General features: G+C 72.5%; 104 protein-coding genes and 2 pseudogenes. 35 read left to right on the plus strand and 71 right to left on the minus strand.

What is annotated here, in order from left to right; all coding sequences use genetic code 11:
- Nucleotides 1-102: 102 nt before the first annotated feature.
- Nucleotides 103-372: a 30S ribosomal protein S15 gene (gene rpsO / locus ACFUJ1_RS05850; RefSeq protein ID WP_233019610.1), complete on the minus strand. Its 270-nt coding sequence runs from the start codon at nucleotides 370-372 to the stop codon at nucleotides 103-105.
- A gap of 108 nt (nucleotides 373-480) precedes the next feature.
- The gene (locus tag ACFUJ1_RS05855; RefSeq protein ID WP_378642998.1) at nucleotides 481-1443 is read right to left on the minus strand and encodes a bifunctional riboflavin kinase/FAD synthetase; all 963 of its coding nucleotides are present in this window, start codon (nucleotides 1441-1443) and stop codon (nucleotides 481-483) included.
- Between the two features lie 228 nt (nucleotides 1444-1671).
- Here ACFUJ1_RS05855 and ACFUJ1_RS05860 point away from each other — a divergent pair, with 228 nt between their 5' ends.
- Complete coding sequence (locus ACFUJ1_RS05860; RefSeq protein ID WP_378643747.1) at nucleotides 1672-2340, plus strand: metal-dependent transcriptional regulator; 669 nt, start codon at nucleotides 1672-1674, stop codon at nucleotides 2338-2340.
- Nucleotides 2341-2557: 217 nt separating this feature from the next.
- Here ACFUJ1_RS05860 and ACFUJ1_RS05865 read toward each other — a convergent pair whose 3' ends face one another.
- Together ACFUJ1_RS05865 and ACFUJ1_RS05870 are read right to left on the minus strand one after the other, a co-directional pair.
- Nucleotides 2558-3631, minus strand: a complete 1074-nt coding sequence (locus tag ACFUJ1_RS05865) for a tartrate dehydrogenase (RefSeq protein WP_378643001.1) — start codon at nucleotides 3629-3631, stop codon at nucleotides 2558-2560.
- Nucleotides 3628-5088 (minus strand): NAD-dependent succinate-semialdehyde dehydrogenase, encoded by a 1461-nt coding sequence (locus ACFUJ1_RS05870; RefSeq protein ID WP_378643004.1) that lies wholly within the window; start codon nucleotides 5086-5088, stop codon nucleotides 3628-3630. Before ACFUJ1_RS05870 ends, ACFUJ1_RS05865 begins: the two co-directional genes overlap by 4 nt.
- A 119-nt stretch (nucleotides 5089-5207) precedes the next feature.
- Between ACFUJ1_RS05870 and ACFUJ1_RS05875 the strand changes: the two genes are divergently transcribed.
- The 3 genes from ACFUJ1_RS05875 (at nucleotide 5208) to ACFUJ1_RS05885 (ending at nucleotide 8258) form a co-directional block, all read left to right on the plus strand.
- Nucleotides 5208-6449: an aspartate aminotransferase family protein gene (locus ACFUJ1_RS05875; protein ID WP_378643006.1), complete on the plus strand. Its 1242-nt coding sequence runs from the start codon at nucleotides 5208-5210 to the stop codon at nucleotides 6447-6449.
- Between the two features lie 121 nt (nucleotides 6450-6570).
- The gene (locus ACFUJ1_RS05880) at nucleotides 6571-6990 is read left to right on the plus strand and encodes a YciI family protein (protein WP_378643008.1); all 420 of its coding nucleotides are present in this window, start codon (nucleotides 6571-6573) and stop codon (nucleotides 6988-6990) included.
- Nucleotides 6963-8258, plus strand: a complete 1296-nt coding sequence (locus tag ACFUJ1_RS05885) for an RNA polymerase sigma factor (protein WP_378643749.1) — start codon at nucleotides 6963-6965, stop codon at nucleotides 8256-8258. The genes ACFUJ1_RS05880 and ACFUJ1_RS05885 overlap by 28 nt, the downstream gene beginning before the upstream one ends.
- 13 nt (nucleotides 8259-8271) lie before the next feature.
- Here ACFUJ1_RS05885 and ACFUJ1_RS05890 read toward each other — a convergent pair whose 3' ends face one another.
- Nucleotides 8272-9669, minus strand: a complete 1398-nt coding sequence (locus ACFUJ1_RS05890; RefSeq protein WP_378643010.1) for an amidase — start codon at nucleotides 9667-9669, stop codon at nucleotides 8272-8274.
- A 14-nt stretch (nucleotides 9670-9683) separates the two neighbouring features.
- Nucleotides 9684-10649, minus strand: coding sequence for a D-2-hydroxyacid dehydrogenase (locus tag ACFUJ1_RS05895; protein ID WP_378643012.1), 966 nt, complete (start codon nucleotides 10647-10649; stop codon nucleotides 9684-9686).
- A gap of 180 nt (nucleotides 10650-10829) precedes the next feature.
- On the opposite strand from ACFUJ1_RS05895, the gene ACFUJ1_RS05900 reads away from it, so the two are divergent.
- Nucleotides 10830-11447 carry a GntR family transcriptional regulator gene (locus ACFUJ1_RS05900; RefSeq protein WP_378643750.1) on the plus strand — a complete coding sequence of 206 codons (618 nt, stop codon included), beginning with the start codon at nucleotides 10830-10832 and terminating at the stop codon, nucleotides 11445-11447.
- Here the strand turns inward: ACFUJ1_RS05900 and ACFUJ1_RS05905 are convergent.
- On the minus strand, nucleotides 11437-11829 hold the full coding sequence (locus ACFUJ1_RS05905; protein ID WP_378643014.1) for a DUF4345 domain-containing protein: 393 nt from the start codon (nucleotides 11827-11829) through the stop codon (nucleotides 11437-11439). The genes ACFUJ1_RS05900 and ACFUJ1_RS05905 overlap by 11 nt on opposite strands.
- 74 nt (nucleotides 11830-11903) lie before the next feature.
- On the opposite strand from ACFUJ1_RS05905, the gene ACFUJ1_RS05910 reads away from it, so the two are divergent.
- The gene (locus ACFUJ1_RS05910; RefSeq protein ID WP_378643016.1) at nucleotides 11904-12557 is read left to right on the plus strand and encodes a TetR/AcrR family transcriptional regulator; all 654 of its coding nucleotides are present in this window, start codon (nucleotides 11904-11906) and stop codon (nucleotides 12555-12557) included.
- Here ACFUJ1_RS05910 and truB read toward each other — a convergent pair.
- From truB to ACFUJ1_RS05975, 13 genes and pseudogenes are all read right to left on the minus strand, one after another.
- Entirely contained in the window at nucleotides 12487-13371 is an 885-nt protein-coding gene (truB, locus tag ACFUJ1_RS05915; protein WP_378643018.1) for a tRNA pseudouridine(55) synthase TruB, read from the minus strand. The two genes, ACFUJ1_RS05910 and truB, sit on opposite strands and share 71 nt — an antisense overlap.
- Entirely contained in the window at nucleotides 13371-14039 is a 669-nt protein-coding gene (npt, locus tag ACFUJ1_RS05920; protein ID WP_378643020.1) for a 4'-phosphopantetheinyl transferase Npt, read from the minus strand. Before npt ends, truB begins: the two co-directional genes overlap by 1 nt.
- A gap of 26 nt (nucleotides 14040-14065) precedes the next feature.
- Entirely contained in the window at nucleotides 14066-15022 is a 957-nt protein-coding gene (locus ACFUJ1_RS05925) for a metallophosphoesterase family protein (protein ID WP_378643022.1), read from the minus strand.
- A 60-nt stretch (nucleotides 15023-15082) separates the two neighbouring features.
- Nucleotides 15083-16003, minus strand: a complete 921-nt coding sequence (locus ACFUJ1_RS05930) for a cupin-like domain-containing protein (RefSeq protein ID WP_378643024.1) — start codon at nucleotides 16001-16003, stop codon at nucleotides 15083-15085.
- Between the two features lie 94 nt (nucleotides 16004-16097).
- Entirely contained in the window at nucleotides 16098-17534 is a 1437-nt protein-coding gene (locus ACFUJ1_RS05935) for an MATE family efflux transporter (protein WP_378643026.1), read from the minus strand.
- A gap of 89 nt (nucleotides 17535-17623) precedes the next feature.
- Nucleotides 17624-18625, minus strand: a complete 1002-nt coding sequence (locus ACFUJ1_RS05940) for a bifunctional oligoribonuclease/PAP phosphatase NrnA (RefSeq protein ID WP_378643028.1) — start codon at nucleotides 18623-18625, stop codon at nucleotides 17624-17626.
- Between the two features lie 12 nt (nucleotides 18626-18637).
- Nucleotides 18638-19081, minus strand: a complete 444-nt coding sequence (gene rbfA / locus ACFUJ1_RS05945) for a 30S ribosome-binding factor RbfA (protein WP_378643030.1) — start codon at nucleotides 19079-19081, stop codon at nucleotides 18638-18640.
- A 49-nt stretch (nucleotides 19082-19130) separates the two neighbouring features.
- Nucleotides 19131-19421, minus strand: coding sequence for a DUF503 domain-containing protein (locus ACFUJ1_RS05950; protein ID WP_233020938.1), 291 nt, complete (start codon nucleotides 19419-19421; stop codon nucleotides 19131-19133).
- 71 nt (nucleotides 19422-19492) lie between these two features.
- Nucleotides 19493-22525: pseudogene (infB, locus tag ACFUJ1_RS05955) on the minus strand (translation initiation factor IF-2).
- Between the two features lie 109 nt (nucleotides 22526-22634).
- Nucleotides 22635-22979 (minus strand): YlxR family protein, encoded by a 345-nt coding sequence (locus tag ACFUJ1_RS05960; protein ID WP_378643752.1) that lies wholly within the window; start codon nucleotides 22977-22979, stop codon nucleotides 22635-22637.
- An 8-nt stretch (nucleotides 22980-22987) separates the two neighbouring features.
- The gene (gene nusA / locus ACFUJ1_RS05965; protein WP_378643032.1) at nucleotides 22988-24016 is read right to left on the minus strand and encodes a transcription termination factor NusA; all 1029 of its coding nucleotides are present in this window, start codon (nucleotides 24014-24016) and stop codon (nucleotides 22988-22990) included.
- Nucleotides 24013-24675, minus strand: coding sequence for a ribosome maturation factor RimP (gene rimP / locus ACFUJ1_RS05970; protein WP_378643034.1), 663 nt, complete (start codon nucleotides 24673-24675; stop codon nucleotides 24013-24015). Before rimP ends, nusA begins: the two co-directional genes overlap by 4 nt.
- A gap of 199 nt (nucleotides 24676-24874) precedes the next feature.
- Nucleotides 24875-25360, minus strand: coding sequence for a glutathione peroxidase (locus tag ACFUJ1_RS05975; RefSeq protein ID WP_378643036.1), 486 nt, complete (start codon nucleotides 25358-25360; stop codon nucleotides 24875-24877).
- Between the two features lie 171 nt (nucleotides 25361-25531).
- Here ACFUJ1_RS05975 and ACFUJ1_RS05980 point away from each other — a divergent pair, with 171 nt between their 5' ends.
- Both ACFUJ1_RS05980 and ACFUJ1_RS05985 read left to right on the plus strand, forming a co-directional pair.
- The gene (locus ACFUJ1_RS05980) at nucleotides 25532-26050 is read left to right on the plus strand and encodes a hypothetical protein (protein ID WP_378643038.1); all 519 of its coding nucleotides are present in this window, start codon (nucleotides 25532-25534) and stop codon (nucleotides 26048-26050) included.
- Nucleotides 26047-26478 (plus strand): DUF4439 domain-containing protein, encoded by a 432-nt coding sequence (locus ACFUJ1_RS05985; RefSeq protein WP_378643040.1) that lies wholly within the window; start codon nucleotides 26047-26049, stop codon nucleotides 26476-26478. The genes ACFUJ1_RS05980 and ACFUJ1_RS05985 overlap by 4 nt, the downstream gene beginning before the upstream one ends.
- Nucleotides 26479-26642: 164 nt before the next feature.
- Here the strand turns inward: ACFUJ1_RS05985 and ACFUJ1_RS05990 are convergent, their stop codons facing one another.
- Complete coding sequence (locus tag ACFUJ1_RS05990; RefSeq protein WP_378643042.1) at nucleotides 26643-28382, minus strand: proline--tRNA ligase; 1740 nt, start codon at nucleotides 28380-28382, stop codon at nucleotides 26643-26645.
- A gap of 45 nt (nucleotides 28383-28427) precedes the next feature.
- On the minus strand, nucleotides 28428-29162 hold the full coding sequence (locus ACFUJ1_RS05995) for an SDR family oxidoreductase (RefSeq protein ID WP_378643044.1): 735 nt from the start codon (nucleotides 29160-29162) through the stop codon (nucleotides 28428-28430).
- 85 nt (nucleotides 29163-29247) lie between these two features.
- Between ACFUJ1_RS05995 and ACFUJ1_RS06000 the strand changes: the two genes are divergently transcribed.
- The 3 genes from ACFUJ1_RS06000 to ACFUJ1_RS06010 all read left to right on the plus strand — a co-directional run bounded on the left by ACFUJ1_RS06000 (nucleotide 29248) and on the right by ACFUJ1_RS06010 (nucleotide 31680).
- Nucleotides 29248-30093, plus strand: a complete 846-nt coding sequence (locus ACFUJ1_RS06000; RefSeq protein ID WP_378643046.1) for a helix-turn-helix transcriptional regulator — start codon at nucleotides 29248-29250, stop codon at nucleotides 30091-30093.
- Nucleotides 30094-30109: 16 nt separating this feature from the next.
- Complete coding sequence (gene yaaA / locus ACFUJ1_RS06005; protein WP_378643049.1) at nucleotides 30110-30853, plus strand: peroxide stress protein YaaA; 744 nt, start codon at nucleotides 30110-30112, stop codon at nucleotides 30851-30853.
- 95 nt (nucleotides 30854-30948) lie between these two features.
- Nucleotides 30949-31680 (plus strand): hypothetical protein, encoded by a 732-nt coding sequence (locus ACFUJ1_RS06010; RefSeq protein WP_378611705.1) that lies wholly within the window; start codon nucleotides 30949-30951, stop codon nucleotides 31678-31680.
- Nucleotides 31681-32315: 635 nt separating this feature from the next.
- Here ACFUJ1_RS06010 and ACFUJ1_RS06015 read toward each other — a convergent pair.
- Both ACFUJ1_RS06015 and cobA read right to left on the minus strand, forming a co-directional pair.
- Nucleotides 32316-33803, minus strand: coding sequence for an MFS transporter (locus ACFUJ1_RS06015; protein ID WP_378643052.1), 1488 nt, complete (start codon nucleotides 33801-33803; stop codon nucleotides 32316-32318).
- Between the two features lie 93 nt (nucleotides 33804-33896).
- Nucleotides 33897-35129 (minus strand): uroporphyrinogen-III C-methyltransferase, encoded by a 1233-nt coding sequence (gene cobA / locus ACFUJ1_RS06020; protein ID WP_378643054.1) that lies wholly within the window; start codon nucleotides 35127-35129, stop codon nucleotides 33897-33899.
- A gap of 217 nt (nucleotides 35130-35346) precedes the next feature.
- Between cobA and ACFUJ1_RS06025 the strand changes: the two genes are divergently transcribed.
- The gene (locus ACFUJ1_RS06025; RefSeq protein ID WP_378643056.1) at nucleotides 35347-36582 is read left to right on the plus strand and encodes a TetR/AcrR family transcriptional regulator; all 1236 of its coding nucleotides are present in this window, start codon (nucleotides 35347-35349) and stop codon (nucleotides 36580-36582) included.
- Here ACFUJ1_RS06025 and ACFUJ1_RS06030 read toward each other — a convergent pair.
- The 11 genes from ACFUJ1_RS06030 to ACFUJ1_RS06080 all read right to left on the minus strand — a co-directional run bounded on the left by ACFUJ1_RS06030 (nucleotide 36579) and on the right by ACFUJ1_RS06080 (nucleotide 46628).
- Nucleotides 36579-37382: a hypothetical protein gene (locus ACFUJ1_RS06030; protein ID WP_378643058.1), complete on the minus strand. Its 804-nt coding sequence runs from the start codon at nucleotides 37380-37382 to the stop codon at nucleotides 36579-36581. The two genes, ACFUJ1_RS06025 and ACFUJ1_RS06030, sit on opposite strands and share 4 nt — an antisense overlap.
- Nucleotides 37383-37395: 13 nt before the next feature.
- On the minus strand, nucleotides 37396-38577 hold the full coding sequence (locus tag ACFUJ1_RS06035) for an MCE family protein (RefSeq protein WP_378643060.1): 1182 nt from the start codon (nucleotides 38575-38577) through the stop codon (nucleotides 37396-37398).
- The gene (locus tag ACFUJ1_RS06040; RefSeq protein ID WP_378643062.1) at nucleotides 38574-39677 is read right to left on the minus strand and encodes an MCE family protein; all 1104 of its coding nucleotides are present in this window, start codon (nucleotides 39675-39677) and stop codon (nucleotides 38574-38576) included. Before ACFUJ1_RS06040 ends, ACFUJ1_RS06035 begins: the two co-directional genes overlap by 4 nt.
- On the minus strand, nucleotides 39674-40783 hold the full coding sequence (locus ACFUJ1_RS06045) for an MCE family protein (protein ID WP_378643065.1): 1110 nt from the start codon (nucleotides 40781-40783) through the stop codon (nucleotides 39674-39676). The genes ACFUJ1_RS06040 and ACFUJ1_RS06045 overlap by 4 nt, the downstream gene beginning before the upstream one ends.
- A complete protein-coding gene (locus ACFUJ1_RS06050; protein WP_378643067.1) occupies nucleotides 40783-41784 on the minus strand; it encodes an MCE family protein in 1002 nt (333 codons plus the stop codon). Before ACFUJ1_RS06050 ends, ACFUJ1_RS06045 begins: the two co-directional genes overlap by 1 nt.
- Entirely contained in the window at nucleotides 41781-42803 is a 1023-nt protein-coding gene (locus ACFUJ1_RS06055) for an MCE family protein (RefSeq protein WP_378643070.1), read from the minus strand. Before ACFUJ1_RS06055 ends, ACFUJ1_RS06050 begins: the two co-directional genes overlap by 4 nt.
- Nucleotides 42800-44353, minus strand: a complete 1554-nt coding sequence (locus ACFUJ1_RS06060; protein ID WP_378643072.1) for an MCE family protein — start codon at nucleotides 44351-44353, stop codon at nucleotides 42800-42802. Before ACFUJ1_RS06060 ends, ACFUJ1_RS06055 begins: the two co-directional genes overlap by 4 nt.
- Before the next feature lie 8 nt (nucleotides 44354-44361).
- Nucleotides 44362-45225 carry an ABC transporter permease gene (locus ACFUJ1_RS06065; protein WP_378643075.1) on the minus strand — a complete coding sequence of 288 codons (864 nt, stop codon included), beginning with the start codon at nucleotides 45223-45225 and terminating at the stop codon, nucleotides 44362-44364.
- A gap of 1 nt (nucleotide 45226) precedes the next feature.
- Nucleotides 45227-46081 (minus strand): MlaE family ABC transporter permease, encoded by an 855-nt coding sequence (locus ACFUJ1_RS06070; protein ID WP_378643077.1) that lies wholly within the window; start codon nucleotides 46079-46081, stop codon nucleotides 45227-45229.
- Nucleotides 46082-46197: 116 nt separating this feature from the next.
- Nucleotides 46198-46404, minus strand: a complete 207-nt coding sequence (locus ACFUJ1_RS06075; protein WP_378643080.1) for a hypothetical protein — start codon at nucleotides 46402-46404, stop codon at nucleotides 46198-46200.
- Nucleotides 46404-46628, minus strand: a complete 225-nt coding sequence (locus ACFUJ1_RS06080) for a hypothetical protein (protein WP_378643082.1) — start codon at nucleotides 46626-46628, stop codon at nucleotides 46404-46406. The genes ACFUJ1_RS06075 and ACFUJ1_RS06080 overlap by 1 nt, the downstream gene beginning before the upstream one ends.
- Nucleotides 46629-46821: 193 nt before the next feature.
- Here ACFUJ1_RS06080 and ACFUJ1_RS06085 point away from each other — a divergent pair, with 193 nt between their 5' ends.
- The 7 genes from ACFUJ1_RS06085 (at nucleotide 46822) to ACFUJ1_RS06115 (ending at nucleotide 53011) form a co-directional block, all read left to right on the plus strand.
- A complete protein-coding gene (locus ACFUJ1_RS06085) occupies nucleotides 46822-47718 on the plus strand; it encodes an oxygenase MpaB family protein (protein ID WP_378643085.1) in 897 nt (298 codons plus the stop codon).
- Between the two features lie 80 nt (nucleotides 47719-47798).
- Nucleotides 47799-48068: a helix-turn-helix transcriptional regulator gene (locus tag ACFUJ1_RS06090; RefSeq protein WP_233019657.1), complete on the plus strand. Its 270-nt coding sequence runs from the start codon at nucleotides 47799-47801 to the stop codon at nucleotides 48066-48068.
- Nucleotide 48069: 1 nt separating this feature from the next.
- On the plus strand, nucleotides 48070-48600 hold the full coding sequence (locus ACFUJ1_RS06095; RefSeq protein ID WP_378643087.1) for a hypothetical protein: 531 nt from the start codon (nucleotides 48070-48072) through the stop codon (nucleotides 48598-48600).
- Nucleotides 48597-49493, plus strand: coding sequence for an ABC transporter ATP-binding protein (locus ACFUJ1_RS06100; protein ID WP_378643090.1), 897 nt, complete (start codon nucleotides 48597-48599; stop codon nucleotides 49491-49493). Before ACFUJ1_RS06095 ends, ACFUJ1_RS06100 begins: the two co-directional genes overlap by 4 nt.
- A complete protein-coding gene (locus ACFUJ1_RS06105) occupies nucleotides 49490-50677 on the plus strand; it encodes an ABC transporter permease (protein ID WP_378643093.1) in 1188 nt (395 codons plus the stop codon). The genes ACFUJ1_RS06100 and ACFUJ1_RS06105 overlap by 4 nt, the downstream gene beginning before the upstream one ends.
- 88 nt (nucleotides 50678-50765) lie before the next feature.
- Complete coding sequence (locus ACFUJ1_RS06110; protein ID WP_378643095.1) at nucleotides 50766-51896, plus strand: phosphotransferase family protein; 1131 nt, start codon at nucleotides 50766-50768, stop codon at nucleotides 51894-51896.
- A gap of 2 nt (nucleotides 51897-51898) precedes the next feature.
- Nucleotides 51899-53011, plus strand: coding sequence for a hypothetical protein (locus ACFUJ1_RS06115; RefSeq protein WP_378643098.1), 1113 nt, complete (start codon nucleotides 51899-51901; stop codon nucleotides 53009-53011).
- A 20-nt stretch (nucleotides 53012-53031) separates the two neighbouring features.
- On the opposite strand, the gene ACFUJ1_RS06120 is transcribed toward ACFUJ1_RS06115, so the two are convergent.
- From ACFUJ1_RS06120 to mqo, 6 genes are all read right to left on the minus strand, one after another.
- Nucleotides 53032-53454, minus strand: coding sequence for a cobalamin biosynthesis protein (locus tag ACFUJ1_RS06120; protein ID WP_378643101.1), 423 nt, complete (start codon nucleotides 53452-53454; stop codon nucleotides 53032-53034).
- Nucleotides 53447-54964 carry a cobyrinate a,c-diamide synthase gene (locus ACFUJ1_RS06125; protein WP_378643104.1) on the minus strand — a complete coding sequence of 506 codons (1518 nt, stop codon included), beginning with the start codon at nucleotides 54962-54964 and terminating at the stop codon, nucleotides 53447-53449. Before ACFUJ1_RS06125 ends, ACFUJ1_RS06120 begins: the two co-directional genes overlap by 8 nt.
- Complete coding sequence (gene cobO, locus ACFUJ1_RS06130; protein ID WP_378643106.1) at nucleotides 54958-55572, minus strand: cob(I)yrinic acid a,c-diamide adenosyltransferase; 615 nt, start codon at nucleotides 55570-55572, stop codon at nucleotides 54958-54960. Before cobO ends, ACFUJ1_RS06125 begins: the two co-directional genes overlap by 7 nt.
- Nucleotides 55573-55593: 21 nt before the next feature.
- A complete protein-coding gene (locus ACFUJ1_RS06135) occupies nucleotides 55594-57735 on the minus strand; it encodes a VWA domain-containing protein (RefSeq protein WP_378643754.1) in 2142 nt (713 codons plus the stop codon).
- An 81-nt stretch (nucleotides 57736-57816) separates the two neighbouring features.
- Complete coding sequence (locus ACFUJ1_RS06140; RefSeq protein WP_378643109.1) at nucleotides 57817-58266, minus strand: GNAT family N-acetyltransferase; 450 nt, start codon at nucleotides 58264-58266, stop codon at nucleotides 57817-57819.
- Nucleotides 58267-58278: 12 nt separating this feature from the next.
- On the minus strand, nucleotides 58279-59733 hold the full coding sequence (mqo, locus tag ACFUJ1_RS06145; protein ID WP_378643111.1) for a malate dehydrogenase (quinone): 1455 nt from the start codon (nucleotides 59731-59733) through the stop codon (nucleotides 58279-58281).
- Between the two features lie 247 nt (nucleotides 59734-59980).
- Here mqo and ACFUJ1_RS06150 point away from each other — a divergent pair, with 247 nt between their 5' ends.
- On the plus strand, nucleotides 59981-61033 hold the full coding sequence (locus ACFUJ1_RS06150; RefSeq protein ID WP_378643113.1) for an alpha/beta hydrolase: 1053 nt from the start codon (nucleotides 59981-59983) through the stop codon (nucleotides 61031-61033).
- Nucleotide 61034: 1 nt separating this feature from the next.
- On the opposite strand, the gene ACFUJ1_RS06155 is transcribed toward ACFUJ1_RS06150, so the two are convergent.
- From ACFUJ1_RS06155 to ACFUJ1_RS06180, 6 genes are all read right to left on the minus strand, one after another.
- The gene (locus ACFUJ1_RS06155; RefSeq protein WP_378643116.1) at nucleotides 61035-61598 is read right to left on the minus strand and encodes an alpha/beta hydrolase; all 564 of its coding nucleotides are present in this window, start codon (nucleotides 61596-61598) and stop codon (nucleotides 61035-61037) included.
- A 61-nt stretch (nucleotides 61599-61659) separates the two neighbouring features.
- A complete protein-coding gene (locus tag ACFUJ1_RS06160; protein WP_378643118.1) occupies nucleotides 61660-62052 on the minus strand; it encodes a PIN domain-containing protein in 393 nt (130 codons plus the stop codon).
- The gene (locus ACFUJ1_RS06165; protein WP_378643121.1) at nucleotides 62049-62324 is read right to left on the minus strand and encodes an AbrB/MazE/SpoVT family DNA-binding domain-containing protein; all 276 of its coding nucleotides are present in this window, start codon (nucleotides 62322-62324) and stop codon (nucleotides 62049-62051) included. Before ACFUJ1_RS06165 ends, ACFUJ1_RS06160 begins: the two co-directional genes overlap by 4 nt.
- Before the next feature lie 62 nt (nucleotides 62325-62386).
- Entirely contained in the window at nucleotides 62387-63925 is a 1539-nt protein-coding gene (locus ACFUJ1_RS06170) for a cobyric acid synthase (RefSeq protein ID WP_378643123.1), read from the minus strand.
- Nucleotides 63922-64785, minus strand: coding sequence for a type I methionyl aminopeptidase (gene map / locus ACFUJ1_RS06175; protein WP_378643125.1), 864 nt, complete (start codon nucleotides 64783-64785; stop codon nucleotides 63922-63924). Before map ends, ACFUJ1_RS06170 begins: the two co-directional genes overlap by 4 nt.
- Before the next feature lie 19 nt (nucleotides 64786-64804).
- On the minus strand, nucleotides 64805-66070 hold the full coding sequence (locus ACFUJ1_RS06180; protein WP_378643128.1) for a PucR family transcriptional regulator: 1266 nt from the start codon (nucleotides 66068-66070) through the stop codon (nucleotides 64805-64807).
- Between the two features lie 168 nt (nucleotides 66071-66238).
- Here ACFUJ1_RS06180 and ACFUJ1_RS06185 point away from each other — a divergent pair, with 168 nt between their 5' ends.
- The 3 genes from ACFUJ1_RS06185 (at nucleotide 66239) to ACFUJ1_RS06195 (ending at nucleotide 69910) form a co-directional block, all read left to right on the plus strand.
- Complete coding sequence (locus tag ACFUJ1_RS06185; protein WP_378643130.1) at nucleotides 66239-66976, plus strand: MerR family transcriptional regulator; 738 nt, start codon at nucleotides 66239-66241, stop codon at nucleotides 66974-66976.
- Nucleotides 66977-67046: 70 nt separating this feature from the next.
- Complete coding sequence (locus ACFUJ1_RS06190) at nucleotides 67047-68057, plus strand: LLM class flavin-dependent oxidoreductase (RefSeq protein ID WP_378643133.1); 1011 nt, start codon at nucleotides 67047-67049, stop codon at nucleotides 68055-68057.
- Nucleotides 68058-68128: 71 nt separating this feature from the next.
- A complete protein-coding gene (locus ACFUJ1_RS06195) occupies nucleotides 68129-69910 on the plus strand; it encodes a hypothetical protein (protein WP_378643136.1) in 1782 nt (593 codons plus the stop codon).
- A 13-nt stretch (nucleotides 69911-69923) separates the two neighbouring features.
- On the opposite strand, the gene ACFUJ1_RS06200 is transcribed toward ACFUJ1_RS06195, so the two are convergent.
- Nucleotides 69924-70301: a DoxX family protein gene (locus ACFUJ1_RS06200; RefSeq protein ID WP_378643138.1), complete on the minus strand. Its 378-nt coding sequence runs from the start codon at nucleotides 70299-70301 to the stop codon at nucleotides 69924-69926.
- A gap of 122 nt (nucleotides 70302-70423) precedes the next feature.
- Here ACFUJ1_RS06200 and ACFUJ1_RS06205 point away from each other — a divergent pair, with 122 nt between their 5' ends.
- Entirely contained in the window at nucleotides 70424-71302 is an 879-nt protein-coding gene (locus ACFUJ1_RS06205) for an RNA polymerase sigma-70 factor (protein ID WP_378643140.1), read from the plus strand.
- On the opposite strand, the gene ACFUJ1_RS06210 is transcribed toward ACFUJ1_RS06205, so the two are convergent.
- Together ACFUJ1_RS06210 and ACFUJ1_RS06215 are read right to left on the minus strand one after the other, a co-directional pair.
- Nucleotides 71292-71705 (minus strand): MmcQ/YjbR family DNA-binding protein, encoded by a 414-nt coding sequence (locus tag ACFUJ1_RS06210; protein ID WP_378643142.1) that lies wholly within the window; start codon nucleotides 71703-71705, stop codon nucleotides 71292-71294. The two genes, ACFUJ1_RS06205 and ACFUJ1_RS06210, sit on opposite strands and share 11 nt — an antisense overlap.
- 9 nt (nucleotides 71706-71714) lie before the next feature.
- Entirely contained in the window at nucleotides 71715-72860 is a 1146-nt protein-coding gene (locus tag ACFUJ1_RS06215; protein WP_378643145.1) for an epoxide hydrolase family protein, read from the minus strand.
- Nucleotides 72861-72923: 63 nt separating this feature from the next.
- On the opposite strand from ACFUJ1_RS06215, the gene ACFUJ1_RS06220 reads away from it, so the two are divergent.
- Nucleotides 72924-73889 carry a helix-turn-helix transcriptional regulator gene (locus tag ACFUJ1_RS06220; protein ID WP_378643148.1) on the plus strand — a complete coding sequence of 322 codons (966 nt, stop codon included), beginning with the start codon at nucleotides 72924-72926 and terminating at the stop codon, nucleotides 73887-73889.
- Here ACFUJ1_RS06220 and ACFUJ1_RS06225 read toward each other — a convergent pair.
- Nucleotides 73857-76058, minus strand: a complete 2202-nt coding sequence (locus tag ACFUJ1_RS06225; RefSeq protein ID WP_378643151.1) for an MMPL family transporter — start codon at nucleotides 76056-76058, stop codon at nucleotides 73857-73859. The genes ACFUJ1_RS06220 and ACFUJ1_RS06225 overlap by 33 nt on opposite strands.
- A 168-nt stretch (nucleotides 76059-76226) precedes the next feature.
- Here ACFUJ1_RS06225 and ACFUJ1_RS06230 point away from each other — a divergent pair, with 168 nt between their 5' ends.
- The 5 genes from ACFUJ1_RS06230 (at nucleotide 76227) to ACFUJ1_RS06250 (ending at nucleotide 79901) form a co-directional block, all read left to right on the plus strand.
- The gene (locus ACFUJ1_RS06230; protein WP_378643153.1) at nucleotides 76227-76673 is read left to right on the plus strand and encodes a hypothetical protein; all 447 of its coding nucleotides are present in this window, start codon (nucleotides 76227-76229) and stop codon (nucleotides 76671-76673) included.
- Between the two features lie 56 nt (nucleotides 76674-76729).
- Complete coding sequence (locus ACFUJ1_RS06235; RefSeq protein ID WP_378643156.1) at nucleotides 76730-77305, plus strand: DUF1707 domain-containing protein; 576 nt, start codon at nucleotides 76730-76732, stop codon at nucleotides 77303-77305.
- Nucleotides 77306-77389: 84 nt separating this feature from the next.
- A complete protein-coding gene (locus tag ACFUJ1_RS06240; protein WP_378643158.1) occupies nucleotides 77390-78337 on the plus strand; it encodes an ATP-binding cassette domain-containing protein in 948 nt (315 codons plus the stop codon).
- The gene (locus ACFUJ1_RS06245) at nucleotides 78334-79110 is read left to right on the plus strand and encodes an ABC transporter permease (protein WP_378643160.1); all 777 of its coding nucleotides are present in this window, start codon (nucleotides 78334-78336) and stop codon (nucleotides 79108-79110) included. Before ACFUJ1_RS06240 ends, ACFUJ1_RS06245 begins: the two co-directional genes overlap by 4 nt.
- Nucleotides 79107-79901, plus strand: a complete 795-nt coding sequence (locus ACFUJ1_RS06250; protein ID WP_378643162.1) for an ABC transporter permease — start codon at nucleotides 79107-79109, stop codon at nucleotides 79899-79901. The genes ACFUJ1_RS06245 and ACFUJ1_RS06250 overlap by 4 nt, the downstream gene beginning before the upstream one ends.
- Nucleotides 79902-79925: 24 nt before the next feature.
- Here ACFUJ1_RS06250 and ACFUJ1_RS06255 read toward each other — a convergent pair whose 3' ends face one another.
- From ACFUJ1_RS06255 to ACFUJ1_RS06345, 19 genes and pseudogenes are all read right to left on the minus strand, one after another.
- Nucleotides 79926-80609, minus strand: a complete 684-nt coding sequence (locus tag ACFUJ1_RS06255; protein WP_378643165.1) for a hypothetical protein — start codon at nucleotides 80607-80609, stop codon at nucleotides 79926-79928.
- Nucleotides 80610-80871: 262 nt separating this feature from the next.
- Nucleotides 80872-82509 (minus strand): long-chain-fatty-acid--CoA ligase, encoded by a 1638-nt coding sequence (locus ACFUJ1_RS06260; RefSeq protein ID WP_378643167.1) that lies wholly within the window; start codon nucleotides 82507-82509, stop codon nucleotides 80872-80874.
- On the minus strand, nucleotides 82506-83777 hold the full coding sequence (locus ACFUJ1_RS06265; protein WP_378643170.1) for a wax ester/triacylglycerol synthase domain-containing protein: 1272 nt from the start codon (nucleotides 83775-83777) through the stop codon (nucleotides 82506-82508). Before ACFUJ1_RS06265 ends, ACFUJ1_RS06260 begins: the two co-directional genes overlap by 4 nt.
- Complete coding sequence (locus tag ACFUJ1_RS06270) at nucleotides 83774-84910, minus strand: acyl-CoA dehydrogenase family protein (protein ID WP_378643172.1); 1137 nt, start codon at nucleotides 84908-84910, stop codon at nucleotides 83774-83776. The genes ACFUJ1_RS06265 and ACFUJ1_RS06270 overlap by 4 nt, the downstream gene beginning before the upstream one ends.
- The gene (locus tag ACFUJ1_RS06275; RefSeq protein WP_378643174.1) at nucleotides 84907-85155 is read right to left on the minus strand and encodes an acyl carrier protein; all 249 of its coding nucleotides are present in this window, start codon (nucleotides 85153-85155) and stop codon (nucleotides 84907-84909) included. The genes ACFUJ1_RS06270 and ACFUJ1_RS06275 overlap by 4 nt, the downstream gene beginning before the upstream one ends.
- On the minus strand, nucleotides 85155-86471 hold the full coding sequence (locus ACFUJ1_RS06280; protein WP_378643176.1) for a lysine N(6)-hydroxylase/L-ornithine N(5)-oxygenase family protein: 1317 nt from the start codon (nucleotides 86469-86471) through the stop codon (nucleotides 85155-85157). Before ACFUJ1_RS06280 ends, ACFUJ1_RS06275 begins: the two co-directional genes overlap by 1 nt.
- Entirely contained in the window at nucleotides 86464-88002 is a 1539-nt protein-coding gene (locus ACFUJ1_RS06285; protein WP_378643178.1) for a pyridoxal phosphate-dependent decarboxylase family protein, read from the minus strand. The genes ACFUJ1_RS06280 and ACFUJ1_RS06285 overlap by 8 nt, the downstream gene beginning before the upstream one ends.
- Nucleotides 87992-89410 carry a peptide synthetase gene (locus tag ACFUJ1_RS06290; RefSeq protein WP_378643180.1) on the minus strand — a complete coding sequence of 473 codons (1419 nt, stop codon included), beginning with the start codon at nucleotides 89408-89410 and terminating at the stop codon, nucleotides 87992-87994. The genes ACFUJ1_RS06285 and ACFUJ1_RS06290 overlap by 11 nt, the downstream gene beginning before the upstream one ends.
- Nucleotides 89407-91653, minus strand: coding sequence for a penicillin acylase family protein (locus tag ACFUJ1_RS06295; protein WP_378643182.1), 2247 nt, complete (start codon nucleotides 91651-91653; stop codon nucleotides 89407-89409). Before ACFUJ1_RS06295 ends, ACFUJ1_RS06290 begins: the two co-directional genes overlap by 4 nt.
- Nucleotides 91650-93392: an IucA/IucC family protein gene (locus ACFUJ1_RS06300; protein WP_378643755.1), complete on the minus strand. Its 1743-nt coding sequence runs from the start codon at nucleotides 93390-93392 to the stop codon at nucleotides 91650-91652. Before ACFUJ1_RS06300 ends, ACFUJ1_RS06295 begins: the two co-directional genes overlap by 4 nt.
- A gap of 48 nt (nucleotides 93393-93440) precedes the next feature.
- Nucleotides 93441-94001 carry a GNAT family N-acetyltransferase gene (locus ACFUJ1_RS06305; RefSeq protein ID WP_378643757.1) on the minus strand — a complete coding sequence of 187 codons (561 nt, stop codon included), beginning with the start codon at nucleotides 93999-94001 and terminating at the stop codon, nucleotides 93441-93443.
- 30 nt (nucleotides 94002-94031) lie between these two features.
- Nucleotides 94032-97424 (minus strand): annotated as a pseudogene (locus tag ACFUJ1_RS06310) (amino acid adenylation domain-containing protein); the annotation flags it as partial.
- A gap of 154 nt (nucleotides 97425-97578) precedes the next feature.
- Nucleotides 97579-99318: an ABC transporter ATP-binding protein gene (locus ACFUJ1_RS06315; RefSeq protein WP_378643184.1), complete on the minus strand. Its 1740-nt coding sequence runs from the start codon at nucleotides 99316-99318 to the stop codon at nucleotides 97579-97581.
- Nucleotides 99315-102050: an ABC transporter ATP-binding protein/permease gene (locus ACFUJ1_RS06320; protein ID WP_378643187.1), complete on the minus strand. Its 2736-nt coding sequence runs from the start codon at nucleotides 102048-102050 to the stop codon at nucleotides 99315-99317. Before ACFUJ1_RS06320 ends, ACFUJ1_RS06315 begins: the two co-directional genes overlap by 4 nt.
- Nucleotides 102051-102060: 10 nt before the next feature.
- Nucleotides 102061-102846: an ABC transporter permease gene (locus ACFUJ1_RS06325; protein ID WP_378643189.1), complete on the minus strand. Its 786-nt coding sequence runs from the start codon at nucleotides 102844-102846 to the stop codon at nucleotides 102061-102063.
- Nucleotides 102843-103580 carry an ABC transporter ATP-binding protein gene (locus tag ACFUJ1_RS06330; protein WP_378643192.1) on the minus strand — a complete coding sequence of 246 codons (738 nt, stop codon included), beginning with the start codon at nucleotides 103578-103580 and terminating at the stop codon, nucleotides 102843-102845. The genes ACFUJ1_RS06325 and ACFUJ1_RS06330 overlap by 4 nt, the downstream gene beginning before the upstream one ends.
- Before the next feature lie 26 nt (nucleotides 103581-103606).
- Nucleotides 103607-104044 carry a hypothetical protein gene (locus tag ACFUJ1_RS06335; protein WP_378643195.1) on the minus strand — a complete coding sequence of 146 codons (438 nt, stop codon included), beginning with the start codon at nucleotides 104042-104044 and terminating at the stop codon, nucleotides 103607-103609.
- A 282-nt stretch (nucleotides 104045-104326) separates the two neighbouring features.
- Nucleotides 104327-105373, minus strand: a complete 1047-nt coding sequence (locus tag ACFUJ1_RS06340) for a hypothetical protein (protein WP_378643197.1) — start codon at nucleotides 105371-105373, stop codon at nucleotides 104327-104329.
- Nucleotides 105360-106469, minus strand: coding sequence for an alkane 1-monooxygenase (locus ACFUJ1_RS06345; RefSeq protein ID WP_378643758.1), 1110 nt, complete (start codon nucleotides 106467-106469; stop codon nucleotides 105360-105362). The genes ACFUJ1_RS06340 and ACFUJ1_RS06345 overlap by 14 nt, the downstream gene beginning before the upstream one ends.
- A 626-nt stretch (nucleotides 106470-107095) precedes the next feature.
- On the opposite strand from ACFUJ1_RS06345, the gene ACFUJ1_RS06350 reads away from it, so the two are divergent.
- The 5 genes from ACFUJ1_RS06350 (at nucleotide 107096) to ACFUJ1_RS06370 (ending at nucleotide 110684) form a co-directional block, all read left to right on the plus strand.
- Nucleotides 107096-107335, plus strand: a complete 240-nt coding sequence (locus ACFUJ1_RS06350) for a hypothetical protein (RefSeq protein WP_378643199.1) — start codon at nucleotides 107096-107098, stop codon at nucleotides 107333-107335.
- Between the two features lie 155 nt (nucleotides 107336-107490).
- On the plus strand, nucleotides 107491-108072 hold the full coding sequence (locus ACFUJ1_RS06355) for a hypothetical protein (RefSeq protein WP_378643201.1): 582 nt from the start codon (nucleotides 107491-107493) through the stop codon (nucleotides 108070-108072).
- A gap of 110 nt (nucleotides 108073-108182) precedes the next feature.
- Nucleotides 108183-108677 (plus strand): DUF4254 domain-containing protein, encoded by a 495-nt coding sequence (locus ACFUJ1_RS06360; protein WP_378643204.1) that lies wholly within the window; start codon nucleotides 108183-108185, stop codon nucleotides 108675-108677.
- Between the two features lie 67 nt (nucleotides 108678-108744).
- Nucleotides 108745-109515 carry an SDR family NAD(P)-dependent oxidoreductase gene (locus ACFUJ1_RS06365; RefSeq protein ID WP_378643205.1) on the plus strand — a complete coding sequence of 257 codons (771 nt, stop codon included), beginning with the start codon at nucleotides 108745-108747 and terminating at the stop codon, nucleotides 109513-109515.
- Nucleotides 109516-109601: 86 nt separating this feature from the next.
- Nucleotides 109602-110684, plus strand: a complete 1083-nt coding sequence (locus ACFUJ1_RS06370) for an FAD-dependent oxidoreductase (RefSeq protein ID WP_378643208.1) — start codon at nucleotides 109602-109604, stop codon at nucleotides 110682-110684.
- Between the two features lie 27 nt (nucleotides 110685-110711).
- On the opposite strand, the gene ACFUJ1_RS06375 is transcribed toward ACFUJ1_RS06370, so the two are convergent.
- Nucleotides 110712-111155: a DUF4254 domain-containing protein gene (locus tag ACFUJ1_RS06375; RefSeq protein ID WP_378643211.1), complete on the minus strand. Its 444-nt coding sequence runs from the start codon at nucleotides 111153-111155 to the stop codon at nucleotides 110712-110714.
- Between the last annotated feature and the right edge of the window lie 298 nt (nucleotides 111156-111453).

The following is a 111453-nucleotide window of genomic DNA, read 5'->3' on the forward strand; positions in this document are numbered from 1 at the left end:
CTCGAAGCGCATGCGCCGAAGGCGCGAGTCTCGAGTGCTCGAACGCGAGCCTTGGGGGCCGCGAACCGCGCGCCGAAGGCGCGCCAAAAGACACAGCCGAGATTACCGACGCAGCCCGAGCCGCTCGATAAGCGACCGGTAGCGCGCAATGTCGTTGTCCGCCAGGTACTTCGACAGCCGCTTACGACGCCCGATCAGCGCCATCAGCCCGTGCCGGGTGTGGTGGTCGTGCTTGTGCTTCTTGAGGTGTTCGGTGATGTCGGCGATCCGCTTCGACAGCATCGCGATCTGGGCCTCCGGCGAGCCGGTGTCCTTCTCGTGCAGGCCGTACTCGGCGAGGATGGCGGACTTCTGTTCGGTGGTCAATGCCATGCGGCGACGCACTCCTGTTTCTCAGTTCCGCGCGGATGGTGTCCGGGAACTCCCGGCCGGGCGCCGCCGCGGACCGCAGCAAACCCGAGGAGCCACTTTACCGGAGCATTATCCGCGGGCGAGCACCGCCCTGGCGGCGTCGACGTCGCCCGCCATGGCGTCGACCAGTTCGTCGACGGAGTCGAACTTGCGCATGCCGCGCAGGTGCTGGACGAAGTCGACGGCGACGTGCTGCCCGTAGAGGTCGGCTTCGCGGTCGAGGACATATGCCTCGACGGTGCGTGCGCGTCCGGAGAAGGTGGGGTTGGTGCCGACCGAGATGGCGGCCATGGCGCGCTGCCCGGGGGCGACGGTGTCGATGGTGGGGCCGGGGCCGAGCACGGTGAACCAGCCGGCGTAGACGCCGTCGGCGGGGATGGCGGCGTGCATGGGCGGGGCGACGTTGGCGGTGGGGTAGCCGAGGGTGCGGCCGCGGCCGTCGCCGTGCACGACGACTCCTTCGACCCGGTGTGGCCTGCCGAGCGCTTCGGTGGCGTTGGCCATGTCGCCCGCGTCGACGCAGGCGCGGATGTAGGTGGAGGAGTAGGTGACGGTCTGTTCGCCGAGCAGGGTGACGGCGTCGACTTCGAAGCCCCAGCGCAGCCCGAGGTCGCGCATGGTTTCGACGGTGCCTGCGGCTTTCTTGCCGAAGGTGAAGTTGTCGCCGACCACGACCTCGGCGACGTGCAGCCGTTCGACCAGCAGGTCGTGCACGTAGCGGGAGGGGGTGAGTTTCATGAAGTCGTGCGTGAAGGGCATGACGCAGAACACGTCGACGCCGAGCTCTTCGGCGAGTTCGGCGCGCCGGGTGAGCGTGGTGAGCTGGGCCGGGTGCGAGCCGGGGCGCACGACCTCCATGGGGTGCGGGTCGAAGGTCATGAGCACCGCGGGGACGCCGCGCGCGGCGGCCGATTTCACCGCCCTGCTGATGAGTTGCGCGTGGCCCCGGTGCACACCGTCGAACACACCGATGGTGACTACGCAGCGTCCCCAGTCCGCGGGCACGTCGTCGAGACTTCGCCATCTCAGCACAGTGCGCAGCCTACGCACTGTGCGCGCCGATGCGTATTCGGGCCGGGCCCGGGATGCTCGAGGTCACGACCGGTGGTCGGGGCGGTGAATCGGAGGTTGCCGGTGGCGGTGTGTCGTGTGGATCGGGCGCGGCGCGCATAAGCTCGAAATGTGCCCGGGAAACGAGACATCACGACCCGCCGCGAGCTGACCGACGCGCCGGAGCCTGCGGCGGGCGGGGCCGCGACGGTGGCGCCGGTGCTGAGTTCGGTCGCGCAGGACTATCTGAAGGTGATCTGGACGGCGCAGGAGTGGTCGCCGGAGAAGGTGTCGACGAAGCTGCTGGCGGAGCGGATCGGGGTGTCCGCGTCGACGGTCTCCGAGGCGGTGCGGAAGCTGGCCGATCAGGGGCTGGTGCTGCACGCGCGGTACGGCGCGATCACGCTGACCGAGGACGGGCGGCTCGCGGCGATCGCCATGGTGCGCAGGCATCGGTTGCTGGAGACGTTCCTGGTGAGCGAGCTCGGTTACGGGTGGGACGAGGTGCACGACGAGGCGGAGATTCTCGAGCACGCCGTCTCGGAGCTGCTGATGGCGCGGATCGACGCGAAACTCGGGTATCCGGATCGGGATCCGCACGGTGATCCGATTCCGTCGGTGGACGGTGCCGTGCCGACGCCGCCCGCTCGGCCGCTGAGCGAGTTCGCGGCGGGTGAGTCGGGGCGGGTGGCGCGGATCTCGGATTCCGATCCGGATATGTTGCGGTACTTCGATTCGGTGGGGATCGCGTTGGACACGGTGATCGCGGTCGTCGAGCGGCGGGATTTCGCCGGCACGATCGCGATCCGGATCGGCACCGCCGAAACCCCGATCGATCTCGGTCAGCCCGCCGCCGAAGCGATTTGGGTGACCACCTGACCGCAGGTGCGCGGACCTGAATCGCGTCCGCCGCAGGCGACCCGACTCGATTGCGCCGACACGTCAGTGACCTCGCTACTTCCGTGACGTTGCCACTTCCGTGACGTCGCCGCAGAAACTTCAGTGACGTCGCCGCAAAAATCAGTCGAGCCGCCGCAGGCGGACGCGATATGGGCCGAGCCGGAGGTGCCATTCCCCGGCGCGGCCGACACAGCAACTACGCCGGAAGCGACTTCACGCCCACCAGCTCGCGAGCACGGTCGGCGATCGCAGCGCCGAGTTCAGCAGTCGTGGCGCTACCCCCGAGGTCGGGGGTGAGCACGTCCCCGGCACCGAGAACCTCGTCCACCGCCTGTTCGACGGCAACAGCCGCCCCTTCTTCACCGAGGTGGCGCAGCAGCATGGCACCGGCGAGAATCTGCGCGACCGGGTCGGCGATCCCCTGACCGGCGATGTCCGGCGCACTCCCGTGCACCGCTTCGAACATGGACGGCGCGGAGCGGGTCGGGTCGATATTGCCGGAGGGCGCGAGCCCCAGCCCGCCGGTAACCGCGGCGGCCAGGTCGGAGAGAATGTCGCCGAACAGGTTCGAGCCGACGATCACGTCGAGCCGATCCGGGTGCAGCACGATCTCGGCGGCGAGCGCGTCCACGTGCATCTGCCTGGTCTCCACTCCGGGGTAGTCGAGCGCCACCTCGTCGAAGATCCGGTCCCAGTACGGCATGGAGTGGATCAGACCGTTCGATTTCGTGGCCGAGCAGAGCTTCCCGGACCGCTCGGCGGCGCGGTCGAAGGCGTACCGGATGATCCGTTCACAGCCGACCCGGGTGAACACCGACTCCTGCAGCACGAATTCGTCCGGCCGCCCCGGATTGTGCGTGCCCCCGATCTCGGAGTACTCCCCCTCGGAGTTCTCCCGCACGATGAGAATGTCCAGATCCTCGGCGGTCCGCCCGCGCAGCGCGGATTCGGTGCCGGGCAGCAGCTTCACGGGCCGCAGGTTCACGTACTGCCCGAAGGCCCGGCGCAGCGGGATCAGCAGCCCCCACAGCGAGATGTGGTCCGGCACACCGGGAAACCCGACGGCGCCGAGCAGGATCGCGTCGAACCCGGCGAGCCGGGCGGGACCGTCCGGCGGCATCATGGCGCCGGTGCGGAGATAGTTCTCGCAGGACCAGTCGAACTCGGTCCACTCCAGCCCGGGCAGCACGGCGTCCAGCACCGCCACCGCCTCGACCGTCACGTCGACCCCGATCCCGTCGCCGGGGATGGTGGCAATCCGATAGCTCACAGTCGCACTCCGATGTACTTGGTCTCGAGGAACTCGTCGATCCCGGAGAAGCCGCCCTCGCGCCCGAGGCCGGACTCCTTGACGCCGCCGAACGGCGCCGCCGGGTTGGACACCACGCCCTGGTTCAGCCCGACCATGCCGGTCTCCAGCGCCTCGCACACCCGCAGCCCGCGCCGCAGGTTCTCCGTGAAGACGTAGGCGACCAGGCCGTACGGGGTGTCGTTGGCCCGGCCGACCGCCTCCTCCTCGGTGTCGAAGACGCCGATGGCGGCGACCGGGCCGAAGATCTCGGTGTGGCACAGCTCGGCGGCATCCGGCACGCCGGTCAGGACGGTGGCCGGGTAGAAGTTCCCCGGCCCGGCCGGCCGCGAGCCGCCGGTGAGCACCTCGGCGCCGCGCGCGGTGGCGTCGGCCACCAGGTGCTCCACCTTGGCGAGGGCGTCGGTGTCGATCAGTGGTCCGACGACCACGTCCGGCTCGGTGCCGCGGCCGATCGGCAGCGCCGCCATCCGTTCGGCGAGCCGCCTGCCGAACTCGTCGGCGACCCCGCGCTGCACCAGGATCCGGTTGGCGGCGGTGCACGCCTGCCCGATGTTGCGCATCTTGGCGGCGAGCGCGCCCTCCACCGCCTCGTCCAGGTCGGCGTCGTCGAAGACCAGCAGCGGGGCATTGCCGCCGAGCTCCATCGAGGTGCGCATGACGGTGCCCGCGCACTGCTCGAGCAGGGTCTTGCCGACCGCGGTGGAGCCGGTGAAGGAGAGTTTGCGGGAGCGCGGGTCGCGGATCATCGGCTCGATCACCGCGGCCGGGTCGGTGGTGGTGACGACGTTGACCACCCCGGCGGGCAGCCCGGCCTGCTCCAGCACCGCGGCGAGCGCCAGCATGGAGAGCGGCGTCTGCTCGGCGGGTTTGATCACGCTGGTGCAGCCGGCCGCGAGCGCGGGGGCGATCTTGCGCGCCCCCATGGCGATCGGGAAGTTCCACGGCGTGATCAGCAGGCTCGGCCCCACCGGCTGCTTGGTCACGAGGAAGCGGGAGCCGCCGGTCGGCGCCTGCATGTAGCCGCCGTCCAGCCGGACCGCCTCCTCGGCGAACCAGCGGAAGAACTCGGCGGCGTAGGCGATCTCGCCGCGCGCCTCGGCCAGCGGCTTGCCCATCTCCAGGGTGAGCACCAACCCGAGCCGGTCGACGTCGGCGAGCAGCGCGCGGTGCGCCCGCATGAGCAGGTCGCTGCGCTCGCGCGGCGGGGTCGCGGCCCAGTCGGCCTGCGCATCGGCGGCGGCGGCCAGCGCGGCGAGGCCGTCATCGGCGCTCGCGTCGGCCACCTCGGCGATGGTCGCGCCGGTGGCCGGGTCGACCACCGGGAAGGTGCGCGCGCCCTCCCGCCACTTGCCGCCGATGAACAGCCCCGTCGGCACGGTGTCCAGCGCGGCCCGCTCGTCTGACTGGGTTGGCATCCGGTCTCCTCTCACCTGGCGATGGCATTCCCTTGTCGGGACCGCCGAAGTCATGGTAGGCATATTGTCAACAATCCGACAACAGACAATCTTCGGATTCCTACGGAGGGCGGATCCCCATGAGCCAGCTGTCACCGGTGCTGAAGCAGGCCACTCCCGTCGTGGTCGAGCGGGGCGAGGGGTGCTATCTCTACGCCACCGACGGCCGCCGCTACCTGGACTTCACCGCGGGCATCGGGGTCACCAGCACCGGGCACTGCCACCCGCGCGTGGTCGCGGCGGCGCAGGAGCAGGTCGGGAAGCTGATCCACGGCCAGTACACGACGGTCATGCACCAGCCGCTGCTGCGGCTCACCGAGCGGCTCGGCGACGTGCTGCCCAGCGGGCTGGACACGCTCTTCTACAGCAACTCCGGCAGCGAGGCGGTGGAGGCGGCGCTGCGGCTGGCGCGGCAGGCCACCGGGCGGCCGAACGTCGTCGTCTTCCACGGCGGGTTCCACGGCCGCACCGTCGCCGCGGCCACCATGACCACCTCCGGCACCCGGTTCTCGGCCGGGTTCAGCCCGCTCATGTCCGGCGTGCACGTCGCCCCCTTCCCCACCGCCTTCCGCTACGGCTGGAGCGAGGAGGAGGCCACCGCCTTCGCGCTGCGCGAGCTGGACTACATCCTCGCCACGCTCACCTCGCCCGCCGAGACCGCCGCCTTCATCGTGGAGCCGATGCTCGGCGAGGGCGGCTACATCCCCGGCAACACCGCGTTCTTCCACGGCCTGCGCGAGCGCGCCGACCGGCACGGCATCCTGCTGGTGATCGACGAGATCCAGACCGGGTTCGGCCGCACCGGGAAGTTCTTCGGGCACCAGCACTTCGACGTCCGGCCGGATGTGATCACCATCGCCAAGGGGCTGGCCAGCGGCTTCCCGATCTCCGGGATCGCGGCCTCGGCCGAGCTCATGGCGAAGGCGTGGCCCGGCTCGCAGGGCGGCACCTACGGCGGCAACGCGGTGGCCTGCGCCGCCGCGCTCGCCACGCTGGACGTCATCGAGTCGGAGGGGCTCGTCCAGAACGCCGCCGAGCGCGGCGCCGAGCTGCTGGCCGGGCTGCGCGAGCAGCAGACCAAGCAGATCGGCGACGTCCGCGCGCTCGGGCTGCTGGCCGGGTGCGAGTTCACCACGGCCACCGGCGATCCCGACCCGGAGACGGCCGCCATCGCGCAGAAGGCCGCGGTCGCCAAGGGGCTGCTGCTGCTCACCTGCGGGGCGCACATGAACGTGGTGCGGATGATCCCGCCGCTCGTCGTCACCGACGCGCAGATCCGGGACGCGCTCGGCATCTGGTCCGAGGTGCTCGCCGAGCTCTGACGCCGGCCCGCTGGAAAAATCTTCGAAGAATGTTTCGCGCCGTGTCGATCCGGCGGGCGGCCCGTTCGACCAAGGGGTGAGAGGGTCCGAGCGGGACCCGCACACCGAGGGAGACGGACGAATGAAGTACATGCTGATCATGCGCGCCACCGACGAGGCGTACGCGGCCATGGGCGCGGTCGACATGAACGAGATGCTGGAGACGGTCGGGCGCTTCAACGACGAGCTGATCCGGGCCGGGGTGCTGCTCGCCGCGGAGGGGCTGGACGACCCGGCCGAGGGCGTCGTCATCGACTACTCCACCGACCCGCCGGTGGTCACCGACGGCCCCTACGGCGAGACGAAGGAGCTGTTCGGCGGCTACTACATCCTGAGCGTGGCCTCCAAGGAGGAGGCCGTGGAGTGGGCGAAGCGGCTGCCCGCCGGCGGCCCCGGGTTCAAGACCGAGATCCGCCGGGTGCCGGAGATCGGCGAGTTCCCGCAGGACAACGTGTGGATCCAGAAGGAGCGCGCCTGGCGCGAGGCGACCGGCCAGCTGTGAGCGGTGCGGCCGGGCGGGCGGCGGTCGCCGCGGTGTGGCGGATCGAGTCCGCGCGGATCGTCGGCGCGCTCGCCCGCTACACCGGGGAGTTCGCGCTGGCCGAGGACGTGGCGCAGGAGGCGCTGGCCGAGGCGCTCGTGGCCTGGCCGCGCGACGGGGTGCCGCGCGATCCGGCCGGGTGGCTGCTGACCGCGGGCAAGCGGCGCGCCATCGACGCCTTCCGGCGCAACTCCGCGCTCGGTGACCGGTACGCCGCCTTCGCCCGCGAGCTGGGCGAGGGTGGCGCCGCCACCGGTGCCGAGCCCGCCGCGCCGGAGCCGGAGCCCTGGGATCCGGACCGGATCGACGACGACGTGCTCGCGCTCATGTTCGTCGCCTGCCACCCGATGCTCGCGGCGGAGGCGCGGATCGCGCTCACGCTGCGGGTGGTCGGCGGGCTCACCAGCGACGAGATCGCCGCCGCCTTCCTGGTGCCGACCGCGACCGTGCAGGCACGGATCACCAGGGCCAAGAAGACGCTGGCCGCGGCGCGGGTGCCGTTCGAGGTGCCCGCGCCGGAGCAGCGCAGGGAGCGGCTGGGGTCGGTGCTCGGCGTGCTGTACGTGACCTTCACCGAGGGGTCGTCGGCGACTTCGGGGGCGGAGCAGATCCGGCTCGATCTCGCGGCGGAGGCGCTGCGGCTGGCCCGGGTGCTGGCCCGGTTGGTGCCGGATCAGGCCGAGACGCACGGGTTGCTCGCGCTGCTGGAGTTGACGGCGGCGCGGTTCCCGGCGCGGGTCGGGGCGGACGGGCAGCCGGTGCTGCTGGAACGGCAGGATCGGCGGCGGTGGGATCGGGACGGTATTCGCCGTGGGCGGGCAGCGCTGGCGCGGGGGGCCGCGATCGGGTTGGGGGCGTACGGGGTGCAGGCGGCTATTGCCGAATGTCACGCGGTGGCGGGGACTTTCGGGGAGACCGACTGGGAGCGGATCGTGGTGCTGTACGAGGCGCTGGGGCGGATTGCTCCTTCGCCGGTGGTGCGGTTGAACCGGGCGGTGGCGGTGTCCATGGCGCGGGGGCCCGCGGTCGCGCTTCCCCTGGTGGACGAGCTGATCGCCGAGGGGTCGCTGCGGGGCTCGCAGCTGGTGCCGAATGTGCGGGGCGAACTACTCGCCCGGCTCGGACGGAATGCCGAGGCCCGGGTCGAGTTCGCGAATGCCATCGCGTTGTGCCGCAACGAGAAGGAGCGCGGCGTGCTCGAGCGTCGGGTGGCGGAGTTGCCGCGGTGAACATCGCCCGCGCTCAGCCCAGGATCTGCTCCGCGTAGCGGGCAACGGCCAGGACGAGGTTGTCGGAGTGGCGGGGGCCGACGATCTGGAGGCCGACGGGCAGCCCGGCGGCGGTGCGGCCGGCGGGGATGCTGATGGCGGGCTGCTGGGTGAGGTTGAAGGGGTAGGTGAAGGGGGTCCACTCGGGCCAGCCGCGCAGCCCGCTACCGGGCGGCACGTCGTGCCCGGCCGCGAAGGCGGGGATGGGAACGGTCGGCGTGATCAGGACGTCGTGGTCCCGGTGGAACGTCCCCATGGTGATGCCGAGCTGCGCGGCGACATTGCGCGCCTCCAGGTACTCGACGGCGCTCACGGCGTCACCCCGCGCCCAGGCCGCGCCCAGCCCGGGATCGACCCGTTCCCGGCTGCCCGCCGGGAACCCGGCCAGCATGGTCGCCGCCCCTGCCGCCCACAGGATCTCGAAGGCGTCCAGCGGGTCGCCGAAGCCGGGGTCGGCGGCGGTCACCGCGAGCCCCGCCGCGGCGAGGCGCCGCACCGCCGCCTCGGTGATCGCGGCGACCTCGGGATCGACGGTGGCGAAGCCGAGATCCGGCGACCACGCGACCCGCAGCCCGCGCACGTCCCGGTGCACCTCGTCGCGGAAGGCGGCGAGCGCGGGGGCGAGCGCGGTGGGGTCGCGCGGGTCGGGCAGCGCGAGGATGTCGAGCAGCAGGGCGGCGTCCTCCACCGTGCGCGTCATGGGTCCGGCGTGCGCGAGCGGCCCGAACGGGCTGGCCGGGAAGAGCGGCACCCGCCCGTGCGTCGGCTTGAACCCGACGATCCCGCAGAACGCCGCCGGAATCCGGATGCTGCCCCCGCCGTCGGTGCCGACCGAGACCGGCCCCATCCCGGCCGCGACCGCCGCCGCGCTCCCCCCGGACGACCCGCCCGCGGTGGTGCTCGGCGCCACGGGATTCCGCGTGATGCCGGTCAGCGCGCTGTCGGTCACCGCCTTCCAGGCGATCTCCGGCGTGGTGGTCTTGCCGAGGAACACCATGCCGTCCGCGCGCATCCGCGCGGTGACCGGGCTGTCCACCGTCCACGGCCCGGCCGGGTCTACCGAGGTGGAGCCGCGCCGGGTGGGCCAGTCCTCGGTGAGGAAGATGTCCTTGATCGAGACCGGGACGCCGTCGAGCAGCCCGCGCGCGCGGCCGGCGTGCCAGCGCTCCTGCGAGTCCTTGGCCTGCACCAGCGCCCGGTCCGGATCGACCAGGCAGAAGGCGTTCACCGCCGGGTCGCGGTCGGCGATCGCCGCCAGCACGGCCTCGGTCGCCTCCACCGGCGAGAGCGTGCCCGCCGCGTACGCCGCGACCAGCTGCGCGGCGGTCATGGCGGCGGGGTCGGCCGGGGTGGTGTTCGCGGGGTTGCTCATCGAGGGGGACTCCTTCAGCCGGGCACGTACCCGAGTTGTTTGTCGACCACATTGCGCAGGGGCCGCCCGGCGACCCAGTTGTCGAAGTTGTCGGCGAACGCGGACAGGATCGCCCCGCTCCAGCCGACCCAGTCCCCGGAGTTGTGCGGGGTGATCCGGACGCCGGGCAGCGTCCAGAGCGGGTGCTCCGCGGGCAGCGGCTCCGGGTCGACCACGTCCAGCGCCGCGCCCGCGATCGCGCCGGTGCGCAGCGCGTCGACCAGCGCCCCGGTCACCACCAGCTCGCCGCGGCCGACATTGACGAAGCGCGCGTGCGGCTTCATCGCGGCGAAGGCGGCGGCGTCGAACAGGTGCCTGGTCCGCTCGGTGAGCGGCGCGACCGCCACCACGTAGTCGGCGTGCGGCAGCTCGGCGTGCAGGTCGGTGCCGACCGTGCCGAAGTCCGGGTCGCCGGTGCGCTCCCGCCTGCCGATCGCCGAGACCCGCATGCCGACGGCGCGCAGCAGCCGCGCGATGGCCCGGCCGATCCCGCCGGTGCCGACGATCAGCACCGAGGCGCCCGCGACCCGCTCGGTCTCCCGGTGCTCCCACTCGCGCCGGTGCTGCCGGAGCAGCGCGCCGCCGAAATCCTTGGCGAAGCCGATGATCTGGCCGAGCACGTACTCGGCGATGGCCGCGTCGAAGACCCCGCGGGTATTGGTCACCACCGCGTCGCTCGAGATCAGCGCCGGGAACATCGCCGCGTCCACGCCGGTCGAGCCCATGTGCACCCAGCGCGGCGCATTCGCGCGCGGCCAGGCGGCGGGCAGCGCGTCGGTGCCGAAGTCGAGCACGAAGAGCACGTCCGTCCCCGGCAGCGCCGCGGGGAGCCCGGCGGCATCGGTCCAGCGCAGCTCGGCGCGCTCGGCGACCTGCGCGAGCGCCCCCGGCTCGGGCGGGCGGCCGCCGTGCAGGACGGTGATCACAGGGGCCTCTTCCACGTTGACACCGTAGGATCGCATCGTATGATTGTCAACAATCCGATCGCGTGCCGGAGCACCGATCGTCGGAAGCGCGCTGGCAGAGGGGCCGCAGTGGATTTCAGTTTCCCGGGTATCGAGCATCCCGTCGCCCAGCGCGACATCTTCTTCCAGCCGGTGAACCGGAAATCGACCGCGGAGATGATCGCGGACCGGCTCCGGGACGCCATCATGCGCGGCAGCCTCGCGCCGGGCGCGCAGCTGGGCGAGGCCGACCTGGCGGCGCAGTTCGCGGTGAGCAGGGGGCCGGTGCGCGAGGCCATGCAGCGGCTGGTCTCCGAGGGGTTGCTGCACAGCATCCGGCACCGCGGCATCTTCGTCATCGAGCTCGCCTTCGACGACGTGGTCGACATCTACCGGGCCCGCACCGCGCTGGAGGGCGGCGCGCTGGAGCTGATCCTGGACGGCCGCAGGGAACTCGCCGCCGCGGCGCTGGCCCCGAGCGTCGCCGAGATGACGGCCGGGGCCGAGGCCGGGGACGCGGCCGGCGTCTCCGACGCCGACCAGGCGTTCCACGAGGCGCTGGTGCACAGCTCGGGCAGCCCGCGGCTGGTGCGCGCGGCCCGCACCCTGCTGATCGAGACCCGCATGTGCCTCGGCGCGCTGCAGACCACCTACCCGGACCTGCGCGAGCAGGCGCGCGAGCACGTCGGGCTGCGCGAGGCGATCGCCGCGGGCGCGCCGGAGCGGGCGCGAAAGCTGCTGGTCGAGCACATGACCGACGCGGTCGAGCGGCTGCGCCCGCAGGTCAGCTCGTGACCGGCTTCTTCTCGTCGGCGTCGGCGAGCGCCAGGAAGACCAGCGGCAGCAGCACCTCGAGCGCGGTGAGCGCGAGCGCGAACGGGTGCGGCAGGCCGTGCACGGCGATGGAGAGGAACCGGCCAACCGCGCCGAGCAGCATGACGCCGGCCAGGAGCCGGATCGCGGTCGCCGGGATCGGGGTACGCCGGGCGGCCAGGATCCAGGCCAGGCCGTAGCCGGCGAAGACCGCGCCGAAGAAGCGGGCCTGGCTGTCCGCGGTGGCGCCGGGCGCGCCCATGTCCGGGAACACCGCCTCGCCGAACGCCACGTGCGAGAGCCCGATGAGCGTGCACACCACCCCCATGACCAGTGCCAGCCAGCGCAGTACCGACGATCCCATGATTCCCTCCCGAGGTTAGTAGACGTCTGTCTACTATGACGGCCGGGTAGACGTGCGTCAACTAAGCTGCCGCTATGGTTCGCCGTCGTCTGACCCCGGAGCAGCGCCGCGCCCAGATCGTCGAAGCGGGAGCGGGCCTCTTCGCCGACCGGCCGTACGAGGCGGTGCTGATGGAGGAGGTCGCCGCTGCGGCGGGGATCTCGCGCGCGCTGCTCTACCGGCACTTCCCCGCCAAGCGGGACCTCTTCGTCGCCGTCTACGAGCAGGCCGCGGCGCGGCTGCTCGTCGATTCCTCGTTCGACTCCGAACTTCCCGTGCCGGAGCAGATCTCGGCCGCGCTGGACACGCACCTGGACTACTTCGAGGCGAATCCGCACGCCGTGCTCGCGGCCAACAAGGTGCTCGCCGCGGACCCGACCATTCAGGGCATCATCGCGGGCGAACTCGGTGAGCTGCGCCGGCGCCTGCTCGACGAGCTCGGGCTGCCCGAAGCACGCCGGGCCGCCGCCGAGTCGGTGATCGGCGCCTGGCTCACCTTCGTCCGGGTGCTCACCGTGGACTGGCTCGAGAACGGCACCCTCACCCGCGCCGACATGCACACGGTGAGCACCGGCACCCTGCTCGGCGCCCTCACCCCGCTGCTCGGCGATTCGGCGGTCAGAACCCCGCCGGACGCACCACCATCACCGACGCCGCGCGCTTCCCGCTCTCCCGGAGCAGCGCGATAGCCTTCCCCTCGGGGTCGACGGCGGCGTACACGTCGTCCCGTCCGACGGGCTCCAGCCACCGCCCGTTGCGCAGATCCTCCGCCTGCGCCGGATCGATATCGCGCAGCGGGAAGGCCGCGCGAACGGCCTCGTCCATGGGCAGCGAGAGCGTCGGCGATTCGGCGAGCGTCCCGAGGGTGCGCGCGTGCTCGAGGGTGAACGGCCCGACCCGCGTGCGCCGCAGCGCGGTCAGGTGCCCCCCGACCCCGAGCGCGGCGCCGAGATCACGGGCCAGCGCCCGGATGTAGGTCCCGGACGAGCACTCGACCTCGACCTCGAGGTCGACGAACTCCCCCCGATCGTGCCGCGCGAGCACCGCGAACCGCGAGACGGTGACCGGCCGCGCCGCGAGCCGCACCTCCTCCCCGGCCCGGTGCCTGGCATACGCCCGCTCCCCGTCGATCTTGATCGCACTCACCGTCGCGGGCACCTGCTGGATATCCCCGGTCAGCGCGGCCACCCCCGCCGCGACAGCCGCGTCGGTGACGTGCCCGGCGGGCACCGTGGCGAGCACCTCCCCCTCGGCATCGTCGGTCGTCGTGCTCGCCCCGAGCCGGATGACCGCCGAGTACGCCTTGGTGGTGAGCGTCAGCAACCCGAGCAGCTTGGTGGCCCGCTCCACCCCGAGCACCAGCACCCCGGTCGCCATCGGGTCCAGCGTGCCCGCGTGCCCGATCTTCCGCGTCCCCAGGATCCGCCTGCACCTGCCGACCACGTCGTGGCTGGTCATGCCGGGATCCTTGTCCACGATCAGCAGTCCGCCGAGCGCGTCCATCAGGCGGTCGCGATCGCGGTCAGGATCAGCCCGCCTGCGATCTGCCAGCGGCCGTCGAAGTCCAGCAGCGGCCTGCCGCCGTCAGTGGTGCCGCCGGGGACCAGCAGCTTCGTGTGGAAGGTGCCGGAACCGGAGTCGGCGTCCGCCGCGTCGACGGTGAAGGTGATGTGCGCGTCCTCGAAGCCGAGCCAGCGCAGCGTCAGCGGGAACCACGCCTTGTAGGTGGCCTCCTTGGCGCAGAAGAGCAACCGGTCCAGGTGCAGCGGGCTGCCGGTCTCCCGCAGCCACTGCCGCTCCTCGGGCAGGCTGACCGAGTCGAGTACCCCGTCGGGCAGCTCCGCGTGCGGCTCGGCGTCGATGCCGACCGAGCGGAAGCGCAGCGCGTGCCCGAGCGCGGCGGCGCGGTAGCCGTCGCAGTGCGTCAGGCTGCCGACGATTCCGCGCGGGAAGAGCGGCATGCCGCGCTCCCCCTTGCCGATCGGCACCTCGGGCTCGCCCAGCTGGGCCAGCGCCTGCCTGGCGCAGTGCCGCGCCCCGATGAAATCGCGCCTGCGCTTCTCCACCGACTTGGCGATGAGGTGCTCCTCGGCGGGGTGCGCGCGCAGCCCCTCCGGGTACTCCAGCAGCTCCGCGGCGGCGATCCCGGACGGCAGAATGTTCTCGATCATCGGCGTCGAGCCTAGTCCAGCCGCTGTCAGATGCCGCGCCGCCGCTGCGCCTTCGCCCGCATCTCCGCGGCCGCGGCCGCCATCTCCGGGGTGATCCGGAAGTGGCCGCCGAACTCGTTCAGCGAACCCGGCGGGTACTCGGGGGCGGGCAGGATCTGGCGCAGCAGGTTGTCCGGCAGGCCGCGGCGCTGCCACTCGCGCGGGTAGCCGAGCGAGACCTCCTCGAAGCGCACGCCGTCGTACCAGGAGGTGCGCGGGATGTGCAGGTGCCCGTAGACCGAGCAGACGGTGTTGTAGCGGGTGTGCCAGTCCGCGGTCAGCGTCGTACCGCACCAGAGCGAGAACTCCGGGTAGAAGAGCACGTCGGTGGGCTCCCTGACCAGCGGGAAGTGGTTGATCAGCACCACCGGCGTATTCGGCTCGAGCGCGTTCAGCCTGCGCTCGGTGGCCTGCACCCTGGCGTGGCACCAGGCGTCGCGGGTGACGTACGGGTCCGGCGCGAGCAGGAACTCGTCGGTGGCGACCACATTGCGCTCGCGCGCCACCGCCAGCCCCTCGGCCTTGGTGGTGGTGCCCGCGGGCAGGAACGAGTAGTCGTAGAGCAGGAACATCGGCACCAGCGTGACGGCGCCGCCGTGCTCCTCGGCGCCCGCGCCGCGCCACACGGCGTACGGGTCCTCCGGGGTGAGCACGTCCAGGTCGCGGCAGAGCGAGACCAGGTAGTCGTAGCGCGGCGCCCCGTGCATCTGCACCGGGTCCTTCGCGGTGGTCCACAGCTCGTGGTTGCCAGGCACCCAGATGACCTTGGCGAACCGGCTGCGCAGCAGCTCCAGCGCCCAACGGATGTCCTCGGTCTTCTCCGCGACGTCGCCCGCGACGATCAGCCAGTCCTCCGGCGAGTCCGCGCGGATCTGCTCGACCACGGGCTTGTTGCCCTGGTGGCCGACGTGGATGTCGCTCACCGCCATCAACTTGGGTATCACTCGATCAACGGTGCCACACCCGGCGGCGGGCCGGTCGGGCAGCACGCCGCCGGCCGGCCGTCACTTCTTCGAGCGGCGCAGCCCCGCGGTCAGCTGGGCGACGATCCGCAGCACGCCGCGCGCCCCCATCGGGAAGAACGCCGCCCGCATGAACTCCAGGTAGCGGGGGTTGTACCGGGCCACGTAGGAGATCGAGGAGTCCACCGACTCGACCTGGTGCCACCAGAACATCGGGATGTAGAGCACGTCGCCGGTGTCGAGCAGCACATCGTAGCTCTCCGCCTCGCGCAGCCGCGGGACGGCGGCGAGCTCCGGATCGAAGGCGTCCGGCAGCCCGGTGTAGGGGTCGTTGACCCGCTTCGGCACCCGGCCGTAGACATTGCGGTACTCGTGCGGCGGGAAGAGCCGGACCCGCTTGCGGCCGTGCAGCTGGATGAGCAGGCCGTGCCAGGGGTCGTTGTGCAGCGGCGTCAGGTTGCCGGACTGCCCCATCCACACGCTGCTCGCCGCGGTGCTCTGGGTGCGGCCGCCGATGCGCTCGGGGAGCTGTTCGGCCAGCGGCGCGGGATCGGCGGCGGCGCGGGAGTAGTACTTCTTCGCCGGATTCGGGGAATCGAACATCGCCGTCATCACGTCGCCGTACTCCAGCAATTCCACCGGCGAGGTCTCCTGGGTGAAGACATTGGTGGTGCTCGTCAGCGCGTACACCTTTTCGGTGCGGTACTTCTCGCGCAGCCGCTCCGGCTGGTAATTCTCGAATACCGACCATCGGCTCGCGGCGCTTCGAATCACCACCGGGGTCTGCCGATCGAAAACCTCGGTCAATTCGAGATTCTCGTGTTCGGGTACCACCTGCCTCGCGGTGCCGCCCCGGCGCGGGCGCAGCCGATCGCGCACGCTGCGGCCGAGCCACAGCGCGCAGCTCGCGCCGAGAATCGGGGCCAGCGTCAGCGGCCTCTCGTCGTACCCCTTGTTCGACATTCCCCGCAGTCCTTTCGATGCTCCTCGATCAAACGCCAACAGGAATAGAGCACCGACTATAACGACGGGTTCCGGGCCGGGGAACACCCAGAAATCAGGGCCTCTGAATGTCCGCGCCGACCCGGGCCCAGCGCCCGGAAATAGCTCGGGAACCGACCGCGAGCAGCCGGGCGAGCATGAAAGCCACCAGTCCGGACCAAATTCCGGCGACGCCCCAGCCGAAAGCCAGCGCGAGCCAGATCGCGGGCAGGAAAGCGACCAGCGCGGCCGCCACGGTCGTGGTGCGCAGATACGCGGCGTCGCCCGCGCCGAGCAGCACGCCGTCGAGCGCGAACACCACGCCCGCCACCGGAATGATGGCGACGAAGAACCACCAGATGACGCCGATCCGGTCCAAGACCGCCGGGTCGGTGGTGAACAGCGGCGGCAGCGCGGCGGCGGCGAGCGCGAAGCAGCCGGCCAGCGCCACCGCGAAGAGCAGCGACCAGCGGGTCACCCGGGCGGCCAGCCCGCGGGCGCCGCGCGCGTCACCGCCGCCGAGTGCCGCGCCGACCAGTGCCTGGGCGGCGATGGCGAGCGAGTCGAGGGTGAGCGCCAGGAAGTTCCAGAGCTGCAGCACCACCTGGTGCGCGGCCACCGAGGCCGCGCCGAACCGGGAGGCCACCGCGGCGGCGGAGACGAAGCAGGCCTGGAAGGCGAGGCTGCGCACGATGAGGTCGCGGCCGAGCACCAGCTGGACGCGCATGATCGCGCCGCGCGGGCGCAGCGCCGCGCGCTCCCTGACCAGCGCGAACAGAAAGAGCGCCGCGGTCACCGCCTGGCCTGCGACATTCGCCACCGCGGAGCCGGGCAGCCCCCAGTGCGGGGCGAACCACAGCCCGTGCACGAGCAGCGGGCAGAGCACCGCCGAGAGCGCGAGGCCGCACACCACGAAGATCAGCGGCCGCCTGGTCTCCTGCACGCCGCGCAGCCAGCCGTTGCCCGCCATGGCGACGAGAATGAGCGGCACCCCGAACAGCGCGATCCGCACCCAGGGCAGGGCCTGGCCCGCGATCTCCGCGTCGCCCGCGATCACCCGGATGAGCGGGCCGGCCGCCGCCTGCACCGCGAGCAGCAGCGCCAGCCCGATGCCGAGCGCCAGCCAGGTGGCCTGCACGCCCTCGGCCACCGCACCGGCCCGGTCCCCCGCGCCGTGCCTGCGGGCGGAGCGCGCCGTCGTGCCGTAGGAGAGGAAGGTGAGCTGGGTGCTCGCCAGCGTCAGGATCAGCCCGCCGACCGCGAGCCCGGCCAGCGCCTGCGCGCCCAGCCTGCCGACCACGGCGAGGTCGAAGAGCAGGTAGATCGGTTCGGCGACGAGCACGCCGAGCGTCGGAACGGCCAGTGCCAGCAGCCGCCGCGGTCCGGCCTCGGCCGCCGGCGGTGCGGGAGCGGTGGCCGGCTCCGCAACGGGGGCGGCAGCACGTCCCCGACCGGTGTCGGCACCCTTCGCGGCCGGCTCGGAGGCAGCGTGTTCCGGAGCGGCGCCGACCATGGCCGGTCCGGGGTCGGGGCGTCCCGTACCGGAAGCGCGCGCGACGAGATCTCGCTCGGTCCCCGATGGGCCGGGTAGGTCCCCCTCGCTCATTCGAGCGCGGCGAGCAGGGCGGCGAGGATGTCGTCGGCGGTGCCGTGCGCGGTGTACCCGGCGGCGAAGCGGTGGCCGCCGCCACCGAGCGCGGTGGCGACGGCGGACACGTCCACCCCGTCGGCCGCACCCGGCCCGCTGTTCCGGGAGCGCAGCGAGACGGTCCAGCGGCCGTCGACCGTGCGGTGCTCCTTGAAGACGGCGGCGATCCCGGCCTCGGCGCTGGTGCGCACGATATCGATCACGCTCTCCACCTCCTCGGCGCCCAACCCGTCGGCGTCGGCCCGGCGCACGAAGGCATACGCCAGCCCGATCCCGCCGCGGACGCCGGGCGCGAGCCGCGCGCTGCCGAGCACCGAGGCCAGCATGGGCAGCCAGCCGAACGGGTGCGTGTCGAGCAGCCCGCGCGAGATCTCGGCGCCGTCGATCCCGGTGCCGAGCAGCCGCTCGGCCAGCCCGTGCGTGCCGGGCCGCACCCAGCGGAACGACCCGGTGTCGGTGACCAGCCCCGCGTACAGGCAGTGCGCGACCGGCGCATCGATCTCCTCGCCCCAGGCGTCCAGCACCCGGGCGACCAACCCGGCGGTCGATTCGGCATCGGGGTCGATCAGGTTGATCGCCCCGAACCTGGTGTTCGAGCGGTGGTGGTCGATCACCAGCGTGTTGCCCGCGCCGGCCAGCCGGTCGCCGAGCGAGCCGAGCCGCCCGGCGCTGCCGCAGTCGACGGTGACCAGCAGGTCGACCTCGGCGGGCACCTCCGCGGGCGGGACGAGCAGCTCGGCGCCGGGCAGCGTGCGCAGGGAGACCGCGAGCGCCGCCGGTTCGGCGAACGAGACCCGCACCGGAACCCCGCGCCTGCGTAGCACCAGCGCCAGCGCGAGCCCGCTGCCGACGGTGTCGGCGTCCGGCTGCACGTGACAGAGGATGGTGACCGATCGAGCCGCGTCCAGCGCTCGTACCGCCGGGCCCAGCTCGACCGGCTCATCCGTGGAGATCATGCTCGACGCCGGTTACTCGTCGTCGCCGCGTTCGCTCTTGTACGGATCCGGCTCACCGGCCGGGGTGGCGTTCGCCGCCACCCTGGCCACCTCGTCGTCCAGCTTCTTGGCGCGGGCGAGCAGCTCTTCCATCTCGCGCGCGGCGTCCGGCACGGTGTCGAGCACGAACGCCAGCGTCGGCGTGAACTTGATGCCGGTGCCCGCGCCCACCTTCGAGCGGAGCACCCCCTTGGCCTTCTCCAGCCCGGCCGCGGCGGCGGTGTAATCCGGCTCCGCGTCGAGGGTTTCGCCGAGCACCGTGTAGTAGACGGTGGCGTCGCGCAGGTCGCCGGTGACCTTCGCGTCGGTGATGGTGATGAAACGCAGCCGCGGGTCCTTGATCTCGTACTCGATCGCGGTCGCCACGATCGAGGAGATCCGCTTCGCGAGGCGGCGTGCCCTGGCCTGATCCACCATGGCCGGTTCCTCCTGTCCTGATAAGGGAACGGCGCCGGCGAGGACGTTCTCAGTCCTCCGGTCCGAAGATGCGGCGGCGCACCGCCAGCAACTCTAGCTCCGGACGCGCGGCCACGTGCCGCTCACAACGGTCGAGGACCGTTGTCAATTGATCCATTCCCGCGCTCACCAGCGCCACACCCAGCTGGGAGCGGCGATGGAGATCGTGGTCCCCGCCCTCGGCGGCACTCACCCCGAAGCGCTGCAATTCGGCCAGCACCGGCCGGATCACCTTGCGCTTCTCCTTGAGCGAGTGCACGTCCCCGAGCAGGATGTCGAATTCGAGTGCACCGAGGTACACGTTCACCTCCGGGTAGGGCCGCACGAGGGCGCCCCGACCCGGAGGCCGGGGCGCCCCGACGGTGCGAACCGTCAGTCGCGCGGCTTCTCGCGCAGCTCGTACGCCTCGATGATGTCGCCGTCCTTGATATCGGAGTAGGTGACGGTCATACCGCATTCGAAGCCCTCGCGGACCTCGGTCGCGTCGTCCTTCTCCCGGCGCAGCGAGGAGATGGTGATCGTCTCGGCCACCACCACGTTGTCCCGCAGCAGGCGGGCCTTGGCGTTGCGCTTGACCGAGCCGGAGAGCACCATGCAGCCAGCGATATTGCCGAACTTCGAGGAGCGGAAGATCTGCCTGATCTCGGCGCGACCCAGCTCGACCTCCTCGTAGATCGGCTTGAGCAGGCCCTTGAGCGCCTTCTCGATCTCGTCGATCGCCTGGTAGATCACCGAGTAGTACCGGATGTCGACGCCCTCGCGGTTGGCCAGCTCGGTGGCCTTGCCCTCCGCACGGACGTTGAAGCCGATGATGATCGCGTTCGAGGCGGACGCCAGGTTGACGTTCGTCTCGGTGACGCCACCGACACCGCGGTCGATGATCCGCAGCCGGACCTCGTCGCCGAGGTCGATCTGCAGCAGCGCCTCCTCCAGCGCCTCGACGGTGCCGGAGTTGTCGCCCTTCAGGATCAGGTTCAGCTCGCTGGTCTCCTTCAGCGCGGCATCCAGATCCTCGAGGCTGATCCGCTTGCGGCTGCGGGCCTGCAGCGCGTTGCGCTTGCGGGCGTTGCGCCGGTCGGCGATCTGCCTGGCGATCCGGTCCTCGTCGACCACGAGCAGGTTGTCACCCGCGCCCGGCACCGAGGTGAAGCCGATGACCTGCACCGGCCGCGAGGGCAGTGCGGCGTCGACGTCGTCGCCGTGCTCGTCCACCATGCGGCGGACGCGGCCGTAGGCGTCGCCCGCCACGATCGAGTCGCCGACCCGCAGCGTGCCGCGCTGGATCAGCACGGTGGCCACCGGGCCGCGGCCGCGGTCGAGGTGCGCCTCGATGGCGACACCCTGCGCGTCCTGCTCCGGGTTGGCCCGCAGGTCGAGCGCCGCGTCCGCGGTGAGCAGCACGGCCTCGAGCAGCGCGTCGATATTGGTGCCCTGCTTGGCGGAGATGTCGACGAACATGGTGTCGCCGCCGTACTCCTCGGCGACCAGGTTGTACTCGGTGAGCTGCTGCCGGATCTTCTCCGGGTTCGCGCCCTCCTTGTCGATCTTGTTCACCGCCACCACGATCGGCACGTCGGCCGCCTGGGCGTGGTTGATCGCCTCCACCGTCTGCGGCATGACGCCGTCGTCGGCCGCGACAACGAGGATCGCGATGTCGGTGGCCTTCGCGCCGCGGGCACGCATGGCGGTGAACGCCTCGTGGCCGGGGGTGTCGATGAAGGTGATCAGCCGGTCGGTGTCGTTCAGGTGCGTGAGCACCTGGTAGGCGCCGATGTGCTGGGTGATGCCGCCTGCCTCGCCCTCACGGACGTTGGCCTTGCGGACGGTGTCGAGCAGGCGGGTCTTGCCGTGGTCGACGTGGCCCATGACGGTGACCACCGGCGGCCGCTGCTCGAGGTCGCCCTCGTCGCCCTCGTCCTCGCCGTAGGTGAGGTCGAAGCTCTCCAGCAGCTCGCGGTCCTCGTCCTCCGGGCTGACCACCTGGACGACGTAGTTCATCTCGCCGCCGAGCAGCTCCAGCGTCTCGTCGTTCACCGACTGGGTCGCGGTGACCATCTCGCCGAGGTTGAACAGCGCCTGGACCAGGGCTGCCGGGTTCGCGTCGATCTTCTCCGCGAAGTCCGAGAGCGAGGCGCCGCGGGCGAGCCGGATGGTCTCGCCGTTGCCGCGCGGCAGCCGGACGCCGCCGACGGCGGGCGCCTGCATCGAATCGTATTCCTGGCGCTTCTGCCGCTTCGACTTGCGACCGCGCCGGGGCGCGCCGCCGGGACGGCCGAAGGCGCCTGCGGCGCCGCCGCGGCCACCGGGACCGCCCGGACGGCCACCGCCGCCACCGGGACGGCCGCGGAAACCGCCGCCACCCGCGGGAGCACCGGTACCGGCGGGAGCGCCGGTACCACCGCCGCCGCCGCGGTAGCCACCGCCACCGCCACCGCCACCGGGACGACCGCCGCCGCCGGGCGCACCGCCGGGACGACCGCCGCCGGGACGACCGGCACCGCCCGCACCGCCGGGACGCGCCGCACGCTGCGGCATCGCACCCGGGTTCGGGCGCGGCGGCATCGAGCCGGGGCTCGGCCGCGGGCCACCCGGACGGGGGCCACCGGGACCGGCCGCTGCGGCCGGACGCGGCGCGCCACCCGGAGCCGGACCCGGACGCGGCCCCGGACGGGGGCCACCGGGACCAGCGGCCGGACGCGGCGCGGGCCGCTCCCGATCGGGCGCGGAGGAGAAGGGGTTGTTACCGACGCGCGGCGGCTTCGGACCGGGCTTGGGGCCACCGGGACGGGGGCCACCGGCCTGCGGGCCGCCGGGGCGCTGCTGCGGCTGACCGGGGCGCTGCTGCTGTTGCGGCTGCTGCTGGCCGGGCCGCGCGCCACCGGGGGCGGGGCGCTGACCGGCAGGTGCGTTCTGCGCGGCCGGGGCGGCCGGGGCAGGCGGCGGGGTGGCCGGGCGAGCCGGGCCGGGCTTGACGGCCGGGCCGGGACGCGGGGCATCGGCCGCCGGACGCTGCGCGGGGGCGGCGCCGGTCTGCGGGGCGGGAGCGGCGGTGCCGTTGCTCTCCCGCTGGGCGGGCGCAGGGGCGCCGTTGCGCTCGGGGCCGCGATCGGACGGGGTACGGGGGCCGGGGCGGGGACCGCCACCGGGCTGTGGACGCGCGGCCGGCCTGGCCGCGGCATCGCCACCGGAGCGGACTCCGGAATCGCCACCGGGGCGCGCCCCGGACCTGGTGCCGTTCGACGACTTGCTCGAGAACGACTCACGCAGCCTGCGGGCGACGGGGGCTTCCACCGTCGACGACGCCGACTTCACGAACTCGCCCTGCTCCTTGAGCGTTGCGAGTAGTTGCTTACTGGTGACACCGAGTTCTTTGGCCAACTCGTGCACGCGGGCCTTGCCTGCCACTGCTCTCCTCTACTGAGAGGTCGAGCAGCTCCGCCGTTCCTGGGACGGCAGCCCGCACGACCTCGGATTATCTCCGATGGACGATCATCGTTGGTACTTCACGGTGTGCTCATGAGTGCTCGTGCCTGTTCTCGAGGTGATGCTCCAGGGCTGAGATATCCAGAAGTCCGGACACTCGTAGTGCTCTGCCGAACGCCCGGCGCTTGTGCGCCGCGCTCAGACAAGACGAAACGGGGTGCAGCCAGGCACCCCTTCCGGGAAGTCTGTGCCGCGGATCCGGGACGACCGTCGGGGCGCCGTCTCCGGCTTCCTCCGCTCGCACCACGATCCGCAACAGATCGGCGGCCGGCTCGCGTTTCCGGCATCCGATACAAGTCCGGACCGGCCCCGCGTGCTGAACCTTCTTCCATGATACCGCTGCCGGGGCCGGAAGATCGAACCGCTCCCCCCCGATCGATTCGGTCAACTCCGATTGGCCTCGCTGCGCACCCCGTCGCCGACCTCGGGAGCGGCATCGCTGCGGATGTCGATCCGCCAGCCGGTGAGCCGCGCGGCGAGCCTTGCGTTCTGCCCTTCCTTGCCGATGGCCAGCGACAACTGGTAGTCCGGCACCACCACGCGGGCCGCGCGGGCATCCGGATCGACCACTGTGACCGAAACCACCTTGGAGGGCGAGAGCGCGTTGCCGACGAAGGACGCCGGGTCGTCGGCGTAGTCGATGATGTCGATCTTCTCGCCGGCCAGCTCGCTCATGACGTTGCGCACCCGCTGCCCCATCGGCCCGATGCAGGCACCCTTGGCGTTCACCCCGGAGACCATGCTGCGCACCGCGATCTTGGAGCGGTGCCCGGCCTCGCGGGCCACCGCGACGATCTCCACCGAGCCGTCCGCGATCTCCGGAACCTCCAGCGCGAAGAGCCTGCGCACCAGGTTCGGGTGCGTGCGGGAGAGCGTGATCTGCGGGCCGCGCTGGCCGCGGGAGACCCCGACCACGTAGCACTTGACCCGGTCACCGTGCTCGTAGTGCTCGCCGGGCACCTGCTCGGCCGGCGGGATGAGCCCCTCGGTGCCGTTCACCTCGCTGCCGATCCGGACCACGATGGTGCCCCTGGCATTGGCCCTGGCGTCGCGCTGCACCACGCCGCCGACGATGTCGCCCTCGTGCATGGCGAACTCGCCGAAGGACTTCTCGTTCTCCGCGTCCCGCAGCCGCTGCAGCACCACCTGGCGGGCGGTGGTGGCCGCGATCCGGCCGAACCCCTCCGGGGTGTCGTCCCACTCGGAGAGGACGTTGCCGTCGGCGTCCACCTCGCGCGCCATCACCCGGACCACGCCGGTCTTCTGGTTGATGTCGATGTAGGCGTCGGGCTGGTGCCCTTCGGTGTGCCGGTAGGCGGTGAGCAGCGCCGACTCGATCGCGGCGATCACCGTCTCGATGGAGACGCCCTTGTCGGTGACGATGGCGCGCAGAGCTTCGATCTCGATGTTCATTCCACGATCCCTTCGGTCTGCGGCTCGGTGGTACTGCCGCTCTGCGGCTCGATGGCACTGCCGGACGATGTTTCGTCGCCGGGTAGCGGGGTCGCGCTCTCGGTGCGCGGGTCGGGGCGGCCGGGGACGACGCCGCCCGCCAGTTCCAGTTCGGCGGCGCCGGGGGCGTTGAACTCCACCTGCACCACCGCCTCGGCGATATCGGCGAGCGGCACGGTCACCCGGTGCGGGCTGCGCCTGCCGCCGAGCACGAGCGCGATCGAATCACCGGAGAGCGCGCCGATGCGCGCCTCGAAGCTGCCGCCGACCCCCGGCTCCGGATTCGGCGCGCCGGGACGCAGCGTGATCCGCGCCTTCCGGCCCCGCGCCCGGCGCCAGTGCCGCTCCGCGTCCAGCGGGCGCTCCACGCCGGGGGTGGTGACCTCGAGCAGGTAGGCGGCCTCGCCGAAGTCGCCCGCCTCGTCCAGCACCTCGGAGAGGTCGGTGCTCAGCTCCGCGACGGTGTCGAGGTCGGTGGCGGCGTCCCGGTCGACCACGATGGTGACCTTCGCCTGCCCGCTGCGGCCGCCCGCGATCGAGACCCCCTCCAGATCGAAACCTCGGCCCTCGACGAGGCCAGCGACGAGCTGGCTCACCCTCTCCTCGGTCGGCAACGACATGTGGGCGGCTCCTGGTTCAGTTGTACGGGGGTCGGAAGTTCCTGTGCCGAGGGTCTAGCGTAACGCGCTCGGAGAGTGTAGAACGCAATCCGCTGGTCGGCGACGTCCTCCCGGCGGCGAGCCGGAGCGAACTCCGGGCATCCGAGACGCGACGGAGCCGCCGCTCCCGGCGGGGCGGCGGCTCCGGTCGGGGCTGCGGTTAGAGCGCCGCTTCGATGGCGGCGGTGACCTCGGGGGCGTCCGGGGTGGTGCGCGGCCGGAAGCGGCCGACGACCTTGCCATCCCGGTCGACCAGGAACTTCTCGAAGTTCCACTGGATATCGCCCGCGGTGCCGTCGGCGTCGGCGGTCTCGGTGAGCGTCCGGTACAGCTCGTGCCGCTCGTCGCCGTTCACATCGGTCTTCTCCAGCAGCGGGAAGTCGACGCCGTAGGTGGTGGAGCAGAACTCCTGGATCTCCTCCGCGCTGCCCGGCTCCTGCCCCATGAACTGGTTGCTGGGGACGCCGATCACGGTGAAGCCGCGCGGGCCGTACTGCTTCTGCAGCTCGACCAGGGCGCTGTACTGCGGCGTCAGGCCGCACTTGCTGGCGACGTTCACCACGAGGGCGGCGCGGTCACCGACCACGTCAGCCAGGGTGGTCTGCTCGCCGGCCAGGGTGCGCACCGGTACGTCTCGGATGCTCATTCGTCTCGGACCTGCCGTTCTTCGTAGTGTCCCGCCCCGCAGCCACGCTACCGGACCCGCTGGAATCGGTTCCGCGCGGACAACTTCGGGGCCCGGGTTCCGATGCCTGCCCGGCCACCGCGGTCTGGCACGATGGGGCGCGTGCCGAACCGCCCTCCCGCGTCCCGACCCGTGGTCGATCGCCGTACCGCCCTGCGCGCAGGGGCCGGTGCCTGCGCGGGGCTGCTGCTGCTCGGCGCGGCCGCCGGCTGCGCGAGCGACCCGGTGCACGATCCGGACCAGCTGGCCGGGCAGGAGGAACGGGCCCGCGTCGACGCGGCCGCGGCCACCGCCATGGCGGCCACCGAACCCGCCCGCGCCCGCGCCCTCGCGACGGTGGCGGCCGAGCGCACCGCGCACGCGGACGCGCTGCGCGCCGAGATCGCCAGGGTGGTCGGCCACTACGGCGACGGCACCACCCCCGTGCACCGCACCCGCGCCGCGCTGCCCGCCGAGCCGACCATCGACCCGATCACCGGCGCGACCGGCGGCAGCGCCGCCCCGCCCACCGTGCAGCAGCTGCGCGACCGGCTCACCCGTTCCCGCCGTTCGGCGGCCGACCTGGCGCGCACCCAGACCGGGTACCGCGCCGGGCTGCTCGCCTCGATCAGCGCGGCCTGCGCCGCGCACGCGGAGGTACTGCTCGCATGACCCCGGACCAGGAGGCGCTGAGCACCGCGCTGGACGCCGAGTACGCCGCCGTCTACGCGTACGGGATCATCGCCGCGTACGCCGCGGACGAGCGCTACACCGTCTTCGCCGAGCACGCCGCCGCGCACCGCGCCCGCCGGGACGCCACCGTCGACGCGCTCGCCGCGAGCGGGCTCACCCCGCCCGCGCCGAGCGCCGCCTACACCGCCCCGTTCCCGGTCACCGACCCGGTGGCGGCGGCCCGGCTCGCGGTCGCCGTCGAGACCGACAGCGCGGTTGCCTGGCGTTCGGTGGTCGAGAAGGGGACCACGCCCGAGGTGCGAACCACCGGCGTGGAGGCGCTCACCGAGGCCACGCTCCGCTTGGCCGCCTGGCAGTCCATCCTCGGCGCCGAGCCGCCGACCGTGGCGTTTCCCGGGACGGTCTGAAGGGCCGTCGGCCCGCGAACTGGATGCCCCGGCCGCGAGCAGTGCCATCTTTTTCAGCGCGACGACCACCCCCGCGCGAACGGCGATCGTTGCGACCGCGCGCGACTTCCCGCGCCGAACGAGCGGCCCCGGGCACTCCCAGCGGCCGCTCGCGGCGCGACCGATCAGCCGCGGACCCGCGCGACGACCGCCGCCACGGCCTCGGCGGCCGGAATCTCTTCCGCTTCTCCGCTGAACCGGTCGCGCAGCTCCACGACGCCCTGCGCCCAGCCGCGGCCGATCACCAGTACCAGCGGCATGCCGAGCAGCTCGGCGTCCTTGAACTTGACGCCCGGCGAGGCGGTGCGATCGTCGAAGAGCACCGCGAGCCCGGCGGCATCCAGCCCGGCCACGACCTCCTCGGCCCCGTCCCGCGCGGCACCGTCCTTGTTGGCGATCACCACGTGCACGTCGTACGGCGCGACTTCCGCGGGCCAGCGCAGCCCCTTGTCGTCGTGCTGCTGCTCGGCGATCACCGCGACCATGCGCGAGACGCCGACCCCGTAGGAGCCCATGACCAGCCGCGTCGGCTTGCCGTTCTCGCCGAGCACGTCCACCTCGAACGCGTCGGTGTACTTGTAGCCGAGCTGGAAGATGTGCCCGATCTCGATGCCGCGCGCCGTGACCAGCGTGCCGTTCCCGTCCGGCGCGGGATCGCCATCGCGCACCTCGGCGGCTTCGATGGTGCCGTCCGGCGTGAAGTCGCGACCGGCCACCAGCCCGACCACGTGCTTGCCCGGCGCGTCCGCACCCGTGATCCACGCGGTGCCGGTGCCGACCCGCGGGTCGACCAGGTACCGAATCCCGTTGCGCTGCAACCCACGCGGCCCGATGTAGCCCTTGACCAGGAAGGGATTGGCGGCGAAGCCGGCCTCGTCGAGCAGCTCGAACTCCGCAGGCTCCAGCGCCGCACCGAGCCGCTTGCCGTCCACCTCGCGGTCACCGGGGATGCCGATGCCGACGATCTCGGTCTTGCCGTCCGGGTGCCGCAGCTTCACCATGACGTTCTTGAGCGTGTCGGCGGCGGTGACCGCGCCGATCCCGGCGCCGTTCGCCCACTCCACCAGTGCGGCGATGGTCGGGGTATCCGGGGTGTCGTGCTCGACGGCTTCCGGCAGCCCCTCGATCGGCAGCGGCGCCGGCGCGGGCGTCACCACGGCCTCGACATTCGCCGCGTACCCGGACTCCGAGCGCACGTAGGTGTCCTCACCGACCTCGCTCTCGGCCAGGAACTCCTCCGACGCGCTACCGCCCATGGCTCCCGAGGTGGCCGCCACGATGGCGTACCGCACCCCGAGCCGCTCGAAGATCCGCTGGTACGCCTCGCGGTGCGCGGCGTAGCTGGCCTTCAACCCGGCCTCGTCCAGATCGAAGGAGTACGAGTCCTTCATGATGAACTCGCGCCCGCGCAGGATGCCCGCCCGCGGCCGCTCCTCGTCCCGGTACTTGGTCTGAATCTGGTACAGCGTGACCGGCAGGTCCTTGTACGAGTTGTACTCACCCTTCACCGTGAGCGCGAAGAGCTCCTCGTGGGTGGGGCCGAGCAGGTAGTCGGCGCCCTTGCGGTCGCGCAGCCGGAACAGCGCGTCGCCGTACTCGGTCCAGCGCTTGGTCGCCTCGTAGGGCTCGCGCGGCAGCAGCGCGGGCAGCGAGATCTCCTGCGCGCCGATGGCGTTCATCTCTTCCCGCACCACGTCCTCGACCCGGCGCAGCACCCGCAGCCCGAGCGGTAGCCACGAGTACACGCCCGGTGCGATCCGGCGGACGTAGCCCGCGCGCACGAGCAGTTTGTGGCTGGGCACCTCGGCATCGGCCGGGTCGTCGCGCAGGGTACGCAGGAAGAGGCGGGAGAGGCGGGTGATCACGGTTGCACAGGGTAGTCCGTGCTGGTCCGGCGCTGACCGGGGGTGTCAGACCAGTCCGCCGTTGGCCCTGATCGTCTGACCGTTCACCCAGTGCCCCGCCGGGCTCGCCAGGAAGGCGACGACGTTCGCGATGTCCGCCGGGGTGCCGAGCCGCTCCAGCGGCGGAGTCTTCGCCAGGGTCGCGATCTGCTCGTCGGACTTGCCGTCCAGGAAGAGGTCGGTCGCGGTGGGGCCGGGGGCGACGGTGTTCGCGGTGATGTCGCGGCCGCGCAGCTCCCTCGCCAGGATCAGCGTCATCGCCTCGACCGCGCCCTTGGATGCCGCGTACCCGCCGTAGGTCGGGAACTGGGCGCCGACCACGGAGGTGGAGAAGCCGATGAAGGCACCTTCGTTCCGGAGTCTGCGTGCGGCCTGCTTGGCGACCACGAAGGTGCCGCGGATATTGGTGCGGTGCATGGCGTCGAGTTCGTTCAGGTCGAGATCGGCGATGGTGGAGAGCATCATCCGCCCCGCCGCGTTGACCACCACGTCGATCCCGCCGAACTCCCGCTCCGCGCGGTCGAACAGCGCGGCGACGGCGATCTCGTCGGCGACATCGGCGCGCACCGCGATCGCCTTTCCTCCATTGCCGGTGATGGCCGCGACCGTCTCGTCCGCGGCGGCGGTATTGCCCGCGTAGTTCACGACGACCGCGAACCCGTCGGCGGCGAGCCGCTCGGCGACCGCCCGCCCGATCCCCCGCGATCCCCCGGTGACGATGGCTACCCGTGTCTCGTTCATGACTCCACCCTGCGCCGCGCCGCGCGCCGGTACCAGGGGATGCCACCCCCTGGGTCGCCGGGCGCCCGCCCCGCAAACTGGAGCCATGCGATCCGCGAAGTACACCGAACTCGGCGCGTTCCTCCGCTCCCGGCGCGAGCGCATCCGCCCGGAGCAGGTCGGGTTGGTCGCGGGTCCGCGGCGCCGGGTTTCCGGCCTGCGCCGGGACGAGGTGGCCCAGCTTGCCGGCGCCTCGGTCGACTACTACGTCGAACTGGAGCGCGGCGCCGGTTCACAGCCCTCCGAACAGATGCTCGCCGCGCTGGCCCGCGCACTCCGGCTGACCAGGGACGAGCGCGACCACCTCTACCACCTGGCCGAACGGCCGATACCGCGCACCGCCGACCCGCACCTGCACCCCGGCATGCTCGACCTGCTCACCCGGCTCACCGGAACCCCCGCCCAGGTGATCACCGACCTGCACGTCCCGCTGGTGCAGAACCCGCTCGCGGTCGCGCTGCTCGGCGACCAGTCCGGGCTGCGCGGCCCAGAGGCGAGCTTCGTCTACCGCTGGTTCACCGACCCGGACGCGCGCCGGATCTACCCCGAGCAAGACCACCCGGTGCACGCCAGGGCGTTCGTCGCCGACTTCCGCGCCGCCGCCGCCCGCAGGGACGCGGGCGACAGCGAGGCGCGCACCCTGATCGACGACCTGCTGGCCCGCTCGCCGGAGTTCGCCGCGCTCTGGGCCGAGCACGACGTCGCGGTCCGGCGCGACGACCGGAAGCGAATCCTGCACCCGTCGCTGGGGCTGCTGGAGGTGAACTGCCTGAACCTGTTCAGCGAGGACGGCAGGCAGCGGCTGCTCTGGTTCACCCCCGCGCTCGGCACCGAAAGCGCGGACCGGCTGGCGCTGCTCGCGGTGGTCGGCAGCGAGGACTTTCCCGGCTGAACTACCGTTGTCGCTCGTGCTGGTGCTGCTGCCCCCCTCCGAAACCAAGTCCGACGGCGGGCGCGGCGGCCCGCTCGACCTCGGCTCGCTCTCGCTGCCCGCGCTGACCCCGGTCCGGGCGCAGCTGCTCGATGCGGTGGAGAAGCTGGCCGCCGACCCAGCGACGGCCGCCGCCGTACTCGGGCTCGGCAAATCGGCGGAGGCGGAGATCGCCCGCAACGCCGCCGTCCGCACCTCCCCCACCCGCCCCGCGCTGGAGCGCTACACCGGCGTCCTCTACGACGCACTCGACGCGCGCTCCTTCACCCGCGCGCAGAAGGCGAAGGCGCTGCACCGGCTCGCCGTCGGCTCCGCGCTCTTCGGCGTGGTCCGCGCGGGCGACCCGATCCCCGCCTACCGCCTCTCCGGCGGCACCCGCCTCCCCGGGCTGCCCACCCTGCCCGCGCTCTGGAAGAACGCGCTCACCCCCGCGCTGCTCGCCGAGGCGGCGGGTGGGTTGGTGATCGACCTGCGCTCCGGCAGCTACCAGGCGCTCGGGCCGGTGCCAGGCGCCGTCACCGCCACCGTGCTCACCGGGCAGCCGGACGGGAGCCGAACCGTGGTGAGCCACTTCAACAAACACCACAAGGGGCTGCTCGCCCGCGCCCTCGTACTCACCCGCGCGGACCCGTCGGACGTGCGCGGGGTGGGCCGGATCGCCGCCGGTGCCGGGCTCCGGGTCGAGATCGCCTCCCCCACCGAACTCCTCGTCCTCACCTGAAAAACAATTCGCGCGAACACCGGGCACTCCCGTAGCGTCGTTCCCGCACCGGGGGGCGAAAGACGGTGTGAGGCAACGATTCGGGGAGGTGGACCATGACGAAGCTCAATCAGATCATCGCCGTCGAGAAGGGCGTGAAGAGCGGTTCGGCGCGCGAGCTGGCCGAGGCGAGGGCGCTGCTGCAGAAGCAGGCGCTGCTCGCGGGCATCGCCCGCACGTACCAGCCCAAGGACGAGGAGGGCGAGCAGCTTCCGGCCGAGTCCACCCGCGTGCAGGTCACCTCCGAGGAGGTGCTGCGGCGCACCGCGGCCACGCTCACCCGGCTCTTCGACGTCACCGCGACCAAAGACTGGGCGAACACCACGGCCACCGCCGACGTCACCGTCGACGGCGAGGTGCTGCTCCCGCAGGTGCCGGTCTCGTACCTGCTCTTCCTGGAGAAGCAGCTGGCCGAGCTGCACCAGTTCGTGAAGTCGCTGCCGGTGCTGGACGCCGCCGAGTCCTGGTCCTTCGACGACTCCACCGACACCTGGCGCACCGACGCCGTGCGCACCATCCGCACGCGGAAGGTGCCGCGCAACCACGTCAAGGCGGAGGCGACGGAGAAGCACCCGGCGCAGGTCGAGGTGTACTACGAGGACATCGCGGTCGGCTACTGGACCACGGTGAAGTTCTCCGGCGCGCTGCCCGCGCGGCGGGTGAACGAGCTGGTGCAGCGGGTCGAGACGCTGCGCGAGGCGGTGCAGTTCGCCCGCGAGGAGGCCAACGGCGCCGAGGTGGCCGACCGCCGCACCGGCGACGCCGTCTTCCGCTACCTGTTCCGCTGACCCCACGAACTCCCCCGCCGCGAGCCGGGGGATGCGCTCCCTGAGCGCAAAAACTCACGCTGATCGATCAGCCTGACTCTCAAGTTCAGACTCTCGCTCCAGCACGAGTATTCGTCGCCCTTGTTCCGGCCTCGCGGCCCGGACGCACGGCGGCGGGGTGCCGGTTCGAATCCGGTCCTCGGTGTCTTCCTACCGAGGTGGTCCAACGGAAGGGCACGTCGCAGTCACCATGATCCGGCCGCGGAGGTCGGCGCAGGCACGGGGCGACTCATTTCCGGGGCCCGGGAGCAGGCCAAGCTCCCGGGTCCCTCTCGTCTATTACGCCGAGACCTCGTCCATGAGCATGCGGAGTGTCAGCGAGTGCTTCTCGGGAGGTAGCGCGTCGAGTGCGGCGCGGGCATAGGCGATGCCGCCCTCCCGGTCTCCCGTCCGGCGCGGGAATGTCTTCGCGTACAGCGTCGTCAGTCGCGAGGCATGAGCCCACATCCGGGGTGTGGCACCCGAGTCCTGGTGGACATCGAACTGCCGCTCGGCGGAGAGTCGCGACGCCGAACGACCGGTCGAGGAGCGGGCCACCGATGGGTCAGGGTGCGACGCCGAGATCGGCGGCGATCTGCCGCCTTCCGGAGTACCGCTCACCCAAGCTGGGCTTCCTTCTCCGCATGCTGCGCCTCGGCCAACTGCGCGGGCGTGTACCGAAGCGTCAACGCGACCGCGCCGATGAGCAGCGCCAACAGCGCGCAGCAGAAGAGGACGAGGGTGTAGCCGTTGCCGAGCGCCTCGACCTCGAGCTCGGTCATGTCGGTGGCGGGGACACCGACCACCCCACCGACGGCGAGGGTGCGGGAGGCGGCGATGGGGGTGAAGAGGCCGATGGCGATGGGGGTGGCGAGGTTCATGAACATCTGGCCGACGGCGGCGAGCGGGCCGATGTCGGCGGCGGGGACGCCGACCAGGACGCAGATCGGGGCCAGCACCATGGCGACGCCGACGCCGAAGCCGATCACCACGAGCAGGGGCAGCAGGATGGTGAAGTAGTCGACGTCGCCCTTCAGGGTGGAGGCGAAGGCCAGGCCGCAGGCGAGGACGGCGCTGGCGACCAGGAGCAGCCAGCGCGGGGCGACCAGGAGCGCGAGCTTGGAGGCCAGCGCGCCGCCGATGCCGATGCCGACGGTGAACGGGATGGCGGCGAGCCCGGCGGTGAGCGGGCTGTAACCGAGCACGTTCTGCAGGAACTGGGCGACGAAGAACGTCATCGCGCCGAGCATGCCGCCGGCCAGGAAGATGAGCAGGAAGGTGGCGATCCGGTCGCGCCGGTCGAAGAGCGACCAGGGCAGCAGGGGGGAATCGACGCGGCGTTCCAGCAGGACGAAGACGATCAGCAGCAGCAGGCCGCCGACGAGCGCACCGATGATGTACGGGCTGTCCCAGCCGAGCTGCGGCCCCTCGGTGGCGCCGAAGACGATGGCGGCGCAGGCGGTGGTGCCGAGCAGCGCGCCGCGCACGTCGAGGGTGGTGCGCTGGTGCGCGGTGTCGGAGAGGGTGGCGACCGCGCCCGCGATGATGAGCGCGCCGATCGGCACGTTGATCAGGAAGATCCAGCGCCAGGAGACCTCGGTGAGCGCGCCGCCGACCACCAGGCCGCCGACCGAGCCGACCCCGACCATCGAGCCGAGGATCGCGACCGCCTGATTGCGCGCCTTACCGGGGGCGAAAGTGGTGGCGACCAGGGCGAACGCGGTCGGCGCCGCGATCGCGGCGCCGGCGCCCTGGAGAGCGCGCGCGGCGAGCAGCATCCACTCGGCCTGGGCGAGGCCGCAGAGCAGCGAGGCGAAGGTGAAGACCGCCACGCCGCTGATCAGCATGCGCTTGCGGCCGAAAGAGTCACCAAGGCGGCCGCCGAGCAGCATCAACCCGGCGAAGGTGAGGCCGTAGGAGGTGACGGTCCAGGCGCTGCCCGCGCTGGAGAGCCCCATCTCCTCCTGCAGCCGGGGTAGCGCGAAGATCACGACGGTGCCGTCGAGCACCACCATGAGCTGCAGCCCGCTCAGTACCAGGATGGCGAGCCCGAAGGCGCGCCCGGTCACCGGGTAGTGCGGGGTCACCGCGGGGTCTCTGAGCACCCGGCCACTGTAAATCATGCGTCACAGACACCTATCCGGGCGGATGGCCGGGGACGCCGGGCGGCGACCTGCGGATTCCGGGCCGCGCACCAGTTACGCAGGGGCCGAGCCGAACCCGGCCGTCGGGCCGATGACGACAATCGCCGGGGGCCGGATGCCCTCGGCCTTGACCCGCTCGGCCACGGTGCCGAGGTCGGCGCGGAGCACCCGCTGGGTGCGCAGCGTGCCCTCCTGGATCACCGCGGCGGGGGTGTCGGCGGCGCGCCCGCCGTCGAGCAGCGCGGCGGCGAAGCGGTCGAGCCGCTCGACCGCCATCATGAGCACGAGCGTGCCGCGCAGCGTGGCCAGGGCGGGCCAGTCGACGAGGGAGTCCGGGTGGTCCGGTGCCAGGTGGCCGCTGACCACGACGAACTCGTGGGTGACGCCACGGTGCGTCACCGGGATGCCTGCCGCTGCGGGCACCGAGATGGGGCTGGTGATGCCGGGGACGACGGTCACCGCGACCCCGGCCTCGACGCACGCCTCCAGCTCCTCGTAGCCGCGGCCGAAGACGTACGGGTCGCCGCCCTTGAGCCGGACCACGAACTTGCCCGCCCTCGCGCCCTCGACGAGGGTCCGGTTGATCTCCTCCTGCGCCATGGCCCGGCCGTACGGGATCTTGGCGGCGTCGATCACCTCGACCTCGGGGCCGAGCTCGGCGAGCAGCTCCGGCGGGGCCAGCCGGTCGGCGACCACCAGGTCGGCCCTGGCGAGCAGCCTGCGGCCGCGCACGGTGATCAGATCGGGGTCGCCGGGCCCGCCGCCGACCAGCGCGACGCCGGGAACCACCGGGTCGGAGTCGTCGGTGACGACCCCGGACTGCAGCGCCTCGAGCAGCGCGCTGCGCACCGCGGCCGAGCGCCGGTGCGCGCCGCCTGCCAGCACGCCGAGGCTGAGCCCGTCGTAGCGCGCGGTGGCGGGGGTGACTGCGGTGCCGAGCCGCGCGACATCCGCGCGCACGCAGAAGATCCGGCGCGCGGTGGCCTCGGCCACGATGGCGGCGTTGGTCTCCGGCTCGTCGGTGCAGGCGATGGCGTACCAGGCGCCGTCCAGGTCGCCGTCGGCGTAGTCGCGCAGTTCCAGGGTGAGCTGCCCGGCGCCCGCCATCCCCTCGACGGCCGGGGTGACCGCGCGGCTGACGACGTGCACCTCGGCGCCGGAGGCGATGAGCAGCCCCAGCCTGCGCTGGGCAACCGAACCGCCGCCGACCACGACGACGCGCCTGCCGTTCAGATCGAGACCGACGAGATAGTTGGGATCGCCGGCATCGGGAGGAGTATCGGACACGGGGAATCAGCCTACGGAGCGCCGCGGAACCGACCGGTGGGCACCCCGGCGCCGACCGTCCCTATCGTTCCGCGCACCGGATAAGTTACGCGAAATTCGGATATCACTGTCGGACTTATGTCCTGATCAGTCCGGCTTCGTGTGATCTCCGGTTCATTCCGGTCACGAGCGCGACAGAGTGCCGTGCAGTGCCCGGTTCTCCGATAGTCTCGCCGGTATGGCTGCTGGTAACCGGCGCTCGACGCGAGCGGACGACCCACCGGAGAACCGGCCGGTGCGGCGCAGGCCCGCGGATCGCCGGGCGCAGATCGCGAACGTCTCCGCGGAGGCGTTCGGCGCGCACGGCTACCACGGTGTGAGCATGGAGGAGATCGCGACCCGGCTCGACATCACCTCCACCGCGCTGTACCGGCACTACCCGAGCAAGTACGCGCTGTTCCGGCAGGAGGCGCTGCGGCTCAGCGGGATCAGCGCGGAGGCGGTGCGGCTGCCGCCGGAGTCGGTCGAGTGGGACGCGGAGCAGCGCTGCGCGCACGTCGTCGAGGCGCTGCTCGCGGTCTGCATCACCAACCGGCGGCGCGGCGCGCTGCTCCGCTGGCAGCACCGCTACCTCGAAGAAGAGGACCGGCGCACGCTGGTCGCCCAGATGGCGGCGACCGATGCCGCGATCCGCGAGCGGATCGCGGAGCTGCGGCCGGGGCTGCCGAGCGCGGAGCGCGCGGTGCTCACCGCCGCGGTGATGAGCGTGATCGGCAGCATCTCCGACCACCGGGTCGCGGTGCCGACCCGGCCGCTCACCGCGCTGCTGGCCGGGGCCTGCCGGGATATCGCCGGTTGCACGCTGCCCGCCGGGACCCGCGCCGAGGAGCGCACGCCGCCACCGGCCGCGGCGACCTTCACCCACGAGGTGGTGCTGCAGAAGGCGGTGGAGCTCTTCCACGTGCGCGGCTACCCGGGGGTGAGCGTCGAGGACATCGCGGCGGCCGCCGGGCTGCCTGCCTCCTCGGCGGTGTACCGCTTCTACCGGAGCAAGGGCGACCTGCTCGCCGCCGCCTTCCGGCGCGCGGCGGACCGGGTGTCGGCGGTGATCGGGCCGGCCATCGCGGGCACCGACGGGCCGGGGGCCGCGCTCACCCGGCTGATCGAGCTGTACGTGGACGGGTCGTTCGCCGAGCGCGAGCTGACCTTCGTCTACTACGCCGAGATCGGCAACGTGCCCGCGGCCGACCGGACCACGCTGCGCAATATCCAGCGGCTCAATGTCGAGGAGTGGGCCAAGCTGGTGACGGCGGTGCGCTCCGGGTTGAGCGCGGCGCAGGCGCGGGTGCTGGTGCACGCGGCGTTGGCGCTGGTGGTCGATCTCGGGCAGTGGATGGGGCCGGAGCACCCGGAGTGCACCAGGGCACGGGTGGTGCACCTGATGCGGGTGATCCTGCTCGGCAGCGAGGACTAGGGCTGGTTCGGCGCCAGCGGTGAGTTGACGTTGTTCACCAGCCAGCGGCCGTCGATCTTCTGCAAGCGCATGACCATGGAGAGCTGGCCGGGGGCCGGTTTGCCCTGGGTGCCGAGGGAGGTGATGGTCTGGCCGATCACCACGATGGCCTCGGCCGAGGTCTCGTCGGCGCTCTTGATGGCGCACTGTACGTCGTCGGCCTTGGAGATCACCTCGCCCTTGGCGAGGACGTCGCGGAGTTCCTTGCTGGTGTCGGCGAACTGCTGCTTCCAGTCGCCGGTGGCGCCGTCCAGGACGCCCTGGAAGTAGGCGTCCAGGTTCTTGGCGTCGTACTCGGCCAGTACCGGGGCGTAGGTGCAGGCGGCTTCCTGGGCCTCGGCTCTGGCGTCCTCCAGGGCGTCGAGGTTGTTGTTCTGCACGAACAGGGTGATCGATGTCGCGATGGCGGCGATCAGGAGTGCCGCGGTCGCCGCGAGGGCGATCACCGGGCGGGTGAGTTTGCGCCCGGACTCCGGTTTCACGGTCGCGGACGACTCGCCTTCGGCCTCGGCAGTGGAGGATTTGGCGCGCGTCGCGTCACCCCCGGCGGCTGCGCCTGCCGTCGGCGACGCGACGGCGCGCGAGGTCTCCGCGGCGGCCGATTCGGAAGCGGCCGACTGCTGTGCGGCAGCGGACTTCTCGGGAGCCGACTCGGCGGCGGTCACCGGCTTCACGTCGGCGGCGGCAGCCGATTTCGGCTCGGCGGCAGCCGAGTCCGCGCCTTCGGCGGGAACTTCGTCCTTGTCGGTCGGATCGCTCATGAGCGGGAGAGTCCTATCTGCCGGGAATGGGTCGGGAGAGTTCGTCGCCGGTGACGCCGGGCGGCGGCCCGGAGCCGTTGTCCGGGACGTTGGGGCGCGGTGCGTTGGCCGACCCGCGCACCTGCAGCGCGGGGTTGCTGGTGACACAGTAGTTGTAGAGCCGCACCCTGGTGTCGGTGGCGGTCAGCGTCGGCACCACGGGGATGGTGTCGTAGTCGCAGGTGGGGCGCGGCCACAGGTCGACGAGGGTGTGGAAGGCGCCGTCGTGCGCCGGGATGCCAAGCGCCTCACTGCCTTCGCGGAGCGCGGGGAAGAGCGCGGCGATGGCGGGGGCGCGCAGTTTGGCCGCCCTGGTGATGGCGACGAAGTTGGTCACCAGGTTGGTGATCGGGTCCTGCGTCTCCTCGATGAACCCGCCGAGCGTGGCGAGCTGCCCCGGCGCCAGGTCGAGGAAGTCCCGCACCTCGGCGTCGGCGGCGGTGAGCTGGCGGAAGAGCGCGCCCGCGCCGGTGGTGAGGGTGGTGAGGTCGGGCTGGGCGAGCGAGGTGGTGTCGGCGATCACCGCGAGGTTGCGGATGAGCTGCTGGGTCTGCGGCAGCATGCCGTCCAGCCCGGCCAGCGCCTGGCTGATCCCGGAGACCATGTTGCGCAGCCGGTCCGGGCCGCCGCGCAGCGCCCGGTCCAGCTCGTCCACGATCACGGTGAGCCGCTCCGGGTTCAGGCTGCCGATCAGCCCGCTCAGGTTCAGCAGCAGCGACTGCACCGGCACCGGGGTGTCGGTGCGGGAGACATCGATCAGCGAGCCGTCGCCCAGGTACGGGCCGCCCTCGGTGTCCGGGCGGAAGTCCAGATACTGCTCGCCCGCGGCGGAGAGCCGCCCGACCGCGACCGTGCCACCCACCGGAATCCGCACATCGGACTTGATCTCGGCCACCGCGGCGACCCCGGGCCCGGAGACCCGCACCTCGGTGACCTTGCCGATCCGGCTGCCCCGGAAGGTGACGTCGTTGTTCGCCGCCAGCCCGCCGGAGTCGCGCAGCTGCACGGTGACCGCGTAGGTGCGGGCGGGCAGCAGGTCTAGCCGCATGACGGCCACCGCCAGGTAGCCGCTGCCGAAGATCAATACGAGGACCAGCCCGAGGTTGGCGATCGCGATCCGGTTGCGTACCAGCCAGTTCCACAGCGGGATGTTCATCGCGGGCCCTCCTGCGGCGCGGGCAGGCCGTTCAGCCTGCCCATGACCTTCTCCAGCACCTGGGTGAGGCTGCCGATGAAGGCGGGGATGTCGGTGCCGTCCGGCAGGCGGCTGCCGGTGGGGTCGGTGAGCGCGCCGACGCTGAGGTAGGAGACGGTGGCGGCGACCGCGAGCGTCGGCCCCTCGATCGAGGTCATCAGCGACGGGTAGATGGTGTGCAGCCCCTCCAGCATCTGGTTCAGCTCGTCGCCGGTCTGGGTGAAGCCGGTCATGAGCCGCTGGATGCTGTCGAAGAGGCTGACGAAGTCCTGCCCGCTGGTCTGCGAGAAGTCGCCGAGCGCGGCCATGGTGACCGCGACCTTGTCGATCAGCCCGGTGATCTCCCTGTTGTTCTCGGCGACCAGGCCGAGCAGGTCGGGGAAGGTGTCCGCGGCCGCGCCGAGCTCGGCCTTGCGCGCGGCCAGCTCACCGGTGAGCGCGTTGACGCCGTTGAGCAGCCCGTCGATGTCGGCGGTGCGGGCGTTGAGCGCCGCGATCACCGCGGTCATCTCGGTGATCAGGTGCGCCAGCTGCGGCGCGCGCCCGCCGAACATGGAGTTCATCTGCGCCGTGATCTCCGCGGCCTGGTTCAGCCCGCCGCCGTTGAGCAGCATGGCGACCGAGAGCATCAGCTCCTCCACCGAGGCGCCTGCCGCGGTGCGCTCCACCGGGATGACGTCGCCCGGCTCGAGCAGGCCGGAGCCCGCGCTCGCCGCGGGCAGCGTCATGGCGACGTAGACGTCGCCGAGCGGGGTGCCCTGGCGCAGCTCCGCGGTGGTGCCCGCGGGGAGCTTGATGTCCTCGCGGATCTCCATCGTCACCTCGGCGACGAAGTTCGTGGTCTGGATGGCGCTGACCACGCCGATGTCGGTGCCGCCGATGCGCACGTGCGCGCGGTTCGGCAGGTTCAGCGCGTCCCGGAAGGCGGCGCGGATGGTGTAGCCGGGGCCGCCGATGCCTGGCTCCGGCATGGGGACGTCGTCCACCGTGACGGCGCAGCCGGTGAGCGCGAAGCTCAGCGCGGTGGCGCAGGCCGCGGCGCGGAGCAGGGCCCGCCTCATTTCGTGAGTCCGAGCAGCGCGGCGGTGAGCCCGAAGTCGGGCCCCATGTCCTGGAGTTTGCCGGTGCGGCAGCCGTCGAGCCGCGCCTGGATGCGCTCGCAGAAGAGGCTGAGCTGCTCGCTGTCCAGCGCCGCCTTGTCCAGCAGGCCGTGCAGTCGCAGCGCCCGGTGCTCCCGGCTCACCGAGTTGGAGATGTTCTGGAAGACCAGCGGCCCCACGTCGACGATCTCGGTCAGGCCGCGGGCGTTGGCCCGCATCTGGGCGGCGATCTCGACGAAGCGGGTGATCGCCCCGGCCAGCTGGTCCCGGTTGTCGCCGACCACCGTCGCGGTGTTGGTGACGAAGTCGTTCAGCTGGGTGAGCACCGCCTGCAACCCGGGCGCCTGATCGCCGAGCAGTGCGACCAGCTCGGTGAGCCTGCCACTGAAATCCCTTACGGTGGAATCGTTCTCGGCGATCACCTGGGTGATCTCCTGCAGCTTGGCGATGGTGGTGGCGATCTGGTCCTTGTTCGCCAGCGTCACCTCGAAAGCCGAGCTGAGCGCGTCCAGGGTCTCGGCGAGCCGGTCGCCGTTGCCCTCGAGCAGCGGGAAGAGCACCCGGCTCGCGAGCGGCCCCTCCTCGCTGTCGCCCTTGAGCGCCGCGCCGAGCTGGTCGAAGTTCTCCAGGATGCGGTCCAGCTCCACCGGGACCCTGGTGCGGGCGATCGGGATGTGGTCGCCGTCGGCGAGGGTCGGGCCGTCCCCGCCGTACGCGGGGGCCAGCTCGACGTGCCGGTTGGTGATCAGCTGCGGCGAGATGAGCGCGGCCATGGCGTCGGCGGGCACCCGCACCCCGGCGTCGAGCGACATGGTGACCTCGACGTAGGAGCCGCGCGGGGTGACGGTGTCGACCTGCCCGACCGGGACGCCGAGCACGGCGACCTCGTTGCCCGCGTACAGCCCGGCGACGCTCTCGAAGTCGGCGCTGACCTTGATCCGTTCGCCGAGGTACTGCCCGGGCAGCCGGCTCACGGTGTCCGGCAGCAGCGAGCAGCCCGCCGCGGTGAGGGCGGCGACCGCGAGCGCGGCGATCCTGGCGAAGCGCGTGTGCGCGGTGTTCTTCATCAGTTGCACCCCGGTGCGAGCTGGGCGGAGCAGAGCCAGTTGTCCGGCAGCAGCCACGGCGCCCAGACGTCGCCGTAGGGGCCGTTGCCGAGCACATTGTTGAACTGGCGCAACCCCACCGGCATGATCTCGTAGAGCCGGTCCAGGTTGTCCCGGTTCTTCTCCAGCCCCTCGGTCATCGTGTTCAGGTTCTCGATCAGCGGACCGAACTGGCCGTTGTTCTGCACACCCATCTCCTGCAGCAGCGCGGAGAGCGCCGCCACGTTGTCGAGTAGTTTCCGCAGCAGGTCCTGCCGCAGTGCCACCGCGTTGCCGATGGCCTCACCGCGGGTGAGCAGCACCAGCACGCTGTTGCGGTTGTCCGCCACCAGCTGCGAGACCTGGTCCATGCTCTTGAGCAGGGTGTCGACCTCGTCGCGGCGGTTGTTCACGACCCTCGCCAGCGAGCCGATGCTGTCCAGCGCGGCCACGGTGAGCTGCGGCGACTCCCCCATCTGCCGCGTGAGCAGGTCGAGCGCCTCGCGCAGCTTGCCCGGGTCGATCCGCTCGATCCGCTCGAAGGAGGCGGTGTAGCGGGAGTCCTGGATCACCTTGGCCAGGTTGTACGGGACGGCGGTGTTGCTCAGCGGGATCCGGTCGCCGGGCAGCCCCTTCCCGTCGCCGGGGATCAGGTCGATGTGCAGCCTGCCGAGGATGGTGGACATCTCGATCGCCGCCTTCGCGTCCGCGCCGAGCTCGATGTCGCGGCGGATGCGGAGCACCGCCACCACCTTCTGCCCCTCCAGCTCGACCTTCTGCACCTCGCCGACCTCGATGCCGGAGATGTCCACGGTCGCGCCCGGCCGCAACCCGGCGGCCTGGGCGAACTCCGCCTCGACGGTCTTGCTGCCCAGCTGGGCCCGGGAGATCACGCTGGAGCCGACCAGCAGCAGCACCACCGCCGCGGCCGCGGCGAAGCCGAGCCAGAGGAAGCGGTTGTCCCGATAACGCGGCAGCCTCATCGGCAGACCTCCGATTGTGATTCGCCGCCGACCTGCGAGACCAGCCCCGGCGGGAGCAGGACGCCCCAGAGCGAGACGTCGAGCCGGCAGATGTAGGCGTTGCCGTAGGCGCCGTAGCCGGAGAAGCGCGCGAGGCCGTTCAGGAAGTCGGGCAGCTCGACCGCGGCCCGGTCCAGCGAGGCGCCGTTGAGCAGCAGCAGCGCGACGCCGGTGGTGGCGGTGTCCTGGGCGCGGGCCAGATCCGGCTGCACCAGGCCGACCAGGTTCACCAGCGAGTCGGTGGAGCGGGCGACCGTCTCGACCGAGCTCTTCAGGTTCTCGCCCTGGGCGTAGAGCGCGTCCATCAGCGCCCTGGCCTGGGTGATCAGCGTCTCCAGCTCGTCGGTGCGGTTGGCGAGGCCCGCCATCACGCTGCTCAGGTTGGAGATCACCGCGGCCAGCAGCTCGTCGCGCTCGCCGAAGGTGCTCGCCAGCTCGGCGGCCTGGGTGACCAGCGCGCTCAGCGAGACGCCGTCGCCCTGCAGCGCCTGGATCAGCGTCTCCGAGAGCGAGTTCACCTGGTCCGGTTGCAGCACCCCGAAGAGCGGCTCGAAGCCGGAGAGCAGCGCCGAGACGTCGAACGACGGCTCGGTGTGCTCGACCGGGATGACGCCGCCCGGCTTCAGCTGGTTGCCCGCCTGCTCGCCCGGCATCAGCGCGATGTAGCGCTGGCCGATCAGGTTCTGGTAGCGGACCAGCGCCTTCGTGGTGGTGGTGAGGTGCTGGCGGTCCTGGATGCTGAAGTCGATCTCGGCGTGGTAGCCGTCGACGAAGTCGATGTCGTCGACCCGGCCGACCCGCACACCCGCCACCCGCACGTCGTCGCCGACCCGGACGCCGAGCACGTCGGTGAAGACCGCCGAGTAGCCGTCGGTGTCGCCGGAGACCGAGCGCTGCAGGGTCGACCAGATGGTGTAGGTGAGCACGGTGGCGAGCACCGCGAACAGGCTGAACGTGACAAGTGCCCTGGCGGATTTCACGCCGCACCTCCGTCGTGGATCTCCAGGGAGCCGCCCGCGAGCAGCGGGGTCAGCAGGAGCAGTTGCGCGGCGGTGGGTGTGCCGCCGGTGAGGGCGGCGACCGCCGCCGCGCCGCGCAGGCGAAGGGGTCCGGTCACGGCGATCGGCTTCGCGGGCCCCGGCCCACCGGGCGCCGCACCGGGGCGGCTCGGATCGAGGTTCGCCGCAGCGGGGCCGAAGCCCTGCCCGTCGGCGGGCGTCGAGCCGTCACCGGGGGGCGGAGCCGTCCCGGCCGCCTGCGGTCCGCCCGGGATCCCGAAAAGACCGGGAATCGTGGGCAATCCGGGGATGGACGGGAGGCCGGGGATCGCGGGGAGGCCCGGGATCAGCGGCTGGGACGCGGGCGCGCCGGGGACGACCGCGGGCGCGGCGATCGGGGGCGGCCCGGCGGCATCGAGCCAGCGCGGCAGCATCGCGGCGGGGTACTCCTGCTCCGGGGCGACCTCGGGGACCGTCGGCCCCCCGCAGCGCGGCCCGGCGAGCTCGCCGTAGTGCGGGCAGTCCGCGGCGGTGTACTGCTGGAACGGCGTGAAGCTGACGTCCATCTTCCAGACCATCTGCTTACTCGGCCCGAAGCTGAACACCCCCTCCAGCTGCTGCAGCGCGTAGTTCAGGTTGTGCACCGCGAGCGGGATGGTCTCGGCGTCGCCCGCCAGGCTGCCGAACAGCCCGGCGAGCCCGGGCACCAGCTCCTTGGCGGAGTCCGGGTTGCGGGCGAACAGCTCGTTCACCGAGTCCACCGCGCCGCCCGCCGTGGCGAGCAGGTTCACCAGCCCCTCCCTGCGCTCGGTGAGCGTGCGCGCGGTCGTCACCGACTCGGCGAGCACGCCGACCAGCTCCGGCGCCGACTTGCTCAGCTCGGTGGTGGCCCGGCCCAGGTCGCCGAGCAGCGAGCCGACCTCGGGGATGGCGTGCACCTCGGTCATCCAGCGGTCCAGCCGCTCGATGGTGGAGCCGGGGGCGCGGGCGCCGGGGTCGAGCGCGGCGGAGAGCGTGGCGAGCACCCGGCCCAGCTTCTCCGGCTGGATGTTCTCCAGCACGTCGCGCAGCACGGTGAGCGTGGTCTGCAGCTGCACCGTCGCCTCGCCGGTGTCCTCCGGGATGACGGCGCCGGAGCGCAGCCCGTCGGGGCTGCCGCCCTGGTCGACGAGTTCGATCGCGGTCACGCCGAACAGGTTGTTCGGGATCACCCGCGCGGTGACGTCGGCCGGGATGGTGCCCGCGATCCCCGGCTTCAGGTGGATCTCGGCGCGCTGGCTCTGCCCGCGCGCCACCACCTCGACGGCGTCGACGGTGCCGACCACCATGCCGCGGAACTTCACGTCGGCGCGGGCGGGCAGCCCGTCACCGGTACTGGTGAGCAGCGCGGTGACCGGGACCTTCTTCTCGAAGTACCCCTCGTAGCGCAGCGCGAGCAGGCCGAGCACGAGCAGCGTGATCAGCACCAGGACCAGCCCGGCGATCGAGAGCTTGGCGGCGGTGGGGCCGCGGCCGCTGGGATCGAGCAGCATCGTCCCCCCTACCCGGAGATCCGGAAACCGGGGTCGATGCCCCAGATTGCGAGTGTCAGCACAAGATTCGCGAAGACCATCAGGACGATCACCATCTTGATCGCCTGCCCGGCCGCCACCCCGACGCCCTCCGGCCCGCCGCTGGCGGTGTAGCCGTAGTAGCACTGCACGAAGGTCGCGATCAGCACGAAGATCACCACCTTCAGCACCGAGAAGAAGACGTCGGTGCCGATCAGGAACTGGAAGAAGTAGTGGTCGTAGGTGCCCGCCGAGGTGCCGCCGAGGAACAGCACGGAGAGCTTGGTCGCCAGGTACGCGGTGGCCAGCCCGACCGTGTAGAGCGGGACGATGGTCACCGTTGCGGCGATCATCCTGGTGGTCACCAGGTACGGAAGCGGCCGGATGGCAATGGATTCCAGCGCGTCGATCTCCTCGGAGATGCGCATCGAGCCGAGCTGCGCGGTGAACCGGCAGCCCGCCTGGATGGCGAAGGCCAGCGTCGCCAGGATCGGTGCCAGCTCGCGCGTGGTGGCGAAGCCGGAGATGGCGCCGGTGAGCGGGCCCATGGTGAGCAGGTTCAGCGCGTTGTACGACTCCATGCCGACGGTCAGCCCGCCGAACGCGCAGAGGATGATCACCACCCCGACGGTGCCGCCGCCGACCACCAGCGAGCCGTTGCCCCAGCCGACGTCGGCGGTGAGCCGCAGCACCTCCTTGCGGTAGTGCCGCAGCACGAACGGGATCGCCGCCAGCGCCTCGACGAAGGTCAGCGCGTGGTGCCCGAGCCGCATGTTGGCCCGGTAGGGCACCGCAAGCACCTGCCCGGTGCGGCGCAGCGGCCGCAGCGCGGGCGGGGTGTACGAGCTGCCCATCTCAGATCACCTTCGTCGGGAAGAGTGTGTTGTAGAGCTGCGTGAGGATCACGTTGGTGGCGAACAACATCAGCGCCGAGGTGACCACCGCGGAGTTCACCGAGTTGGCGACGCCACCCGGCCCGCCCTTGGTGTGCAGCCCGATGTCACAGGCGATGATCGCGGTGAGCAGCCCGAAGATCGCCGCCTTGACCAGCGCGACGATCAGGTCGTTGGCGACCGCGAAGGAGGCGAACGAGCCGATGAAGGAGCCGGGCGTGCCGTCCTGGGCGTAGACGTTGAACATGTAGGCGGTCGCGAAGCCGACGAAGACCACGAAGCCGCAGAGCAGGATGCTCACCAGGATCGCGGCGACCAGCCGCGGCGCGACCAGCCTGCGCACCGGGTCGACGCCCATCACCTTCATGGCGTCGATCTCCTCGCGGATGGTGCGCGAGCCGAGGTCGGCGCAGATCGACGACCCCACCGCGCCCGCGATCATCAGCGAGGTCACCAGCGGGGCGCCCTGCCGGATGATGCCGAGCCCGGCCACCGCGCCGATGAAGGTGGTCGCGCCGACCTGGTTGACCAGCGCGCCGACCTGGATCGAGACCACCACCGCGATCGGGATGGCGACCAGCACGGTCGGCGCCGCCGAGACGCCGACCATGAAGGCGCACTGCTTGATGAACTCCTGGTACGGGAAGCGGCGCTGGATGATCGCCTCGAAGAGCCCGATCAGCGCGTCCCGGCCGAGCAGCACCTGCCTGCCCAGGGTCTCCAGGGCCCGCTGCGGATGCCTGCGCCACAGCCCGCGCAGGTCGTCGAAGGCCCGATCCAGGTCGGTACGACCGGCCGGTCGCTGGGTGATGGTCACGCTGGCCTTTCTTGCCGGAGCCCTGCGTATGTTAATACGGATTCCGCTGATGCGGACCCGAAACAACCAGTTGACATGAGAGACTCGGGCTCGGATGTTTCGCGATGTTCGCTATGTCAGAGCGGAAGGAGGGGAAGCAGGTCCTGCCCGGTGAGGCCGCGCTGCAGCAGCACGAGCAGGATGCCGAGGAGCAGCACCCCGGCCGCGGCGCCCGCCAGCACGGCGAGCCAGAGGCCGAACCGGAGCACGGGGTTCACCCGGATCCGGCCGCCGAGGATCTTCACCAGGATCACGACGATGTCGATGATCCAGACCAGCGCCATCACGCCATCGTCACGTTCGCGAAGAGCAGCACCGGCCAGCACACGATCGACCCGAGGAACGAGACGATCACGTCGATGCCGTGCAGGTTCCGCAGGTGCGCGGTGTGGGTGATGCTCCAGATGACCCCGACGACGCCGTAGGGGATACCGAGGATGATCAGCGTCCCGATGAACTCGGACACCTTCATCTCGTAACTCAACAACCGGTCGAGCTTCGCGAGCACGTACCGCTCCTTCCGTTCTCCGCCACGGCGGAACGCTGCGATAGTACGCACGATCTCGCCGATCTGGAAAGAACATCCCGACACTTATTTCGCCTCTGAGTTCTGAAACGCCACTAAAACGCCGGGTATCCGGCTTCTCAGGAGTGCGAATCACCGATAACATACACGGGAGCACCCGATCCGGAGGAGACCGATGACCGCCGCCGAACCGCTGCCCGCCCGCGTGCTCACGCTGGAGCGGACGCGTATCCCCATCCACGGCGCGCACCGGCCGTTCACCAAGCGGCCGCTCGCGCTCGGCGACGCGCTCGACTTCTGGCAGTTCGCCGGCGCCGCGGCCAATGTGGTGATGCAGATGGCACATCCGGGCGTCGGGTACGGCGTCGCGGAGAGCCGGGTGGAGTCGGGGGCGCTGATGAAGCACCCGTGGAAGCGGGCCCGCACCACCACCCAGTACCTCGCGGTCGCCATCCTCGGCACCGAGGAGGAGCGGAACACGCTGCGCGAGGCGATCAACGTCGCGCACCGGCAGGTGCGCTCGGAGCCGGGCGCGCCGGTCAAGTACAACGCCTTCGACCGCACGCTGCAGCTGTGGGTCGCGGCCTGCCTCTTCATCGGTTTCGAGGACACCTACCAGCTGCTCAACGGCCGGATGAACGACGAGCAGCGGGAGGCGTTCTACGCCACCACCTCGACGCTCGGCACCACGCTGCAGGTGACCGAGGACCAGTGGCCGCCGACCCGCGCCGCCTTCGACGAGTACTGGGTGCGCGCCTGCCAGGACGCGGTGCTCGACGAGTACGTCCGCACCTACCTGGACGCGCTGCTGAACCTGCGGATGATCCACTGGTACATCCGGATTCCGTTCCGCGGGCTGCTGCGGTTCCTCACCACCGGCTTCCTGGCGCCGCACTTCCGCGAGCAGATGGGGCTGCGCTGGACCGCGGCCGACCAGCGCCGCTTCGAGCACCTCTTCGTCTTCGTCGGCTTCGTCAACCGCTTCATCCCGCGGCCGCTGCGGCACAGCGGCAGCCTCGGGCTGATGGCCGACGCGCGCAGGCGGATGCGGCGGGGCAAGCCGCTGATCTGAGCGCACCGCCGAACGCCGCTACCTTCGGGTGGCGGCGTTTTTTCTTGACAGATCGTTGGGTTTTCACAACACTTCAATGTATGAGCCCAGTGCGACGGGGGGAAACCCGTCCGATCTTCAACCGCATCGCGGTGCTGCGCGCCGAGCGCTCGCTGAGCCGGGCCCGGCTGGCCGAGCTCGTCGAGGTGAACCCGCAGACCGTCGGCGCGCTGGAGCGCGGCGACCACTACCCGAGCCTGGACCTGGCGCTGCGGCTCTGCGAGGTGTTCGGGCTGCCGGTGGAGGCGGTCTTCGCGCGCACCGAGTTCACGCCGTTGTCGGCCGAGATCTATCGACGTACAGGAGAGTGAGATGTCCGCGACCGATCTGCTCGCGAACTATCAGGAATTCCGGACCAGGCGATTCCTGCGCAACGAGGCACGCACCGGCACCTGGCTGCCCGGCTGGCGCACCCGCTCCCGCCGCCGCGCGCTCGTGCTCGCGCTGGCCGCGCTCTTCGCGGCGATGGTCGCCGTCGGCGCGGTGTGCGTGGGGAACATGCGGATCGGGCCACTGCTCTGGATGATTCCGGTGCTGCTCTTCCTGCCGACCTGGACGGTGCTGCAGGTGGTGTCGAGCAGGCAGAGCGACGCGCCGCGGAACGCGCTGGACGAGTACGAGGTCGCCGAGCGCGACGCCGCCAGGTCGATCGGGCTCACCGTCACCCAGAGCGTCGCCATCGTCCCGGCCTTCGCACTGGTCATCGGCGCCTCGCTGGAGTCGCTGAGCGTCGGGTTCGGCTACGCCTGCGGGCTGTGGACGATCACGGCGCTGCTGATCGGCGGCTGTTCCCCGGCCATGATCCTGGCCTGGAACCGGCCCGACCCGGAGGCGATCCCGTGAGCGGGACACTGGAGCTGGACGGGCTGCGCAAGCGGTTCGGCGAGGTGACCGCGCTGGACGGGGTCGGGTTCGCGGTGGCGCCGGGCGAGATCTTCGGCTTCGTCGGCAGCAACGGCGCTGGCAAGACCACCACCATGCGGATCGTGCTCGGCGTGCTCGCCGCCGACGCGGGCAGCGTCCGGCTCGGCGGCCGCCCGGTGGACGCGGCGCTGCGCCGGACCATCGGCTACATGCCGGAGGAGCGCGGGCTCTACCCGAAGATGAAGGTGGGCGAGCAGCTCGAGTACCTCGCCGAGCTGCACGGGTCGAGCAGGGCGGAGGCGCGGAAGGCGGTGCGGCGCTGGACCGAGCGGCTCGGCGTGGCCGATCGGAGCGGCGACACCGTCGACTCGCTGAGCCTCGGCAACCAGCAGCGGGTGCAGCTGGCTGCCGCGCTGGTGCACGACCCGGCCCTGCTGGTGCTGGACGAGCCGTTCTCCGGCCTCGACCCGGTCGCCGTCGACGTGATGAGCGCGGTGCTGCGGGAGAAGGCCGACGCCGGGGTGCCGGTCGTCTTCTCCAGCCACCAGCTGGAGCTGGTGCAGCGGCTCTGCGACCGGGTCGGGATCATCGCGGCCGGGCGGATGCGGGTTACCGGCTCGGTGGCCGAGCTGCGCGCTGGCGGGCAGCCCCGGCTGCTGGTCCGGGCGCCGGACGCCGCGCCGGACTGGGCGGCCACGCTGCCCGGCGTGCTCGGCTGGGAGCGCGACGGCGACCGCACCGTGCTCACCCTCGCCCCCGACGCCGACGACCAGGCGCTGCTCGCGGCGGCGCTGCGCACCGGCCCGGTGCGCGAATTCGCCCCGCAGCAGCCGACCCTGACCGAACTGTACCGAGAGGTGGTGGCGGGATGACCGCGCCGAACCGGCTGCGCACCGTCGCCCTGATCGCCCGGCGCGAGTTCCTGGTGCAGGTGCGCGCCAAGAGCTTCCTGATCAGCACGGGGGTCGTGCTGCTCGCGCTGGTGGCCGGGATCGCCGGGATCGCGGCCTTCGGCGGTGACGCCGAGGAGCGCACCGCGACCGTCGCGGTGGTCGGGGACGATTCGCTCACCCCGTGGCTGGAGAGCTCCGGCGCCGCCATCGGGACCGCGGTCACCGTGGCGGTCGTCCCGGACGAGCCTGCCGCGCGCGACGAGGTCACCTCCGGTGGCGCCGATGCCGCGCTGGTTCCCGGCACCGGCGGCGCGGTCGTGGTCACCGAGACCGGGCTGGACGACGAGCTGCGCGCGGTCCTGGCGAGCGCGCTGGCCGGGCACGCACAGGAACAGGCGCTGCGCGCGCTCGAGGTGGACCCGGCGGCGGTGCGCGCCGCCGCCGAGGTGCGGCTGGACGAGCGGGCCATCGATCCGCCGGACCCGGCCGCCGGGGAGCGCGCCGTGCTCTCCATGTCGGTGGCGTTCGTGCTCTACCTGCAGATCCTGCTCTTCGGGGTGTACGTGGCGATGGGCGTGGTCGAGGAGAAGTCGAGCCGGGTCGTCGAGGTGCTGCTGGCGACGGTGCGGCCGCTGCAGCTGCTCTGGGGCAAGATCATCGGGCTCGGCGTGGCCGGGCTGCTGCAGCTCACGCTGTACGGGGTGGCCGGGGTCGGCACCGCGCTCGGCACCGGGGTGCTCACGCTCACCGGCACCGCGCTCGGCACGCTGGCGGGCGCGCTCGGCTGGTTCGTGCTCGGCTTCCTGTTCTTCGCGGTGCTCTACGCGGCGGCAGGCTCGCTGGTCTCCAGGCAGGAGGACGTCAACTCCACGACGACGCCGCTCACCGTGCTCATCGTCGCCATGTTCGGCATCGCCTCGGTGGCGGTGCGCGACCCGGACGGCACCCTGAGTGCCACGCTGAGCTGGGTGCCGCCCTTCTCCGCCATCCTCATGCCGCTGCGGATCGCGGCCGGGGTGGCGACGCCCGCGCAGATCGCGGGCACCGTCCTGCTCATGGTCGCGGTCACCGCCGGGCTCTCGCTGCTCGCCGCCCGGGTGTACGAGCGATCGGTGCTGCGCACCGGCGGGACGGTCTCCTGGCGGCAGGCGCTGCGCGGGTAGCGCCACGGTTTTCTCCCCGTTTCCCCCTCCGCCCCAACTAGAACACGTTACATTCACCGCCGGGGGCGCGGGAGCAGGAGGTACCGGGATGGGCGACGAGGCCGACCCGACGCAGCGACACCGATTGACCGTCAGCGCGGGCGATCTGGACGATTTCGGCGCGCGCCTGACGGCGTGGCTGGACGAGCGGGTGAGCGCGGACCACCCGCCCGCGGTGACCGTGACCGGCCGCCCGGAGTCCGGCGGCATGTCCAGCACCACCATCCTCTTCGACGCGCACTGGACCGTCGACGGCCGCGCCGAGGGCGGCTCGTTCGTGGCCAGGATGGCGCCGGAGGCGGCCGCCTTCCCGGTCTTCCCCGAGTACGACCTGGCCGCCCAGTTCCGGGTGATCTCCGAGGTCGGCGCGGCGAGCCCGGTCCCGGTGCCGCCGCTGGTGTGGCTGGAGGAGAGCGCCGCGCCGCTCGGCACGCCGTTCTTCGTCATGCGCCGGGTGGACGGCGTCGTCCCGGCGGACAACCCGCCGTACGTCTTCGTCGGCTGGCTCTTCGACGCCACCCCGGAGCAGCGCGCCGAGGTCGGAAAGGCCACCGTCGACGTCATCGCGGACGTGCACGCCATCCCGCACGCCGAGGCCCGCTTCGGGCTGCCATCCGGGCCGGGGCAGCCGCTGCGCAGGCACGTGCGGGCCCAGCGCGCCTGGTACGACTGGGCGCTCGCCGACGACGGCTACCACATCCCGATCATCGAGCGCGCCTTCGACTGGCTGGACGCGAACTGGCCCGCCGACCCCGGCCCCGCGGTGCTGTGCTGGGGCGATGCCAGGCCGGGGAACATCATCTGGGAGGAGTGGCGCCCGCTCGCCGTGCTGGACTGGGAGATGGCCGCGATCGTGCCGCGCGAGGTCGACCTGGGCTGGATCATCTTCATCCACCGCTTCTTCCAGGACATCGCGGAGCGCTTCGAGCAGCCGGGGCTGCCCGACTTCCTGCGCCGCGCGGACGTGGTGGCGCGGTACGAGTCCCGCACCGGCCACACCGTGCGCGACCTCGACTTCTACCTGGTCTACGCGGCGCTGCGGCACGCCATCGTGATGGCGCGGATCAAGCGCAGGATGATCCACTTCGGCGAGGACACCGACACCGCCGACCGCGACGACTACGTCATGCACCGGGCGAGCCTGGAGGCGCTGCTCGACGGAACCTATCGCTGGGAGTGACCGTGACCGACTACGCCGCCACGCCGGGCCCGCTGGACGAGTACCCCATCCACCAGGCCCCGCTCCCGCTCGCCCGGGTGACCACCGGCGACCGCAACTTCTACGACCGCTCCTACCTGAACGCGCACGACCGGGACGGCACCTTCCTGATCGCCGGGCTCGGCACCTACCCGAATCTCGGTGTGGTGGACGCGTTCCTGACCGTCCGGCGCGGGCAGAGCCAGCGCGCGGTGCGCTTCTCCGACGCCATGGGCCCGCGCTCGCTGGAGCAGCGGGCGGGCGGGATCCGGCTGGAGGTGCTGGAGCCGCTGCACCGGCTGCGGCTGATCTGCGAGCACGACGACCTCGCCGCCGACATCACCTGGACCGGGGCCTTCCCCGCGGTGCAGGAGCAGCCGCACCTCATGCTGGCCGGGGCGCGGCCGGTGCTCGATGCCAGCCGCTTCGCCCAGGTCGGCAGCTGGGCGGGGACGCTGACGGTGGAGGGCACCGATATCGCCGTCGACCCGGCGGTGTGGACCGGGACGCGGGACCGCTCCTGGGGGATCCGGCCGGTCGGCGAGACCGAGCCGGCGGGGCGGGCCGCCACCGAATCGGCGGGCGGGTTCTGGTGGCTCTACGTGCCGCTGCGGTTTCCCGAGTTCGCGGTGGTGGTGATCGTGCAGGAGTTGCCGGACGGGCGGCGCACGCTGAACGACGCGCAGCGGGTGTTCCCGGACGGGCGGGTCGAGCAGCTCGGCTGGCCGCGGATCACGGTCGAGTACCGCAGCGGGACGCGGTCTCCGGTGCGGGCACTGCTGGAGCTGACGACGCCGGATGGGAAGCCGCTGCCGATCGAGGTCGAGGTCGGCACCGGGATCGCGCTGCACGTCGGCTGCGGGTACGGCGGTGATCCGGACTGGCAGCACGGGCAGTGGAAGGGGCGGGGGTGGTCGTCCAGCAGTCGGTACGACCTCACCGACCCGGAGATCGTGGCCAGGGCGCCGTGGGGGGTCAGCGATTTCGTGGCGCGGGCGCGGTGCGGGGAGGTCGAGGGATGGGGGTTGTTCGAGCACGCGAGCATCGGGCGGCACGATCCGAGCGGGTTCGCCGATCTCGGGTCGGTGGCGCCGTAGTCGGTGCGCGGCGGCGGCAATCAGTGCGCGGCGGCGACGGTGACGGTGCCCGCGTACGGCGTCTTCGGGACCACGAGCGGGCCGCTGCCCGCGAGCAGGGCGGCGGCCTCGGCGACGCTCGGGTAGCGGCCGGGGTTCGGCACCGGGACCGTCGCGAGCTCGGCCGCGGTGTAAGCCAGCAACGGGACGCCGAGCCGCTCGGCCGCCGCGCGCGGGCCGGGCTCCGCCGCGCGGGTGTCGAGGGTGGCGAGGAAGGCGACCTCGTGATCGCCGAGCACGGCGTGGATGGCGGCGAGGATCGTCGTGCCCGGTGTCCCCGGCCGGAGCCCGATACCGACCGCGAACTTCGGCATGGCTGGGCCGCGAGGCTCGCTGTCCGGCGTCGGCGGCGCGGCGAACCGCGCGCCGCCGGGCTCCTGGCGGACCGCGGCGGGCTCAAGCATCGATTCGGGTGGCGGCGAAAGCGGTTGCGGCGGCGGTGAAGCGGGCGATGGCTGCGGGGTCGCCCGCGGGGTGCGTGTGCAGGTAGGAGGCGTGCACCGCGTGGGTGATCGCACCCTCGGTGACCGGGCCGCCATCGCTGCCGCGCCAGCCCCAGGCCCGCACCGGGGCGCCGGTGCGGAGCAGCCGGGTGCGGTGGAACTCGTGACCGCGCACCCGCTGCCCGGCCCGCCAGAGCGGGGAGTCGGCGAGCGCGACGGCGTCTCGGTAGCCGAGGGTGAGCCGGGGGCCGAACTCGGCGTCGGCGTCGATCACCCCGGCCATGCGGTGCCCGTCGAGGGAGCGGGCCAGGTAGAGCAGCCCGGCGCACTCCGCGTGCACCGGGAGCCCGGCCGCGGCGAGCGCGGCGACCTCGTCCAGCAGCGGGGTGTTCGCCGCCAGCCGCTCGGCGTGCTCCTCCGGGAAGCCGCCGGGGACGACGAGCGCCGCGGTGCCCGGCGGCAGCGGGTCGTGCAGCGGGTCGAACACCTCGACCCGCCCGCCCGCCGCATCCAGCAGCTCCCGGTGCTCGGCGTAGCCGAAGGTGAACGCCGCTCCCCCGGCCACCGCCACCACCGGACGCGCGTGCTCCGCGGCGGCGGGCGACCACGCGGCGAGCCCGGCGCCGCCGGTCGGCGTCCGGGCCGACCCGCCCGGCTCGGCGGTGCGCGGCGGACCGCCGCCGGGACGGCCCGCCGATGTCGGCGGGCCGAGCGCGTCGACGGCCTCCCGCAGCGCCGCGGCCGGGTCCCAGGCTTCGCCCGCGACGGCGGCACCGGCGAGGGCGGCGACGGCGGCGAGGTCGACGTGCGCGGCCACGAGATCGGTCATGGCGGCGACCGCCGCACGCGCGGGGGCGCCGTGCTCGACGGCGGGGATGAGCCCGAGGTGCCGGGATGGCAGCTCGAGCTCGGCGAGCCGGGGCAGCGCCCCGAGTACCGGCAGCCCGACCCGCTCGCAGGCCGAGCGCAGCACCTGCTCGTGCCGCTCACTGCCGACCCGGTTCAGGATCACCCCGCCGAGCCGGACCCCGCTGTCGTAGGTGGCGAATCCGTGCAGCAGCGCGGCCAGCGACTGGCTGTGCCCGCGCGCGTCGACCACCAGCACGACCGGCGCGCCGAGTACGCCGGCGACCTGCGCCGTCGAGCCCTCCGCGATCGGCCCCGCGCTCTCGTCGATACGCCCGTCGAAGAGCCCCATGACGCCCTCGACCACGGCGAGGTCGCACCCGCGCGACCCGTGCCGGTACAGCGCGGGCACCCGCTCGGCGCCGACGAGCACCGGATCCAGGTTGCGGCCCGGCCGCCCGGCGGCCAGCCCGTGGTACCCGGGGTCGATGTAGTCCGGCCCCACCTTGAACGGCGCCACCCGGTGCCCGGCCCGCCGCAGCGCCCCGATCAGCCCGGTTGCCAGCGTCGTCTTGCCGCTCCCCGATGCGGGCGCGGCAATGACGACGGCGGGAACACTCACCATTCGATCCCGCGCTGTCCCTTGCGCCCGGCATCCATGGGGTGCCTGACCTTGGTCATCTCGGTGACCAGATCGGCTGCTTCGAGGAGCGCGGGCGGGGCGTCCCGGCCGGTGATCACCACGTGCTGCTGCCCGGGCCGCTCGACCAGGGTGCGCACCACCTCGTCCACGTCGACCCAGCCCCACTTGAGCGGGTAGGTGAACTCGTCGAGCACGTAGAAGCGGTGCTGCTCGGCCGCGATCCGCCTGGCGATCTCCTGCCAACCGGCCAGCGCGGCTGCCGCGTGGTCGTCCTCACTGCCCTGCTTGCGGGTCCAGGACCAGCCCTCGCCCATCTTGTGCCACTCCACCGGCGCGCCCGCCCCGGTCTGCTCGTGCAGCGTGCCGAGCGTGCGGAACGCCGCCTCCTCGCCCACCTTCCACTTGGCGCTCTTCACGAACTGGAAGACGGCGATGTCGAAGCCCTGGTTCCAGGCGCGCAGCGCCATCCCGAAGGCGGCGGTCGACTTGCCCTTGCCCGGCCCGGTGTGCACGGCGAGCACCGGCTGGTTGCGGCGCTGCCTGGTGGTGAGGCCGTCGTCCGGGACGGTGGCCGGAATGCCCTGCGGCACGGAGATCTCCTTCGGAACGGGTCAGGCGGCGGCGCGGACCACGCCGGCGACGGCGTCGCCGGTGAGCTCGGCGAGCCGCACGCAGCCGCCGCCGAGTTCGCGGGCAAGTTCGGCGGCGAGCCCGAGCCGGACCAGGCCGCGCTCGCAGTCGACCACCATGGCGGTGACGGCGTCCGCGGCCAGCCCGCGGGCGGCGGCGCGGGCGCGCGGCAGCGGCTCGACGCCGCCGGTGGCCCTGCCGTCGGTGAGCAGCACCAGCATCGGGCGGCGGCGCGGATCGCGCACCTTCTCCCTGCCGACCAGGGTCCGCGCGGCGAGCAGCCCGGCCGCGAGCGGGGTCTTGCCGCCGGTGCGCAGCCCGGCGAGCCTGCGCACCGCGATATCCACCGACGAGGTGGGCGGGAGCACCAGCTCGGCCTCGCTGCCGCGCAGCGTGATCACCGCGACCTTGTCGCGGCGCTGGTAGGCGTCGCGCAGCAGGGTGACGACGGCGCCGGTGACGGCGCCGATCCGGTCGCGCGCGGCCATCGAGCCGGAGGTGTCGACCAGGAAGATCACCAGGTTGCCCTCGCGGCCCTCGCGGTGCGCGCCGCGCAGGTCGTCGGCGGCCAGCCGCAGCGGGCCGGTGACCCGGCCGCGGGCCAGCTGCTGCGGGGCGGCGGCGAAGACGGTGCCGAGCAGGTGCAGGCCGGTTCCGGTGGTCGCGGTCGGGCGGACGACGCGGCCGAGGCGGCTCTCCGCGCGCGAGCGGCGGCCGGGGGCGCCCTCGCCGATGCCGGGGACCTCCCAGCGCGGGGCCGCGACCCTGGCGGAGACCGGAGTTCCGGCGCGCTTCTCGCGGCCGCCGGAGCCGGGGCCGTCCGGCGGGGAGTCGGGGTCGTCGTCGGTGCCGTCGGGGCCGGAGCGCTTCCGGCCGGGGCCGGACTCGGGGCGATCCGCGGGGTCGGCGCCGGGACCACCGGCTGGATCGGAGCCGGGACCGTCGGCAGAGTCGGCGTCCGGGTCGCCTGCGGCCGAATCGCCGGACTCGCGGCGCGAGTCGTCGGTGGCCTCCGATCCGTGCCCGCCACCCGCGGAATCCGGCCCACCGCCGTTCGCCGAGTCCCGCCCGGCACCGGGCGCACGGTCCGCCGCGCCGTCGGCGGTATCGGGGCCGTCCGCACCGGACGCCGACCCCGCCTTCTCCACCTCCGCGGCGGCATCCCGCATGGCCTCGTCCAGCTGCTCCCCGGTGATCCCCGGCTCGTCGAACGGATCCCGGCGACGCCGGTGCGGCAGCGCCAGCTCCGCCGCGACCCGCACGTCCTCCTCGGTCACCACATCGGCCCCGCGCCAGGCCGCGTGCGCGGTGGCGGTCCGCGCGACCACCAGGTCCGCGCGCATCCCGTCGACGTCGAAGGCGGCGCAGAGCGCGGCGATCCGGCGCAGCTCCGCATCGTCCAGCCGGACGTGTGCGAGCCGGTCGACGGCGTCGCGGATGCGCAGCGCCTCGGCGCGGTCGGCGCCTGCGTAGCGGGCGGCGAACCCGGCCGGGTCGGCCTCGTAGTCGAGCCGCCGCCGCACCACGGCCATCCGGACGTCGACCACGCGCGAGGCGGCCACGTCGACGGTGAGCCCGAATCGGTCGAGCAGCTGCGGCCGCAGCTCCCCCTCCTCCGGGTTCATGGTGCCGACCAGCACGAACTTCGCCGGGTGGGTGTGCGAGACGCCGTCCCGCTCGACGTGCACGCGGCCCATGGCTGCGGCGTCGAGCAGCACGTCGACCAGGTGGTCGTGCAGCAGGTTGACCTCGTCCACGTACAGCACGCCGCGGTGCGCGGCGTGCAGCAGCCCGGGCCGGAACGCCTGCTCGCCGTCGCGCAGCACCCGCTCCAGGTCGATCGAGCCGACCACCCGGTCCTCGGTGGCGCCGACCGGCAGTTCGACCAGCCGGGCCGGGCGCGAGCCGGTCTCGTCCACCACCGGCGGCAGCAGCTGGGCGAGCGCGCGCACCACGGTCGACTTGGCGGTGCCCTTCTCGCCGCGGACCAGCACGCCGCCGATCCCGGGGTGCACCGCGCACAGGATCAGCGCGAGCTGCAGCCGCTCCTGCCCGACGACCGCGGAGAACGGGAACCCCGCCTCGGCGGGCGGGGCGGGATTCCCGGTCTCGATCTCTTCCATCTGGTACACCGACACGGCTCCGACTCTAGGCGCGGCGGGGGCGCCGCCGGACACCGCCTCGGCCTGCCGAGGGCTCCGGGCTCACCCGCGCCGCATGGGGGTGTGCGGGATGCCGTCCTCCACGAACTCCGGGCCATCGGCGGTGAAGCCGTGCTTGGCGTAGAGCTCGACGAGGTGGCTCTGCGCGTTCAGCCGCACGGGGTGCGAGCCGACCTCGGCCAGCGCGGCCTGCAGCAGCCGGGTGGTGTAGCCCTGGCCGCGGACCGGCCGCGCGGTGCAGAGCCGCCCGATCCGGAACGACTTCACGCCGTCCTCGTGCTCCTCCAGCAGCCGGAGCGTGGCGATGACCGTGCCCTCGTCATCGAGCCAGAGGTGCCTGGTCTCCGGGAGCAGGTCGCGGCCGTCCAGCTCCGGGTACGCGCACTTCTGCTCGACCACGAAGATCTCCACGCGCAGTTTCAGCAGCTCGTAGAGGGTGGCGGTGTCCAGATCCTGGGCCCAGGACCGCTTGAGCGCAACCGTTGAGATCATCGACTCTTGCTATCACACCTGGGCGGGGGCCGCGACTCCCGCGGTGTCCAGATTGAGCGTCTTGCTGGTCCAGCTCCACACCTCGCGGAACAGCTCCGTGTTCTCGGAGAGCTTGACGCCGAGCGAGGGCACCATCTCGCGCAGCTTCGGGGTCCAGCCCTCGTACTCGTTCGGGAAGCAGCGCTGCAGTACGTCGATCATGGCGCTGACGCCGGTCGACGCACCCGGCGACGCACCGAGCAGCCCGGCGATCGTGCCGTCGCCCGCGGCGATCACGGCGGTGCCGAACTCCAGCACCCCGCCCAAGCCCTTGCGCCGGATCACCTGGACGCGCTGGCCCGCGGTGATCAGCTCCCAGTCCTTGCCCTTGGCCCGCGGCACGAACTCGCCGAGCGTCTCCACCCGGCCCGCCTCGGACTTGAGCAGCTCGGAGATCAGGTACTTGGTCAGGCTCAGCTCGGTGACGCCGACGCCGAGCAGCGAGAACAGGTTGTCCGGGCGGATCGACTTGAACAGGTCGGTGTTCTTGCCGTCCTTGAGGAACTTCGGTGTCCAGCCCGCGTAGGGGCCGAAGAGCAGGCCGTTGCGGCCCTTGATGACCCTGGTGTCGAGATGCGGCACCGACATGGGCGGGGCGCCGACGGCGGCCTTGCCGTAGACCTTCGCGTGGTGCTGCCCGATGAGCTCCGGGTTGGTGCTGCGGAAGAACTGGCCGCTCACCGGGAAGCCGCCGAAGCCCTTCGCCTCCTTGATGCCCGCCTTCTGCAGCAGCGGCAGCGCGCCGCCGCCCGCGCCGACGAAGACGAAGCGGCTGATCAGCGTGCGGGTCTGCCTGGTGCGGACATTGCGCACCCGGACCAGCCACTGGCCGTCGGATTGCTTGGACAGGTCGAGCACCTCGTGCCCGAAGGCCAGGTCCACCCCGGTGCGGCCGAGGTAGGCGAGGAGCTCGCTGGTGAGCGAGCCGAAGTCGATATCGGTGCCCGCGTCGGTCCAGTTCAGCGCGACCGGGTCGCTGTAGTCGCGGCCGCGCGCCATGAGCGGCAGCCTGCGGGCGAACTCGTCCGGGCTGTCGATGTACTCCATGCCCTCGAAGAGCGGGTGCGGCGCCAGCGCGTCGTAGCGGGCGCGCAGGTAGCGCACGTTGTCTTCGCCGTGCACGAAGCTGACGTGCGGGATCGGGTTGATGAAGCGGGATGGCTCGCCGAGCAGGCCGTTCTGCACGCCGTAGGACCAGAACTGGCGGGAGACCTGGAAGCGCTCGTTGATGTCGACGGCCTTGCTGATGTCGACGGTGCCGTCGGGGTTCTGCGGGCTGTAGTTCAGCTCGCAGAGCGCGGAGTGTCCGGTGCCCGCGTTGTTCCACGGGTCGCTGCTCTCGGCCGCGGCGGCGTCCAGCCGCTCGAAGAGCGAGATCGACCACTCGGGCTGCAACTGCCGCAGCAGTGCGCCGAGTGTGGCACTCATGATGCCTGCGCCGATGAGTACGACATCGGTTTTCTGGGTCTGAGCAGCATTCGGCACGGGTGTCGACTTCCTTGTCACTCTGCGCGGTTGCCCGCGGCTTCCGGCTGGAGGTTACCCACCGTTCACCTGTGCCCAATTGTGCACCTCGGGAATCGGCGTTCCCGCAGCGAACCTGCCGAATGTGACATAGATACCTCCCGGTAAGCCGGGCTCGGCAGGGCGCTTCCGCCGCGATAGATTGGGCACTGTGACGAACGAAACCTCGCTCGACCCGGCGCGCACCTCGTCCGGTGGCGACCCGTGGCAGCCGGATGTCCTCGGCACGAACTACCAGCAGCGCACGCTCCCGCTCGGCCCGGATCCGGACGGCGAGGGCGAGATCTTCGGCACCCTGGTGCGCTACCGGCCCGAGGAGACGGCGTCCAGCCCCGCTGACACGGAGACGCCGGCCGTGCTCTATCTGCACGGCTTCACCGACTACTTCTTCCAGCAGCACGTGGCCGAGCACTTCGCCGCCCGCGGCCACCGCTTCTACGCGCTCGACCTGCGCAAGTGTGGCCGCTCGCTGCGCGATGGGCAGAGCCCGCACTTCGTCACCGACCTGGCCTCCTACGACGCGGAGCTGGACGAGGCGCTGCGCATCGTGCGCGCCGAGACCGGCGCCCCGGTGCTGCTGGTGGCGCACTCCACCGGCGGGCTGATCCTGCCGCTGTGGCTGGACCGGCTGAACGCCCGCACCGGCAGCGCCGCCGCGGGCGTGATCGGGCTGGTGCTGAACAGCCCGTGGTTCGACCTGCAGGGCCCGGCGTACTACCGCAGCGTCGGCACCCCGGTGATCGACGTGCTCGGCCGCTTCCGCAAGACGGCGGCGCTGCCCGCCCCCGCGATCACCGCCTACGGCGACAGCCTGCACCACACGGTGTCCGGGGAGTGGGAGTACAACCTGGACTGGAAGCCGCTGAGCGGCTTCCCGGTGCGGTTCGGCTGGCTGCGCGCCATCCGCCGCGGCCACGCCAGGCTGCACCGCGGGCTGAGCATCGGGGTGCCCGCGCTGATCCTGCGCTCCCGGCTGACGAAGTTCGCCAGGCAGTACGGCCCCGCCGTCGACGTGGCGGACGCGGTGCTCGACGTCGAGCAGATCCAGCGCTGGTCCGGCTGCCTCGGCGACCGCACGAACATCGTGCCGATCGAGGGCGCGCGGCACGACGTCTTCCTGTCGAGCGAGAAGCCGCGGGCCGAGGCCTTCGGCGAGCTGGACAACTGGCTGGACTGGCTGGCCGCGTTCCGGACGTCCGGCTAGCTCACCAGGGGCTGGTGCGCAGCACGATCTCGGTCGCGAACTCGTGCGTGGCCTCGGCGGCGACATCGTCGACGTCCAGCTCGACCACCCGGAACTCGCCGTAGACGAAGCGGCCGGAGCCGTCCGCCACCGCGCGGGTGGTGCGCTTGGTGACCACCATGGTCACCGGCAGCTCCATCGGCCGAACCGCGGAGTCGGCGACGGCGCCCTCGGTGTCGGCGCCCGCCGGGTGCCCGCGGTCGGCGACGGTCAGGCTGATGAAGCGGCCGAACGGCCCGGCGCAGAGCTGCCAGGCGAGTTCGGCGCCGCGGCCGTACCCGGCGACGTGGGTGTAGGGCACGCTCAGCTGGTCGAGCACCGCGTGCAGGTCGGCCGGTTCCAGCCCGTCGACGCTCTCCGGCGTGACGGTGCGCAGATCCGAGACGTGCAGCCGGGCCGCGACCCCGTCGAAGACGTCGGGCGGGGCGCCCGCGTCCGGCAGCAGCAGCACGGTGTGCCTGGAGTCCGGGCCGTCCACCCGGACCGTCCAGGAGCGGTCACCGACCGTGATCTGGCGCGCTGTCATGACCGGAAACGGTACACGGCCGCCCGATCCGCGATGCCGGGTTCGCCCGGATAGCGGGCGCTCAGGAGAGCAGCCGCATGCCCGCGTGGTCGCCCGCCTCGGGGTCGAAGGTGACGGTGCGGTCGCACCCCGCCTCCCGGCCCAGCTGCTCGACCAGCGCGTCGGCGAAGTCGGCGCCATCGGCGGCGCGGCGCAGCGCCTGGCGCACGGTGTCGGCCCGCTCGACCACGATCTCGGCCGAGTCAAGCAGCCCGAGCAGCACATCGGTGACGGCCTCCGGGGTCTGCCGGTAGCCGCGGCGCAGCACCCAGTAGATCTCGGCGAGCACCAGCATGGTGAGGTAGCCGGGGTCGCTCTCGGTGAGCCCGTCGATCACGGCGTTGGCCCGGGCGGACTGCTCCGGGTCGTCCTGGGTCAGGTAGCGGATCAGGACATTGGCGTCGAGGCCGATCATCCGCGCGGCCGTTCCACCACGTTGCCCGCGACCGCGGCGTCCATCTCGGCCAGCTCCAGCGGCGCCGCGCCCCAGCCGACGATGCCCTTGAGCGCCTTGACCGTCCTGGTCTCCGGCACCAGCTCGTAGCTGCCGTTCGGGGTGGGCACGAAGGCCACCCTGACCCCCGCGCGCAGCCCGAGCGCCACCCGGACATCCACCGGAATGGTGATCTGCCCCTTGCTGGTCACCGCCGCGGACAGCACCGGCCCGCCGCGTTTGCGCTCCGCCACCGCACCCCTCCTTACGAACCCCGCCGATCCTTACCAGAAGGTAAGGGGCACTGCCCGGTTCGTCAACAGGGCGCGGTGAGCCCGCTGCCGATCACCGGCAGCCCGGCGGGCGGGCCGTCGGCGAGCAGCCGCTCCAGCGCCGGCAGGTCGGCGTGCTCGGTCACCAGGTCGGCGAGCAGGTCGAGCTGGGCGGTGCGCAGCGCGGCCACCGAGACGTCGGCCGCCGGTTCGAAGCCGGTGCGGCCCGCCGCGGCGGCGACGGTGCGCAGCCAGCCGCGGCGCAGCTCGTCGCACTCCAGCAGCCCGTGCAGGTGGGTGCCCCAGATCGCGCCGCGGACACTGCCTTCCGGCTGCCCTTCCAGCTCCAGCCAGGCGGGGTCGCCGGTGCGGGTGACCCGGCCGTGGTGGATCTCGTAGCCGTGCACGGGGATCAGCGACCCACGTTCCCGCCCGGCGCTGCGCCGCAGCACCTTCGGGTCGGCGAAGGTGACCTCGAGGTCGAGCAGCCCGAGCCCGGGCACCGCGCCCGCGCCGGACTCCACCGGGTCGACGATCCGGCCGCCGAGCATCTGGTACCCGCCGCACACCCCGAGGATCGGCTTTCCCTCGGCCGCCCTGGTCCGCAGGGCATCGGCGAGCCCCGTGCGGCGCAGCCAGGCCAGGTCGTCGACGGTGGCCTTACTGCCGGGGAGCACAACGAGATCGGCACCGGCGAGCCGGGAGGGCTCGGTCACCCAGCGCACCGCGGTGCCCGGTTCGCAGGCGAGCGCCTCCACGTCGGTGGAGTTGGAGATGCGCGGGAGCCGGATCGCGGCGACCGACAGCCACTCCCGGCCGCGCGGCGGGGCCGGGCGGCCGACCGGGGCGTCGGCGACGGTGCCGAGCGAGTCCTCGGCGTCCAGCCAGAGCTCGTCGGCGTAGGGCAGCACGCCGAGCGTGGGGCGGCCGGTGAGCGCGGCGAGCTGGTCCAGCCCGGGGCGGAGCAGCTCGACGTCGCCGCGGAACTTGTTCACCAGGAAGCCCGCGATGAGCCGCTGGTCGTCGGGCTCCAGCACCGCGACGGTGCCGAAGAGGTGGGCGAGCACCCCGCCGCGGTCGATGTCGCCGACCACGATCACCGGCAGCCCGGCCGCGCGCGCCAGCCCCATGTTGGCGAGATCGGTGGCGCGCAGGTTGATCTCGGCGGGCGAGCCGGCGCCCTCGCAGATCACCGCGTCGAAATCGGCGCGGAGGGCGGCGAGTTCGTCGGCGACGACCGCGCGCAACGCGGTCCGGTGCCGGAAGTAGTCGCGCGCGCCGACGGTGTCGACGGCCCTGCCGCGCACCACCAACTGGGAGCGGTGGTCACCGCCCGGCTTGAGCAGGATCGGGTTGAACCGCACGCTCGGTTCCAGCCCGCAGGCGCGGGCCTGCAGCGCCTGTGCCCGGCCGATCTCCCCGCCGTCCAGCGTGACGACCGAGTTGTTGGACATGTTCTGCGCCTTGAACGGCGCCACCCGGACCCCGCGGCGGGCCAGCGCCAGGCACAGCCCGGCGACGACGACGCTCTTGCCCGCGTCCGAGGTGGTCCCGGCGACGAGCAGCGCGCCGCCGGGCGTCACGGCAGGGTGAGGATCTCGGCGCCGGTCTCGGTGACCACGAGGGTGTGCTCGAACTGCGCGGTCCAGCGCCGGTCCTTGGTGACCACGGTCCAGCCGTCGTTCCAGACCTCGTAGTCGATGCCGCCGAGGTTGATCATGGGCTCGATGGTGAAGGTCATCCCCGGCTCGATGATCGTCTCCACGGCGGGCTGGTCGTAGTGCAGGACAACCAGGCCGTTGTGGAAGGTCGGGCCGACGCCGTGGCCGGTGAAGTCGCGGACGACGCCGTAGCCGAAGCGGTTGGCGTAGGACTCGATCACCCGGCCGACGACGTTCAGCGCGCGGCCCGGCCGGACCGCCTTGATCGCCCGGTTGGTCGCCTCCTCGGTGCGCTCCACCAGCAGCCGGACCTCCTCGTCGACCTCGCCGGCCAGGTAGGTGGCGTTGGTGTCGCCGTGCACGCCGTCGATGTAGGCGGTGACGTCGATGTTCACGATGTCGCCGTCCTGGATCACGGTGGAGTCCGGGATGCCGTGGCAGATCACCTCGTTCAGCGAGGTGCAGCAGGACTTGGGGAAGCCCTTGTAGCCGAGGGTGGAGGGGTAGGCGCCGTTGTCGATCATGTACTCGTGCGCGATCCGGTCCAGCTCGTCGGTGGTGACGCCGGGGGCGACGGCCCTACCCGCCTCGGCCAGCGCGCGCGCCGCGATCCGGGAGGCGAGCCGCATCTTCTCGATGGTCTCCGGAGTCTGCACCCAGGGCTCGGAGCCCTCGACGGCCGTCCGCTTGCCCACGTACTCGGGGCGCTCGATGGCGCGCGGCACCTCCCGCTCGGGCGAGAGCGTGCCGGGAACGAGGGGCTGGCGAGTGCGCACGGACATGAAGACAGGGTAGTCCGCGTCAGCCGGTCGCGGCGGGCAGCTCCGGGATCGGCACCGGGCCCACCCCGCTCTCGTAGGTGTTCGCCACCAGGGCCGCCCGCAGATACCAGAGCCCGTCCAGGTTCATCGGGTCCAGCCCGGTGTACTGGGCGATCCGGCGCATCCGGTGGTCGATGGTGTTGGCGTGGATGTGCAGCGTGCGCGAGGTGCGCTGCCGGTTGCGGTCGTTGCGCAGGTGCACGACGAGGGTGTTCAGCAGCTCCGGCTGCGCGCGCAGCGGATCGAGCACCGCGGCCAGCCTGCGCCTGCCCGGCCCGGGGCGGGTGATCTGGTACTCCACCGCCAGATCCGCCATCCGGTAGAGCCCGGCCGGGCGGTGCAGCCGCTGGGCGAGGTCGAGCAGCTGGTGCGCGTCCCCGGTCGCGGCGGGCACCTCACCGGTGAGCGCGTGCACGACCGTGCCGAGCAGCGGGACGCCGGCCGCCCGCTGCAACCCGTCGAGCAGGTCGGCGGCGGGAGCATCCACCAGCCGGTCCTCGGCGAGCAGCACGGTGCCGCCCTCGGGGCCGAGCAGCGCGGGCGGCGGGCCGCCGGGCCTGGTGGCCAGCTCCAGCCGCATCCGGCGCAGCCTGCGCCGCGCCTCGCGCTCGTCGCGGACCGCGCGGTCGTCCAGCGTCTCGGTGGCGACGCCGAGCGCCAGCACCGCGTAGGCGTCCGCGGTCGGGAAGCCGCTGCCGCGGAGCTGCGCCGAGCCCGCCTCGCCCGCGATCAGCGCGCTCGCCAGCTGGCCGCCCGCGTCGTCCCGCGCGGTGCCCTGCGCCCGCACTTCGCGCAGGTAGCTGCCGGTGAAGGCGGTGACGATGCGGTCGAGCACCTCGGCCAGCCGCTGCCCGGCCACCACCATGGCCCTGCTGTCCGCGCCGGTGGCGCGGGTGCCGAGCAGCTCGAGCACGAAGCGGAAGCCGAGGTGGGTCGCGTGCTGCACCGCCTCCAGGTCGACGCCCTCGGACGCCCAGTCGCCGATCCGGGCGCGCAGCCGCTCCGGCACCTCGACGGCCGGGCCGCCCTGCAGCGCGACCGCCACCAGCTCCAGGCACCCCCGGATCACCTCGGCGGCCTCGCGCCGGGACGCCCCGCACGGCATGGTCGCCCCGCGCGGCGCGGCACCGCCAGCGACGTGCCCGAGTAGCTGGTGCGAGAGCCGGGGATCGTGGCGCAGGTAGCCCGCGGCGGGCATTCCGGCGATCCTGAGTTCCCTGGTCGCGCACGGGCTGCTCGTCCGCATCCGTCCTCCGTACTATCGTGACTCAACTCTCTCAGTAATAACTGTAACTATAGGTGGACATATTCGGCTACAGACATTTCCCGCCAGCCGATCCCGTCGTCATTGAACGAAGCATGGAAAAATGACTCAGTATCTACTGAGACAGTTGGTCGGATCGAGAGGAAATGGATGACCGGCAGGGAGTACCGGGTCGCCGAACTGGCGGAGGCAGCGGCGGTACCGGTGCGGACGGTGCGCTACTACCAGGAGCGCGGCCTGCTCGCGCCGCCCGAGCGCAGGGGCCGGAACGCCTTCTACGGCGAAACGCACCTGGAGCGGCTGCGGCTGATCGCCGACCTGCTCGCCCGCGGACACAGCCTCGAGGGCATCGCCGACCTGCTGACCAGCGCCGAACAGGGCGGCGGCGTCTCCGAGCTGCTCGGCTTCGAGTCGGCGGCCGCGACGGCGTGGGGCGACGGGGAGGTCACGCTCGACCTGCAGCAGATGCTGGAGCGGTTCGGCGACCAGGTGACGCCGCAGGCCATCACCGAGGCGGTCGCGCTCGGCTACCTGCGCATGGAGGGCGACCAGTTCGTGTACACCAGCTCGCGGCTGCTGGAGGGGGCATCCGCGCTGGTGGCGACCGGTATCCCGCTGCACGCCATCCTCGCGGTGAGCTGGGAGCTCGAGGCCGCCTTCGACCGGATGGCCTTCGCCTTCGTGCAGATCTTCCGCACGCACCTGGTGCGCAAGGTGCTCGAGCACCCCTCCCCCGCCGAGCTGCACCAGCTCGCCGAGACCCTGGCCGCGCTGCGCCCCAGCGTCCGGCTGATCGCGGACGAGCACCTGGCGCGGGCCATGGATCGGCGGATCGGGATCGACCTGCCGGAGGTGTCCCAGCAGATCAGCCTGGCCACCGGCGAGTAGGGAATCTTCGGCGCACCCCCGGCGTTCCGACAAGTAGTTGACGTAGAAACATCTCGAGACGGGACGCACCGTGGAACTGGGACTCACCACCTTCGCCGAACGCTATCCGGCCGACGGCCGCCCGGCGCCCAGCGCTGCCGAACGGCTGCGCCAGGTCGTGGACGAGGCCGTCGCCACCGAGGCCGCCGGGCTCGACGTCTACGGCGTCGGCGAGCACCACCGGGTCGACTTCGCCGCCTCCGCCCCCGCCGTCGTGCTCGCCGCCATCGCCGCGCGCACCGAGCGCATCCAGCTCACCAGCGCGGTCACCGTGCTCAGCTCCGACGACCCGGTCCGCGTCTACCAGGACTTCGCCACCCTCGACGGCCTCTCGAACGGCCGCGCCGAGCTCATGGCCGGACGCGGCTCCTTCACCGAGTCGTTCCCGCTCTTCGGCTACGACCTGGCCGACTACGACCAGCTCTTCGACGAGAAACTCGCCCTCCTGCTGAAGCTGCGCGACGAGGAGCCGGTCACCTGGCAGGGCAAATTCCGCGCCCCGCTGGACAAGGCGATCGTCTACCCCCGCACCGACAACCGCCCCCTCCCGGTCTGGATCGCCGTCGGCGGCAGCCCCGAATCCGTCGCCCGCGCCGGACTGCTCGGCCTCCCGCTGGCCATCGCCATCATCGGCGGCGAACCCGCCCGCTTCAAGCCGCTGGTCGACCTCTACCACCGCGCCCTCGCCGAAGGCGGGCACGAGAAGCAGCCCGTCGCGGTGCACGCGCACGGCTACATCGCCGACACCGAAGAGGCCGCGATCAGCGAGTTCTGGGAGCCCTACACTCGCGCCATGAACGTCATCGGCCGCGAACGCGGCTGGGGCCGCATGACCCGCGCCCAGTTCGACGGCATGCGCGGCCCGGAGGGCTCGCTCTTCCTCGGCACGCCGGACGTGGTCGCCGAGAAGATCGCGAATGTTCGCGACACCCTCGGACTGGACCGCTTCATGCTGCACACCAGCGTCGGCACCCTGCCTCCGGAGCAGGTGCTGCACACCATCGAACTGCTCGGCGCGAAAGTGGCCCCGCAACTGGGCTGACCTGACGATCGACCGGATGTCGGTTGTTCGGAGGAGTGCGCGCGCGGCACACCGCCGGGCAGGCTGAGTGGATGATCTGGCGGCTGATCGCGCGGTGTGTCGTGCCGTTGCTCTGTACGGCGCTCGCACTCGCCGGATGTTCCGGACCGCCGGAGGTCAGCGGCACCGCGGTCGCGCCGGACACGGACAATGTGATCCGCGCCGAAAACGGTGTGGTCGTGGAGATCCCCGGTGCGGCGCTCAGCGGCGCGGGCAGGGTGCGCGTCACCTCCGCGCGGACGCCGGACGGTGCCGATGGATGGTCGATCGAGCTGGACGGCGCCACGCTCACCGGTTCGGCGACGCTGCGCTTCCCGATCGGCGAGCTCGCCCCCGGCGAACCGGCTCCGCTCGTCACCTTCGCCGAGAGTCCCGACGGGCCGCGCACCATCGCGGCGAACGCACGGGTGGAGAACGGCGAGGTCGTCGTCGACACCACGCACTTCTCGTTCTGGCTGGCCGAACGCTGGAATGAGTTCGCGGGCGCCGCCACTAGCTGGCTTCACGATCGGATCCACGACCTCGGCGTCGGCTCCCCACCGAACTGCCCCGGCGAGCAGGCCGTACGCGACGACGGCTACACGGTGACCAGCGACAGCGGCGACCGCGTGTTCTGGTGCCTCGGCACGGACGCGGGGTCGCCGCTGCTGCGAACGGTGAACGCACGCGGCTACGGCGCCGCGTTCGAGTACACGCCGGGACTGCGTGTCGCGCGGACCGACCGCAAGCAGCTGCTCTCCCATGTCGCCGAGCTCCTGAGCCCCGCCCCGACCCTGCCCGGCAACCGGGTCGAACTGGTACCACCGGGCAACAGCGTCGATTTCGTCGCGTCCCCGCACGTCAGGGGCACCTCGGGTGTCATGGTCACCCCGCACCCCGGCGCCTACCTGCTCACCGCCCTGGATGTGGCGTTCGGCCTCTACGAGATGCTGCTGAAACGGGCGGGAGCGGGCGGTGCCGTCGGCGCCCTGGACCAGACACTGCAGGGGGCGGCCTGCCTCGACGGGTTCACCGCACTGGCCGTCGCGGAGTTGCCCGCGGATCCCACCGGCTACTTCGTCCGAGCCCTCGACATGGCACTGGACTGCGCGGCCACCGCGCTGAGCGGCGCCGAACTCGGTCCGATCAACGCGTTCGTGGTCGCCCCGATCCTCTGGGTCGTCGGAGCGATCCGGGCCGCGCTGGACGGAGCCATCGGCGCACTGGACAGCCTCGACCCCAGCGGCTACCGGATCATCGTCACCGCACCGCGGCGCCCGACCGAGGTGGTGGAGGTCGTCGCCGTGGACGAATCGGGAAATCCATTGTCGGACTGGTCCGTCCGCACCGGCGCGCGGGGACCCCTTGACTGCAGCTACCCCTACCCGGCCAAGTCGTCCAGGGGACGTGACATCGTCCAGTGCGGCGGGACCGCCGACGGCGCCCACACCTGCTGGATCGAACCCGATCGGCAGGGACTCACCTGCGCATTCGATGTCTGGGCGAAGGAGTTCCTCGCCTACCGAGCACGGGCACCCATTCCGGCCGTGCCCGGGGCCGACGGCCCGTCCCCGGAGTGGCTCGAGCTCGACGACGGCACCCGCTGCTCGCAGCGCCACGGCGGAGCGTGGGGCGGGCGCGCCGACGACCTGCGCGGCGCCTACGGCTGCGATGGCGTGCCGTACGTCGTACTCACCGAGTACGACGTGCCCGCCGTTGACACCTCCGCGCCCGAATGGACGGTGCGGGTCGGTGAACTCGGCGATCCGAGGGAGAAGTTTCCGCCGCCCACCGTCCGAGCGGTGACCCGCGCCTACTTCACGGCGTCGCCCTGACGGTCGGCGCGGTTCAGAACGCGTACGGACCGAAGCGGCCCCAGACCAGGAGAGCCGCCAGCGCGAGGTAGAGCGTATTCAGGGCGATGGCGGGGTATTCGCGGTAGCGGTAGTGCGTGGCCATCGCGCCGAGCATGAGCAGCACCCAGCACAGGGCGGTGATCGGTACCAGTACCGGGGCGATGTCGAGGACCGCGGGGAGGATCAGGCCGATGGCCGCGAGTAGCTCCAGGGCGCCGAGGGTGCGGACGGCGGCGGGGTGGGTGTGGCCGGTCCAGGTTCCGCCGGGCGCGGCGGCCAGGGTCGGGATCGGCACGAAGGTCTTGGTCGCGCCGCCGGCCAGGGCCACTGCTGCCAGCAGGGCGGCGGTGATCCAGAGAATGAGGTTCATGCGGGTTCTCCTCGCGATAGGTGTGCCCACGGGACACCGGCGCGAGCTCGGTTGTGACAGGGTTTGTCACAGCGCGAAGGCGAGCGGTGTCCTGTGGGTGATCCCGAGACCGAGGAGGCCCCGTGGCCGACCAGCACACCGAGACGTTCGTGGCGCACCGCAACCTGCTGTTCACCGTGGCCTACGAGATCCTCGGCTCGGCGAGCGACGCGGAGGACGTGCTGCAGGAGAGCTGGCTGCGCTGGGCCGAGGTGGAGCTGGGCGCGGTCCTGGACCAGCGCGCCTACCTGGTGCGAATCGTCACCAGGCAGGCACTGAACCGGCTGCGCACGCTGGGCAGGCGCAAGGAGTCGTACGTCGGGCCGTGGCTGCCGGAGCCGCTGCTCACCGCCCCGGATATCGCCGCCGACGTGGAGCTCGCGGACAGCCTCTCGATGGCCGTGCTGCTGGTGCTGGAGACGCTGGGCCCGACCGAGCGCGCGGTGTTCGTACTGCGCGAGGTGTTCGCCTTCGACTACGCCGAGATCGCCGCTGCGGTCGGGAAGACGCCCGCGGCGGTGCGGCAGATCGCGCATCGAGCCCGCGGGCACGTCACCGCGCGCAGGCCGCGCGGCACGGTCTCGGCCGACGAGACCCGCTCGGTGCTCGACGCTCTCCGGCGCGCGGCGAGCACCGGTGACCTGCGCGGGCTGCTCGACCTGCTCGCCCCGGACGTGCTACTGGTCGGCGACGGCGGCGGCATCGTCCAGGCCCTGCCGCGGCCGGTGCGCGGTGCGCACCGGGTGGCCCGGGTGCTCGCCGGCGAGAAGGTCGGCGCGGTCGCCGGGCTGCTGGAGCCGACGACCGTCAACGGCCACCCCGCGCTGGTTCTCCGGACGGACGGCGTGCTCGACACGGTGCTCTCCATCCACCTGGAGGCCGGCCGGATCATCGGCATCTACGCCGTGCGCAACCCGGAGAAGCTCGCGCACATGCACCGGGAGAACCCGCTCACGACCTGACCGACTCCAGCCACGCCCGCCCCCGCCGCGCGGAGGCGCGGGAGAGCCAGGCGTCCTGGACGATCTCGGTGAGCTCGGCCAGCCCGATCCGGCCGATCTCACTGCCGCGCACCAGCACCGACGGGTGGCCGTCGAAGTGCGGGGTGCTGAAGAAGGGCGTGCCCGGGTCCTGGATCAGGGCCAGTTTGTCGGCTTCGGACTCCACCCAGAGCACGATGACGTCGTCGTACTTCTCCCCGGTGTCCGGGTCGACGGCGTCCGGGCGCGGGGTGCGGAAGAAGACGAAGGACTTGCCGCCGACCTGGTAGACGGCATTGCCCCGCCCGCCATCGACCCGGGTGGTGTGCGGCATGGCGGCGGCGATCCGGTGCACGTCGTCGACGCGGGCGGGGCGGTCGGCCATGCCGCAACGCTACGCCGGGGGGAGCCCGCCGAAGAAGGCCCGCAGGTCCTGGATCAGCAGGTCGGGGGTTTCCATGGGGGCGAAGTGGCCGCCGCGGTCGAACTCCGACCAGTGCACGACGGTGTTCTGCTTCTCCGCGATCCCGCGCACGACGGACTTGCCGCTCGGGAAGACCGCGACGCCGGTGGGAACGCCGGAGTCGCGCAGGGCGGCGCCCCACGATTCGGACTCCTTGTAGAGCAGCAGCGAGGAGCCCGCGGTGCCGGTGAACCACAGCACGCTGATCGCGGTGAGCAGCGCGTCCCGGTCGATGGCCTGATCGGGCAGCTCGTGTGCCGGGTCCATGTAGGTGTGTACGACGTCGAGGGTCCAGGCGAGCAGCCCGGCGGGTGAGTCGGTGATCGCGGGGGCGAGGGTCTGCGGGCGGGTGGAGTGGATGCCCGCGTAGCCGGAGGTGTCGTTGCCGCTCCAATCCTGCAGCGCGGCGAGCTTCTCGCGGTCGGCGTCGGAGTAGCCGGAGCCGTCGTCGTCCCAGGCGGGGATGGTGATCGGGTCGTTGAGGTGCACGCCGAGCAGCCGCTCGGGCGCGATCCGGCCGAGTTCCGGCGCGATGAACGAGCCGGCGTCGCCGCCCTGCGCGCCGAACCGCTCGTAGCCGAGCCGGGTCATGAGTTCGGCGATCAGCACCGCCGAACGCTCGGTCGCGGCCGCACCCGGTACACCCGTCGGCCCGGAGAAGCCGAAGCCGGGCAGGGTGGGGATCACCAGGTGGAAGGCGTCGCGCTCGGTGCCGCCGTGCGCGACCGGGTCGGTGAGCGGGCCGACCACCGCGCGGAAGTCGGCGAAGGGCCAGCCGTGCACCAGGACCAGCGGGGTCGCGTCCGGCACCGCCGACCTGATGTGCGCGAAATGCAGCCGCTGTCCGTCGATCTCGGTGACGAACTGCGGAATGTCGTTGAGCGCGCGCTCCTGTGCGCGCCAGTCGAACCCGCCGCGCCAGTACTCGGCCAGCTCCCGGACGTAGCTCGTCGGGATGCCGTAGCTCCAGCCGACGCCGGGCAGCTCGGCGGGCCAGCGGGTGGCGCCGAGCCGGGCGATCAGGTCGTCGACGTCGGGCTGCGGGATGTCGATCCGGAATTCCTCGATGGTGCTCATAGCAGTAACGCTACGAGCCGGTTAGGCCGGATCCTGTCCTAACCGGATGGCATTCTGGAATCCGTGAACGATCCATCGGCACGCCTGCTGCGGCTGCTCGGCCTGCTGCAGACCCCGCGCGACTGGCCGGGCACCGAACTGGCGGGCCGGCTCGGCGTCAGCGCGCGCACGGTGCGCCGCGACATCGAGCGGCTGCGCGGGCTCGGCTACCCGGTGCACGCCACCCAGGGCAGCGTCGGCTACCGGCTCGCGGCGGGCGCGACGGTGCCGCCGCTGCTGCTCGACGACGAGGAGGCGCTGGCCGTCGCGGTGGGGTTGCGTACGGTCACCGGCGGCACGGTGAGCGGGATCGAGGAGGCCTCGCTGCGCGCGCTGGCCAAGCTGGAGCAGGTGCTCCCCTCCCGGCTCCGGCACCGGCTGACGGCCATGCAGCGCAGCATGGTCCGGGTGAGCGGGTCCGGGCCACGGGTCGACCCGAACGTCCTGATCGCCATCTCCGAGGCGACGCACCGCCGCGAACGGCTGCGCTTCGACTACCGCGACCGCGGGGGCGCGGCGACCATCCGGGACGTCGAGCCGGAGGCGGTGGTGAACTTCAGCAGGCACTGGTACCTGGTCGGCTGGGACACCGACCGCGCGGACTGGCGCTCCTTCCGGGTCGACCGGCTGCACCCGCGCATCCCCACCGGCCCCCGCTTCACCCCGCGCGCGCTGCCCGGCGGCGATGTCGTCGCCTACCTGTCGCAGCGGCTCTCGGCCGATGCCTGGCCGCACCGCGCGGTCGTCACCCTGCACGCCTCCGCCGAGCACCTCGCCGATCGGGTCTGGCCGGGCATGGGCACGCTGGAGGCGGTCGACGACACCCACTGCCTGCTGCATCTCGGCGCCGACTCGCCGTGGGCGCTCGCCTGGATGCTCACCGCGGTCGACGTCGACTTCACCGTGGACGGGCCGCCGGAGCTGGTGGACGCGGTGCGCGCGCTCGGCGATCGGTGCCTAGCGGCGATCGCCGACCAGGACCGGCACTGACGGCTCGGACTCCGGCACCGGCTCGAATTCGGACAGCCCCACCCGCCGCTGCACCTTCTTCATCCAGGCGGGCGCCCACCAGCAGTCGTCGCCGAGCAGCTTCATGACGGCGGGGACGAGCAGCATGCGCAGCACGGTGGCGTCGATGATCAGCGCGGCGATCATGCCGTAGGCGATGTACTGCATCATCACCAGGTCGGAGAAGGCGAAGGCGCCGACCACGACGAGCAGGATGAGCGCGGCGGCGGTGATGATCCGGCCGGTCTGCGCGGTGCCGCTGCGCACCGCGTCGGTGGTGGTGGCGCCGCGGGCCCGCGCCTCCACCATGCGGGAGAGCAGGAACACCTCGTAATCGGTGGAGAGGCCGTAGATCACGGCCATGATGACCACCAGGATGTTGGCCTGGATGGGCTGCGGCGTGAAGTGGAGCACCCCGGCGCCGTGGCCGTCGACGAAGATCCAGGTCAGGATGCCGAGCGTGGAGCCGAGGCCGAGCGCGCTCATGAGCGCGGCCTTGATCGGCAGGATCAGCGAGCCGAAGGTCAGGAACATGAGCACGGTGGTGATCAGGACGACCAGCGCGATCATCCACGGCATCCGGGTGAGCAGGGTGTCGATGCTGTCGTGCTGCATGGCGGGCACGCCGCCGACCAGCATCCGGACCCCCTCGGGCTGGTCGAGGCCGCGCAGGTGGTCGATGGTGGTGCCCGCCTCGTCGGGGTCGGTGAGGACCGCGCTCGTGCGGAAGACGGTGGTGTCGGTGGCGGAGCGGCTGGGCAGGGTGAACTGCTCGGCCAGGTTCGGCGCCCCGTTGGCCTCCTTCAGCAGCCGCCCGATGGCCGTGGTGTCGGTGCCGGTGAAGATCAGCTCGATCGGGTCGGAGCGGCGCAGCGGGAAGTGGGTGTCGATCTCGGCCTGGGCCAGCCGGGTCGGGTTGTCCGGCGGCAGGTACTTCTCGCTGAACCCGCCGAAGGCCAGGTTCTTCATCGGCACGATCAGGATGGCGAGCAGCAGCACCAGCGGTACCGCGATCTTCAGCGGGTGCCGCATCACCCAGCGGGTGAGCCGCCCCCAGAACCCGGCCTCCACCTCGGCCGCGGTGCGGGTGCGGGCGAAGCGCGGCAGCCCGAAGGCGTCGATCCGCCTGCCGAGCACGGCCAGGATCGCGGGCAGGATGGTGACGGCGGTGAGCGCGGCCATGGTGACCGTGGCCATGGCGCCGTAGCCGATGGACTTCAGGAAGGTCTGCGGGAAGAGGAGCAGCCCGCCGAGGCTCGCGACGATCATGGTCGCGGAGAACACGACGGTGCGTCCGGCGGTGGTCACCGTGCGGCGGACCGCGGTCGCGGTGTCGTTGCCCTCGGCGAGCTCCTCGCGAAATCGGCTCACGACGAACAGGCCGTAGTCGATGGCGAGCCCGAGCCCGATCATCGAGACCACCGGGGAGACGAAGGAATTCACCTCGGCCACGTGCGTGAGGCCGCGCACGATGCCGAACGCGCCGAAGACCGTCAGCCCGCCGACCACCAGCGGCAGCGCCGCCGCCACCAGCCCGCCGAACACGACGAACAGCAGCACCCCGACGGCGGGGAAGGCGAGCAGCTCCATCCGGTGGATATCGGCCGCGATGGTGTCGTTCAGCGCCCCCGCCACCGGCTGCAACCCGCCGACCTCGACCTCGACGCCGGGAATCGCGAACGCGTCCTGCACGATCCGGTAATTGCGCAGCACCTCGGTGTCGGTGTCGCCGCGCAGCGCGATCGAGGCGACGGCCCGCGTGCGGTCGGCGGTGGCGGCCGCGGCGCCGCTGAGCTTGCCGGTCTCGGTGGGCCAGTAGGCGGCGTTCACGCCCGCGATCTGTTCCGGGTGCGCGCGGGGCAGCGCGTTCAGACTGCCGGTGACGGTGGCCGCGAACACCGGGTCGTCCACCGTGGTTCCGGCGGGTGCGGTGTAGAGAACTACCACGTCCACGTCGTGGTTGCGCCCGAACGCGGCGTCGGCCAGCTGCCCGGCCCGCGCCGACTCCGAGCCGGGGTCGAACATGCCGCCCTCGCTCAGATGGTCGGCGTGCCCGGCCCCGTAGGCCGCCAGCGCCAGCATGGCCGCCGCGACCAGCCCGATGACCGGCCACCGCCAGCGCGAAACCCGTGCGCCCCACCAGGCGAACAAACCGGACCACCACCTTTCCACTCCGCTACCCGAACGGATCATCCGTGCGTTCGAGTTCCCCGGCCGCACCGGGAAAGGCGGGGATTGTCAAGAAGAATGCCGAACCGGACGGCGGGGTATTTACAGTGGCAGGCGGCGCGATGGCCGCGCCGGACCGGAAGGAGATCCATGCGCTCCGCGCTGCTGGCCGTTTCCCTGCTCACGGGGGCTCTCGCCCTCGTCGGCTGTGCTGCCGACGACTCGGCGGGCACCACCGCCGCCGCGGCCGATTCCTCGCTGACCGTCGGCGGCGAGCCGACCTCGAGCGCCCCGGCCACCACGAAGCCGGTCCCGAACGGCACCCCGGTGACCATCCAGGCGGGCACCGGCACGGAGATGTTCGGTGTCCCCGACGTGCGGGTGCGGATCGCCACCTGCGACACCGACACCGAGCTGGCCACCGTGGTGACCGATCGCGACGGCACCGCCACCCACGGCGTCACCGAGGCAGGCTGCTACCGCGCGACGGTGCTCTCGGTGCCCGGCGGCTGCCACCCGAACGAGGTGGCGACCAGCACCGTCGTGGTGAAGCTCGGCGAGCCCGCGTCGACGCGGTTTCTCATCCACTGCGCCTGAATCCCCGCCGCTACCATCGGCGGTGACGGCCGACCCCCTCACAGCGGAGCGCGACGATGACCGACGGTGACGACATCCGGCTCAGCGACGAGGAGCGGCTGCACGCGCTGAACGTCCTCGGCGAGCACTACGCGGCCGGGCGGCTGGACGGCGACGAGTTCTACGAGCGCTCCGGCGCGGTCGCCGCGGGCCGCACCGTCGGCGCGCTGCGTGAGCCGTTCCGCGGGCTGCCCGGCGGCGTGCCGCTGCGCGAGGAGGGCGGGTCGATCCGGCGGGTCGGCGACGCGGCGCCGCAGCCGCTCGCGAAGCAGGAGGAGAGCTCGCCCGCGGCCGAGCTGGAGTCGCTGCGGCACCGCGGCAAGGTGGTGGAGACGGTCGACGGGGTGATCCTCGGGCTCACCCTGCTGGTGTTCCTCGTGCTGCAGTTCGCCGTCGACTGGAGCTGGGCGTGGCTGGTCTGGCCGTCGCTGGCGGTGACGCTCTCGGTGCCCCGGCTCCTCTACCACTTCGGGGACGAGGACGAGAAGATGTACAAGGAGCTCAAGAAGGCCGACGCCAAGTCCCGGCGCAAGCGGCTGGAGCAGGCCGGTGCGCGGATCCGCGAGCTCGAGGACAAAAGGGACGAATCGTAGGTGCACGGGCTGGTCCCGGAGGCCGATCTCCGATAGCTTAGGTTAGCCTGCCCTGAACAAGCGCGGGCGGAACCAGGAGTGAGGGTGTCGACGGTACCGGCGATCGAAATCAGTGGTCTGGTCAAGAAATACGGCGAGGTGACGGCGCTCGGCGGCGTTTCCTTCGAGGTGGCCCGCGGGGAGGTGCTCGGGCTGCTCGGCCCGAACGGCAGCGGCAAGACCACCACGGTCACCCTGCTCGCCACCCTGCAGCGCCCGACCGCGGGCAGCGCGCGGATCTGCGGCCACGACGTGGTCGCCGAGGCCGCCCGGGTGCGCGAACTGGTCTCGCTGACCGGGCAGTACGCCGCGCTGGACGAGGGGCTGAGCGCGGTCGAGAACCTCGCCGTCTTCGGCAGGCTCACCGGGCTCGGCGGCAAGAACCTGAAGGCCAGGATCGCCGAGCTGGTCGAGCAGTTCGACCTCGGCACCGTGCGCGACCGCCGGGTCGGCGCGCTCTCCGGCGGCATGCGGCGCCGGGTCGACATCGCGAGCGCGCTGGTCACCCGGCCCGAGGTGCTCTTCCTGGACGAGCCGACCACCGGCTTGGACCCGCGCAGCCGCGCCGCGGTCTGGGACACCGTCGCCGGGCTGCGCGGCGCGGGCATCACGGTGCTGCTCACCACGCAGTACCTGGAGGAGGCGGATCGGCTCGCCGATCACATCGTCATGCTGAACCGCGGCGAGATCGTCGCCGCGGGCACGCCGGGCAGCCTGAAGAAGGAAGCGGGCGCCGCCGTCTGCGAGGTCACGCTGGCGCACCGCGGCGACACCGCGCGGGTGCTGGAGCTGCTCGGCGGGCTGGAGCTGGTCGAGGCGCCGGAGGAGAGCCAGACGCACCCGCGGCTGGTGTTCCGGGCGCCGCACGGCATGGCCACCGTCGCCGACGCCATCGCGCGACTGGACGGCGCGGGTATCGAGGTCGTCGACATCGGGCTCCGCCAGCCCTCGCTGGACGAGGTGTTCCTGCAGCTCACCGAGGTGACGCCGTGACCGCTCCCGCGCGCGCGTCGGTCGGGCTGCTCCCGGCGACCGGGACCCTGGCCAGGCAGAAGATCCTGGCCGCGCTGCGCTCCGGTGAGGTGCTCTTCGCGGTCTTCGGGCCGATCGTCTTCTTCGTCTGCTTCTACGGGCCGCTGCACCGCCAGTTCGAGCGCGCGGGCGGCGATTACGCGCAGTTCATCACGCCGATCATCCTGCTGCAGGCGGGGATCTTCACCGCCATCACGGCGACCGAGATCGCGGGCAACGACGCGCGGGCCGGGGTGCACGAGCGCATGATGTCGCTGCCGATCCCGCGTACCGCGCCGTTCCTCGGCCGGATGGCGTGGGTGCTGGTGCGGATGCTGCTCACCCTGGCCGCCGGGCTCGGCATCGGGCACGCGCTCGGCTTCCGGTTCGAGGGGTCGCTCGCCGACTCCGCGCTCTTCGCGCTGCTGGTGGTGGCGTTCGGGCTGGCGCTGAGCATGCTCACCGACGCGGCCGGGTCGGTGGCGAAGAACGCGGTCTCGGTGGCGACGGTGCTGATGATCCCGCAGCTGATCCTGGTGCTCGCCTCCACCGGGCTGGTTCCGGCGCAGGGCTTTCCGGAGTGGGCGCGGCCCTTCGTGCGGAACCAGCCGATGTCGGTCTTCACCGACGCGCTGCGCGGCCTCGCGGCGGGCGCCGGCCCCGAGCTGACCGCCGTCCTGGCCTGGACGGCCGGGCTGCTCCTGGCCGGGACCGCGGCCATCGTCGCGGCGGGCCGAGCGCAGGTGAACCGATGACCGCCACCTGGCAGGAGCGGCGCGCGGTGCCGCTCGGCGCGCAGTCCCTGGTGCAGGCGGGCGCGCTGCTGCGCACCTGGTCGCGCGATCCGGGGATCGTGGTGCAGTCGCTGGTCTTCCCGGCGTTCATGCTGCTGATGTTCCAGCTGGTGCTCGGCGAGACCGTGACCACCATGGGCGGCGGCGACAGCGTCTACGGCAATACCGGGCTGGTCGCGCTGGTCGGCGCGCTCTTCGGCACGCTCGCCACCGCCATCACGCTCATCCACGAGCGCGACACCGGGCTGCTCGCCCGCATGTGGACGCTGCCGGTGCCGCGGGCCGGGTTCATCGCGGGCAGGTTGCTCGCCGAGGCGGTGCGGGCCGGGCTCGCCACCGTCGTGCTCTTCGCGGTCGCGGTGCCGCTCGGGTTCCGCTTCGAGCACGGGCTGCTCGCCGGCATCGGCGCGGTGCTGGTCCCGATGATCTTCGGGGTCGGGATCGCGGTCCCCGTGCTCGCGCTCGCCACCCTCGCCTCCGGCAAGGGCGCGGTGCAGCAACTCGGCGGCCTCTTCCTGCTGCTGCTCTTCTTCAACGGCGGCTTCGCCCCGGTGGACCAGTACTGGGGCTGGATCCAGCCCTTCGTCCGGCACCAGCCCATGACGCCTGCCATCGATGCCGTCCGCGGGCTCACCGAGGGCGGGCCGGTCCTCGCTCCCCTGCTCACCACGGTGCTGTGGACGGTCGGGTTGATCGCGGTGTTCGGGCCGATCGCGGTGCGCGGGTATCGGCGGGCCGCCGAAAAACGGTAGGTCCCGCCCCCGCCTGCCGTCGGTTCAGCGGGGGTGGCGGGTGGGGGTGCCGTCGGCGGCGCGCATGACGACGCGGTCGCCGTCGCGGATCATGGTGAAGACGGCGGTGGGCGGGTCGAAGCGGGTGTCGGGTGGGGTGTGGAAGGTGGGGGCGGGGGGTTTGCGGAGGCGGGGGCGGCGGGCGTCGTGCAGGTCCAGGCCGCCGGGGCGGGAGAGGATGCCGAAGCGGGCCGGGTTGCCTGCGAACCAGATGGCGTCGCTGGTGGAGTCGAGGAGGGCGTAGGCGGTGTTGCCGCGGGAGCGCAGGACGAGGGTGCCCGCGATCCGGCCGTCCAGGTCGATCAGGATCACCCAGTCGCGGCCGTTCTCCGGCACGTGCTCGAACCAGAACTGCTGCCAGGGGTTGCGCAGGGCGCGGCGGCGGCGCCGGTAGCGCAGGAACAGCGGGAGCGCGAGGACCAGGGTCCAGAGGACGAAGGCCGCGCCGGTGAAGGTGGAGCCGGTGGCGGCGAGACGCCGCAGGCCGGGGCTGGTCGCGGTGGACTCCAGGTAGAGCAGGACGCCGGTGGCGGGGCCGAGCGCGAGCGTGCCGAGCAGGGCGCCCCAGGCGCGCAGCGCGACCCAGCGGAGCCGGAGCCTGGTCTCGCGCCACTCGCGGGCGGGTTCGGGCGGGGTGCGGAGGGCCGGGTCCGGCCTGCTCGATCTCATGGGCGTCCAACGTCCGACGGGGTAGTGCTGGACGACAGGGTATCGGCCCCGGCGCCGATCCCGCTCGCGCACAGGGGTTTTGTCCGGCAACGTCGGCGAAACCGGCCCGGCCGGAAGCTGCTGGCTCCCGCGGATGACGGCACCGACCCGGTGCACCGGGCTCGGTTCGACCGCACGTGGCCCGTGCGTCGAACCCCGGGCCCGGCTCCGCGCCCGACCCGCTCGGCTCCGATCCGGCCCGGCAATCGGGCGGACCCCGGCGTCAGCCGGGGATGAGGCTCGCGGCCGAGGACCGCCGCAACTTCCCGGACGGCGTCTTGGGCAGCGCGCCCTTCTGCACGACGACCACGACCGCGGGCGCGATCCCGACCTCGTCGTGCACCGCCCGCGCCACCTCGCGGCGGATCCGCTCGCACTCGTCGGTGTCCCCGGCCGACTCGGATTCGGCGATCACCGCGATCCCCTCGCGCGCCATGCTCGGCAGCCGGATGCCGAGCGCGGCGATGCTGCCCGGCCGTACGCCCGCGATCCCGGAGGCGGCGCGCTCGACCACGGTGGGCGCGATATTGCGGCCGGCGACGATGATGACGTCCTTCTTCCGCCCGGTGACGACGGCCTCACCGGCACCGGTGAGGTAGCCGAGGTCGCCGGTGTCGAGCCAGCCGTCGGCGTCCTTGGCGTCGACGTAGCCGTCGGGGCCCAGGTAGCGCTCGGTGACGGCGGCGCCGCGGACCAGGATGGTGCCGATCCGGTCGGCGGGCAGCACCGCGCCCCGCTCGTCCACGACGCGCAGTTCGATGCCGGGCACCGGCGGCCCGAGCCGCACCAGGGTGCGCGGCTTCTCGATTCCGTCCCGGACGACGGCGCCGGTGCGCTCGGCCTGCGCCCCGTCCACCACGTCGACGGCGAAGTGCTCGCGCATCCTGGTGAACGTGACCGCGAGCGTTGTCTCCGCCATCCCGTAGGCGGGCATGAGCGCCTCCGGCCGCAGCCCGAATCGCGTTGCCTCGGCGATGAACTCGTCCAGCGTGGCCCGGTCGACCACCTCGGCCCCGTTCACCGCGACGCGCAGCGAGGAGAGGTCGTAGGCGCCGTCCGGGGCCCGGCGCAGCCGCCGCGCCAGCACCGAGTAGGCGAAGTTCGGCGCGGCGGTGACGTGCCCGCCGAACCGGCCGATCAGCTCGGCCCAGGAGAGCGGGTTCTTCAGGAAGGCCAGCGGGTTGGTGACGACGGTGGTGGCCCGCGCCAGCATGGGGGTGAGCAGCATCCCGATCATGCCCATGTCGTGGTAGAGCGGCAGCCAGCTCACCACGACGTCGCCGGAGCGGAACCCGGCGGCGTCGGCCATGGCGATCTGGTTCTGCATGATGTTGCTGCCGGAGATGGCGACCGCCTTCGGCACGCCGGTGGTGCCGGAGGTGAGCTGCAGGATGCAGAGGTCGTCGCCGACGGTGAGCACCGGCTCGGCCGGAACGGCGTTCGTGCCGAGTTCATCGACCACCACGATCGGCGCGCCCAGGTCGAGCTCGCGCACCACGTCGGTGAAGGGCGCGCCGACCGCGACGACGGCGGCGTCCAGCATCCGCACCACGGCGCGGGTGTCGTCGAGCCACTTCACCAGGTCGGTGCGCGGGGTCGGCTGGTGCAGCATGGTGAAGGCGGCGCCGCGCAGCCAGGTGGCCTGCACCAGCACCGCGACGTCGGCGGCGTCGCCCGCCAGGATCGTCACCGAGCTGCCCGGCCCGACCCCGGCTTCGGCGAGCCCGGTGGCCGCGCGGCGGGCCGCGTCCTGGATCTGCGCCCAGGTGCGGTAGGTCAGGGCGTCGGCGCCGTCGCCGCTCCACAGCCCGGAGATCTCCGAGGGCGGCTGCCCGAAGAGGATGTCGGTGAGTCGGCTCATCGGTTCGCGCCTTCCCGCTCGGCTGCCTCGCGCAGCACGCGGTCGAAGTTCTCGGCGAAGGTCGCGGCGTAGCCGTCGGCCAGCGCCGCCGGGTCGGTGACGATGCCGAACGAGGTCCGGCCGCCCAAGATCAGGCTCGTCACCGAGAAGGAGTAGCCGACCAGCGGGGAGATCGGGGTCAGTGTGGCGATCGGGTTCCCCAGCACCGCGCGGACCTTGGAGAAGCCGGGGTTGATGCCGATGTGGATGTCCGGGCTCATCCGCCCCATGGAGGCGTTGGCGATGGCCCGGTGCACCGGCCACGGGATCTTCGGCGCGTCGTCGGTGGCGGCCAGCGACAGCTCAGGGCGCTTGGCCGCGACGAAGGCCAGCTCGGCGCGGGCCCGCTCCAGCTGGCGGCCGATATCGGGCTCGGAGCCGAGCAGGTTCAGCAGCGAGACCAGCACGGCATTGCCGGTGTGCCGGAACGCCTGGTCGTGCGTGACCGGCAGCGTCACCCGCAGCACCTCGGAGCTGGTCCCGCGTGGCGGCGCGAGACTCAGGGTGCGGCCGATGGCGGCGAGCAGGAATTCGTGCACCGAGGCACCGTGGTTGCGCGCGGCGCGGCGCAGCTCGCGGGTGGAGGCGCTGGTCAGCGCGACCTCCCTGCGGCCGGAGCGGCTCAGCTTCGGCCAGGCCCGCCCGGCCTTACCCGCCTTCCACTGGTCCTCGAAGGCGGTCTTCGACTCCTTCAGCACCTCCGGCTCGATCCCGGCGATGCGGTAGCGCGGGGAGGTGGCGAAGCGCTCGAACTCGGTGAGGTCGGCGGGGGTGCCGTCGGCGAGCAGCGCGGCGAAGGCGGCGCCCGCGATGCCGTCGGAGAGCGCGTGGTGCACCCGCAGCAGCACGTACTGCACACCGCCGTCGGCGGGGGTGAAGAGCGTGATGTGCCAGAGCGGATCCGGGCGCGGGAGCGCGGTCTCGTGCAGCGCGGCGAGCTGCCGGTGCAGGTCGGCGGCGTCGCGGTACTCGGCGGCGGTGACGTGCCGGTCGATGTCGACCTGGTCGGTGAGCACCACCTCGGCGCGGCGCCAGCGGCCGTTGCGGACACCGAGCCGGAAGATGTCGAAGAGCCGCACCCGCTCGCGCACCCGGGCGCGCACCTCGTCGATGTGCAGCTGCGGGGCCGGCGCCAGCTCCAGCACCATGGCCCAGTGCATGGGGCTGCGCGCGGTGTCCAGGTGCAGGTAGGTGAAGTCGGCCGGGGCGAGCTCGACGGGGTTGGTCATGCCGGGGTCACCTGACTCTCGGAGAGGGCTGCGTAGCGTTCGTGATCGGGTTGCATGGCCGCGGCGACCAGTTCCCACAGCACCTCGTCGGTGCCGCCGCCGACCCGGGCCAGCTTCATGTCGCGCCACCAGCGCCCGACCGGGGTCTCGGATTCCAGGTAGCCGGAGCCGCCGAAGATGTGCAGGCACTCGGAGGCGACCTCGTTGCCGAGGTTCGCGGCGGTCACCTTGAGCGCGGCGGCGGTGCGCAGGTTGATCTTTCCCTCGGCGGCCACCCCGGCCAACGCGTAGCGCAGCAGGTCGGTGCGGGCCTGCAGGTCGGCGACGCGCAGCCGCAGCGCCTGGTGGTCGAAGAGCCGCTTGCCGAACTGGGTGCGGTCCAGCATGCGGGCGTGCGTGATGCCGAGCATGGACGCGCAGGCGGTGGCGATCTGCCCGGCCACCGAGTAGCGCTCGTGCGCCAGCCCCCAGCTGATCACCGCGAGCCCGGTGCCCGCGCGGGAGACCAGCGCCTCGGCGGGCACCCAGGTGTCGATGGTGACGGCGGCGGTGTCCAGCGGCCCCGCGCCGAGTTTGCGGTACGGGGTGTCGATGCCGACCTGCGAGGTCGGCACCATGACCAGCGCGACATTGCCCTCGGCGCCGCCCGGCGCCCGCCCGACCACCAGGATCTGGTCGGCGATCGGCGAGAGCGAGACGTACTTCTTGTGTCCGGCCACCCGGTAGCCGCCGTCGTGCGGCTCGATGACCGTGCCGACGTGCTGCAGGTCCGACCCGCCCGCCTCCTCCGAGGCCGCGATGCAGAGCACCGCCTCGGTGCGGATGGCCCGCTCGGCGAGGTCGCGCAGGAAGTCGGTGCGGCCGAAGCGGCGCAGCACGGCGATGGCGGAGTCGTGCAGGCTCACGCCGACGCCGATGCCCGCCGAGTTCAGCGCGCCGAGCCTGCCCGCGAGCGCGAAGTGCTCGCCGAGGTCGGTGATCTTGCGGTCCCGCCACTTGTGCGCGAAGACCCCGGCCGCGCCGAGGTGCTCGAGCAGCGCGCGCGGGAAGCGCTCGTCCCGCTCGGCCTGTTCGGTCCACTGCCGCACCCGGTCGTCGAAGGCCGCGTCGAGCAGCTCGTCGTACGCGGTCATCGGGCGCTGCCCGCCTTCGATCGGACCAGGTCCTCCAGCTCGCCGACGGACGCGGTCTCGGCCATCTCCCGATCGGTGAGCTGCACCTCGAGCCGCTCCTCGATGGCGACGACGCCGATGGCGAAGGCCACCGAGTCCAGCCCCAGATCCTCGATGAGCAGCGAGGAGCGGGTGACGTCGGCCATCGGCAGGTCGAGGTCCTCCTCGAGGATGCTGCGCAGCGTTTCCGCGATGTGATCGGACATCAGTGGTCTCCTTGGTCGAGTACGTCGTCGTCGGTGAGGCCGAAGCTGGTGAACGCCGTGTGCCGCTGCAGCCGGTAGACCTCGCGGCCGAGCACGGCGTTGAGGATCCTGGCGTTGCGCACCGCGCCGATGTCGAGGTTGGGCGCCGAGACGCCGACGGCGTGCGCCTCGGCGGCGGCGACGAAGAGCCTGCCCGCCAGCGCGGGCTCGGCGGCGACGGAGTGGTCCCGCTCGATCACCGGGCGGCCCCTGCTGTCCCGGTGCAGCAGGTCGGCGATCGGCGCGAGGAAGTCGGGCTGCCGCGGCCGGTACCCGGTGGCGGCGACGACCAGGTCGGCGGTGTGCGCCAGCGCGGTGCCGGTGTCGAGGTGCCTGCCCCTGATCCGCAGCCCGCCGTCGTCGAGCGCGTCCAGCCCCTCGACCGCGACGCCCTGGCGCAGCTGCACCGGCTGCGCCTTCTCCAGCAGCTGCCTGCGGTAGAGCAGGTCGTGCAGCCGCTCCAGGGTCTCCGACGAGATGCCCTTGTGGAACTGCCAGTGCCCGGAGCGCACCCGGTCCCTGGTCTCCTCGGGCAGGCCGTGGAAGTAGTCCATGTAGGCGGGGGTGGTCATCTCCAGGGAGAGCTTGGTGAAGTCGAGCGGGGCGAACCACGGGGTCCGGGTCCACCAGCGCACGGCGGGGCCGCCGCGCAGGTTCGCCTCCAGCAGGTCGGCGACGATCTCGGCGCCGGACTGCCCGGAGCCGATCACCGTCACCGCGCCCGCCGCGTGCGCGCGCTCCTGGTGGGTCAGGTAGTCGGCGCTGTGCACCAGCGCGGGCGAGGTGGTCGCGAGCGCCCGCGGCAGCGCCGGTTCGGTGCCGATGCCGACGACGACGTGCCCGGCGGTGATGGTCGATGTGGTGCCCGCGGTGGTCACCGCGACCTCGAAGACGCCCGCCTCGTCCAGCCAGCGCACCTCGTCCACGGTGGTGCGCCAGCGCAGCGACGGCAGCCGCCGCACCACCCAGAGCAGGTACGCCTCGTACTCGCGGCGGGTCGGGAAGAAGTCCTCGCGCACCAGGAACGGGTAGAGCCGGTCCACGTCGGCGAGGTAGCCGAGGAAGGAGAGCGGGTGCGTCGGGTCGACCAGCGAGACCAGGTCGGAGAGGAAGCTGACCTGCAGCTTGGCCTCGTCGAACATGAGCCCGGGGTGCCACCGGAACTCCTCCGCCGAGTCGACGACCAGCACGTTCGCATCGTCCACGGTGGAGGCCAGCGCGGCGAGCCCGAGGTTGAACGGCCCGCAGCCGACGGCGAGGATGTCGACGTCACTCATGGATCGTCGCCATCTCGTCGCTCTGCTCCAGCGCCTCGGACTCGACCTCGAGCGCGACCCGGAGCAGCTCGTCGAAGAGCGCGTCGATATCGCGCTCGGCGGTCTCCGGGTTGAGCAGGGTGAGCTTGAGGCAGGTGCGCGGCTCGCCCGAGCCGCCGACCCGCACCTGGGTGCGGCCGATGAGCGCGGTGCCCGAGCTGATCAGCCGCCTGCGCAGCTCGGCGTTGACCTGGTCCAGGTCGAGGTCCTCGCAGCGGTAGCGGAAGACGACGGTGGTGAGCGTCACCGGGGCGACCAGCTCCAGCTGCGGCTCGGCGGCGATCCGGCGCTCGGCGTACCCGGCGAGGTCGTGGCAGGTCTCCAGCATGGCGCCGAGGCCGTTCCGGCCGTAGGCGAGGAAGGTGGCGGCCACCTTGAGCACATCCGGGCGGCGGGTGGTCTGCAGGGTCTGGCCGAGCAGCCCGCCGTAGCCTGCCTCCACGTCGTCGTCCGGGTTCAGGTACGCCACCGAGCGGCTCAGCGAGGCGAAGCGCTGCTGGTCGGCGAGGAGCAGCACGCTCGCCGCGGCCGGCTGCCAGCCGACCTTGTGCAGGTCGAGGGTGATGGAGTCGGCGCGCTCGATGCCGGTGAGCAGCCCGGCGAGCCGGTCGGAGAAGAGCGAGCCGAAGCCGTAGGCGGCGTCCACGTGCAGCCAGACCCCGTGCCGCGCGGTGATCTCGGCGAGCGCGGGCAGCGGGTCGACGCTGCCGAAGTCGGTGGTGCCCGCGGTGGCGACGACCGCGACCGGGGTGTGGCTGTGGCCCAGCTCGGTGAGCAGCGCGTTCAGCGCCTCCGGGATCATCCGGTGCTCGGCGTCGACCGGCACCGGGATGGCCGCGGCCTCGCCGAGGCCGAGCGCGGCGCAGGCCCGGTGCACCGAGAAGTGCGCGATCCGGGAGCAGAGCACGATCGGGCGGTGCAGCCCGCTCACCCCGTCCTGCCTGGTGTTCACGCCGTGCCCGGCGGCGGTGTAATCCCGGGCGATGAGCAGCGCGAGCAGGTTGGAGTAGGAGCCGCCCGGCCCGAAGACGCCGCCCGCGGTCTCGGTGAAACCGGCCAGCCGGGCCAGCGCGTTGATGGTCCACTGCTCGATGGCGAGCGTGGCCGGGCCGGAGTCGTAGGTGTCCAGCGAGGCGTTGGTGGCGCTGGCCAGCGCGTCCGCCACCACCGCGACGGTGAGCGGCGGCGGCTGCAGGTGCGCGGCGGTGAGCGGGTGGGTCAGGTCGAGGCCGTAGGCGGCGACCAGCTCGGCGAGCCGGGCGAGCGCGGTGGCCGGGCCGACCCCGCTCTCCGGGATGCGCTCCGGGCCGAGCCGCTCGGCGACGGCGGCGAGCACGGCGAGCGGGTCACCGGAGGGCAGCGGGACGCCGTGGTGCCGCTCCCCGACCGCGGCGGCGAGCTGCGCCAGCCCGGTGCCGACCTCGGACCAGCCCGCACCGGGACCGGCGAAGCGGGACGCTCTCCCCCACGGGAGCACGGATTCAGCTGACACGGGGAGTCCTCGTTTCACGATTCGGTTCGGTGAGCTCGCGGGCAAGGGCGGCGACGGTGCCGTCCAGCGCGGCGGGCACCCGGGCGACCAGCGCGGTGAGCAGCGCCGCGGCGCGCCGCGCGAAGGCGGCGTCGACGGTGCCGAGCTGGTGGTCGACCTCGAGGTGCACCCGGCCGTCGGGGGCCAGCTCGAAGGCGAAGGTCAGCGGGTAGGGGGCGATACCGGTGAAGACCGATTCGCAGGTGACGCGGGCGCCGTCCGGCACCGGGATGCCGCGCAGCGGCGCGGTGCGGACCGAGGCCATGATCTCGGCGACCGGGAAGCGCCCGCCCGCGGTTCGCAGCGCGGTGAGCACGGTGCCGTAGTCGACCCCGGCGAACTCCATGGCCCGGTAGACCACGGCGACGGCGGCGCGCAGCGTCTCCCGCACAGTCGCCGCCGGGTCGACGGCGAAGCGCATGGGGACGATATTGCCGCTGTAGCCGACCCGATCCGGGCGGTCGCCGGGCTGCCGGTTGTCGGCGGGGACGAGCAGCACGTGGTCATCGGCGCCGGTGAGCGCGTGCACGCCGAGCGCGGTGACCGCGATGAACAGGGCATTCGCGGTGCCGCCGAGCTCGCGGGCGACCGCGTCCAGCGCGGCGACGGCGGCCGGGTCGACCGGCTCGGTGAGCTTGGCGCCGGCGTCCTCGTCCATCGGGGCGAGCCAGCTCTCCGCCGGGGTGACCCGCGGGAGTTCGCCGGAGAGCGGGAAGCGGATGCCATCGGCGGCCCAGGTCCGCGTGGCGTGCTCGACCGCGCGCTGCACCTGCGGGGCCGGGCGCCGGATCGGCGGCACCGCGGCGGCGTCCGGCCAGGTGCCGGAGATCAGGGTGCCGAGCAGCAGCGGCCACGAGGTGTCGTCCACCGCGAGGTGGTGCACGACGAAGAGCACGGTGACGCCGTCGCCGTCGGCCGTCACCCGGACCCGGAGCGGCGGCTCCTCGGTGAGCCGGAAGGGGATCGCGACCAGCTCGTCCGCGGTCGCGGCCGTCGCGTTCCAGGCCCACTCCGCGCCCGGCGCGATCCACTCCCCCGCGGTGTCGCCGGGTACGCGGCGGGGAACACCTGAGCCGTCGACGGTGACCAGCGAGCCGAGCACCGCGGCCTCGCGGACCACCAACTCGACGGCCTCTACGAGGCCGGGCACGGTATAGGAGCCGTCGAAGCGAAGGATCAGGCCGATGGTGTGCGAGAGCGAGTCCGGGTCGAGTTCGTAGATCTTCCACATGCGGCGCTCGGCGATGCCGAACTCGCCGGTGTCCAGCCGCGGCAGCGCCGGGGCGGCGAAGCGGTGGTCGCCGGCGAGCCCGGCGGCCGCGAGCCGCCTGCGCACCAGTTCCAGCCGGGTGTCGGTCAGTACGGTCATGCTTCTCCCTGCGTGAACCGGTGGACGGCGGCGGCGTTCGCGCGCAGCACGGCCCAGTCGCTGACGATGTCGATGAGTTCGCCGCGGGCCCAGCGCGGCGCCTGGTCCTGGAAGTGCGGCGAGCGCGGGTCGCCGCTCACGCCGAGCGGCACGATCCAGCGCCCGGCGTCCCGGTCGGCGAGGTCCCAGACGTAGCGCGCGGCCGAGCCGACCGCGCAGGCGTGCGAGAAGCCGACCGCGCTGCCGTTGGCGAGCACGCATTCCGCGTCGCCGCCGAGCGGGTACCGGCCGGGCCGGACGGCGGCGGAGAGCTCCGGGTGCCGCGGGGTGGCCCCGGCCAGGTCCATGCCGTGGATGGGGGCGAGCAGGTGCACGTCCCCCCAGGCCGGGACGGTCTCCAGCGCCGCGACGGCCTCGACCGCGGCGGTGAGTGCCGCCGTGATCCCGACCCCGAGCCGCGGCCCGTGCGCGAGCACCGAGTCGAGCGCGGCGGCGAGCCGGGTGCCCGCCACGAACCACGGGTCGAAGACCCGGGGGAATGCGTGCGGCGCGGCCAGCCCGGCCAGTGCGGGGTCGCGGCTGATCCCGGCGACGAACCGGGCCCTGAACTCGGCGAAAAGGTAGGCGTCCGTGCTCTCCGCGGCCATGGCGCGGTCCCAGCTCAGCAGCCGCGCGCGCAGTTTCTCGGCCTCCGGGCTGAGCTCGGTGAGTTCGCGGAGCCGGTCGAGCAGCGCGGTGGCCTGGTCCATCCGGACGTCGCCGTGGATGGCCGCGCAATCGGCCACGCCCACCGAGGGATTCGCGGTGAGCAGGGCGTCGATCCGGTCGGCGCGGAAGGGCGGGACGCACTCGGTGGTGACCGGTTGCAGCGGGAGCACGCCGGGGATGCGCTGGTTGGCGATGACCGAGTGGTCCGGCACCGCTGCGTCGAAGCCGGTGTCCCGCACCGATTCGGTGGCATAGCCCCGCCACCGGTAGCGGGCGTCCCAGCCGGGGACCGGGAGCCAGTAGTTCTCGGCGGCCCGCTCCGGCATGCGGCCGGTGACGTGGTGCGTGAGCCGCCCTGCGGTGTCGCCGATGACGATGCGGTTGGCCGGCTCGGCCCATCCCCGCAGCGCCGTCTCGACCGCGCCGGTGGAGGTCGCGAAGAGCAGGTCGAGCGCCGGGTCGAAGGTGACCTCGGGGTCGGCGAGCATGGGGGTGCGCAGGCTCAGCGCGAAGGCGGCGTCCGGGCCGCCGACGATGACCGGGCCGTTGCCGGTGACCACGATCTCGACCGGCACCGGGTCGGCGTCGCGGACCAGGATCTGCTCGGTGTGCACGGCTGCCGGAGTCAGTCCCTCCGGACTCTCGGCGAGCACGCCGTCCGCGGTCCGGGTGAGCTTCTCCAGGTAGAGATCCTGGTAGTCGCCCATGGCATTGGTGATCCCCCACGCCACCGACCCGGCGTGCGCGAAGTGCGGCACCCCGGGGACGCCCGCGAAGGCGAAGCCGACCACGTCGAACTCCGGCGCCGCCAGGTGGAACTGCTGGTAGATGCCGGGCAGCTCCAGGAACCGGTGCGGGTCACCGGCGATCAGCGGCGCGCCGCTCGCGGTGCGGGCCCCGGCGACGCCCCAGGCGTTGCTGCCGGAGATCGCGTCGCCGAAGGTCGTCGGATCCGGTTGCGTCCCGGCAGTGTCGGTGAAATGGCCGAGCAGCTCGGTGAGGAACGCTTCGTCCGGCCGCGCGGGCACGGTCGGCTCGGCGGGGTCGACCCCTTCGCAGTCGAAGAGCGCCAGCGCGTCGAGGCCGAGCGCGCGGCAGGCGTGCAGCCGCCACAGCTTGGTGAGGAAACGCCCGAAGAGGATGTGGTGCACCAGGAACACCGCGATCGGGGTCCACGGCTGCCAGGGTGCGGGGCGGTGGCCGAACTCGGTGAGCTCGGGGGCCGCCGCGGCGTCCAGGGTGCTGTTGATGCCGTCCACGTAGGCGCCGATCAGCGCGCGGGTGCGCGGCGACGACGCCGCGAGGATGTGGCGGGCGGCGGCGTCCATCCGGGAGCGGCGGGCGAATTCGTCCCAGCCGACGGTGGTCGCGCCGAACACCTCGGCGGTGCGGCCCTCGGCGCGCAGCCGCAGGAACTCGAGTTGCCAGGCCCGGTCCACGCCGCAGGCGACGCCCTGCCCGTACAGCGCCCCGGCGGCGGAATCGGCGCTGATGTGCGGGATGCCGCTGCCGTCGCGAATGATCTCGATCGTCACGGGACCGCGACCTCCCGCTCGGCGGGCCGGTACGCGGCGACCGGGTTGGCCAGGGCGTGGTCGCCCGCGACCAGGGTGGCGTAGGAGTTGCCGAGGTCGACCATGCGCCGGTTGTTGCCGAGCTGCAGCTGGTTCAGGTGGATGGCGGGGAAGGCGGGGGTGAAGAGGTCCCAGCGGCGGAAGCGCTCCGCCAGCTCCGGGTGCTGCTCGCGGTAGTCGAGCAGGCTCGCCGCGACCAGCTCCCAGAACCGGTCGTCCGGCAGCAGGCCGTCGGCGTGCAGGATCAGCGCGAGGTGCCGCAGGAAGTCGTCGAAGACGTCGGAGAGGATGCCCATGGCGCGGATCTCGTCGGGCTCCTCGGTCACCGCGCGCCGGGCCGCGTCGGGCAGCCCGGCCGGGTCGCCGAAGATCGAGACCTCCTCGCCGATGTCCTTGAGCACGGCGCGCACCGGCACCCCGGCGTCCAGCACCAGGATGAGGTTCTCGCCGTGCGGGGAGAACTTCAGCTCGTACCGGTAGAGCAGGTGCACGATCGGGTGCAGGTAGCAGCGCAGGTAGCGGGTGAGCCACTCGGCGGCGGGCAGCCCGGAGCGCTCGACGATGGCGCGCACCAGCGGCGTCCCCTCGTGGTCGACGTGCAGCAGCGCGGCCATGGTGGTGAGCTGCTCGCCCTGGCGGGCCAGCGGGACCGGGCTCTGCCGCCACAGCGCCGAGAGCAGCTTCCGGTACTCCGAACCGGGCCGGGTGAGCGCGGTGAGCTCGGTGTTCCGGTAGCCGATGGCGGCTACCTCGTAGAGCACCGCGAAGCCGAGCTCCTCCAGGTAGGGGTCGCCGGCGAGCTGCTCGCGCACCCAGTCGTTGATCAGCGGGGTGGTGCGCATGTAGTCCGCCGACATCCCGCGGGTGAAGCCCATGTTGACGATGGAGAGCGCCAGCTTCACGTAGTGCCGCTCCGGCGTCGTGGTGTCGAAGAGCGAGCGGATGGACTGCTGCGGCTGATACCGGTCCTCGGTCTCGCCGACCGGGACGATGCGCTGCTCGGCGAGGTCGATCGCGTAGACGCGCCGGATCCGCTCGGTCCACTGCCACGGGTGCACCGGCATGAAGTAGTAGTCGCCGGGGTCGAGGCCGCGGCCGGTGAGGACCGCCGTGAAGCGCGCGAGCGTCTCCGCGCCTAGCTCGGCCTGGACCAGCCCGGGGTAGTCGACGCCGGACATCGCGGCGAAATCGGTGTTCGCCCTGAGCACCGCCAGCCAGGGCAGCGCGAACCGCGCGCCCCACTCCGGCGCGTAGCGCTGGACGTCGTCCGCGCTGAAGCCGAGCCTGCCCGCGTTCGCGAGCAGGCAGGGGTGCCCCTCGGTCATGGTGCGCTCGATGGTCTGGAAGTCGGCGGCGGCCAGCTCGGCGGCCGGGATCCGCCGCTCGTCCGGGCGGCCCGCGCCGATCAGCAGGGTGTTGCGGAACTCCTCCAGGTACTCCGGCAGCGCCTCCGGTGCGATGCCGAGCGCGTCGCCCAGGTCGATCACCAGGGCGATGGCGTCGATCGGCAGCTCGGCGCCGTCCCGGGTGCGGCGCAGCGACGCGGGGGCGATGTGCCAGCTGTCCAGCGCGAGTACCTCGGCGTGGAAGGCGTATTCGGTGCGGCCGTCGCCGGAGCGCACCAGGTACTCCCCCGGCGCGACCGCCGCCGGGCGGACGAAGCGCTCGTGGCAGAGCTCGGCCAGCACCTTGACCGCCATCCGGCGGTGGTAGGCGGGCCAGTACGAAGAATGCGACACGTCGGCCTCTCAGGAATCGGTGCGCCGGAAGGCGGGGGCGAGGAAGCGGCCGTTGCCGGTGGCCCGGACGAAATCGGCGCGGGTGCAGTAGCTCAGCCGCGCCACCTTGTCGCCGACCGGGTGGTCGCCCGCCACCGCGAACCCGACCGCGGCGTTCAGCCGCTGCACGTCGAGGTTGCGGACGTCCGGCTCCACCACCACGCGCTCCGCGCCGAGCTCGAAGAACGCGGTGCGCATGATGTGCAGCATCACCGCGCCGGTGAAGCCGCTGAGCCTGCGGTCGGTGCTCGCCACCAGCAGGTGCATGCCGATATCGCCCGGCTCGGCGGCGTAGCCGGTGCCGGGATCGGCCAGCTCGCTGGTCGCCGGGTTGTAGAGCTCGAAGAGGAACTCCGGGGTGCCCTCGTAGTACCCGATGCGCAGCCCGTACTTCGGGTCGCCGCCGATCTCGGCGCTGTGCCGGATGAGCTCCTCGACCTCGGCGACGGTGCTGTTCAGCATCCCCCAGTACTCGGCCTTGGGGTCGGTGAGCCAGCCGTGCGCGATCTGCGCGTCCCGCTCGATCGCCATCGGCCGCGACTCGAACGGGTAGTGCGGTGTGGCACCGGCTATCTCGTCCTCGACCTCGGTGTCGGTGAGTCGCAGCACGGCGAGCACGGTCTCCGCGACCCGGCCCGCGCGCTCGCCCTCCAGCTCGGCGATGCGCTCGGCGAGCCCGGCGACCGAGCGGCGCACGAAGATGTCGGCCACCGTCAGGTCGGGGGTGTCCAGCCACTGCCTCGCCTGCGCCACGAAGGCGGTGGCGAGCACGGAATCGCCGCCGAGCGCGAGGAAGTCGTCGGTGACGCCGATCGGGCGGGTCGGCAGGATCTCGCCGAGCACGGTGACCAGCGCCCGCTCCAGCGGGGTGCGCGGCTCGACCGCGGCCCGCTCGTCGGCGCCTGCCAGCTCGCGGATCTTCGCCCGGTCGTACTTGCCGTTCGCGGTCAGCGGCAGCGCCTCCACCACGGTGATCGTGCGCGGGATCATGTGCGGCGGGAGCACATCGGCGAGCGCGGTGCGCAGCGCCTCGCCGTCGGCCGCGCCGACGACGGCGGCGCGCAGCTCGCGCCCGTCCGACCAGGCCACCGCCGCGCGCACGGCGTCAAGGCCGAGCAGCCCGGCCTCGACCTCGCCGAGCTCGACCCGGTAGCCGCGCACCTTGACCATGTGGTCGGCGCGGCCGAGGAACTCCAGGAAGCCGCCGGGCAGGTAGCGGGCCAGGTCGCCGGTGCGGTACCAGCGCACGCCGTCGCGCAGCAGGAAGCGGTCGGCCGTGCGCTCCGGGTCGGCGCGGTAGCCGTCGGCGACGCCGGCGCCGCCGATCCAGAGCTCGCCGGGGACCAGGTCCGGCCGGTCCCGCCCCGCGGCGTCGACCACCCGGCAGCGCACCCCCGCCAGCGGGGTGCCGTACGGCACGAAGGCGGCGCCCGCCGGCACCTGCGGCGCCGCGCAGACGGTGGAGTGGATGGCCGTCTCGGTGGTGCCGCCGAGCCCGGCCACCCGGCACTCCGGGAGCTGGGCCGCGACCCGGTCGAGCAGCGTCACGTCGACCTTGTCACCGCCGAGCAGCACCGCGCGCAGCGATTCCGGCAGCGGGACCAGGTCGAGCAGCATCCCGAGGATCGACGGCACGCAGTTCAGCACCGTCACCGACCGCTCGACGAGCAGCCGGGCCCAGGTGTCGACCCTGGTGTGCTCGTCGTCGCCGGGGACGACGACGGCGCCGCCCACCGCGAGCGGGGCGAAGATGTCGAAGACCGAGAGGTCGAACTCCAGCGAGGAGACCTGCAGGGTGCGGTCCCCCGGGCCGAGCTCGTACCGCTCGACCAGGTCGGTGAGGGTCGCGACCGCCGCCCGGTGCGGCACCTGCACGCCCTTGGGCAGCCCGGTCGAGCCGGAGGTGAAGAGCACGTAGGCGAGGTCGTCCGGGCCGACCGGCACCGGTTCGGCCGGGTCGGCCGCGCGGGCAGCGCCGATCTCCAGCGCCACCGCGTCCGGCCAGGCAGCGGGCCGGTTCGTGAGCACCGCGGCCGGTGCCGCCACCGCGGCGATGCGCTCCCTGCGGGCGGCGGGCTGAGTCGGGGCAAGCGGGACGTAGGCGGCGCCCGCGGTGAGCACGCCGAGCGCGGCCGCGACCTGGTCGCCGCCCTTGGGCAGGTCGATGATGACGGTGTCGCCGGTCCGCACCCCGGCGGCGCGCAGCGCGCCGGCGATCCGGCCGGCCTCGTCGGCGAGCTCGGCGTGCGAGCGGGTGCGGTCGTCCGCGATAACCGCGGGAGCGGTGCCGCGCCGCTCGGCCAGCGCGAGCACCCGGCCGTGCAGGGTGCCGTCGAAGTGCGCGGTCTCCGGGAGCGGGCGCTCGGCCGCGACCCGCTGCGCGCGGACCTCGTCCGCGAGCGGGTCGGGGGCCGGGATGTCCCAGTCGCCCGCGATGAGCAGGTCGAGCAGCCGCACGTAGTAGCCGAACATGGCCTCGGCGGCGCCGGGCTCCAAATCGGACGCCCGCACGTCCCAGTTCAGCAGCAGGGTGCCCGCGAGCTCGGTGACCTGGGCGTCGAGCAGCACCTGCGGGCCCTGCGAGACGATCCAGGACGGCTCGCCGAGCACCTCGGTGACGGCGGGCGAGAACAGCTCGCCCAGCCCGAGCGCGCTGGTGAAGACCACCGGCGAGACCACCGGCTCACCGCGGTGCCTGCCGAGCTCGCGCAGCACGTCCAGCCCGCCGACGCTGCCGTGCGCGGCCGCCTCGTGCAGCGCGGTGCGCATGGCGGCCGCCCGCTCGGCGAGCGTGCGCGGTTCGGTGAGGTCGACGTCGACGAGCAGCGAGGAGGTGAAGTCGCCGACCACCCGCTCCACGTCGGGGTGCACCGGCTCGCGGTCGAAGAGCGGGACGGTGAGCAGGAAGCGCGGGCTCGCCGACCAGGCGCCGACCGCCTCCGCGAAGACCGCGGCCACCGCCGCCGCCGGGGTGGTGCCGCGCCGGTGCGCCTGCTCCGCCAGCCGCCTGCGGTCGGCGGCGTCGATGGCGTGGTGCAGCCGCACCGTGTCGGGCGCGGTCGCGCCGCGCCGGGCCGCCTCGTTCAGCGGCAGCTCGGGCGGGCCGGGCAGGTGCGGAATCCGCCCCCGCCACCAGGCCAGATCGGCGTCCTTCTGCACCCGGCCGGTGCGGGCCGCCGAGAGCGCGGGGAAGGTGACGCCGAGCGGGGGCAGCGTCTCGCCGCGGTAGAGCCGGGCCAGGTCGTCGACCAGGACCCGGTAGCTCATGGCGTCGGCGGCGATCATGTCCACGTCCAGGTGCACCCGGGTGCGGCCGTCGCCGAGCAGGCTGAGTTCGGCGCGCAGCACGGCGCCGTCCTCGATCGGCAGCGCGCGGTGCGTGCCGTCCCGGCGCAGCTCGGCCAGTGCCCGCTCGGGGTCGGGCACGGCGCGCAGGTCGTGCACCGCGATCGCCTCCGGGTGCGCGGCGCCGATCACCTGGGTGCCGTCCGGCAGCACCCGCACCCGCAGCATGGGGTGCCGCTCCAGCAGCGCGGCGACCGCGGCCTCGAACCGCTCCGGCGCGGCGAGCGCGCCGTCGAACTCGATGTACAGGTGCGCCGCGACCCCGCCGAAGGCGTGGCTGTGCGAGCGGCCGATCCAGTACGCGTGCTGCATGGGCGCCAGCGGGAACGGTTCGGTCGCGTCGATGTCGGGAAGTGCCACCTCCGGCTCGCCGAGTTCACCGATCAACAGGGTGGTCCAGGAGCGCAACGTGGGGTTGGCGGCCAGGCGGGCGAAATCGATGTCGTGGCCGCGCTTCCGCCATGTCCCGGAGAGCCGCATCATGCGCAGGGAATCCAGCCCCTGCTGGATCAGATCACCGTCGAAATCCAGCGATTCCGGCGCGATTCCCAGTACCGATCCGACTTCCGCCCGGACGTCGACATCCGTCTCCGAACGAACGACCACCATCGACAACGCCTCTCGCAGAGTTTTACTTAGGGTACCCTAATTCGCCGCCCTGTCGAGTGTGATCTGTTGCGGCACAACAGCTTTCACCTGGCACGGGCGCGCGGGTATACCGCGCGCTTCCGGCCCGTTCGACAGTCTTTTTCGGTTGTGCGCGTCAGCCGACGCCGGCGGATATCCGCCAGCCGGCCGCGTCGTTCTGCTGCCACCAGAAATCGGCGAACCGGCCGGAGGCGGCGAGCAGCTCCTGCACGGTGCCGTCCTCGACCACCCGGCCGTCCTCGACGAAGAGCACCCGGTCGGCGCCGGCGATCGTGCTGAGCCGGTGCGTCACCACGATGCGGGTCCGGCGCTGCGGGTCGTTGGTGACGGCGGCGACCACCGCCGCCTCGTTCTCCGCGTCCAGCGCGCTGGTGCCCTCGTCCACCGCGAGGACGGCGGAGGGCTTGAGCAGTGCCCGCGCGATCGAGACCCGCTGCCGCTCACCGCCGGAGAGCGCGGTGCCCGCCTCGCCGACCACGGTGTCGAGACCGTCCGGCAGGCGCTCCGCGAACTCGTCCACCCTGGCGAGCCGGAGCGCGGTGGCGAGCCGCTCCCCGTCCGCGCCGGGGTCGCCGGCGAGCACGTTCTCCCTGATGGTCCCGGCGAAGAGATACGGCTGCTGGAAGACGACGGCGGCCGCAGCCGGCCTGGCAGCCGGGTCGAGCGCGCCCAGGTCGGCGCCGCCGACCAGCACGGTGCCCTCGTCCGGCGCCTCCAGCCCCGCGACCAGCGCGAGGATCGTGCTCTTTCCCGCGCCGGACGGCCCGACGATCGCGGTGACCTCGCCCGCGCCGAACTCGATATCCAGCCCGGCGAGCACCCGCTCGGCGCCGTAGCCGAAGTGCACGTCGCGCAGCTCGACGGGGGCGCCCGCGGCCGCCGCGGGCGGCTCGGTGGCACCTGAGGCCGGGCCCGGCGCGGCGGTGACGGTCTCGATGTCGCGCAGCGTGTTCCGCGCGCTCTCCAGCGCGCCGGAGAGGTCGCCGATGGCGGCGAACGGCTCCAGGAACCGGACGACGACGACGATCAGCGCGATGGCCTCCGGCACCCCGATGCTGCCGCGCACCGCGAGCCAGGCGGTGGTGCCCGCCAGCGCGAGCAGCGCCAGCTGGCTCGCCAGCCCGAAGAGCACCTGCCCAGGGATGCTGAGCAGCAGCAGCCGGACGGTCGCGCCGTGCTGCGCGTCCAGCGCCGCGCCGGTCTCGCTGCGCGCCGGCGCCACCCGCCCGGCCGCGCGCAGCGCCGCCTGGGTGCGGGCGAATTCCAGGATGCGCGCCGTGAGCGCGCTGTTCGTGTCGGTGGCGACCCTGTCGGCGGTGCGGGTGAGCCGCAGCGTCGCGGCCAGCGCGCCGAGCAGCAGCACCACGGCGAGCAGCGCGACGACCCCGAGCTGCCAGGCGATCGGCAGCAGCGCGAGCCCGATCGCGATCGGCAGCAGCAGCCCCTGGATGACCGGGGTCATCAGGTAGCCGACCAGGCCGACCAGCTCCGGCCCGGTGGCCGCGATGGCCCGGCGGGTGATCGCCGAGTTCTCCTCGCCGAACCAGCGCAGCGGAATCCGCGCCACCTGCGCGGAGACCGTGCGCTGCGCCGAGTCGAGAATGCCGAAGCCGAGGTCGAAGCCGACCCGGGAGGCGATCGAGTCCACGAGCCAACCGGCCACGACCGCGCCGGTCAGCGCGCCGACCCAGGGCCACGCCTGCGCCGGATCGGTGCCGAAGAGCGCGGTGACCAGCGGCACGATCAGCACCACCGCGACCGCGCGGAGCAGCGTGGAGACGACGGTCAGCGTCAGGTAGCCGGCGAAGAGCCTGCGCCGCGCGGCCGGGACGAGGGCGAGAACGGTGCCGATCATCGCGCGAACTCCTTGGTCTCGGCGGCATTCCAGAGCCGGGCGTAGCGCCCGTCGGTGGCGAGCAGTTCGGGGTGCGTCCCGCTCTCGGCGATCCGGCCGCCGTCCAGCACGACGATCCGGTCGGCCTCGGTGACGGTGCGCAGCCGGTGCGCGATCACCAGCACGGTGCGCCCGGCGGCGAGCCGGTCCAGCGCCCGCTGCACCAGGTACTCCGACTCCGGGTCGGCGAAGGCGGTTGCCTCGTCCAGGATGAGCACCGGGGTGTCGGCGAGCAGTGCCCGCGCGATGGTGAGCCGCTGCCGTTCGCCGCCGGAGAGCGCGGTGTCCGCGCCGAGCACGGTGTCGTACCCCTGCGGCAGCCGCAGGATCCGGTCGTGCAGCTGGGCGTCGCGGGCGGCCTGTTCGACCGCGGCGGCGTCGGCGTCGGGCACCGCGAGCGCGATGTTCTCCCGAACCGTTCCGTGCACCAGCTGGGCGTCCTGGAAGACGAAGCCGACCCGGGTGTACAGCTCGTCCGGGGTGAGGCAGGCGATATCCCGGCCGCCGACCCGGATCTCGCCGGAGTCGAGGTCGTGGAAGCGGGCGAGCAGCGCGGCCAGCGTCGACTTGCCCGCGCCCGATGGGCCGACGAGCGCGGTCACGGTGCCCGGCTCCAGCGTGAGCGAGACATTCTCGACCACCGGAACACCGGGCCGGTAACCGAAGGTCACGTCGTCGAAGACCACCCGGCCCGCGGGCTCCTGCCGCTCGGCGCCGCCCGCGCGCACCTCGAGCGCGGGTTCGTCGAGCGTGATCTGGATGTCGCGCGCGGCGAGCCTGCCCTCGCGCAGCCCGGAGAGGCCGTAGCCGATGCTCAGCAGCCGGGAGCCGAAAGTGGTGCCGAGGAAGAGGAAGGGGAGCAGGTCGACCGGGTCCAGCCGGTCGGTGGTGATCAGCGCGGTGCCCGCGACGGCGATCAGCCAGAGGAAGGTGACCGGGCGGGTGATCAGGTCCATCAGCGACTTCTTGCCGACGAACGGGCGCTGCCAGCCGTCCAGGAAGGCGATGTAGCCGTCCAGGCTGCGCCGGAACGGCGAGGCCGCGGCGCCGCCGAAGACCCGGATCACCGGCTGGCCGTCCAGGTACGAGGTGGCCTCGGCGTTCATCCGCTCGGCCCAGCGCTGCGACTGCACGATCTTCGGCCCGGACTGGGCCATCATGGTCAGCATGGTGAGCACGGCGCCGAGCACCGGAATCAGCAGGATCAGCCCGAGCCGCCAGTCCACCCAGAACAGGTAGCCGAGCACCGCCAGCGGGGCGACCACCGCGGCGACGGCGTCGGTGACGGCGTGCGTCACCAGGTAGTGCAGCGACAGCGTGCTCCCGGTGACCAGCTTGCTCACCTGGCCCGAGCTGCGCGCGGTGAACCAGCCGAGCGGCAGCCGCGCCAGCGTGCCGAGCAGCCGGGTGCGCAGGTCGCGGCCGAAGCGGGCGTCGACCGCGTGCAGCCAGAGCTGTAGCGCCGACTCCAGCAGGGTGCCCGCGCCGAACAGGGCGAGCGCCCAGAGGCCGAGCGACCACAGCGTGCCGGAATCGCTGCCCGCCAGCAGGTTCCTGGCCAGTTCGACCAGCAGGACGTAGGGGGCGAGCTGGAGCAGGGTCAGTACGACCTGCAGCACGCCCGCGACGATCAGCTTGGGCCGGATCTCGGCGAACAGCCTGGTGCCGGCCTGCGAACGCCAGCGTCCGGGGGTGGGGGGTGGCGCGTCGCCGGAAGCAGCGGCCGGGACCGAGGCCGAGGCGGCCGGGCGAGCCACCGTAGCGCCGCCGCCGGTCGCGGTCGCAGCGGCGCCGCCGCCGTTCGCGATCGCAGCGCCGCCGCCGTTCGCGGTCGCTGCCGCGTCGGCGGTCTCGGCAGCGGCGGTGACGTTCGCCGCCACGGCGGTGCCTGCGGGCACCGCGGCCGCGGCGGGCGACGCGCCCGCCCGCTCGGCGTCGCGCTCGGCGGCGTCCCGCTCCTTGCCCATGGCCCGGCCGTGCACCCAGTACGCCTGGGCGTAGATGTCGGTCTTGGGGAAACCGAACTCCTTGAGCCGGGTCCGGACGTGCTTGAGCGAGGCCGATTCCGGCCCGGCCCAGCAGTACCAGTTCGCCCAGTCGCGCGTCTCCAGCGCCTCGGCGAGCGCCGACTCCGAGCTGCGCGGCACCCAGTGCACCCGGGCCAGCGGGTGCGGGGTGAGCGGGATGAGCAGGTCGTCGTCGTGGTGCCGTTCGAGGTACACCTCGACGGCGACCTGCGGTGGTACCGCGGCCAGGATGGTATTGATGGCCGGGATCGAGGCCGAGTCGCCGACCAGCAGGTACCCGGCGGTCAGGTCGTCACCGACGGTGAAGTTCTTGGAGCCGAACGAGGTGACCTCGATTGTCTCCCCGCCGGTCACCTTCATCGCCCAGGCAGAAGCGGGCCCGGCAGGCTCGTGCAGCACGAAATCGACCGCGAAGCGCCCGGTCTCGGGCTCCGCCTCGGCGATCGTGTACCCGCGCTGGAACTCGCTCTCCGACCCCTCCGGATCCGGGAACCAGAACCGCAGCCAGGCGGTCGGCTCCACGCTGATCTCGGCGAAGAGCGTGGGCGCGGTCAGCCACACACGCAGCAGCCGCGGGGTGGTCTGCTCGGTGCCGAGCACCGTCGCGGTGTGGTACACCACGCCGAAGCCGCGGAGCACCGCACCCTGGAAACCTCTGCGAGCCATGCCGTTTCCTTTACTGGTCGTTCTGCACGTCGGTGCGGGTGAGCCGCACGGTCCCGGCGGCGAAGATCGCGACGCAGATGGCGGCGAAGTAGAGCAGCGAGCCGTTCTGCCCGCCGAAGGCGCTGTCGAAGGTGGCCATCTGCCCGACCCCGAGCTCCCCGTTCTTGAACGGCGAGAGCTGCTGCAGCGTGATCCCGAGGTCGCCGGGCACGAAGGTGACGAAGGTTTCCACCCCGAACTTCCAGAGCAGCACGATCATCACCACCAGCCCCGGCTTCGGCAGCAGCGCGGCGAGCCCGAGCCCGAGCGCGCAGACCAGCACCGTGAAGAACGGGATGCCGAGCCAGAGCCGGATGCCGTCGGCGGAGAGGATGTCGACCCGCCCCCAGATCTCCGGGAACAGCAGCGGGAACCCGCCGAGCATGATCAGCGTGGTGAGCGCGGCGGTGACCGCGCCGATCAGCCCGTACACCACCAGCTTCGCCACCGGGAGCAGCCAGCGCCGCGGCTGGATCCGGAAGACGATCTGCGCGGTGTCGTCCTTGAACTCACCGGCCAGCGCGGAGACCGCGCCGACCATCAAGATGAAGGTGGAGAAGACCAGGATCCAGTAGGCGGCGTTGTCGGTGTCCATGCCACCGCCGCCGTTGAGCTGGTTGGACTCCACGGCCTTGGCGATGCCGAAGTTGAGCAGGGTGGGGATCAGCACCGCGAGCGGGAGCACCGTGTACCAGAGCGGGCTGCGCCGGGAGAGCTTGGCGAACTCGCTGCGCACCGCGTTCGTCAGGAGGGTCACGGCCGCGCTCCGCTCGCCGCGTACTCCACGCTGCCCCTGGTGATCTCCAGGTAGGCGGCCTCCAGCGGGCGCTCGCCGGAGCCGCGGGCGACGGTCTCGTCCCGGCTCGCGTCCCAGAGCACCGCGCCGGCGCCCATGACCACGATCCTGGTGCCGGTGATCGCCACCTCGGTGAGGTCGTGCGAGGCGACGAGCAGGCAGGTGCCGTCGGCCGCGAGCCCGGTGAGCAGCTCGCGCAGCCACAGCGTTCCCTCGACGTCGAGGCCGTTGGCCGGCTCGTCCAGCACGATGGTGCCCGGCTCGCCGAGCAGCGCGGCGGCGATACCGAGCCGCTGCAGCATGCCGTAGGAGAACCGGCCCACCGGACGTTTCGCGGCCGGGCCGAGCCCGACCCGCTCCAGCAGCGCGCCGACATCGGCGCTCCGGAGCCCGCCGAGCGCGGCCTGCCAGCGCAGGTGCTGCTCGGCGGTGTGCCGTGGGTTGCGCGCGAAGGCGCCGAGGGCGAAGCCGATGGTGCCGAGCGTGCTCGCCAGCTCCGGCAGCGCCTTCCCGTCGATCCGGATCCGCCCGGCGTCCGGGCGCACCAGGCCGGCGATCATCCGCATGACCGTGGTCTTCCCGGCGCCGTTCGGCCCGAGCAGGTAGGTGATCGCCCCGTCCGCGGCGGTGAAGCTCACCTCCCCGACGGCAACCCGGTCACCGAACTTCCTGGTGACACCCTCGACGCTGATCATGTCGCGGCCCCGCGCTCGCTAGCGGCTCAGTAGCCGAAGCTCGGGTTGCCCGCGCACTGGAGCTGCTGGCAGATCCGCTTCCAGTCGAACTTCCAGAGCCCGGCGTCCCGGATGAAGTGGTAGATGGTGGTCTGCGCCGGGATACCTGCCATCAGGCCGTGCACGGTGACCGAGAGGGTGTTGCCGTCGTTCTGCACCGGGCCGATGGCGCGGCCCTGCAGCGAGAAGAAGTCCATGGTCCGGCTGTACTGCATGACCTTCTCCAGCTCGGCGCGCGCGCCGGGGCCGTTGTAGCTCACCTCGACCTTGGGGTCGATGCCGATGTTCGGGTTCCAGAAGGCCGCGAACGAACGCTCCAGCTGATCCAGGCTGGGCTGCTCCGCACGCACGTACAGATCGCCCGCCTTGGCGTCGCGGATCGAGACATCCGCGCTCGCAGGCGCCGCGGCCAGCAGGAGAGTCACCACAAATGCGGCAAATAGGACGACACTGGCCCTGATCGACTTGACCATGACACACCTTCCGACGGTCCCGAGAGGGAGAGGCGGTGCCACACGCAGCCGCCGAGCGTTGCCAACGATAACCGCGGAAAGTTTGGTAAGTCAAACCTAAGTTTTGAGTCGGTCAAGTCGGAGTAAAGGTGCCCAGCGCTTGCCCAGCACTCCGGGGCACACCCGAAAGTGCGTGGTGGCGCGTTCGGTTCGGATGTGAACGCCGAGTGGCGGCATCCATCCGGCAAGCGGGGGTCAGTCGGCCAGCAGGACGCCGGCCCAGCGGTCGGCGTCGAGGAGGACCGCGGCGGGAAGCCCGGTGGCCTCGGCGAGGGCGCCCGGGTGCAGCCGGTCGTAGGCGCGGCCCGCGGCGGTGGCGGCGGCCGGGGGCAGCAGCAACCAGTCGGCGGCGAGCCGGGTCGGGTGCCAGCGCGGCGTCGCGTGCCCGGCGTCCTCGGTGACGTCGAGCAGGCGGTGCCTGCGCAGCCCGCGCCACAGCTCCCCCCAGCGGTCGAAACCGGTTGTCGCCGGCGTGCTTTCGGGGATCAGCGGGCGCGGCAGCTGCGCGGCCCGCACCAGCGCGAGCACCGGCAGCCCGAAGGCGCGGGCGAACTGCAGGCGGCGGGCGCCGTCGCCGCGCAGCTCGTACACCGGCCCGGCCGGGCCCTCGACCCGCACCAGCCGGATCGGCCGGGCGCCGCCGCCCAGCAGGAAATCGTCCATCCAGGAGCGGAGTTCGGGCTCGGTCTCCGCGACGCGCAGGGTGCGGCAGAAGCCCGCGAGTGACCAGCGGTCGTCGTCGGTCAGCTCGCGGGCGCGGCCGGGGACGGCGAGCACGGTGCGCGGGTCGATCCAATCCAGGCTCTGCGCGCCTGCCCGCGGGCCGTCGGCGGGGACGTAGGGCACCGGCGGGGTGCCGTCGAAGACGGCGATCCGCTCCACCAGCGGAGCCGCCGCGTCCACCTCCGCGATGCTGGCGTGCAGCCAGTTCTGGAGTTCGGGTTCGCCCGCCGGGATCCGGTCGCGGAGCTGCCCGAGCCCGGCGCGCAGCGTGTCGCGCTGCGGGCGGTCGGCGGCGGCGCGCAGCAGCCGGGGCCAGCCGGGGTCCTGGTCCAGGTGCCCGGCGCGCACGTGGTCGAGGTCGGCGGGCGCGGGGGCGAGGGAGACGACGGGGCCGGTGGTTGCGGTGGCGCCGTAGCGGCGCAGCAGGGTCGCCATGTCCTCGACGGTGGGCGCCCAGCCGCGCACCACCCGCTCCCCCACGCGCGCCTCGAAGACGCCCCTGACGTCACGCCACAGCATCGACGGGCTCCGGGAGCCGGATCCGGGCGCCGGGGCGCAGGTTGGTCCTGGTGATGTCGCCGCCGTAGTGGGCGAGGACGCGGTGGTCCATGGTCCGTCGCCACAGCGGCGGGAACGCCGCGAACACGATCATCGACGCATACCCCGCGGGCAACTGCGGCGCCACCTCCGAGGTCCGCAACGTCTGATACCGCCGCCCCGGATTCGCATGATGATCACTGTGCCGCTGCAGATGGAACAGGAAGATATTCGTCACCAGACGATCACTGTTCCACGAATCCCGCGGCGAGCACCGCGCCCACCGACCATCCGGCTTCCGCTCCCGCAACAGGCCGTAGTGCTCGACGTAGTTCACCGTCTCCAGCAGTGCGGCACCGATCACCGCCTGCAGGAGCAGCCAGGGCAGGACCGCCCACCCGAACGCCGCCACCAGGCCACCGAACAACACCACGGTCATCGACCAGGCTTGCAGGATGTGATTCCGCGGGGACCACCAGCGCACACCCCTGCGCGCCAGCCGTTCCCGCTCGATGCGGATCGCCGAGCGGAAACCGCCTGAGACAGAGCGGGGCAGGAACGCGTACAGCGACTCACCGAGGCGCGCGCTGGCCGGATCCTCCGGCGTGGCGACCCGGACGTGATGGCCCCGGTTGTGCTCGACGAAGAAATGCCCGTACCCCGACTGGGCCAGCGCGATCTTGGCCAGCCACCGCTCCAGATGCTCGACCCGATGCCCCAGCTCGTGCGCGGCATTGATCCCGATCCCCGACACCAATCCCAAGGTCGTGGCGAGCCCGAGCTTGTCCAGCACGCTCAGCTCGGAACCGGCCCACATCCAGCAGGCGATCAACAACCCGACCATCTGGATCGGCAGGAACAGATACGTGCACCACCGGTAGAACCGGTCCGCGGAGAGCCGTTCGTAGTCCTCGTCGCGCGGATTGGACCCGTCTTCCCCGACCAGCCAATCCAGCACCGGGATCGCCACCAGCACGATGAACGGCCCGATCCACCAGAACACCGCCCACCCGGTGTGCAGGACCAATTGCGACGGCAGCAGCGCGGAGGCGGGGGCGATCAACCCGAGAACCCACAGGTGCCGCTTCGGATCAACACCCGTACGGGTCACGGCGGCACCTCGACAGATCCTGGAGCGACGGCACCGTCCACTCGAACGACAGCAGGGACGGCCGGCCCGAACGACGTGCCCACGTCGTTGTGCGCATCCGGGCCGACCGCGACGACCCTAAGGTTTCCGTCGCCCGCCCGGACGGTTCCCGCGAACCGCCGTCCGGGCGGGCGCGGAGGGGTCACGCCAGCTCCAAGCACGATTACCGGCGTTACAAGTTCCGGTCGATCTGGCGAGACACATCAATCTCCACTCGATGGTGCGCTTTCGATGCAGTTATCCGACCGCCGATTGACTCATTCGGACTGCCCCGACGCCCCGGCGCGCATTGGGACCACTCACGGCCGGGAACTCGGCCGATGCCCATGGATCACCATCGAGCACCGCACACACCCATAGCGACACCGGCAGCGGCATGACCCAAATCTCGTTGGTCCGCAATTCCCCTGAGCAGCACGGCAAATCGACGGCACAGTGCGCCCGCATCGTGTTCTATCGTGGGCGATGTTCCGGAAGTTACGCGCGTACGCACTCCGGAGCGGGACGATTCCGCACCGAGTCACCGACGACTCGCCGACCCCATCGGGAGCATCGTGCATCGCAATCCGCTTTTCGATCATGACGAGTTCGGCGACCCGCGGCCACCGCTGCCCCGGCGAACCCCGAACGCGCACCGGGTGCCCGCCCCCGCGACGGCCACCTCCGACGTGGTGCTGCGCGCCGCGGACGCCGTCGCCACCTGGGCCCGCACCCCCGAGTTCCTGGCGGAGGGCACCGACACCTGGTGGACCCCTGAGCTCGCCGATCCGGAGCCGACGCAACGCCGGGCCTGACCAGGCCGAAGCCTCTGTGACCCTTGTCACAGCATCACCTTGACCGTATGGTGAGGAAGCTTTCCGTCGCCGATCAGCCCGGCGGCCCCGGAGAGCGGAGTGCCGACGATGGAGATGCGATGGGCGGTCCGGCCCCCGGTGGCAGCGTGCAGCCCATGCGCCGCACCCCCCTGTCCGCCCGGACGCTGTGGGACTGGGGCCTGGAGAAGTACCGGCTGGACGTCATCGCGCTGAGCGTGGCCGACGCGGTGCAGCACGCGGGCGGGTGGCTCTTCGATCGCTGCACGGCGGGCTGGGAGGTCACCGTCCTGGTCCCCGGCGACGCCGACGACACCCCGCTGCGCATTCTCGGCGCCGAACTCGCGAGCCTCGACCACGTGCTCGCCACCGGCGGCCGCGGCCGCACCCCGCACGCCATCGCCATGGCGTCGGGGATCTGCCTGCACGAGCCGCGGGCGAGCGAGGGGCTGCACCTCGCGCTGCTCGACCGCGGGCTCGAGGTGGTGGTGTGGGGCGAGTACACGCCGCCCGCGAGCGCGGAGCTGCTCAGCCCGGTCGAGTACCGGCCCAGTCAGGCCGCGCTGGCCTTCAAGACCAGGGCCATGGTGGCGGCCGGGCTCGGCACGGCCGCCGGGCCGGTGGAGGATTTCCGCAGCGGGGTCACCGTGCACGCGCCCATCGCCACCGACCTCGGGCCCGCGGGGCCGTATCCGGCGGCGATACCGCTGAACCGCTGACCCGTCGAACCGTTGGCGGAACGTGATTCGCATTCGTTGAGAATGCCATTTCCGCAGTGGTAGGCTACTGTCTACAACCCGCCAGGGGGCAGAGTCACACCGGAGTAGTCATGGCAGTGCCGCGCGTGATCCAGGTTCGAGGCACAGGCCGCGACGAGCGATTCGGACGGTTCGAGGACATCGAGCCGCTCTTCCCGATGACCGAGCTGCTCTCGGCCCTGAGCGGCAGCCGCGGCGCCGAGCATCCGATCGCCCGCTGGTGCGTCGATCTGCTCGCCCTGCACCAGCAGCAGGACATCTGGGCCGACGGGCTGGCCGCGCACCGCACCGACCTCATGCACGCCATCGACGTCTGGACCGTCGGGCACGTGCCGCAGCACCGCAACGGCGCCCGGCTGCACACCGAGACCGTCGGCTCGGTGGTCGACCGCATCGCCCGCGCCTACGCCAGGTTCCAGCGCGTCATGGCCGGGCACGACGCCGCCGACCCGAAGGTGCACGCGGCCTGGACCCAGGTCGCCGAGCTCTTCGTCGCCTACCAGGACCTGATCGTCGAGGTGATGCGGGGCCAGCGCAGGCTGCCCGCCCCGGAGGCCGATCGCTGACCGACGACCCGGGTGATACAACTGGCTGGGACGGGCAGCGGTGCCCGCGTGGCGAGAGGTGTTGTCCGTGGACGAGGCGTCCTTCCGGCAGTTGTTCGATCTGAGCGGGCGCACCGCCGTCGTCACCGGGGGGACCAGGGGCATCGGGCTCGCGCTCGCCGAGGGGTTCGCCTGCGCGGGCGCGCGCGTCGTCGTCGCGAGCCGGAAGCCGGAGGCCTGTGCGCAGGCCGCCGCGCGGCTGCGCGAACTCGGTGCCGATGCCATCGGCGTTCCCACCCACCTCGGCGAGCTCGACGCGCTGCACACCCTGGTCGAGACGGCCGAGCGGACCTTCGGCGGCATCGACATCGTGGTGAACAACGCCGCCAACGCACTGGCCCAGCCATTGGCAACGATGCAGCCGGACGCGGTGCAGAAGTCGTTCGGGGTGAATGTCTACGGCCCGCTCTTCCTGGTGCAGGCCGCGCTCCCGCAGCTGCGCGCCAGCGAGCACGCCGCGGTGCTGAATCTCGGCTCGGTGGCCGCGCTGCAGTTCGCGCCGGGGCTCTCGATGTACGCGGCAGCCAAGGCCGCGCTGCTCTCCTTCACCCGCTCGATGGCGGCCGAGTACGCCGCCGACGGCATCCGGGTGAACGCCATCGTGCCCGGCGCGGTCGACACCGACATGGTGCGCAAGAACCCGCCGGAGTTCATCGAGGCCATGGCGAAGGTGCCGCTGCTGCGCCGGATCGCGCGCCCGGACGAGCTGGTCGGCGCCGCGCTGCTGCTCTGCTCGGACGCGGGCAGCTTCATCACCGGCCAGAGCCTGCTCGTCGACGGCGGCACCGTCGCGCGCTGAGTTCGATCACCCGCTCCATACCGGGACAGCCGCCGTTCATACCCGCGCCACCCGCGCGTACCGGCGACCGCGCAGAATGGCTGCTCGTGCGAGTGGCGATCATCGGCGGCGGGGTGCCCGCGGCGGTGCACGCGTGGACCGCGGTGCTGCGCGGGCACACCGTGACGCTGCTGGACGACGGGGCGCCGATCGCCGGCTCCGGCGCGCTGCGCGCAGGGTCGGTGGCCGCGGCCGATCTGGAGCGCGCGGCCGACGCGCTGTGGCTGTGGCGGGAGATCGGCGGGCGGGTGCCGGGGGTCGGGTTCCGGCCGAGCGGGTCGATCACGGTGGCGCGGACGCGGGCCGAGCTGGCGGTCGCCGAAGCGGCGGCAGCCGATACCGCGCGGGAGTTCACGCTGCTGGAGCCGGAGCGGGCCCGCGCGCTGGAACCGGCGCTGCGCGGGCCGCTGCTGGCCGGGCTGCACTGCGGCGCGGACGCCGTGCTCACCCCGCACCAGACAGTTCCCGCACTCCGCGCGCACCTGGCCGGGACCGGGCGATTCACCGCACGCGGCCGCGCGGCCCGAGCCCTCGCCGAGACCGCGGCGGGGGTGCTGATCCGGGCCGACGACGGCTCCGCGCTCGCCGCCGACGTCGCGCTGCTCTGCCCGAGCCCAGGGCGGGACGCGCTCGCCAGGGAGTTCACCGGCGCCGAGCCGGTGCCGCTGCTGCGCGCGCAGCGGCTGCGCACCGGTCCGCCGGCGCGGCGGCCGGACGTGATCCTCGCCGACGGCGACCAGTTCCGGCACCGCCCCGGCTATCCGGGTGCGCCGGTCGTACGGCTGGCCGCGGAGCAGGCGCAGACCGCGGCCGCCGCCGAGTTCGGCATGCACGTGCTCGCGGTGCCGCGGCTGGACGGCGGTCTCACGCTCGGCGCCACCGGCGAGGGCGAGCCGTTCGCCGCGGAGCTCGCCGAGCCCGCGGCGGAGCACCTGCTCGCCGTCACGGGGGAACTGCTGGAAGCCGAGCTCACCGTGCGCGGCCGCTGGGCCGAGCTCACCTGCGCCGTTGAGCGCGCGCCGTGGCTCGCGCCGAGCGGGCGAATCCTGGTGCTGGGCAGCGCCGGACCGGATGCCACGCTGTTCGCCCCCGCCGTCGCGGAGCTCGCCGCCGACCGGCTCGGCCTCTGAGCCGAACGCCCGACCGGCACAGCGGGCCTACTGGCCGGGCAACCTCCGGCGCCCGCCCGCCACGTCGGTGACCAGATCGGTGTACCCGTCGACCAGCTCGGCGAGGTGATACCAGTGCTTATGGGTCTTGTCGCTGCGCGCGCCCTCGGCGTCGATCGCCTGGTTCGCGGCGACCCAGCTGCGCGCCATCCGATCCACCACCGCGCCGAGCGTCTCGGTGTGCAGCGCGGCCCCGTCCCGATGCTCGGGCGCCTCCCTGGCGATCCACTCGTCGATCAGCTCGACCAGCGCGGCGCGGCGGGCGTCCAGCTCGGCGATCTCGCCGGGGTCGCTCAGCCCGAGGCGGCGTTCGTGCAGGCCGGCCAGGGCGTGCGCGGAGCGGAAGGGCTCGTGCTCGCTCATCCGGCGGCCCTGGAAGGCGGACAACAACTGCGGGGCGGTCGGCAGCCCGCCGATCGTGGGAGCGCTCACCGGAGCACCCCGCGCTCACCCGTCACCACTGCTGCGCGCTGGCCCATGATCGGCTCTCGTTCCCTCGTCCCGGTCGCCACGGTCACCCGTCGGGTGACACGGATCATGCTCTCACCGATGCAAGAACGCAACATTGCAAATGCACACATGTGCAGCACATCCCGGCGTGTCCTCTGGCCCCGGCACGGCGGTCCGGGTGCGTGCAACATACCCTCCGCGGAGCGATCCCACGTGCACGAGCATTCCGTGCTGGTAACACCTTCGCGCCGGAAAGGACCTGTCGATACCCGGTCCCGAC

Source organism: Nocardia sp. NPDC057227, assembly GCF_042669725.1.
GTDB lineage: Bacteria > Actinomycetota > Actinomycetes > Mycobacteriales > Mycobacteriaceae > Nocardia > Nocardia asteroides_A.

What these genes read in the sequence shown, in the direction of transcription:
- rpsO (WP_233019610.1), bottom strand. Translation starts at nt 372, where the DNA reads ATGGCATTGACCACCGAACAGAAGTCCGCCATCCTCGCCGAGTACGGC.
- ACFUJ1_RS05870 (WP_378643004.1), bottom strand. Translation starts at nt 5,088, where the DNA reads ATGCCAACCCAGTCAGACGAGCGGGCCGCGCTGGACACCGTGCCGACG.
- ACFUJ1_RS05875 (WP_378643006.1), top strand. Translation starts at nt 5,208, where the DNA reads ATGAGCCAGCTGTCACCGGTGCTGAAGCAGGCCACTCCCGTCGTGGTC.
- ACFUJ1_RS05880 (WP_378643008.1), top strand. Translation starts at nt 6,571, where the DNA reads ATGAAGTACATGCTGATCATGCGCGCCACCGACGAGGCGTACGCGGCC.
- ACFUJ1_RS05890 (WP_378643010.1), bottom strand. Translation starts at nt 9,669, where the DNA reads ATGAGCAACCCCGCGAACACCACCCCGGCCGACCCCGCCGCCATGACC.
- ACFUJ1_RS05900 (WP_378643750.1), top strand. Translation starts at nt 10,830, where the DNA reads ATGATCGCGGACCGGCTCCGGGACGCCATCATGCGCGGCAGCCTCGCG.
- ACFUJ1_RS05905 (WP_378643014.1), bottom strand. Translation starts at nt 11,829, where the DNA reads ATGGGATCGTCGGTACTGCGCTGGCTGGCACTGGTCATGGGGGTGGTG.
- ACFUJ1_RS05910 (WP_378643016.1), top strand. Translation starts at nt 11,904, where the DNA reads ATGGTTCGCCGTCGTCTGACCCCGGAGCAGCGCCGCGCCCAGATCGTC.
- truB (WP_378643018.1), bottom strand. Translation starts at nt 13,371, where the DNA reads ATGGACGCGCTCGGCGGACTGCTGATCGTGGACAAGGATCCCGGCATG.
- npt (WP_378643020.1), bottom strand. Translation starts at nt 14,039, where the DNA reads ATGATCGAGAACATTCTGCCGTCCGGGATCGCCGCCGCGGAGCTGCTG.
- ACFUJ1_RS05930 (WP_378643024.1), bottom strand. Translation starts at nt 16,003, where the DNA reads ATGTCGAACAAGGGGTACGACGAGAGGCCGCTGACGCTGGCCCCGATT.
- ACFUJ1_RS05935 (WP_378643026.1), bottom strand. Translation starts at nt 17,534, where the DNA reads ATGGTCGGCGCCGCTCCGGAACACGCTGCCTCCGAGCCGGCCGCGAAG.
- ACFUJ1_RS05940 (WP_378643028.1), bottom strand. Translation starts at nt 18,625, where the DNA reads ATGATCTCCACGGATGAGCCGGTCGAGCTGGGCCCGGCGGTACGAGCG.
- rbfA (WP_378643030.1), bottom strand. Translation starts at nt 19,081, where the DNA reads ATGGTGGATCAGGCCAGGGCACGCCGCCTCGCGAAGCGGATCTCCTCG.
- nusA (WP_378643032.1), bottom strand. Translation starts at nt 24,016, where the DNA reads ATGAACATCGAGATCGAAGCTCTGCGCGCCATCGTCACCGACAAGGGC.
- rimP (WP_378643034.1), bottom strand. Translation starts at nt 24,675, where the DNA reads ATGTCGTTGCCGACCGAGGAGAGGGTGAGCCAGCTCGTCGCTGGCCTC.
- ACFUJ1_RS05975 (WP_378643036.1), bottom strand. Translation starts at nt 25,360, where the DNA reads ATGAGCATCCGAGACGTACCGGTGCGCACCCTGGCCGGCGAGCAGACC.
- ACFUJ1_RS05985 (WP_378643040.1), top strand. Translation starts at nt 26,047, where the DNA reads ATGACCCCGGACCAGGAGGCGCTGAGCACCGCGCTGGACGCCGAGTAC.
- ACFUJ1_RS05995 (WP_378643044.1), bottom strand. Translation starts at nt 29,162, where the DNA reads ATGAACGAGACACGGGTAGCCATCGTCACCGGGGGATCGCGGGGGATC.
- ACFUJ1_RS06000 (WP_378643046.1), top strand. Translation starts at nt 29,248, where the DNA reads ATGCGATCCGCGAAGTACACCGAACTCGGCGCGTTCCTCCGCTCCCGG.
- ACFUJ1_RS06010 (WP_378611705.1), top strand. Translation starts at nt 30,949, where the DNA reads ATGACGAAGCTCAATCAGATCATCGCCGTCGAGAAGGGCGTGAAGAGC.
- ACFUJ1_RS06025 (WP_378643056.1), top strand. Translation starts at nt 35,347, where the DNA reads ATGGCTGCTGGTAACCGGCGCTCGACGCGAGCGGACGACCCACCGGAG.
- ACFUJ1_RS06030 (WP_378643058.1), bottom strand. Translation starts at nt 37,382, where the DNA reads ATGAGCGATCCGACCGACAAGGACGAAGTTCCCGCCGAAGGCGCGGAC.
- ACFUJ1_RS06035 (WP_378643060.1), bottom strand. Translation starts at nt 38,577, where the DNA reads ATGAACATCCCGCTGTGGAACTGGCTGGTACGCAACCGGATCGCGATC.
- ACFUJ1_RS06040 (WP_378643062.1), bottom strand. Translation starts at nt 39,677, where the DNA reads ATGAGGCGGGCCCTGCTCCGCGCCGCGGCCTGCGCCACCGCGCTGAGC.
- ACFUJ1_RS06045 (WP_378643065.1), bottom strand. Translation starts at nt 40,783, where the DNA reads ATGAAGAACACCGCGCACACGCGCTTCGCCAGGATCGCCGCGCTCGCG.
- ACFUJ1_RS06050 (WP_378643067.1), bottom strand. Translation starts at nt 41,784, where the DNA reads ATGAGGCTGCCGCGTTATCGGGACAACCGCTTCCTCTGGCTCGGCTTC.
- ACFUJ1_RS06060 (WP_378643072.1), bottom strand. Translation starts at nt 44,353, where the DNA reads ATGCTGCTCGATCCCAGCGGCCGCGGCCCCACCGCCGCCAAGCTCTCG.
- ACFUJ1_RS06065 (WP_378643075.1), bottom strand. Translation starts at nt 45,225, where the DNA reads ATGGGCAGCTCGTACACCCCGCCCGCGCTGCGGCCGCTGCGCCGCACC.
- ACFUJ1_RS06075 (WP_378643080.1), bottom strand. Translation starts at nt 46,404, where the DNA reads ATGGCGCTGGTCTGGATCATCGACATCGTCGTGATCCTGGTGAAGATC.
- ACFUJ1_RS06085 (WP_378643085.1), top strand. Translation starts at nt 46,822, where the DNA reads ATGACCGCCGCCGAACCGCTGCCCGCCCGCGTGCTCACGCTGGAGCGG.
- ACFUJ1_RS06090 (WP_233019657.1), top strand. Translation starts at nt 47,799, where the DNA reads ATGAGCCCAGTGCGACGGGGGGAAACCCGTCCGATCTTCAACCGCATC.
- ACFUJ1_RS06095 (WP_378643087.1), top strand. Translation starts at nt 48,070, where the DNA reads ATGTCCGCGACCGATCTGCTCGCGAACTATCAGGAATTCCGGACCAGG.
- ACFUJ1_RS06105 (WP_378643093.1), top strand. Translation starts at nt 49,490, where the DNA reads ATGACCGCGCCGAACCGGCTGCGCACCGTCGCCCTGATCGCCCGGCGC.
- ACFUJ1_RS06110 (WP_378643095.1), top strand. Translation starts at nt 50,766, where the DNA reads ATGGGCGACGAGGCCGACCCGACGCAGCGACACCGATTGACCGTCAGC.
- ACFUJ1_RS06120 (WP_378643101.1), bottom strand. Translation starts at nt 53,454, where the DNA reads ATGCTTGAGCCCGCCGCGGTCCGCCAGGAGCCCGGCGGCGCGCGGTTC.
- ACFUJ1_RS06125 (WP_378643104.1), bottom strand. Translation starts at nt 54,964, where the DNA reads ATGGTGAGTGTTCCCGCCGTCGTCATTGCCGCGCCCGCATCGGGGAGC.
- ACFUJ1_RS06135 (WP_378643754.1), bottom strand. Translation starts at nt 57,735, where the DNA reads ATGGAAGAGATCGAGACCGGGAATCCCGCCCCGCCCGCCGAGGCGGGG.
- ACFUJ1_RS06140 (WP_378643109.1), bottom strand. Translation starts at nt 58,266, where the DNA reads ATGATCTCAACGGTTGCGCTCAAGCGGTCCTGGGCCCAGGATCTGGAC.
- mqo (WP_378643111.1), bottom strand. Translation starts at nt 59,733, where the DNA reads ATGAGTGCCACACTCGGCGCACTGCTGCGGCAGTTGCAGCCCGAGTGG.
- ACFUJ1_RS06155 (WP_378643116.1), bottom strand. Translation starts at nt 61,598, where the DNA reads ATGACAGCGCGCCAGATCACGGTCGGTGACCGCTCCTGGACGGTCCGG.
- ACFUJ1_RS06160 (WP_378643118.1), bottom strand. Translation starts at nt 62,052, where the DNA reads ATGATCGGCCTCGACGCCAATGTCCTGATCCGCTACCTGACCCAGGAC.
- map (WP_378643125.1), bottom strand. Translation starts at nt 64,785, where the DNA reads ATGTCCGTGCGCACTCGCCAGCCCCTCGTTCCCGGCACGCTCTCGCCC.
- ACFUJ1_RS06180 (WP_378643128.1), bottom strand. Translation starts at nt 66,070, where the DNA reads ATGCGGACGAGCAGCCCGTGCGCGACCAGGGAACTCAGGATCGCCGGA.
- ACFUJ1_RS06185 (WP_378643130.1), top strand. Translation starts at nt 66,239, where the DNA reads ATGACCGGCAGGGAGTACCGGGTCGCCGAACTGGCGGAGGCAGCGGCG.
- ACFUJ1_RS06195 (WP_378643136.1), top strand. Translation starts at nt 68,129, where the DNA reads ATGATCTGGCGGCTGATCGCGCGGTGTGTCGTGCCGTTGCTCTGTACG.
- ACFUJ1_RS06200 (WP_378643138.1), bottom strand. Translation starts at nt 70,301, where the DNA reads ATGAACCTCATTCTCTGGATCACCGCCGCCCTGCTGGCAGCAGTGGCC.
- ACFUJ1_RS06210 (WP_378643142.1), bottom strand. Translation starts at nt 71,705, where the DNA reads ATGGCCGACCGCCCCGCCCGCGTCGACGACGTGCACCGGATCGCCGCC.
- ACFUJ1_RS06215 (WP_378643145.1), bottom strand. Translation starts at nt 72,860, where the DNA reads ATGAGCACCATCGAGGAATTCCGGATCGACATCCCGCAGCCCGACGTC.
- ACFUJ1_RS06230 (WP_378643153.1), top strand. Translation starts at nt 76,227, where the DNA reads ATGCGCTCCGCGCTGCTGGCCGTTTCCCTGCTCACGGGGGCTCTCGCC.
- ACFUJ1_RS06235 (WP_378643156.1), top strand. Translation starts at nt 76,730, where the DNA reads ATGACCGACGGTGACGACATCCGGCTCAGCGACGAGGAGCGGCTGCAC.
- ACFUJ1_RS06250 (WP_378643162.1), top strand. Translation starts at nt 79,107, where the DNA reads ATGACCGCCACCTGGCAGGAGCGGCGCGCGGTGCCGCTCGGCGCGCAG.
- ACFUJ1_RS06255 (WP_378643165.1), bottom strand. Translation starts at nt 80,609, where the DNA reads ATGAGATCGAGCAGGCCGGACCCGGCCCTCCGCACCCCGCCCGAACCC.
- ACFUJ1_RS06260 (WP_378643167.1), bottom strand. Translation starts at nt 82,509, where the DNA reads ATGAGCCGACTCACCGACATCCTCTTCGGGCAGCCGCCCTCGGAGATC.
- ACFUJ1_RS06265 (WP_378643170.1), bottom strand. Translation starts at nt 83,777, where the DNA reads ATGACCAACCCCGTCGAGCTCGCCCCGGCCGACTTCACCTACCTGCAC.
- ACFUJ1_RS06270 (WP_378643172.1), bottom strand. Translation starts at nt 84,910, where the DNA reads ATGACCGCGTACGACGAGCTGCTCGACGCGGCCTTCGACGACCGGGTG.
- ACFUJ1_RS06275 (WP_378643174.1), bottom strand. Translation starts at nt 85,155, where the DNA reads ATGTCCGATCACATCGCGGAAACGCTGCGCAGCATCCTCGAGGAGGAC.
- ACFUJ1_RS06280 (WP_378643176.1), bottom strand. Translation starts at nt 86,471, where the DNA reads ATGAGTGACGTCGACATCCTCGCCGTCGGCTGCGGGCCGTTCAACCTC.
- ACFUJ1_RS06290 (WP_378643180.1), bottom strand. Translation starts at nt 89,410, where the DNA reads ATGACCGTACTGACCGACACCCGGCTGGAACTGGTGCGCAGGCGGCTC.
- ACFUJ1_RS06300 (WP_378643755.1), bottom strand. Translation starts at nt 93,392, where the DNA reads ATGGCGGTCAAGGTGCTGGCCGAGCTCTGCCACGAGCGCTTCGTCCGC.
- ACFUJ1_RS06305 (WP_378643757.1), bottom strand. Translation starts at nt 94,001, where the DNA reads ATGGCGATCGAGCGGGACGCGCAGATCGCGCACGGCTGGCTCACCGAC.
- ACFUJ1_RS06315 (WP_378643184.1), bottom strand. Translation starts at nt 99,318, where the DNA reads ATGATCGGCACCGTTCTCGCCCTCGTCCCGGCCGCGCGGCGCAGGCTC.
- ACFUJ1_RS06320 (WP_378643187.1), bottom strand. Translation starts at nt 102,050, where the DNA reads ATGGCTCGCAGAGGTTTCCAGGGTGCGGTGCTCCGCGGCTTCGGCGTG.
- ACFUJ1_RS06330 (WP_378643192.1), bottom strand. Translation starts at nt 103,580, where the DNA reads ATGATCAGCGTCGAGGGTGTCACCAGGAAGTTCGGTGACCGGGTTGCC.
- ACFUJ1_RS06340 (WP_378643197.1), bottom strand. Translation starts at nt 105,373, where the DNA reads ATGCTGTGGCGTGACGTCAGGGGCGTCTTCGAGGCGCGCGTGGGGGAG.
- ACFUJ1_RS06355 (WP_378643201.1), top strand. Translation starts at nt 107,491, where the DNA reads ATGCGCCGCACCCCCCTGTCCGCCCGGACGCTGTGGGACTGGGGCCTG.
- ACFUJ1_RS06360 (WP_378643204.1), top strand. Translation starts at nt 108,183, where the DNA reads ATGGCAGTGCCGCGCGTGATCCAGGTTCGAGGCACAGGCCGCGACGAG.